Origin of the sequence: Bacteroides sp. AF20-13LB (genome assembly GCF_003603065.1) — a bacterium.
GTDB lineage: Bacteria > Bacteroidota > Bacteroidia > Bacteroidales > Bacteroidaceae > Bacteroides > Bacteroides uniformis.
This window is the reverse complement of sequence record NZ_QTMH01000014.1, coordinates 1-115343: the sequence shown is the minus strand read 5'-3', so window position 1 is coordinate 115343 and position 115343 is coordinate 1. Positions and strand designations below refer to the sequence as shown.

Sequence of the window (115343 nt, the reverse complement as noted above, 5' to 3'; positions counted from 1 at the left end):
GTGGGGTATGGTGTTCAGAAAAAAAGTGTGGTAACAGCATCTATTGCCAAAGTTAGTAGTGAGGATTTGGAAAACAAATCTCCGGTGCGTATGGATAATGCATTGAAAGGTTTGGCTGCAGGTGTGGATGTAACTTCAGCTTCTGGTCAGCCGGGTGATTCTCCTCGTGTACGTGTACGTGGTATTGGTACTATCAACAATAGTGATCCGCTCTACATTGTAGACGGTATGCCTATTGGGGGTGGTCTTGATTTTGTAAATCCTAATGATATCGAGTCTATCGAAGTGTTGAAAGATGCTGCTTCTGGTGCTATCTATGGTGCGCGTGCTGCTAATGGCGTTATTCTAGTAACTACCAAAAAAGGTAAGATGGGTAAGGCACAAATTAATTACAATTTTTCTTATGGCTGGCAGAGTGCATGGAAGAGACGTGATGTGACTAGTGCGACAGACTATGCTATCCTTCAGAATGAAGCCAATGTGAATGGTGGTCAGGCTCCAATTTATGCAGATCCTTATAATTTGATTGATGCTAATGGAAATTCTATCAAAGGATTTGGCACTGATTGGCAAGATCTTGTTTTCTATGACAATGCTCCGGTAGTGAATCATGATGTGACAGTTAGTGGTGCATCGGAAAAAGTAAATTATTATTTGTCTTTGGGGTATTATTCACAAGATGGTATTGTTGGTGGTAATCACGGACATTCTAATTATGACCGTTTGACTATTCGTTCCAATACTCAATATAATCTAATTGATGCATCTAAAGAACGCGGTTTCCTTAATAAATTGGATTTAGGTGTAAATTTGGCTTATATGCGTACGCATTCAACAGGTGTTGGTACTAACTCTGAATTCGGTTCAATTTTGGGATCGGCTCTTTATCTGTCTCCTATTTTGACCCCTACATTGACTGGTGATGCAGCTGAAAAGATGATTGAAACTTATAAAGATTTTGATTTGCCTCGTGATGCAAATGGTGATCCTTATACAGTACCTGGCTATGGAGGAGCTTATCAGGAAATGAATAATCCGCTGGCTATGATGACATTGACTCCTACAAAGAATTGGTCGCATAAGTTTGTTCCAAAGTTTTCTATTGATCTTCAATTGTGGGATAATTTGAAGTATCACTTCAATTATAGTGCTGATATGGGATTTTGGGGTAATGAAGGGGCTACTAAGAGCAAGTATTATCTCTCAGCTAATAATAAGGCAACACATACTAATGCATCTTCATTCAAGGCACAGAATGTGACATGGCAGATTGAAAACACATTAACTTATGACAAAACTATCGGCAAACATACATTTGGTGTTGTATTAGGACAGTCTGCTCTTAAATATAAGGGAGATCAACTTGGTGGTAACCGTTGGAATCTGGTGAATCCTAATAAACCTTCTATTGATTATGCTACAGGGAATGTTGAATATACAAAGGATGCAGATGGTAATATTACTGGTGCTACAGTTCAGTATGGCGTTTATGGAGGTCCTTATACAGAACATAGAATGTCGTCTATGTTTGCTCGTTTGAGTTATAACTATAATGAACGCTATATGATTCAGGCTACAATCCGTCGTGATGGTTCAAGTCGTTTTGGTATTAATAATAAATATGGTACGTTCCCTTCAGTATCTGTGGGATGGAATGTGACAAATGAAGAGTTTATGGCTGATACGCGAGAATGGTTGTCTAACTTAAAGGTTCGTGCCAGTTGGGGTAAGAATGGTAATGATAACATAGCCGAATTTGGTTATACTTCATTGACGGCCATGGGTAACAATGTCCTTTTGGGTAAAGATGCCATCAAATGGAACGGTTCTAAAGCACAACGTTTGGCAAATCCTGATTTGAAATGGGAAGAGAGTGAGCAAACTGACTTAGGTATTGATTTGGGATTCTTTAATAATGCTTTAACATTCAGTGCTGACTATTACATAAAGAAAACCAATGGCATGATTATTACGATGCCTATCCCGAGTTATGTAGGTGAAACTAAACCTCTTGGTAACGTAGGTGATATGGAAAATAGTGGTTTTGAGTTTGAACTTGGCTATAAATGGAATATTGCTGATGCTAAATTTGCAGTAAAGGGAAATGCTACTTATCTTAAAAATGAATTGAAGAACTTGGGAAATGATACTGGCTATATGGATTTAGATGGTATTCAAGGATTCTCTGGTGGTGGTACACGCGGTTCTAACGGACAACCTTTCCCCTATTTCTATGGTTACAAGACTGACGGTGTTTTCCAGAATATGGATGAAGTTCGTGCTTATGTCAATAAAGATGGTAAAATGATTATGCCGGATGCGGTTCCTGGTGATACACGTTTTGTGGATGTAAATGGTGATGGTAGCATCTCGGCAGATGACCGTACTAACATTGGTAATGGTACTCCGGATTGGACTTATGGTTTGAATCTTAATGCTGATTGGAAAGGCTTTGATTTTAATATTTTCTTCCAAGGTGTAGCTGGTGCTGATGTGTTTGATGGCACTTATCGTACAGATGTTGCTTCTGGTAACTATCCTTCTTGGATGTTGGGACGTTGGACTGGTGAAGGTACTTCTAATAAGTATCCTCGTCTGGCTGTCGGTAATGCAACGAACTGGATGGTATCTGATCTTTATGTTTGTGATGGTTCATATCTTCGTCTTAAGAATATTACTTTGGGATATACATTGCCTAAGACTCTTACTCGCAAACTTACTATTGAACGTCTGCGTGTGTATGTGCAAGCTGAAAATCTTGTGACTTGGACCAAATATTGGGGATTTGATCCTGAAATTTCTTCAGGTGCAACTTCTCTTGGTGTTGACCGTGGTATTTATCCGCAGGCTCGCACATATACAGTAGGTGTAAATGTTTCTTTCTAATCTAAAAATAAGAACTATATGAAAACAAATAAAATATTAGCAATAGGCTTACTTGCTGCCGCTACAGTGTTGACTACCGGTTGCAGTGACAGTTTTCTTGAGGTGGAAAATCCGACAGGTGAACCATTGGAAGATTATTATACTACGGATGAGCATATTCAGGAAGCTCTGATTGCCGCCTATGACCCTCTCCATTGGCCAGATTGGGGATTGGGACAGTACAATGCCTTGAATATTGACGGTGAAATTATGGGCGATAATTTTTGGGTAGGTGGTGCAACCAAGACCGATATGCAGAATTGGCATATGTTATTTAATTATGAAGCTAATGAAAATAATACACTTGGCTCTCTTTGGACTGTGGATTATTCTGGCATCAAACGTTGTAATGACTTACTGAAATATCTTGATTGGGGTACTGATGTTACTGAGGCCAATCGTAAACTCTATGAGATGCAAGCCCGTTTACTACGTGTTTTCTATTATAATATGTTGTGGCATTATTTTGGTAATGTACCTTTCTATTTGGAGAATCTTTCCGAACCTCCTTATACGGCTCCGCAATATACTGCCGATCAGGTTTATGCTGAGTTGATCGCAGAACTTGAAGCTGTAATTGACTCTAAGGTGTTACCTTTGAAATATTATAAAACAATCAAAGAAGGTAAAGAAGTTGACGACGAAGGTCAGTTGGGACGTGTCACTCAAGCTATGGCTTATATGGTATATGCTGAAATGGTAATGTATCAGAATGATGAAAGTCGTTTCTCAAAAGCTTTAGGTTATATGAAGGAGCTTATTGATAGTCCTAGCTTTAGATTGAATCCTAGTTTTGCCAACATCTGGGAAACGGAAGGTGAATGGTGTGACGAATCTATCTGGGAAATTAATTATGAGCAAACTAATAACGAACGTGGCTGGGGAAGTCCGTTAGCTGTTGGTGGTACAGTGCTTCCTACTCTGATTTCTCCTAACTCTTTCCCAGGTGATGATGGTTGGTCAAAGGGTAATGATGGCTGGGGATTTATGCCCATGCGTCTTGAAACTTATCAAATGTTTAGTGAACAAGACAAACGTCGTGATGCAACTTGCTGGGTGATTGCCGAAGATGTAGAATATACGAAACGTTATCAAGATACTCATATTTGGTTACAAAAATATCGTCCGTATGATAAGAACTTCAAGCAGTCTTCCGGTGACCAGAATTTGAACTATAATAACAATTATCGTTATTATCGTTATGCTGAGACATTACTAAATGCTGCAGAACTTTCTCTTCGTACAGGTGGAAGTGGTACAGGTGAGGCTAAGACATGGTTGAACGAAGTTCGCACCCGTGCCGGTTTGGCTGGACTTGCAAACGTTACGGTTGACGATGTACTTACAGAACGTCGTTTGGAATTTGTAGGTGAAGGCAAGCGTTATTTTGATTTGGTACGTGCTGAAGGAATCAGTGGAGCATCAGCCAGCAATAAGGCTACTACTGCACTGGTCCCCGATGAATATGGTTACCGTACTAATTCTTGGACTGCCAAGAAGAAATACATTCCTATTGCACAAGGAGAGTTGGATTCCGATCCGGCTTTGGTTCAGAATGCTTATAAATAGTTTACCATAACTCCATTAATAAATAATTGATATGAAAAATATATTTAAATATATGGCAGGCGTGTTGGTTGCTGGTTTTGCAATGACTTCATGTTCGCCTGAAGATTTTACGGGAGCCAATGGCAATATCCCACAAGCATCGGATTATACTGATAACTTTAAAGTTACTGTAGATCAGACAACCAATTATGCAAACTTTGAATTTACTTCTGCTCCTGGAGTGTCTCCTATTTGGATAATTGACGGCGCTTATCAAGCCTCATATGGTTTTTCCAAATATTATCGTAAAAAAGGTTCATATACAGTAGAATGTAAAGTAAAGAACGCAAATGGCATTAGTGATGGTTCGATAACCAAAACCTTTGAAATAGAGAAGACTATTATGAACGGTTTTGGTGGTTTTGTGGAAGATAGTGAATTTAACATGTTTAAGGGAGTAACTTTCAATGTGGCATCTTTCTACTATGCTCCAGGATGGGGGCAGATTGCAGATCCAAAATATACTTATCAGAATGGTGCATTTGTTGTTTCCTTACCGGAAGCTACTACCGATCAGTGGCAAGCTCAGATGCATGTGGAATTGGATAAGGTAATTGCTTTGTCAGTGGATAAAACCTATGATTTTTCGGTGATAATCACTTCTACTACCAAACATCCGGGCGTGACGGTTAAAGTACAGCAGAAAGGTGATGACAATACGTTTATCAATATGCAGCGTGTGGCTTTAGATGCTAATGAGCCTAAGTGTATATGGTTCAGTAACGTACCCGGTGTGAATATTACCGATTTGAAGTTTGCACTTGATTTTGGTGGTAATGAAGCTAATACGGATATTACTTTGGAAAGCTTTGTCTTGAAAGACCATGCTAATGATGACGGTACGGAAATTCCTGAAGTACAAGAGCCTGAACCTTCTTGGGTGAAGGTGGATAGTGAAGACAATCTTTGGAACGGGGCAACCTTTACCAATACTTTCTTCTATGCAAACCCGGATTGGAGTGCTAGACCTAATCCAGATTTAGTGGTGGATGGAAATGCTTATACACTCACTTTCCCTGATGCTACTGAAGCACAATGGCAGAACCAGTTCTCGTTTGTTACAGATTTGTCAGCCGATACAGAAACTGCCTATGATTTCTGTGTCACTCTAAATCCTAGTACTGATTTGAAGGGGGTAACAGTAAAACTGGTTCAGACTGATGAACCTGATGTCAAACATGATGATAACTTCTTCTTTGCAGAACAGACGGATTTGTTGGGTAATGAAGATAATAAATTTTGGGTTGCAAATAAAAAGGCGCCTAAAGATATGCATGCTATATCTTTAGTCTTGGATTTTGGTGGAAATCCTGCTGACACAAAAGTGACTATTAAAGATATTATTTTCCAGACTCATAGAGATTGATGGCTAGTATTAGATAGAATATTGGTCTGCTAAAAGCAGTGAATAATAAAAAGGGGGAAGGATGTGGGTTATCTTGGCAATTGCTGGAGTTTCATCCTTTCCCTTTTTCTCTACTTATGTTGTAAAATATATATATATATGAAATACTATTGTCTATTATCTATTCTTTTGTTTTCGTTGATTGCTTGTGGCAGTAGCGATGACAAGGAACCGCAATCCGAGGATGTTACCATTAAATGTTCTCCTGAAAAGATAGAGGCTGTTGCACAAGCTAGCCAATATGTGGTGAATGTGGTTTGTTCTGGTAAAGAGTGGACAGCTTTTGCCTCTGATGATTGCAGTTCATGGGTCAAAGTAAATGTAATGGGTTCTTCTTCTAGCCAAGGCACAGCGACAGTTATAGTCAGTGCTCATACGGGTACTACTTCTCGTACTGGTACGGTGGTGGTTAAATCTGGTGCTACTCGTGTATCTATTCCTCTTACGCAAGCGGCTCCTTTATCAGTGTCACAGACTGAGTTGTATTCTAATTCTATAGGAGAATCTTTTGTCTTATCTGTTATTGCTTCTGGCGAATGGAATGTGAAATCCAATGATAGTTGGATTAGCGCAGAAAAAAATAGTGGGGAAATTGTTGTGACCACTTTAGCTAATGATGCAAAGATTTCCCGTACGGGTACAGTTGAGGTTGTGGCTGGTGCAGAGAAAGTAACGGTAACAGTTATTCAAGAATCGGCTGAAGATCTGGATATCAATACTCCTGAGGGGTATCGGTTGGTTTGGCATGATGAATTTAATGAGGGCACATCTCTTGGCAATGATTGGACACACGAGGTTCAAGGAGCAGGGTGGGTAAATAATGAACTTCAAAATTACGTCAATGGTTCTGCTGACGGAAAGCGTGTGACAGAACTTGTGGACGGTAAGTTGAATATTAATTGTTTCAAAGGCTCCGATGGTAAAATTTACTCTGGTCGTGTGTATGCTAAAGTGAATACTGGTTGGGAATATGGCTATTTTGAAGCACGTATCATGTTGCCTGAAGGCAAGGGGACGTGGCCGGCTTTTTGGATGATGCCAGTTGGTAATGACTGGAATACTAACCCATGGCCCATGTGTGGTGAAATAGACATTATGGAGGAAGTGGGAGTCGTACCCAACGAAGTCTCTTCGTCTATCCATACGCAAGATTATAATCATACTATAGGTACGCAGAAAACACATGCCATGACTATAGAACAGGCAGAAGGAGAATTTCATCTCTATGCTTTAGAGTGGACAGAAGATGCCATCACTACATACGTGGATGGCAAGGTACAGTTGGCTGTTACCAAGCAACAATTGGGAGCTGGTCATAATCAATGGCCTTTCCATTATGCTTTCTATCCCATTCTGAATCTGGCTTGGGGCGGTGATTGGGGTGGAATGAACGGTGTGGATGAGTCTGCTCTTCCTGTAACGATGAAGGTGGACTATGTACGCGTGTTTCAGAAAAAATAGAGCCTTCATATTTAAATTTTATTTAAATATGAAGGCTGAATGTTTTTTATTTATAACATAAATACCTTATGCTTTAGGACAATTGATAATGAAAAAAGAAAAAATATTTATTTTTATCTGTTTAGTTTTGTTGTCTGCCTGTTCTCCTTCTTCTCTAGACGGTATTGTAATAGAGAAAGCGGCAGACGGTTATAAACTTTCCATTGACGGAAGAGAAACCTATATTAAAGGCGTAGGCGGCACATATCGGTTGGACATTGCCGCCCAGAGTGGTGCCAATGCCTTCAGAACCTGGGGAGGTAATGTGGAGGAGATAAAGAAAAACCTGGCATTGGCTTCGGAGCACAACATGTACGTAATGCAGGGAATAGGCATGACCAAAGACTCTATACGCTATTACGATGATGAATATAAGAACAAGATGCGCGAAGAAGTCCGCTTGTTGGCAGAAACGTTCAAGAATGATACGAGTTTGCTGGCTTGGGGTATTGGCAATGAAATTGAGTTGGGAAATGCTAATATAGCTGCCGCATGGAATTTTGTGGAAGAACTGGCACAGCTGATTAAGTCGATAGACAAGCGTCATCTGGTTTCGACAGTGATTTCCTACAATCCGTCGGCATTGGACTCTGTGGCAAAGTATGCTCCGTCTCTCGATTATGTGGGCATCAATGTATATGGTCCGATGGGAGAGGTGCAGGCTGTTGTTGACCGGTCGGACTACAAGGGTGCATTTATGATTACCGAGTGGGGACCGACCGGTTGGTGGGAAACAGCGTCAACCGAGTGGAAGGCACCCATAGAGCAGACCAGTGAAGAAAAACGGCAGGTATACGAAGAGCGTTATACGCAATATATTTCTGCCAATACCCGTTGCTTGGGCTCTTTTGTATTCTTGTGGGGACAAAAAGAAGAACGTACGCCTACTTGGTTCAGTATGTTTGTAGAGGATAAGGTGGATTCACTGCCATTGAAAGGAGAGAAAACTCCTATGGTGGAGGCCATGCAAAGAGTGTGGACCGGCAAGGAATTGGATGAAACGGCTCCGATAGTTCGGGGCATGACTATCGATGGTAAAAGTGCCATTGATAATGTCCGTATCAAAGCAGGTACTTTATTTAAGGCGGAGGTTTCCGTCACAGATAAGGAGAACGATTCTTTGGCTTATGTGTGGGAAGTACTGAAAGAGGCTACAGTCTTGGGTTTTGGAGGTTCTTATGAGCCACGTCCGGAAAGAATGGGTGACGTGGCCGTGTCAGACAAGAATGTGTATGAGACTATGATTAAAGTTCCCGGGGAATATCGTTTGTACGTATATGTACTTGATAATACGGGCTTTGTCTCAACAGCAAATATTCCATTTCAAGTAATAGATTAAAGATGAAAACAATGAAAATGCTCTCTGCTTGTTTATTGCTGCTTCCTTTTATATCTTGTACTCAAGTGCAGGATACAAAAAATGACGCAGTCATCGAGCAGAAAATAGAAACGCTGTTGTCCAGTATGACATTGGAGGAAAAGATAGGGCAGATGAACCAGATTTCTTCTTATGGCAACATAGAGGATATGAGCGGATTGATAAAGAAAGGTGAAGTCGGGTCTATCCTGAATGAAGTAGATCCGGTGCGTGTCAATGCCTTGCAGCGTGTGGCAATGGAGGAGTCCCGCTTGGGCATCCCCTTGCTGATGGCGCGTGATGTAATCCATGGTTTCAAGACCATATTCCCTATTCCCTTGGGACAAGCGGCATCTTTCAACCCGCAGGTGGCTAAGGATGGTGCACGGGTAGCGGCTGTGGAGGCTTCTGCCGTGGGTATCCGCTGGACATTTGCGCCGATGATAGATGTGGCTCGCGATCCCCGTTGGGGGCGTATGGCCGAAGGATGTGGCGAAGATACTTATTTGACTTCAGTGATGGGTGTTGCTATGGTTGAAGGTTTCCAGGGAGATTCGCTGAACAGTCCGACTTCCATAGCCGCATGTCCTAAACATTTTGTAGGTTATGGTGCTGCCGAGGGCGGGCGTGATTATAATTCCACTTTCATTCCGGAGCGTCGTTTGAGGGATGTATACCTTCCTCCTTTTGAAGCTGTGGCCAAGGCAGGGGCAGCCACTTTCATGACTTCGTTTAATGACAATGACGGAGCACCGTCTACCGGAAACACTTTTATTTTGAAAGATGTGCTTCGTGGTGAATGGGGATTTGATGGAATAGTAGTGTCAGACTGGGCTTCGGTAGCCGAAATGATGGCACATGGCTTTGCTGCCGATTCTAAAGAGGCAGCAATGAAGGCGGTGAATGCTGGTGTGGATATGGAGATGGTCAGCTATACGTTTGTCAAGGAATTGCCGGAATTGATAAAAGAAGGTAAGGTCAAGAAGTCTGCTATAGACGATGCCGTGCGGAATATTCTGCGTATCAAATTCCGGTTGGGACTGTTTGATAATCCTTATGTGGATGAGAAACGGATAGAGGAACTTTATGCTCCTTCTCATCTGGAGGCTGCCAAGCAAGCTGCTGTGGAATCGGCCATCTTGTTGAAGAACGAAAAGGAGACATTGCCTTTGCAATCTTCGGTAAAGACGGTTGCTGTGGTAGGTCCGATGGCAAATGCACCTTATGACCAATTGGGTACCTGGATATTTGATGGTGACAAGACAAAAACCGTGATACCGTTGAAGGCTATCAAGGAACTGGTGGGGGACAAAGTGCAGGTGATATACGAGCCGGGTCTGACTTATAGCCGTGACAAGAATATGGCAGGTGTTGCCAAAGCCGCTGCTGCCGCTGCACGTGCTGATGTTATTTTGGCGTTTGTAGGCGAAGAGGCTATTCTTTCTGGAGAGGCGCATTGCCTGGCCGACCTGAACCTGCAAGGTGCGCAAAGCGAACTGATTGCCGCTTTGGCGAAAACAGGAAAACCGGTGGTTACTGTCGTAATGGCAGGGCGTCCGTTGACCATAGGAAAGGAAGTCGAACTCTCGTCAGCTGTACTTTATTCGTTCCATCCCGGAACCATGGGAGGACCGGCATTGGCCGACTTGCTGTGGGGTAAGGCTGTGCCAAGTGGCAAGACTCCGGTGACTTTCCCGAAGATGGTAGGACAGATACCGGTTTATTATGCTCATAACAGTTCCGGACGTCCGGCTACGCGGAATGAGGTTTTGCTGAATGACATTCCGTTGGAAGCGGGGCAGACTTCGTTGGGATGTACTTCTTTCTATATGGATGCAGGTTTCGATCCGCTGTATCCTTTTGGCTACGGTCTGTCGTATACGACGTTCAAATATGATAATGTGAAACTCTCGTCAGCCAATCTGAAGAAGGAAGATGTGCTGACTGTGACTTTCGACCTTGAGAATACCGGAAAGTATGAAGGTACCGAGGTAGCCCAGCTTTACGTGCAGGACAAGTTTGCTTCGGTGACCCGTCCGGTGAAAGAGCTGAAACGCTTTGCTCGCGTCACATTGAAGCCGGGTGAGAAGAAAAATGTATCGTTTGAACTTCCGATAAGTGAACTTGCTTTCTGGAATATAGATATGGTGAAGACGGTGGAAGCCGGAGACTTTGCTCTTTGGGTGGCACCGGATAGCCAAAGTGGAGAAGAAGTTTTCTTTAAGGTAGTAGATTGATTGTTGATTTAAGGTTAAAAAGAGAAGGGGCGGACCGTGACGGTTCGCCCCTTCTGCTTTCTTCTTTATAAGCCCCGCCTTCCGGCAAATAACTCATCACTTATTACTTATTACTTATAACTTTCTTATATCCATACACCGCATTGCTTCCCAGTTCTTCTTCGATGCGAAGCAGTTGGTTGTACTTTGCCATACGGTCTGAGCGGCTCAGCGAACCGGTCTTGATTTGTCCGCTGTTGGTAGCTACGGCTATGTCTGCGATAGTCGCATCTTCCGTTTCACCGGAACGATGGGAAGTTACGGTAGTATATCCGTGGCGGTGTGCCATTTCGATGGCATTCAGTGTTTCGGTCAGCGAACCTATCTGGTTTACTTTAATCAATATGGAGTTGGCACAGCCTTTTTCGATGCCCATTGCAAGGAAGTCCACATTGGTGACGAACAAATCGTCTCCTACCAACTGGCAACGGTTGCCGATACGGTCGGTCAGTTTTTTCCAGCCGTCCCAGTCGTTCTCGCTCATGCCGTCTTCGATAGAGTCGATGGGATACTTGTTGATTAACTCTTCCAGATAGTCAATCTGTTCGTCGGCAGTACGTTTCTTGCCTTTTTCACCTTCGAATTTGGTATAATCGTAGATGCCATCATGGTAGAACTCGGAAGAAGCGCAGTCCATGGCAATCATTACATCTTTGCCCGGTTCGTATCCGGCAGCCTTGATGGCGGCAATGATGGAGTTCAAGGCATCTTCTGTACCCTCCAGATTAGGAGCAAAACCTCCTTCATCGCCTACTGCTGTGCTGAGGCCACGGTCTTTCAGGACTTTCTTCAGTGCGTGGAACACTTCGGCACCCATACGCAAACCTTCGCGGAAGGAAGTGGCACCTACGGGGCGTATCATGAATTCCTGGAAAGCAATGGGAGCGTCACTATGCGAACCGCCGTTGATGATGTTCATCATCGGTACAGGCATCACATAGGTATTTGTACCACCGATATATCGGTAGAGTGGGATGTCAAGGTAAGCGGCGGCAGCCTTGGCTACAGCAAGAGATACGCCGAGGATGGCATTGGCACCCAGATTGGCTTTCGTTTTGGTTCCGTCCAGTGCAAGCATGGCATGGTCGATACCCATCTGGTTGAGGGCGGACATACCGATGAGCTTGGGAGCAATGATATTATTGATATTGTCCACGGCTTTCAGGACACCTTTGCCTCCGTAACGTTTTTTGTCACCGTCACGCAGTTCCAATGCTTCGTGTTCTCCCGTGGATGCTCCTGACGGGACAGATGCACGGCCTATGAAGCCGGATTCCAAGGTTACGTCTACTTCTACAGTTGGGTTACCTCTTGAATCGAGGATTTCACGTCCGATAATCTTCTCTATTTTCATATTCAGTCAATTTTAATTATAAACTATCTTACTAACAAATGAAAACAAGGAATTGTTTTTCGTTTTTAATCCTTTATTGTAATGCCTAAAAGAGCAGTCAACTCCATGGCTTGGGAAGTATTGACGATGGCTCCCCGTATGTCGGGCAGGTTGAGGCGTATACCTCCTATGTGCGAGTCGCTCAAGTCGATTCCTCTTAGAGGGGTGTGTGAAAACTCGGATTCTACCAGCTCACAGTTTTCAAAGGCGATGGAGGCAAGTTTGCAGTTGTTGACGTCGCTGTTGCGCAAGTCACAAGAGGTGAAGCGGGCTTGATTGATTTTACTCATGGAAAGATTGAGGTATCTGGCATTGCAGTCCTTCATTGTCAGATGGTTCAATATTGTTTCCGGCAGATTGGTTCCCACCAGTTTGCAGGATATGAATTCCACTCTGAACAGAGAACTTTCGGCAAATGAGATGTTGGAAAGGTCGCAATGTTCAAAACGTACATCAGTGAAATGGCAGGATTTCAGTTTGCAGGCGCTGAATTGGATATGACTGAAAGTACAGTTGGTGATGCTTTTGTAGGAATACTCCATGTGTTCCTCTGTCCGTTTACCGAAGTGAAGGTCTCTGACAGTTTCTTCCGTATTCAGCCATTCTTCCAATGATTTGGAACTTTCACTTTGTCCCTCTAAGGTAGGAGGGATGATGCGTACGGGAGGCATGACAAAAGGCTTGCTGGGTTTCATAGGGGTGTTTGGGTTATATACAGCGTCCGAAGGCGCCGCCGGCGAAGGCTGCCAGGACTCCTAATGTGATACTTAATAAGGTATATAAGGCAAACATTCCGTAGAATTCTTGCTTTATCAGAATCAGTCCGTCATTGCTGAAAGTGGAGAAGGTGGTGAATCCTCCGCACAGACCGGTAGTCAGCAACAGCCGTACCTCAGTAGAAAGGTTGAAACGGGCGGATAAGGTATAGAATAGCCCGATGAGGAAACTTCCGAGGATATTGACTGTGAATGTAGCCCATGGGAAAGAGTAGGGGACTATGCGCTCGTGGAGCATCATCTGCACGCAGTAGCGCAGTACGCTGCCGGTACCGCCGCCAAGGAATATAGCTATCAGTAATCTAGTCATAGGTTTTCTGGGGTTGGTTTTGGCTGCAAAGGTAGTGAAGACAAAGGAATTTCAGTAAATCATAGCCCGAAATTTCATAAAGCGATTCTGTACTGGGGGAAGTAGTTATTGGTGGGATGTATATAATTTTGATATTTGATATGAGTGATTGCCAATCTTGGTTCCGGATAGTTCGTGATGGGGCAGAAGCGATTTACTAAATCTTGGAGGAAGATTTAGTAAATCGTTGCCGGAGATTTAGTAAAATGTCCGGGAGATTTTAGTAAACGAGTAGAAGGGGCTTTGGAAGGATGACTGGTTTGTCTGTATTTTTGGATACGGTAATAACTAGTGAAACTTGAGCCACTCTTGAAATTGAGGTCTTAACCGTTCAAATGCCATATTGTAGAGACCTCTCTAGAACCTTGTCTTGATAATCAGCGATTTATTTTCATTGGCTGTAGAGATTGTATCCATTCCTTCTCATTCTCTTCCTGCCTTTCTTTCTTCACTTGTAGAGAAGGGTTGTTCTTAATTTGTTGTTTTTTAGAGTTTTAACGAAATTGGTTGTAGATGTCATTTCCTTGTATTCCCGTCATTCACACCCTAACTTTGCAACATCGAATTCAAGAGAATGAAAGTTTATCGTTGAGGCCTCACGATGGATCTCCACTTCTTGAAAGAGAGGAAAAGGCTTCGGCCTATTTATTACATTATTATATTAACTTTCTAAAACATTAAAAATTATGGGACTTCAGTATGTAGTGGCAAAGAGAATCTTTGGTTTTGACAAGGACAAAAATGTAAAGTATGTAGCTAAATCCGTAGGAGCGGGTGAATTGGATTTTGATAAGTTGTGTGCCAAAGTGAGCCGTATTCTTGGTATTCACAGAAAGACGGTGGACTTAGTGGCTGCAGGACTGGTGGACATCATGTCGGAAGAAATAGACGATGGAAAGACTGTTCGTTTAGGTGATTTCGGATTGTTCCGCCCTTCTTTTGTAGGGAAGAGTGCTGATACGGAGGCTGGCGTTTCGGCCAGTAACATTGTCCGTAAACGTATTCTGTTTTTTCCGGGGAAAGCTTTTAGTCAAATGTTGGGCAATATGAGCGTCACCAAGATGGTGGTTCCCGATACGGACTATACGGATGGAAGTAGCAATGGTGGAGGGGATAACTCCAATCCTTCGGGAGGCAATGACGGGGACCAAGGTGAAAATCCTCTGGGATAATTCCAGTGCACGATTAAAGTTGTAAAAATATGGAGGGCGAAGTTTTCGTAGCGATACTTCTCCTTCTATTTTGTTTGTAGGCAGGATATTGTTCAAGGGAAGTTGGTTTTCATGCAAACGTTTGCCGATAAATCATCTATCATTCTAGTTTAATTGCGTCAGAGTGTATTTCTTTCCTGCCTATATTTGCATCTGGAACATAATTTTATAAATATAGCATGAGAAACATGAAAGCAATCTGTACAAAATTAGCCTGCTTCCTGCTCGTTTTGTTGGTGAGCGGCGTAGCAATGGCAGAGAGTATTACCTCTCCCAACGGACAACTTCAATTGAATTTTTCGGTAAATGCGCAAGGCGAACCCGTTTACGAACTTTCTTACAAAGGAAAGCCGGTGATTAACCCTTCCAAATTAGGACTCGAACTGAAGAACGACCCCGGTCTGATGAATGGCTTCACGCTGGCGGATGCAAAGACTTCCACTTTCGACGAGACTTGGGAACCGGTATGGGGTGAAGTAAAGCAAATCCGTAACCACTACAATGAGCTGGCTGTGACGCTCAACCAAAAGGCGCAGGATAGGAACATCATTATCCGCTTCCGTTTGTTCGACGATGGTATGGGCTTCCGTTATGAGTTCCCTTTGCAGAAGAACTTGAACTATTTCGTGATTAAGGAGGAGCGTACTCAGTTTGCCATGACTGGCGACCATACAGCCTTCTGGATTCCGGGCGACTACGATACGCAGGAATATGATTACACAGAATCCAAACTTTCTGAAATTCGCGGGTTGATGAAAGGGGCCATTACGCCTAACTCTTCACAAACCCCGTTTTCGCCCACCGGTGTTCAGACTTCTTTGCAGATGAAGACTGCTGATGGTTTGTACATCAACTTGCACGAGGCTGCTTTGGTGGATTACTCTTGCATGCACTTGAATCTGGATGATAAGAATTTTGTTTTTGAATCTTGGCTTACTCCCGATGCAGTAGGCGATAAAGGTTATCTGCAAGCTCCCTGCACGTCACCGTGGCGTACGGTTATCGTAAGCGACGATGCTCGTGACATCCTTGCCTCTAAAATCACGCTGAACTTGAACGAACCTTGTGCTTACGAGGACGTTTCCTGGATTAAGCCCGTGAAATACGTAGGTGTATGGTGGGAAATGATTGTAGGTAAGAGCACCTGGGCATATACAGACGACCTTCCCTCCATCAAACTGGGTGAAGTGGACTACTCCAAAATGAAGCCCAATGGCCGTCACGGTGCCACTAACGAAAATGTAAAAAAGTACATCGACTTCGCAGCCGAGCACGGTCTGGACCAAGTATTGGTAGAAGGCTGGAATGAAGGCTGGGAAGACTGGTTTGGCAAATCCAAGGATTATGTATTCGATTTTGTGACCCCTTATCCCGATTTCGACGTGAAGATGCTGAATGAATATGCCAAGAGCAAAGGCGTGAAGCTGATGATGCATCATGAGACATCCGGTTCGGTGCGCAACTACGAACGTCACATGGACAAGGCCTATCAGTTTATGGTGGATAATGGCTACAATGCCGTGAAGAGCGGATATGTAGGTAATATGATTCCCCGTGGTGAACATCATTATGGGCAATGGCTGAACAACCACTACCTCTATGCCGTGAAGAAGGCAGCCGACTACAAAATTTGTGTAAATGCGCACGAAGCTGTACGCCCTACCGGTTTGTGCCGTACTTATCCTAACTTGATTGGCAACGAATCTGCACGAGGAACTGAATATGAGGCATTCGGCGGTAGCAAACCGTTCCATACCACATTGCTTCCATTCAACCGCTTGATTGGCGGTCCGATGGATTACACACCGGGTATCTTCGATACCAAACTTGACTTTATGGGCGATTTGCCCCACGGACAAGTGCAGACTACACTTGCTAAGCAACTCGCTCTGTATGTAACTTTATACAGCCCGTTGCAGATGGCTGCCGACTTGGTTGAGAACTACGAAAAGCACATGGATGCTTTCCAATTCATCAAGGATGTGGCAGTAGACTGGGACGACAGCAAGTACATTGAAGCAGAACCGGGTGATTACATTACCGTGGCCCGTAAGGCAAAAGGAACCGGCAACTGGTTTGTTGGAGGTATTACAGACGAGAATGCACGTACAGCCAACTTTACGCTCGACTTCCTTGAACCGGGCAAGCAATACGTAGCCACTCTCTATGCCGACGGTAAAGATGCTGATTACAAGGAGAACCCTACTTCTTATCAGATAAAGAAGGGTATCGTAACCAGCAAGACCAAAATGTCCGTGAAGGAAGCGCGTAGCGGTGGTTTTGCATTGAGCTTGATTGAAGCGACTCCGGCTGACAAGAAAGCTGTGAAGAAGTGGAGATAATTTAGGGTAGAAAGAGTTTTTATTAGGCATTAGTGAGGCCCCGCAGAAGTCCAATCTTTGCGGGGCTTTTTTTGTGTTAGGGTAAGCTCATTCTTATACCGTAAAAATAGCATCAAGACCCGAGTTTTTGGTAAGTTCGTTCTTTGGGGAAACCTTTATTTTTGCACTCAGATAACAGATTGCATAATCATTAAAAATCAGAGATATGAATACGGATAAGAAAATCAGTCGTCGGGAGGCTTTAAAGCGTATGGGATTTGCCGTGATGAGCAGTGCTATCGCATCTTCCGGCCTACTCTCGTTGGCATCCTGCGAAACAAAAAGGAGTAAGCGTATCATCTTTTATTTTACCGGAACGGGTAACAGTCTTTACATCGCCCGTCAGTTGGCTGGAGAGAACGCAGAATTGTTGAGTATCCCTCAGATGGTGAAACGGGGGAAGTATGAATTTGAGGCAGATGAAATCGGCATCGTTTATCCCATCTACGGTCATATGCCTCCCTATATGGTACGGCAGTTCATTCAGAAAGCAAAACTGAAGGCAGAATACAAGTTTGCTGTCCTCACCTATGGTGCAAGGAAGTGCGATGCGGTAGAGATTTGGGACCGTATATCCCGTAAAGCTGACAATGCGTTCGACTATATCAGCACTATCATCATGGTGGATAACTGGCTACCCAACTTCGACATGAACGAGCAACTCAAGATAGACAAGCACATCCCCGAGAACTTGCAGAAGATAACGGCAGATATCAACAGTCGGCAGCATTGGCACGAACCGGTGACGGAGGAGGAACGGCAACAGCACCAAGGTTTTATGCAGCGGAGTGGACTCGACCCCGAGGTGGGCTTCCTGATGAAAAGCGAGAAGTTCTTTACCGTGACCGATGCTTGTATTGACTGTGGCATCTGTACCTACGTTTGTCCGCGCGGCAACTATGAGCTGACGTCGAGAGGAGTGAAGACGTCCGGTGACTGCGAGTTCTGTTTTGCCTGCATACAGAATTGTCCGCAGAAGGCTATTCAGTTCATAAAGCAGGAAGATGGCTCTTTTCCTGACGGAACGGAGAAGAACCCCAATGCCCGCTATCGTAATGAGCATATTTCGCTAATAGATCTGAAACGGGCAAACAATCAAAAACTATAATCATTAACCTCTGTATTTTGTCGGATTTACACCCAGATGTTGTTGTACGTAACGGCTAAAATAAGCAGGAGAGGAAAAACCGAACATATCGGAAATACGGACGAACGTTAGTGATTTGTCGCGCAGCAAACGCGAGATGTCGAGTGTGGTATAACGGTTTATCCAGTAGTTTGCTGTATAACCGCTTACTTTCTTGGAAACTTCCGAAAGATATTTGGAGGTGACACATAGGCAGTCGGCATAATAGGTCACTTCACGATGCTCGCGGAAAGTTCCGTTCTCCAGCATGTTGAGGAAACGGCTCATGATGGAAGCATTTTGTACAGAGATATTGTCCTCGCCATATAGATGGGAGTGGAAATCGAAGAAGTCGAGTATCAACATCTGTGTGGAGGCGATAAGCATATCGCGATGGAAATGATGGTCTGTATTCCGGAGTCTGTATTCCACTTGTTCAAAATCCCGGAGACATAGCTCTTGCTGTTCGGTAGTCAGGGACATGATAGGATTGAGAAATAGGGAAAGTTGCCCTTTCATGCCGTAGTTGTTCTGTGGTGTACTCAGCACCACAAAGCCCGATGCGATATAGATGACCTTTACGCGAAAATCTTCTGAAGGTTGAATTTTCTCTACCAGTTTTCCTTTGCGGACAATCATCAGGTCGCCGGCACGTAGCTCGCGCTCCTCTCCATTGTACTTCAATCGGCAGATTCCTGACAGACAGAGGGCGTGTGCAAGATAGCCACTGTATGCGTCCGTCCCCAGACCTTGAAGAGTATCGGCTATTATAATATTTGCGGTTTCTCCCATTATACAGTTGTTTGGTTTCGATCACAAAAGTATATGTTTCCAATAATATAACTTCTATTGTGGGCAAGAAATATATTGCCTTTTTTATTCATTTCAAATCTGCCCGAATTTCGCAAATTCTTCATACCTTTGCATCCGTTAATTTTAGAAACCAATAACAAAACAGAACTTATGGGAGGTTTTTTCGGAACAGTCGCCAAGGCAACAAGCTGTGTGGCGGATTTGTTTTACGGCACAGATTATAATTCACATTTAGGGACAAAACGTGGTGGGTTGGCTACATACGATGCAGAAACGGAGCAGTTTACCCGTTCCATTCACAATCTGGAAAGCACTTATTTCCGCACGAAGTTTGAGGATGAACTGGACAAGTTCAAAGGAAATTCCGGAATAGGAATCATCAGCGATACAGACCCTCAACCCCTTATCCTCAACTCCCACCTTGGTCGCTTTGCCATTGTAACGGTAGCCAAAATAGTAAATCTGCAAGAACTGGAAACAAAACTGTTGGCCCAAAACATGCACTTCGCCGAACTCAGTTCGGGCAAAACCAATCAGACGGAACTTATCGCCCTCCTTATTATACAAGGAAAGACATTTGTCGAAGGAATTGAAAATGTGTATAAGCATATCAAAGGTTCCTGCTCCATGCTGTTATTGACGGAAGACGGCATCATTGCCGCTCGCGACCGCTGGGGACGTACTCCGATTGTGATTGGCAAGAAAGACGGAGCGTATGCCGCCACAAGTGAGTCGAGCAGCTTTCCGAATCTTGGTTATGAGATAGACCGTTATTTGGGACCCGGAGAGATTGTTCGCCTGCGTGCCGATGGTGTGGAACAGATGCGCAAGCCTGATGAGGGAATGCAGATTTGTTCCTTCCTATGGGTATATTACGGTTTCCCCACTTCCTGCTACGAAGGTAAGAATGTGGAGGAAGTGCGTTTTGCCTCCGGTTTCAAGATGGCACAGACAGATAAGTCAGAGGTGGATTGTGCCTGCGGCATTCCTGATTCGGGTGTAGGTATGGCGCTTGGGTATGCCGAAGGTAAAGGAGTTCCTTATCATCGTGCCATTTCCAAATATACTCCGACTTGGCCTCGTAGTTTTACTCCCAGCAAGCAGGAATTGCGTTCGCTGGTGGCAAAGATGAAGCTGATTCCCAATCGTGCCATGCTCGAGGGTAAGCGTCTGCTGTTCTGTGATGACTCTATTGTCCGGGGGACTCAGTTGCACGACAATGTGAAGGTGCTGTATGAGTATGGTGCCAAGGAGGTGCATATCCGGATTGCTTGTCCTCCATTGATATATAGCTGCCCGTTTGTAGGATTCACGGCTTCCAAAAGCGACATGGAACTGATTACCCGTCGTGTCATCAAGGAGCTGGAGGGTGACGAGAATAAGAATCTCGATAAGTATGCCACTACCGGCTCACCCGAATACGAAAAGATGGTGGACGTTATCCGCGAGCGTTTCGGACTTTCATCCTTGAAGTTCAATACGTTGGAAACTCTGGTTGAAGCTATCGGATTGCCTAAGTGTAAGATATGTACGCATTGTTTTGATGGTAGCAGCCATTTTTGATTGACATTTTGTCCTTAAGAAATAAAAAAGGGGCGTGAATTGCTTGGCAGTTCACGCCCCTTTTTTTATCTTTACAGCACAAAATAGTGGTTAATGATTAGTGATTAATGATTAATGATTAATGCCATTCGGATAATGCTTTTCGCCAATTACTAATCACTGACCATTAATCACTAACCATTAATCACTAATCATTATTCATCATGACTTTAGTAGAACGTTTTTTAAAGTACGTAAGCTTCGATACTCAGTCCAGTGAAGAGACTGAGATTACTCCGAGTACTCCGGGGCAAATGGTGTTTGCCCGGTATCTGAAAGAAGAATTGGAATCTTTGGGTCTGGAAGAAATCACGTTGGACGAAAATGGTTATCTGTTCGCCACTCTTCCTGCCAATACAGACAAGCCGTTGCCCGTCATCGGCTTTATTGCCCACATGGATACAAGCCCCGATATGAGTGGCAAGAATGTTTCTCCGCGTATCGTGCAGAATTATGACGGTAAGGACATTGTTCTTTGCGCCGAAGAGAATGTGGTTCTTTCTCCTGCCCAGTTCCCCGAACTGCTCGACCATCAAGGGGAAGATTTGATTGTGACCGACGGCAAGACCTTGCTTGGTGCCGATGATAAAGCCGGTATTGCCGAAATTGTATCGGCGGTGGTATATCTGAAGGAGCACCCCGAAATCAAGCACGGTAAAATTCGTATCGGCTTTAATCCGGATGAGGAAATCGGTTTGGGCGCCCATAAGTTCAATGTAGCGCAGTTCGGTTGCGAATGGGCCTATACCATGGATGGCGGAGAAGTGGGTGAACTTGAATTCGAGAACTTCAATGCGGCCTCTGCCAAGATAAGCTTCAAGGGACGGAATGTGCATCCGGGCTATGCCAAGAATAAGATGATTAACTCTATCCGCGTTGCCAACCGTTTCATGTCCATGCTTCCGGCTGACGAGGCTCCGGAGCATACCGAAGGTTACGAAGGTTTCTATCATCTGATAGGCATTACCGGCGAGGTGGAGCAGACAACAGTCTCTTACATTATCCGTGACCACGACCGCACCCGCTTTGAAGAGCGCAAGAAGGAGATGGAACGTCTTGTGGCAAAAATCAATGAAGAATACGGTCCGGGTACCGCTACTCTGGAACTTCGCGACCAATACTATAATATGCGCGAGCAGATTGAACCGGTGATGCATATCATCGACACCGCTTTTGCCGCCATGAAGGCAGTAGGTGTAGAGCCTCGTGTAAAAGCCATTCGCGGAGGTACGGACGGCGCCCAGCTCTCTTTCAAGGGCCTGCCTTGTCCCAATATCTTTGCCGGTGGCTTGAACTTCCACGGCCGCTATGAGTTCGTGCCTATCCAGAACATGGAGAAAGCCATGAACGTCATCGTCAAGATTGCCGAGCTCGTAGCAAGCAAATAGATAATTCATAACTCATAACTCTAATAGTTCCATGAAAACCACTCCGTTTACCGAAAAACACATCTCGCTGGGTGCCAAGATGCACGAGTTTGCGGGATATAATATGCCTATCGAGTATTCCGGCATCATTGACGAGCATCTTACAGTATGTCAGGGTGTCGGTGTATTCGACGTCTCACACATGGGAGAATTTTGGGTGAAAGGTCCCCATGCTTTGGACTTTCTGCAGAAAGTGACTTCCAATAACGTAGCTGCCCTCACACCGGGGAAAGTACAGTATACCTGCTTCCCAAATGAAAATGGAGGCATTGTGGACGACCTTCTGGTCTATCATTATGAGCCGGAGAAATACCTGCTTGTCGTGAATGCGTCGAACATTGAGAAAGACTGGAACTGGTGTGTGTCTCATAACACGGAAGGCGCTGAATTGGAAAATGCTTCCGAGCACATGGCACAGCTTGCTGTGCAAGGACCGAAGGCTATTCAGGCTTTGCAGAAGCTGACTTCCATTAATCTTTCCGACCTTCCTTACTATACTTTTACCCACGGTGAGTTTGCCGGAGAAAAGGATGTCATTATCTCCAATACCGGATATACCGGTGCGGGTGGTTTTGAGCTTTACTTCTATCCGGAGGCTGCCATGAAGATTTGGGATGCCGTGTTCGAGGCAGGCGCGGAGTTCGGCATTAAGCCAGTTGGTCTGGGTGCGCGCGATACGCTTCGTCTGGAAATGGGCTTCTGTTTGTATGGCAATGATTTGGATGACACCACTTCGCCCATTGAAGCGGGTTTAGGATGGATTACCAAGTTTGTGGAGGGAAAGAACTTCACCAATCGCCCGATGCTGGAAAAACAGAAAGCGGAAGGCACTACCCGTAAGTTGGTGGGATTTGAAATGATAGACCGCGGTATCCCCCGTCATGGTTACGAGCTGTATAGTACAGACGGTACTGCCATCGGTGTGGTTACCTCCGGAACTATGTCGCCTACCCGCAAGATTGGTATCGGAATGGGGTATATCAGGCCCGAATACAGCAAGGTCGGTACGGAAATCTGCATTGACATGCGGGGACGTAAGCTGAAAGCTGTGGTTGTGAAGCCGCCGTTCCGCAAACAGTAGTTTGAATAAATGACTGAGAATGAAGAATTTGGCTGCGCAATGATGCCGCATGACAAATTCTTCATTCTTTATTCTTAGTTATTCCTTTCTCTATATTCTGCTTATCCTATCCAGCATTTGGTTTGCCCAACCTATCTCTTTATTGGTCCATTCCTTTTCGGTTCCTTCTATGCCCTGGCCTTCGTAGGCCGAAAGCAAGATGATGTATTCTTTCAGTATATCGGTGGCTTGGGCTTGTTTGTTCATGCGCATCAATAATAGTATTTTTTTCCTATCTTTGCGCCCCGTTTACTGTTCTATGGAGGTAGAACAAACTGGCGGTTGGTATTTATTAACATACGTCAAAGAGAGAGAGTTAACGGAGTAATTGTTGCATTAAAGTTAGAGTTTGAATTGATGAAATTGAAGACAATCCTGCCAGTCGTGGCAGTTGCGGGAGTACTCATGTGTGAGCCTGCCGTATTGTTGCATGCCGGTACATCTGATTTTGCTTCTCCCGAAGCTATGGGATGGTTCCGTAAGAAAAAGAAGAGTGAAACCAAGGACAGCGTTCAATCCAAGAGCGACTACGAAAAATTGACTGGTTCCGATGCTATTGCCCGCAAGGGAATGTTCAATGTTTACCAGAAGAAGAGCGATTATTACTTTGAAGTGCCGGCAAGGCTGTTGGGACGTGATATGCTGGTAGTAAATAAATTACAACGTGTGCCTTCCGAACTGAATGAGGCGGGTGTGAACCGTGGTACGAATTACGAAAATCAGATGGTGCGTTTTGAATTGGACAAGGCTGCCAACAAGCTGTTGGTACGTCAGAGCCGTCCTCTTCCGTTGGCACCGGACGAGGATGCCATACGGCAGTCCGTACTGGATAATTATATTTCTCCGCTGATAGCCGGCTTCAAGATAGAGGCATTCAATAATGACTCTACCATGATAGTGGTCAAGGTCAACGATATTTATGATGGTACGGAGACGAGTATCAATAATGTCTTTACGAATATCAACCTGGGAACTTCGGCCATCAAGAATCTCTCCCGCATTTTATCTATCAAAGCTTTTGAGAACAATGTGGTAGCTACTTCCGAGCTGACAACTAAGGTGACTGAGGGAACAACGACTGTGTTTGTTACGGTCGAAGTCAGTTCCTCTCTGTTGCTGTTGCCGGAGAAACCGATGATGGGACGTCTGGATAGTCCGCGTGTAGGTTATTTTACTAATCCGTTATTAAATTACAGTGACGGTCAGCAGCGTGTAGACAAGAAACCGTTCATCACCCGCTGGCGTCTGGAACCGAAACCGGAAGACCGGGAGCGTTACCTTCGCGGTGAATTGGTGGAACCGGCCAAACCGATTGTGTTCTACATCGAGAACTCCACTCCCCGTCGTTGGCGGAAATATATCAAGCAGGGAATCGAGGATTGGCAGGCTGCTTTTGAACGTGCCGGATTCAAGAATGCTATCATAGCCAAGGAACTGACGGACAGCATGAATGTGGATAAGGATGACGTGAACTACTCCGTGCTGACCTACGCCGCCTCCACCAAAGCCAATGCCATGGGCCCCTCTATCCTCGACCCCCGTTCGGGCGAGATATTGGAAGCGGACATCATGTGGTGGCATAATGTGCTGGGCATGCTCCAGGAATGGATTACAGTGCAAACCGGTGTCGTACGTCCCGAAGCAAGAGGAGTAAGGCTGCCGGATGAACTGATGGGTGATGCCATGCGTTTTGTGGCATGCCACGAGGTGGGGCACTCGTTGGGCTTGCGCCACAATATGATTGCTTCCTGGACTTTTCCGACAGATTCCCTGCGTTCCAAAACATTTACGGATCGTATGAATACCACTTCCTCCTCTATCATGGACTATGCACGTTTCAACTATGTGGCACAGCCGGGTGACGGTGTTACGGAGCTTTCTCCTCATATCGGTCCGTATGATATGTTTGCCATAGAATACGGCTATCGTTGGTATGGTAAAGAAACCCCAGAGGCAGAGAAGGACTTGCTTGCCGACTTCCTGAGCCGTCATACAGACCGTTTATATAAATATAGTGAGGCGCAGGATGTACGTGATGCCGTAGACCCGCGTGCGCAGAATGAAGATTTGGGCGATGATGCTGTCCGCTCATCTCTGCTGGGTATTGAGAACTTGAAGCGTATTGTTCCTCAAATCATCCAATGGACTACTACTGGCGAGAAAGGACAGACTTATGAAGAAGCTTCCCGCCTATACTATGCGGTTATCAACCAATGGAACAATTACCTCTATCATGTATTGGCAAACATCGGTGGTATCTATATAGAAAACACCGTTGTGGGCGACGGACAGAAAACCTATACTTTCGTAGAAAAAGAAAAGCAGCAAGCCGCCCTGAAGTTTCTGCTGGACGAAGTGCTGACCTATCCCAAATGGCTGTTCGACACGGAAGTGGGAGAGTACACTTACTTGCTGCGCAACACTCCACTGGGCGTAGTGGAGAATGCACCGACACAAGTGTTGAAGAATGCCCAATCCTATATCCTTTGGGATTTGCTGGGCAACAACCGCCTGATGCGTATGTTGGAGAACGAATCGGTGAACGGCAAAAAGGCTTTCACGGTGGTAGAGCTGATGGATGGCCTGCATCGCAACATCTTTGCCACTACGGAACGCGGTGCCTTGCCGGACGTCATGACACGTGCTTTGCAGAAGAACTTCGTAGATGCACTGATTACGGCAGCTGCCGAAAGCGAAGGAGTGAAAATAAACAAAAAACTGATGGACAACCACTTCTTGCTGGACCATCAGACTGCCCTTTGCAGCTGTGACGAGCATGCCGGTAAGACTTTGGATGCCGACCGTATGGGTGCACACCGCGAACTGAACTTCTACGGTTCGCAGATAAACCGCGTATCTGATGTCATCTCCGTGAAGCGTGGTGAGTTGCTTCGCATCAAAGAATTGCTCCAAAATCGTCTGGGTGCATCGGATATAGCCACTAAATATCATTATAAGGATTTGATTTTGCGTATCAATACTGCATTAGGAGTAAAGTGATTTTTCTTTTCAATAGAGTATTAATTAATTTTATATGTAACGCATGAAAAAACGTGTATTAATCGTTTTGCTATGCTTTGTAGGAGCTTTGTCATCTGCTTTTGCTGCAGAGAAAAAAGTCCAGGGCGTAGTAATATCTTCAGAGGATAACCTACCGCTTATCGGTGCTTCCGTTTATGTGACTGCGGAAGACTTGAAAAAGGCGGGGAGTGCTCAGACTACAATGGGGGTCATCACTGATGTGGATGGTCAGTTCTCTATCGCTATACCTACGGGGATAACCCGTTTCTTTTGTAGCTACGTGGGATATGACGTATTGGAAGTGAAGCTTGTTCCGGGAAAGGAACATTATGAAATAACACTTCATGCATCTTCCCAAATGCTCGATGCCGTTGTTGTGACGGGTTACCAGACAGTGGAGCGCCGCAAGCTGACGGCAGCGGTATCCAAACTGGATATATCGGACGAGACCATCGGTGCAGTAAAAAGTATCGACCAGGCACTTGCCGGACAAATTGCCGGACTTTCTGTCAGCCCGACTTCCGGTGCTCCGGGTGCTCCGGCAAAGATACGCATTCGCGGTACCGCTTCATTGAATGGTACACAAGACCCTTTGTGGGTGCTGGACGGCATTCCTTTGGAGGGAACGGATGTTCCCGAACCGGATGAGCTGAATGACATAACCAACATGAAGCAATCTTCCATTGCAGGCTTGAATCCGGCAGATATTGAGAATATCACCATTCTGAAGGATGCGGCAGCCACTGCCATCTATGGTGCGAGGGCAGCCAATGGCGTCATTGTGATTACAACAAAGAAGGGTAAGGTCGGTAAACCGGTTATCAATTTCTCGTCCCGGTTTACCTATACTCCTACATTGAGCCTTGACCGGTTGAACTTGCTGAACTCAGCGGAGAAAGTCGGATTGGAAATGGATATGATCCGTAATAACTATTCTCCGGACAATCATAAAGGAGGCGTATATAATATTCTTTCCAATTACAATGAGTTGTCTGCTTTCCAGAATGGAGGATGGGATGCCTTGAGCAGTGATACACAAGCTGCCATCAACCGTTTGAAGAGTGTTAATACAAACTGGGGAGATATCCTTTTCCGCGATGCTTTCAGCCAGGAATATAACTTGAGCCTTTCCGGCGGTACGGAAAGGGTTACGTATTATACCTCTTTCGGCTATTATAAAGAGGATGGAAATGTGGACGGTGTGGGTATGGACCGTTTCAACTTGGTAGGAAAGACTTCCTATAAGGTGAACAGTATACTGAAAGTGGGTGCCTCCATGTTTGCCAACCGTCGCAAAAATACCAATTACTTGACAGATGCATACGGTATGTCGAATCCCGTGTTCTATTCACGCAAGGCTAATCCGTATTTTGAACTTTATGACAAGAATGGCAACTATAATTACGACTACGATATTCAGAACAACACTGATAAGGATTTAGGATTCAACATCTTTGAAGAACGGCAGAACACGTCTAATGAAAGCGTGGTGAATTCTTTTTCATCTATATTTGATGCGGAGCTACGGTTCAATGACAAGTGGAAGCTGACTTCCCAGTTTGGCTATCAGTTGGAAAAGACTTCCAGAGAAGAAATAGCGGACTGGGAAAGCTATGCCATGCGCTATTACTATAAGTTGAGCGAATACTCCCAGGGCGGAGAAACCAAACACTTCCTGCCCGAAGGAGGTATGCAGAAGTCTTATGAAAACTCCAATTCACAGATTACTTGGAAGGCGATGGGAGAATATCGCGACAGTTTCAATGATATTCATGAACTGGAAGTGATGGCGGGTACCGAGCTGCGCAAGACCTGGTATGAAACCTTGTTTTCGGCAGGGTATGGCTTCGACCGCAAGACGTTGACGACCAAACCGGTGATTTTCCCCAACGAAAGTTACGCCACGTCTTTCCCGCTCCATCAGACGACGTATAAGGAGAATGCTTATGTATCTTTCTACTCTACGGCCTCTTACTCTTTATTGAATCGCTACACGGTGGGAGGAAGTATCCGTTTTGACGGTTCCGATCTTTTCGGTGTGGATAAGAAGTACCGCTATCTTCCTCTTTATTCTGTCAGTGCCTTGTGGCGTCTGTCGCAAGAACCGTTTATGCAGCAGGCCAAGTGGGTGGATAACCTGGTGTTCCGTGCATCTTACGGTCTGCAGGGAAATATTGACAAGAATACTTCTCCGTTCCTGCTGGGTACATATCGGTCGGAGAGTATTTTGCCCGGAGTATCGGAAGATGTAATTATCATTAATTCCGCTCCCAACAAGAAGTTGCGTTGGGAAAAGACGCAGTCTGTCAATGCCGGCTTTGATTTTTCTGTATTGAACCAGGCTATCAATCTGAGCGTGGACTATTATTACCGTAAGGGTACCGATTTGATAGCTTTGCGCATGCTTCCTCTGGAGACGGGCTTTACTTCGATGAACGTCAACTGGGCAAGTATGGAGAACAAAGGTGTGGAAATCAGCTTGTCTACCCGTAACATAACGACAAAGAACTTCTCCTGGTACACAAATTTCAATTTTGCCTATAACGGTAATAAGGTATTGCAGGAAAACATACCGGAGCAGCAGACCACTCCGGGACGTGAAGGCTATCCCGTAGGGGCAATTTTCGCACTGAAGACTGCGGGAGTGAATAAGGAAACCGGTAATATGATGTTCTATAATCCGGAGGGAGAGAAAGTGACCTTGAAGGAGCTTTACCGCCTGAAGGACGAGTGGGGGATAGGTATTGCCTCTTCCGATGTAACTGCAGCCGAAGAGAGAACCTTTTATTCGTATATCGGGAGTAGCGATGCTCCTTATACGGGAGGTTTGATTAATACCTTCAGCTATAAAAACTGGGAGCTGAATGTCAATTTCTCTTTGACGTTTGGCGGGTACGTACGTACGCAACCCTCTTATGACATCATCAATCCGGATTATGGCAAGAACTATAATGCGGATGTGCTGAACCGCTGGACTCCGGAAAACCCGAATGCGGAGCTTCCGGCATTTATGCTGAGTGCTTCCAACCCGGAAGAGTACTCCTGGTATGATTCTAAAACCATCTGGAGAGATTTGGATATCTGGGTGAAGAAGCTGAACTACGTACGTTTGCAGAATCTGCGTCTGGGTTACCGTATCCCTGAGCTCCTGACAAAGCGTTTGGGAATGAACTCGGCAACGGTATCTATTGAAGGACGCAATCTCTTCGTGTTTGGTTCGGGATATAATAACTACATGGATCCGGAGTCGATGTACAATCCTTATGCAACTCCCGTACCCAAGTCGGTTACATTCAGTTTGAACTTGAATTTCTAACTTCAAAAGCAGAAAGAAAATGAAGAAAACAATAAGTCTGATGATAATGGCCTGCATGCTTCTGCTTGCGGCATGCGACAACTATCTGGATATACAGCCTACTGGTAGTGTCATTCCCAATTCTTTGGCTGAGTATAGAGCGTTGCTTGCCCGTTCTTATAAGGACGTGAGTAAATTCAGTGACCGGGGAATGGCTTGTTTCCGTTCCGACGAGATGCAGGTTCGGGATAATGAATATGACCAAAATTATTATATGGATATAGAGCGCTGGAACGACCTTGCTCCCAATGCCTATACCTCATCGTTTGAATGGGCCAAGTATTACAATGTGCTTTTTATTGCCAATCACGTTATTGAGAGCAGAAGTGATATTAAGGAAGGCACTGAGGAAGAGATAAATCAGCTTGTAGGAGAAGCGTATATGCTCCGTGCTTATGTACATTTCTTATTGGTAAATCTTTATGGACAGCCCTATACTAAGGAGGGAGCTTTGGATACCAAATCGGTACCGCTGAAATTGGATACGGATTTAGAGAAAGTCCTGAAACGCAATACGGTGGAAGAAGTTTATACTTCCATCCAAGCAGATATTGACGAGGCACGCAAACTGGTCACGAAGGCAGAATGGGAACAGAGATATTCATATCGTTTCAATGCGGCTTCGGTAGAGGCGTTTCAATCACGCGTATCCCTTTATAAGGGCGAGTGGCAGGCGGCTTGGGATGCTGCTGAGGCAGTGCTTGCCGTGAAGTCTGTATTGGTAGATTTGAATGATGCCTCTGCAACTCTTCCTAACAGTTATAATTCCGTGGAAAATATTACTCCACTGGAGACGCCTCTGAGCAGTACAATCAATGGGGCTGCTCTGGCTACTCCGGTTTTTCTCTCCCTTTATGTTGAGAACGACCTTCGGCTGGACAAATATTTTGCTGAAACGGATGAAAAAGGTTTCCGGAAGAATAAGAAGGCGGGAAGCAATAACTACTTGTGTACTTTCCGTGTGGGTGAAATATATCTGACGGCTGCTGAGGCTGCTGCCCGACTTGGAGAACTGTCTCAGGCACGTACCCGCCTGCTGGAACTGATGCGGAAACGTTATGCACCGGAGGCCTACGAAGCGAAATCCGTTGTTGTCAATGCCATGGATAAGGAAGCGTTGGTACAGGAAATATTAGATGAACGTGCCCGTGAACTTGCTTTTGAAGGACATCGCTGGTTTGACCTTCGTCGTTCCACCCGTCCGCGTTTGGAGAAAGTGCTTGATGGTACGCGTTATGTACTCGAAGAGAATGATGCCCGCTATACATTGGCCATTCCGAAAGAAGCCATAGAAGCCAATCCGGGATTGCTGAACTGATAAAGATAAAACTCCCCGATTCTGTATTGACGAGAATCGGGGAGTTTTGTCTTTATGTGGATTGGATATGTATTTTTTACGTACCTTTGCACCGTTTTTTGTAATAGACAGTATAAGATGATACAGAATCAGAGACCTCCTATCCGTAGAATTGCTTTTCCTATTCTTATAGCATTGAGTATTTCGCATTGTTTGAACGATATGCTGCAATCGGTTATTTCGGCAGTATACCCTTTGTTCAAGGAGGATTTATCCTTGAGTTTTGCCCAGATTGGTCTGATTACGTTAGTGTATCAGATGTCGGCGTCCGTGTTTCAGCCTCTAATGGGATTGTTCTTTGATAAGCGCCCCATTGCCTGGTCATTGCCGATAGGTATGGGCTTTACTTTGGTCGGTATCATGAATCTGGCTTTTGCTACTAATCTGTATTGGTTGCTGGCTTCGGTATTCATTGTGGGTATCGGTTCGTCTGTACTCCATCCGGAGGCGTCACGTATTACTTTTCTGGCTTCCGGCGGAAAACGCGGACTGGCGCAGTCTCTATTTCAGGTGGGCGGGAATTTGGGTGGCTCGCTTGGACCGTTACTGGTGGCTTTGCTGGTAGCTCCTTACGGGAGGCATCACATTGCCTTGTTCACGGTTTTTGCCTTGATTGCCATCGTGGTGATGATTCCTATATGTCGTTGGTTCCGTTCCTACTTGAATCATATCAAGAAACGCCCGATGCTTGTGGCAGGAAAGATAGAGCGTCCCCTTTCTTCAAGAATGACGGTGTTTGCCATAAGTATTCTGCTGATACTTATCTTCTCCAAATATATCTATATGGCAAGTTTGACGAGCTACTATACATTCTATCTGATCCATAAATTTGGTGTTACTGTTCAGGCTTCACAGCTTTTCTTGTTTGTCTTCCTGGTAGCCACTGCCATCGGAACATTGGTGGGAGGTCCCGTAGGTGATAGGATAGGACGTAAGTATGTTATCTGGGCTTCCATTCTTGGAACGGCTCCATTCAGTATGATGATGCCTCACGTAGGGCTTGCATGGACAGTAGTGCTGAGCTTCTGTGTCGGTCTGATGCTTTCTTCCGCTTTTCCTGCCATATTGCTGTACGCCCAGGAATTGCTACCCAATAAGCTGGGTTTGATTTCCGGGTTGTTTTTTGGTTTCGCTTTTGGAATTGCCGGTATCGCTTCGGCTGTATTGGGAGGTATGGCAGATAAGTATGGTATAGAGGCTGTTTATAATGTATGTGCCTTTATGCCTTTACTGGGGTTGGTGGCTTGCTTTCTGCCTAATTTGAAAAAGAGATAGAGATTTTTTATTCCCATTGTCAGCCATACGGAGAGAACGAAAGGTGCGGTCAATGTAATAATTCCCCAATTCATTCCCACAATTTGCAATACAACAGAGAGTAAAACGGAACATGCAGCCCATATACAGCTCATCCAGCTTTTACCTCCTAAAGCAAGGGCACACAATACGCCATTATATCCCATCAGACCCATATTCAAAGCTTCGGAATCCACTCCCAATAATGTGGCTAGGAGGAGGGGGAGAAGTGCTCCCAATATGGTATATACTGCTGCATTCCGGGAATTCACGAGAATGCCTGCAAGGAAAAATAGTCCGGTCATCATGTTTCCTTGAAACATCACCTGGCCTATGCCCATACTGAAACATTGTAAGTAATTTATGGAGGAAGAAGCGGGTGTTTCTGTATCAGAGACGAGTAGCATGTCAGGCATCAGCCAACTGCACAATCCCAGCAGCATCCATACAGAAAGGATAAAAGGGGTAGTGAATCCGGGCAACACGCGTTGCATGTTGAAAAACCGTGCAATGTAGGTAGATGCACACGAGGCAATAGCCATCAGCATCAAGGAACTTACAGTCAGAAGCATAAAGACCCCTACGGCTATTCCTACCAGTGTACCGTTAAAACCATATAATCCATTTTTTATATCATCACAGTCATATCCTGAGATACGGGCTGTCAACGTACTTATTATGTTGCCACTTACAGCCAATAGGCCCATTTGCCATGAATTCAAAAAGATTCCAATCAACATCAATAATCCGGACAATGCATTGTTTTGGAACATGACTTGCCCTATGCCACGTCCTAAAATAAGTAATGACTTGCGTGTAAAAGCTTCTTTCATGAGTTGTCGAATGAAAATGGACTATATGTAAATTTATAGCTCGTTAATGCGTACAAAAAAAACGATTAGACTAATCTAACCGTTTTAATTTTCGTGGAGCGTATGAGACTCGAACTCATCACCTCGACACTGCCAGTGTCGCGCTCTAGCCAGATGAGCTAACGCCCCGTTGCCAACGTTTGCAGGCTTGCTTTCGTTTTTGATGGTGCAAATATAATGCATTATTCTGAAATAATTGCTATGTTTGCGAAAGAATTTGAAAAAATAAGTTATGCTGATATATAATACCACTTATCATGTAGAGGAAGGAGAAGACAAAAACTTCCTGATATGGATGCAGGAACACTATCTTCCCGAGGTAGAAAAGAACGGAACATTGTATGCTCCACGTATAGCCCGTATCTTGAGTCATATTGAAGAAGGAAGCATCTGCTATTCTGTTCAGTTTGAGGTGGAAAACTCTGCCAAACTGCATCGTTGGCATCAAGAGCAAGGAGTGAAACTGAACGAGGAATTACTGAATATCTTTAAAGATAAAGTGATTGGCTTTCCTACATTGATGGAGGTAATAGTGTGATACAACCGGTCAAAGAGAAAATTATATTGGGTATAGACCCTGGTACCACCATTATGGGGTATGGAGTATTGCGTGTGGCAGGTGTCAAGCCGGAAATGATAGCCATGGGAATTATCGACCTCCGCAAATTTGGAGATCACTATCTGAAGTTACGCCATATTCATGAACGGGTACTGAGTATCATAGAGAGTTATTTGCCTGACGAGCTCGCTATTGAGGCCCCTTTCTTCGGAAAGAATGTACAGTCCATGTTGAAGTTGGGGCGTGCGCAAGGCGTAGCAATGGCAGCTGCTTTGAGCAGGGATATTCCCATTACGGAATATGCTCCTTTAAAAATAAAGATGGCTATCACCGGAAACGGACAAGCATCCAAGGAACAGGTGGCGGACATGTTGCAGCGTATGCTGCATTTTCCTAAAGAGGATATGCCTACTTTTATGGATGCAACGGACGGGCTTGCTGCTGCCTATTGTCACTTTCTGCAGATGGGGCGTCCCACGGTGGAGAAAGGCTATCATGGCTGGAAAGACTTTATTGCCAAAAATCCGGATAAGGTGAAGAAGTGATAAGAATTGAAATGTAGAATCTAAAAATAATATCATGAAATTGAATGAACTTGCTATCATTGGAGTGGCTGCAACGACGATTGTAAGCTGCACTCCCGCGAAGACGGAGTATGCTTCGTACGAACTTTACCCTGTCCGTTCGGGTAGTCTGACAGAGATGGAATATACACCTGCTGCCACGCAATTCACATTGTGGGCACCTACGGCAGATGAAGTTCGCCTGATGTTGTTCGAAGCAGGAGATGGAGGGCATGCCTATGAAACTATTTCAATGGAACCCTCTGAAGAAGGAACTTGGAAAACTAAAGTTGAAAAGGACTTGATGGGTAAATTCTACACATTCAATGTGAAAATCAATGATAAGTGGCTGGGGGATACTCCGGGTATCAATGCCAAAGCTGTAGGGGTGAATGGAAAACGTGCCGCCATCATCGACATGAAATCCACGGACCCCGAAGGATGGGCAGATGATAAACGTCCGGCATTGGCCTCTCCTGCCGATGTGATTCTTTATGAAATGCACCATCGTGATATGTCCATCGAACCGTCGTCGGGCATTGAGCATAAAGGAAAGTTCCTGGCACTGACAGAACAAGGAACGGTAAGTCCCGACAAGCTGGCAACCGGCATTGACCATCTGAAAGAATTGGGGGTGACACATGTACATCTCCTTCCGTCTTATGACTATGCCTCCGTTGATGAGACAAAGCTGGACGAGAACAAGTATAATTGGGGATATGATCCGCAGAATTACAATGTGCCTGATGGCTCTTATTCTACCGACCCCTACAAACCGGATGTTCGTATCCGGGAATTCAAGCAGATGGTGCAGGCTTTGCACAAAGCAGGTATCCGTGTTGTTCTGGATGTGGTGTATAACCATACTTTCAATACATCCGACAGTAATTTTGAACGTACAGTGCCGGGATACTTTTACCGTCAGCGACCGGACGGAACGTATGCAGACGGTTCGGCTTGTGGCAATGAAACTGCCAGCAACCGTCCGATGATGCGTAAATACATGATAGAGTCTGTATTACATTGGATTAATGAATATCACATTGACGGATTCCGTTTTGACCTGATGGGTATTCATGACATCGAGACAATGAACGAAATCCGTAAGGCGGCAACGTCTGTAGATCCGACTATATTTATATATGGTGAAGGATGGGCGGCATCGGCTCCACAGATGGCGGAAGATTCTCTGGCAATGAAAGCCAATACTTATAAGATGCCGGGTGTTGCTGCTTTCTCTGACGAAATGCGTGATGCTTTGCGCGGTCCGTTCAATGATAATCATCAAGGTGCTTTCCTTGCCGGATTGCCGGGAGGAGAGGAGAGCATAAAGTTTGGTATTGTAGGAGCCATCAGGCATCCGCAAGTAAATAATGACTCTGTGAATTATAGTAAGGATCCGTGGGCGGAACAACCTACACAGATGATCAGCTATGTTTCCTGCCATGATGATATGTGCTTGGTGGATAGGCTGAAAGCAAGTATCCCGGGTATTACTCCCGTAGAATTGGCAAAGCTTGACAAACTGGCGCAAACAGCCGTATTCACTTCCCAAGGTGTACCGTTTATTTATGCCGGTGAGGAAGTGATGCGTGACAAGAAGGGAGTACACAATAGTTTTGAGAGTCCCGATTCCATCAATGCGATTGATTGGAGACGAAAGGCGGAGCATGCAGATGTATTTGCTTATTATAAAGGGTTGATACAGCTTCGTAAGAAGCATCCGGCTTTCCGTATGGGTGATGCGGATTTGGTGCGTAAGCATTTGGAATTTCTACCGGTTGACGGCAGCAATGTGGTGGTTTACCGTCTGAAAGAAAATGCCAACGGTGATGCATGGGGAGATATTATACTAGTCTTGAATGCCCGTAAGGAGCCTGCCAAACTTACCGTACCCGAAGGTAAATATACAGTGGTCTGCAAGGATGGCTTTATCAATGAACAAGGTTTGGGCACACTGTACGGCCCCGAAGTTGTTGTTCCGGCCCAATCGGCACTGATTATGTATAAATGATGATTGGATGATGCAACAACATACAATACACATAGCGGGGGGCGTAGTACGCAACCCGCTTGTTCGTTTGACAGAGCCTGTCACCCTTGATTTCCTGGCAGGAGAACACATTGCCATTGTAGGACCGAACGGAGCCGGAAAGAGCCTCCTGGTGGATATGCTGACGGAAAAGTATCCTTTGCGTGATGGTGAGCTTACCTATGATTTCTCTCCCTCCCTCACGAAAACTGCCTATGACAATATCAAATACATTGCTTTCCGTGATACTTACGGTTCTGCCGATGCCAATTATTACTATCAACAGCGTTGGAATGCCCACGACCAGGAGGATGCTCCGCTAGTACGCGAAGTGCTGGGAGAGGTAAAAGACGATATCTTGAGGCGGCAGCTATTTGAACTTTTCAGCATAGAGCCGATGCTTGACAAGAAAATCATTCTTCTCAGCAGTGGGGAGCTGCGCAGGTTTCAGTTGACTAAAGCTTTACTGACTGTTCCCCGAATTCTTATCATGGACAATCCTTTCATAGGGCTGGATGCGCCTACCCGTGAACTGCTTTTTAATTTGCTGGAGCGGCTTACCCGGCTGGGCGAGTTGCAGATTGTCCTTGTGCTTTCCATGTTGGATGACATACCTTCATTTATTACACATGTTGTGCCGGTAGAGGACATGAAGGTGGGCGAAAAGATGGAACGTGAGGAGTATGTGCAGGCATTCTGTGCGGGCAATCAGATGCGTATTCAGGAAGAGGCCGGAGCGTTGGAGGAATTGCAGCGGTGTATTCTCGATTTGCCCTACGAACATGCGAATTTCACTTCGGACGAAGTGGTGAAATTGAACGGGGTTAGCATCCGTTACGATGACCGTACCATTCTGAAGGAGCTGGATTGGACAGTGATGCGTGGTGAGAAGTGGGCGCTGAGTGGCGAGAACGGTGCCGGCAAGTCTACCTTGCTTAGTTTGGTTTGTGCGGATAATCCGCAGTCATACGCCTGCGATATCAGTCTTTTCGGACGGAAGCGCGGAACGGGGGAGAGTATTTGGGAAATCAAGAAACACATCGGTTATGTCAGTCCGGAAATGCATCGTGCTTATCTGAAGAATCTGCCTGCCATAGAGATTGTCGCTTCCGGTCTGCACGACAGCATCGGATTGTATAAACGTCCTCATGCCGAACAGATGTCGGTATGTGAGTGGTGGATGGAGATTTTCGGTATTGCCGCCTTGAAAGACAGTCCTTTTCTGCAACTCTCCAGCGGGGAACAGCGTCTGGCATTATTGGCACGTGCTTTTGTCAAGGACCCGGAACTGCTGATATTGGATGAACCGCTTCATGGACTCGATACATACAACCGCCGTCGGGTCAAGAAGATTATAGAGGCATTCTGCCATCGTCGGGATAAAACGATGATTATGGTAACCCACTATGAGAATGAATTGCCGCAAACAATTACTAACCGTTTATTCTTGAAGCGAAACCGCTGACCAGATAATAATTAGTCAAGCAAAGATAATAAAGGACTAGCAGGAACCATTTATGGTGTAAATCGTTATATTTGTAATATCAACCATCTAAACATTTATATCATGAAGTTTTTTATTGATACGGCAAATTTAGAACAGATTCGGGAGGCCTATGACTTGGGCGTACTCGACGGAGTTACCACTAATCCTTCGCTTATGGCAAAAGAAGGTATCAAAGGAGTGGAGAACCAGCGTAAGCACTATGTGGACATCTGTAATATTGTGCAAGGCGATGTGAGTGCCGAGGTGATAGCTACCGACTATGAAGGCATGATTAAAGAGGGTGAAGAATTGGCAGCCTTGAATCCGCATATCGTAGTGAAGGTGCCTTGCATTGCAGAAGGTATCAAGGCCGTTAAATACTTCTCGGGCAAAGGTATCCGTACAAATTGTACTCTGGTATTTTCTGTCGGTCAGGCATTGCTTGCAGCCAAGGCAGGTGCAACGTATGTTTCTCCGTTTGTGGGGCGTCTCGATGACATCTGTGAGGATGGCATTGCATTGGTTGCGAAGATTGTAGAGATGTACCGTTATTATGGATATACCACCCAGGTACTTGCCGCCTCTATCCGTCATACGGCACATATCATGCAGTGTATAGAGGTGGGTGCTGATGTGGCTACTTGTCCGCTTTCGGCCATTAAGGGTTTACTTAATCATCCGCTGACCGATTCCGGTCTGAAGAAGTTCCTTGAAGATTACAAACGCGTGAACGGATAAACTTAAAATATCCTATAAGCCTATCTTTCAATGTAATTATTGACTAATATTGGTGAGAAATAGAATAAAAAGATTTATTTTTGCACCTTATATTTAGATATACAATAAGGCACCGATGAAAGATAGGCTCATAGGATTTATTAAGACATACTGCTTGTTTGTCTGCATTTTTGTGTTGCAGAAACCACTATTTATGCTGTTTTACAAATCGCTGTATCCGGATGCCTCGTGTGCGGACTGGTTCAGTGTCATTTGGCATGGGTTACCTTTAGACCTATCTCTGGCTGGTTATCTGACAGCTATTCCCGGTTTTCTTTTCATAACCTCTGTATGGACACTTTCTAAATCCCTTCATCGCATCTGGTGCGGCTATTTCCTCTTCATTTCAGTACTTATCTCCATAATTTTTACTGTCGATTTAGGATTATACGAGTATTGGGGGTTCCGTTTGGATGCTACTCCGTTATTCTATTTCTTTTCCTCCCCTAAAGACGCAGTGGCCAGTGTCAGCATTTGGATGGTGCTGGGGGGAATTGTGGCAATGGCTGTTTATGCTGTCGTGCTGTATGCTGTTTTCTACGGCATCTTGCTGCAGAAGAAGCTGTTGCTGCGGATGAAACTGCCTTATCGTCGCCTGAAGGTGTCAGGTATATTGTTGCTGATGACGGGGTTACTGTTTATTCCTATCCGTGGAGGCTTTACAGTATCTACCATGAATGTGGGGAAAGTCTATTTCAGTGCCGAGCAGCGTCTGAACCATGCAGCTATCAACCCTGCATTCAGTCTGATGGAATCTCTTGCCAAGCAGAAGGACTTCAGCAAGCAGTACCGTTTTATGGAAGCTGCGGAGGCCGACCGGCTTTTTAAAGACATGCTTGAACCCGCAGGTGCCGGTGGTCAAACGGAAGAGACAGATTCTGTGCTGCAACCTGCCGATTCACTGCATACTTTATTCAATACTCAGCGTCCCGATGTACTCTTTGTGATTCTTGAGAGTTTTTCCTCCAGGTTGATGACAGCTTTGGGAGGTGAGCCGAATATTGCCGTCCATCTGGATAGCTTGAGTAAGGAAGGGGTGCTCTTTACGAACTTCTACGCCAACAGTTTCCGTACGGACCGTGGGCTGGTGGCTATCTTGAGTGGCTATCCTGCCCAGCCCACTACTAGTATTATGAAGTATCCCCGTAAAACGCAGTCCATTCCTGCCATTGCAGGCAGCTTGCGGAAGGCGGGTTATGGTACCAAGTATTATTATGGCGGTGATGCCGACTTTACCAATATGCGTTCCTACCTGATGTCATCAGGCTTTGAAGACATTGTTTCCGACCAGGATTTTCCCGTAACGGAACGTTTAAGTAAGTGGGGGGCGCACGACCATCTCGTATTCAACCGTCTGCTGGAAGACTTGAAAGCCGAAGCTGCCGAAGGAACTGCCGAAGAGAAAACTCCTCATTTCCGTGTCTTGCAGACCTCCAGCAGCCACGAGCCTTTTGAAGTACCTTTCCGTCGTCTGGAGAATGACCGGCTGAACGCCTTTGCCTATACGGATAGTTGTGCAGGCGATTTTGTAAGACAGTTCCGTGAGCTTCCCCAGTGGAAGAATACGGTGATTGTGTTTGTTCCAGACCACTTGGGAGCTTATCCCGAACATATCGACAATTTGTCGGTAGAACGCTACCGGATACCTCTGTTGATGGTGGGCGGTGCTGTCCGAGAGCCGAGGCGCATTGACGTCTATGGCTCGCAACATGATATTGCAGCCACGTTGCTGGCTCAATTGGCGCTGCCCCATGATGAGTTTGTTTTCAGTAAAGATATGCTTAATCCCGCTTCCCCTCATTTCGCGTTCTTTACCGTACCCGATGCTTTCGGTATGGTGACAGCGGACAATCAAGTGATATTCAATTGCCAGGCGGGTACTGTGGTAGTGGATGAGGGCACAGCAAAAGGGAAGAACCTGCCGTTGGGCAAAGCCTATTTGCAAAAATTATATGATGATATAGCCAAAAGATAACGTATGACAGCACTTATGGACGCCTTGCAAGGGGCAATAGATGTAGACACAAACATATTTTTTTCCATCAATCGGATGCACAACATGTATTTCGATTATTTTATGAGCGCTTATAGCGGTAAGTGGGTTTGGATTCCCATGTATGCTGCCATCTGGTATGTGATGTTGCGCAATTTTCATTGGAAGGTCACACTCTTTTGCATGATAGGCCTTGCGCTCACCATTACTTTTGCCGACCAGGCATGTGCCACTTGGATACGTCCCTATGTGGAGCGTATGCGTCCTTCTAATCTGAATAATCCCATTTCGGAGATGGTGCATATCGTCAACAATCATCGTGGAGGGCGTTATGGTTTTCCTTCGTGTCATGCCGCCAATACCTTCGGATTGGCGTTTTTCCTGTTCTTTCTATTCCGCAAGCGGTGGCTTACTCTTTTCATTATGGCCTGGGCGTTGCTGACGTGCTATTCGCGCGTATATCTCGGTGTGCATTATCCGGGTGATTTGTTGGCAGGGACTATTGTGGGGCTGATTGGTGCCTGGCTGATTTACCGCTTGTTTGTGAAGGTTAGCGGATATAAGCGTGTCGAGCATGTCACTCATGTCTATGCTCCTATATGGGTAGGGTTGCTGACGATAGCGGGGATGCTGGTTTATGCCGGAATACGGATATTGTTGTAGATGACAGTCTTTAGAACTGATAACCAGCAGTCACCATAACCTCCCGTGGACGGATATTCAACCGTGAAGTATAGCTTTGTGTGGCCGAGTAGGTAGTATAGGCATACTCTTTCTTGTTGAACAGATTGCTGAGGCTGGCTTCCACTCTCCATTTCCTTGTCTTATAAATGAGTGATGCGTCTACAAACAGTGTGTTGAGATGCGTATCGCTGTTTAAATCGTTCCGGTAATGTTCTCCGGAAAGGCAGAGGTCGACGTGCCCGATGCTGAATGTGAGGTGCATACGCTGTACGAAGTCCAGTAGAGGAGCAAGGTGCGCGTCGTTCCCTATTTTACTGCCGCCATAGCTGATTGTGGCATGATATTCGGCTTCGAAAGCTTCGGCGGGCGACCATATCAGTTTGGGTTCCATCTTAAGATAGTCATAACGGTATTTTTGAGGCGGGCCGTTTCCGGCTGTTTCCGTTTGTGGAGTGAGGGCGTCTGTATCTGAAACCTGTGTCAACTGCCAGCCGGTATTGCGGCTCAGTTGTAAGTCAAGTGAGGTTTTCAGATTCCAGTCGAAAAATCCCTTGGAGAGAGTGCTGAGCAGGAACCAACTTTGTGTACTGTTGGAATGTAGGCGAAGGGTGTGGACAATGCGGTTTTCAGAGATACTCTGTTCATTCAAGGTGTTGTAGTGTACATGCCGGTAGGACAAAGTGGCGGTGGCGAAAAATTCCTGCACGGTATTCTTGTATTCTCCATAAAGGTTGTATTGTTGGCGTATACTGACGGGGAAGAGGCCGTCAGTGTTTTTCCAGGTACGGTAGTCTGTCCGATAGGTAAAAGGGCAGAGGTCTGTGACATCTCCTGCTGAGCGGTGTAAACTGCCGTAGAGGGAAATTTTCCAATGGTAGTCCGGCTGATAGCGCAGATAGAGTGACGGATTGAAAAAGAGAAAAGAACGCTGTTGCGAGAAGTAGCGCTTATAGCTGAGAGGGAGTGACAGACTTCCCTGCCACTTGCCTTGTTCCAATTGGAAGTAGGAGGAGAGGTAGGGAGAAAAACTGGATGCGCCAAATGTTTCCATTCGGGTGGAATGGTACTTTACCGATGCCCATTCGCCCTTTATACCGGCGGTGTATTGCCGGGTGAAACCGTTGTGTTTTCTTAGGTGGCTGGCCTTATTGTCGTTGTAAAGGCTGTGCTGGATGAATTTGTCTTTCCCGTCGTGTAGTGACAAGGAGGAGGGTAGATAGGCATACTGTGTGGCAGAATTGAACTTCCATGTGCTTTTCTCTCCATTGCGGATAAGGCTGAAGAAATTCTTTGCCGTAAACTGGGAGGTGCGCATCGTTTGCTGCAACTCGTGGGAGGTGCCGCGGTTCGTTTCACTTTCTGCCAGGAAGCGGTTCGACAGATAGTGGATGGTCTTGTTATCCTCATAGTGCATTTCCATATGGGCGGCATCGTTCTGCAGGCAGTAGTGGTAGGCTTCATCCATGCGTATGGTGTCATCGGGCTGGTAGTAGACTTGCGAGTTGCCCCGTTGCTGGGTAATCCGGTTATGGGTATATCCGGCTTGCAGGCGCAGGGAACGTTCGTCGTTCCATTTATACATGCGGTTGGCGTTCAGTGTATGGGTTTCGTTGAAGAGCAGCCGTTGCTTGTCGAGGGGAGCGCTGATGCCCGGTTGTACCAGAAAGCCGTGCAGGGGAATCTGTTGGGATGTGTTGTTTGTCAGTATATGTTGCTCACGGCTAAGGTCGGTACCGTTGTTGTTGCTCTTGTAGCCGTAGATGCTTTGCTTGCCTTTACCCAGTTGGAGGGCATTGGCGGCGTTTTCCCAAAGAAGCGTTCCTTGGTCCCTCTTCGTTTGTGCCGTTCCGGTCGTTTCTTGTGTTCCATCGCTCCAGCCTGCACCCAGGGTACCGTTGACAATCCATTGGTCGCGTGCCTGTGGGTCGAGTTTCAGGTTCAGGGCTATTTCATCCGAACTGAGTTTTCCTTTCAATGCCTTGACCGATTGGTAGTTCTCCATAATTTCTGCCGATTTTACGGCTTTGGCACTGAGGTTGTTGTTGATTTGGCTGTAGCGTCCACCCGTCACGTCCATACCCTCCACAAAATAGTGGTCGATGGCTTTACCTTTATATTTCACCTGCCCGTTGTCGTCAATATCCACACCGGGGAGCTTTTTCAGAACATCCTTGATGTGTATGTCCTTGGAAGAGGCAAACTCTGCCAGATTATACCTTACGGTATCTTTCCTGCCATGAATGCGGCCGGGACGTATTTGGACTTCTTTCAGTGCAATGGCTTCGGGATGCAGACGAATATGGAGTGTTCCTGCTGCCGATATGTTGCGTATTTCCCGTCTATAGCCCAGCAGTGATACGCTGACTTGCAGGTTGCCGTTGTATTTCCATGGCAGGGAATATCTCCCCCGGGCATCGGTCAGGGCGTAATCTATCATGGTGCCGTTTCGCAGCACACTAATCATTACGGCTTCCAGCGGTTGTCCGGTTTCTTCGTCCGTTACCAAGCCACTGAGAGACTGTGCATGCGCTGTCATTGCAAACAAGGCAAGGATTGGCAGCAAGAGTTTCTTGAAGTGTATATCCATTGGAGTTCGATGGGATGAATCAGTCAAGTTCCAGCGGATTGTGGGCTATATTCTTCGGCTTCCTGGCTTCATTGCCCTGGTTGTCGCGTATGGTGATACGTACGTTAGGCGTGTTGCCCATAATGAATCCTACCGGGTCGGCATAGTATCTTTCGTGGATTTTGTTGTACGCCTTGCGGTTTACGGGTTCATAATCTTTTCCGTTGAAGAGGATAGGTCGGTAGGAATGGCATTGCTCCATACCGGTGCAGGTAAAGAGATAATGCCCCCTGTTGTCTTCTGCTTTCAGTATCAGTCCGGGCAGTCCGAACAGCTTCCACGGCCCTTCGCTGGAGGAAATCTCCGGACTGTACCAGACAATCCATCTGCGTCCCTTAAACACGCATTCTGCTTTTTGGCAGAGATACGAGAGGATGGTTGCCGTGTCTGTCTGCAGCGTCCACTGTGGGCACTCTTCCGGTTCCTCGCACCGGAGTCTGTTAATGTCTCCGGCAATTTCATCCAGTGTGGTCACTTTGCCTACGGGGTATCTCTTGTAGGTCTGTTCGTTCAGCTTGCTTTTTCCGAACTGTTTGGCGTGTTCAATCATCGTTTCTTGCGAGGCGTTATTGGCAATGTCGGCAGCAAATACCGAGTCGCCCACATACTTTGTGTAACTGTAGAACTTGGAGCATTTCTTGCCGATTTCCAACATCATGGTTTCCTGGAAACGCTCTTCCGACAGTGTGTCCGTACAGCCGTCCACTTCATACTGCACCATGAGTACAGTCTGGTCTATGGTATCTTTTCTGAACGTCTTGCCGGAGCCGATTTTGATGTTAAACTGTGCGCAGGCGGTTGTGGTGGTTATCAACAGCATGGCGGTGAGTAGAATCTGCTTTTTCATACTTTTTCGTTGTTAGGAATTACTGTTTCGAGGACGTGTCATGTGTCCTGTCGTCGCAAATCTATGCGGAATTTGTCTTTCCGGAGTGAGAAAGTTATTACTGAAATGTTACTCAAATGAGAATAGCCGCCTCGCGCGTACCTCTGATTGGAGGAAACCCTTACCTTTGTATAGTATAAAAGAAGAACAGACTCTGAGATGGAAAAACGAATCAGAATAGTATGGGCATTGTCACTGATATCCATGCTGCTACTTGTAGCAGGGCAGGGATATTGGTTGTGGAACCAGTATCAGTATAAGAATGAGGAATATGAAGAAGAGATACACCGCCTTGTCATGGATGCCGTGGCAGTGAACGACTCTATCCGGCGTGAACAGCCGAAGAAAGTGTTCAACAAGCCTAATATATCCTTTTTCAACACCAATGTGGACATGCATACGGATAGGGATTCATTGACCAACAAGCTCAAAGAGCGCTATACGCGTACGTTTGTGGTGGGGGCCATGGCAGATAAATCCGTTCTATCCACGGCAATGAAGGATAGTATTGTCTATAAGGACAAGATTGTGATACATGGCGAAGACAAGCTGCTTTTCAACATGAGCTTCAGCGAGGCGATAGTTGCTTATCAGTTGCAGATAGATGTCCCTTTTACGTTGCAGCGCTTCGATTCGGTGCTGGCGACTAAACTGGACGGCATGTCTTTCACTACCGGACTAGTCACGCCGCGCGACAGCCTCTATCAATGGGTGGAAACCGTAGAACGGCTGGGGAGTGATTTGCATCCGGTCATCCGTCTGGTTTATCCTTACAATCCGCTGAAGCGGGAGTTGGTACAAGTGGATGTGCAGGTGATGCCGCATACTCTTTTGCTCCGTATGGGCTGGCAACTTCTGGGCAGCTTGGTATTGATTCTTCTGCTGGCTGTCTGTCTGCTGTTCCAGATAAAGACCATTTTGAAGCAGCACCGTGTGGACGAGTTGCGGAAAAGCTTTGTCAACACCATGATACACGAGTTGAAACGTCCCGTGCAGGCCTTGAAGATGTGCGTCTCTTTTCTCAATGACAAAACAATGCGTACCGACGAGCAGGCCATGGATGAAGTGGTGCGTGATTCTGTTTCCGAGCTGGACAACCTTTCCGCCTACCTCCGGAAGCTGCGCGACATGACCCGTGCTGACGATGAGCAGACACAACTTTCCCTCAGTACTTTCGATTTGAAACCGGTTGTGGAGAAGTTGATACGCCTGCAGCATGCTCCTGAGGGAAAACAAGTGTCTTTCGAGACACATTTCACGGACAACCTGCTGGTTACGGCCGACCCCGTGCACATGGCAAATATCATCAGTAATCTGATGGAAAATGCTGTGAAATATTCGGGAAGCTCCGTCAGTATCCGGGTAGAATGCCGCCTGCATGGCCACGAGCTCACATTGAAAGTTTCCGATGACGGCATTGGTATCCCTGTTTCCGAGCAGGGACGGGTATTCGATAAGTTTTACCGTAGCAGCAACTTGCCTGACCGTTCCTTGCCGGGCATCGGTTTGGGGTTGAGTTATGTCAAGTTGTTGGTTGAGGCTCATAGGGGAACCGTCTTTCTGACCAGTCAGATTGGGAGGGGGACGACGGTGGAAATAACCATTCCACAATAATCTGCACAGATGGATATCGAGAATATAAATAGCAACTCATGAAACCACTGAAAATTCTTTTTGCTGACGATGACCTGAAGTATTCCATGCTTCTGAAACGCTTCCTGGAGAAAGAGGGTTATGAAGTGACCTATGCCGGAAATGGTCTTATCGCCCTCGACCAGTTTCCTCTTGTCAAACCGGACCTTGTCTTGCTTGACATCAATATGCCCGGGCTCAATGGCTTTGAAGTGGCAAAACGAATCCGGGAGGCGGACAAGCATGTCCTCATCTTTTTTCTTTCCGACCGCAGCGACAAGGCTGACCGCCTGCAAGGATTCCAACTGAAGGCGAACGATTATCTTGCCAAACCTTTCTATCCGGAAGAGCTTACGGCGCGTATCCGCGAGCGTTTCACTTCGCAGTTGTCCGGCGTGGCAGAGGATGAGATGTATGCTTTCGGCCATTCCGTATTCAATTACAGTACGAACGAGATTCGTACGGGAAATAGTAAGGTGCTGATTACTTCCCGTCAAGCCGATATCCTTCGCTTGCTTGCGCTGAATGTGAATAAGACTGTCAGTCGCGATACGTTGCTGGATGCTGTGTGGGGCACTGCCTCGTATGCCAACTCCCTTGCCTTGAATGTACAGATGTCCTATCTGCGGCGGTCGCTAAAAAACGACCCGAGCGTGAGGATTGAGTCGTTGATGAAAAAAGGGTATATGCTTGCCGTTCTCTGAAAACATCTTTATCTTTGGATTGTTATACAAACAAGACATTTCAAAAAAAAGAGAGCTTATGATGAGTTTAGGAGGATGGATGAATAAAATCTTGATAGGTTGGGGGATAGACCCGAAGTTTGCCGATATGTTTGACGAGACGATTATTGCACTGCTGATGGTGGGGCTTTCGATAGGGCTGGACTATTTGTGCCAGGCAATCTTCGTTGGCGGTATGAAGCATTATACCCGACGCTCTCCCCATCAGTGGAATACGTTGCTGATGAAACGCAGGGTGATACACCATTTGATACATATTCTGCCGGGAATCCTCATCTACTACCTGCTGCCCATGGCCTTTGTGCGTGGAAAGGAGATGCTTGAGTTCTCACAAAAGGTGTGTGCTGTCTATATCATTGTGGCGGTGCTGCTTACTATTAACGGCTTGTTGCTGGTACTGCTCGATGTTTATAACATGAAGGACAAGCAGAAGAACCGTCCGCTGAAAGGCTTCGTGCAGGTATTGCAAGTGCTGCTGTTTTTTATCGGAGGTATCATAGTGGTTTCAGTGCTGATAGGCAAGTCCCCTATGACCTTGTTTGCCGGTCTGGGCGCATCTGCAGCTGTACTGATGCTGGTATTTAAGGACAGCATTCTGGGGTTTGTGGCCGGCGTGCAGCTCTCTGCCAACGACATGTTGCGGATAGGGGACTGGATAGCGCTGCCGGGTGGCGTTGCCAATGGAGTTGTAGAGGAGATTACGCTGAACACGGTCAAGATACGCAACTGGGACGAAACCATCTCGACCGTACCACCGTATACCCTGGTGAACAACTCTTTTCAGAACTGGCGCGGCATGCAGGAAAGTGGCGGGCGACGGGTAAACAAGAATATCTTTCTGGATATGACTACCCTGAAGTTCTGCACTCCGGAAATGCTGGATAATATCCGCAAGGAAGTCCCCTTGATGGCCGACTATCAGCCAGCAGAAGAAGAGGTGCCAACCAATGCGCAGCTCTACCGTATCTACATCGAACGCTATTTGTGCAGCCTGCCGGTGGTGAACCAGGAGATGGACTTGATTATCAGCCAGAAGGAACCCACGACGTATGGGGTACCCATCCAGGTATATTTCTTCTCTCGCAACAAGGTATGGAAAGAGTACGAGCGCATTCAGTCCGACATCTTCGACCACTTGCTGGTGATGGTACAGAAGTTTGACTTGAAACTGTATCAGTATTCCGACTAATATATCAACCGGAACTCCGCATATACAGGCAAGTGGTCGCTGTATCCTCCTTGATACTTCATCCCGTAGTAGGTGCGGAAGGGTTGCTGCCCTCCGTATTTCTTGTCTCTTGTCAGTAGGAAGGGCAGGCAGAATACGTCTGCCTTCGCTTCCTCTGTATATAGCGGTGCGTGTTCTTGCAGCAACGTACCCGATACGATGATGTGGTCCAGTAGTCCCCATTCTCCTTGATACTTGTAGCTGCCGAAGTGCTTGCGTGTTTTGGCTTTTCCTGCCAGTAGATGGTAAAGTTTTTGTGGACGTAGAGAGTCTTGCAATGTTGACGGTGCTGCTGCCTCCAACACCTCCTTTATCGATTTATTCTCCGGATAATCGTTGAAATCCCCTAAAAGGACAATTTGCGGATGTCGGCGTATCGTGTATAGGCTGTCTATGGCATGCTTCACCTTTCGGGCAGCCAGTAGCCGGTAAGGTTCAGACTCTCTTGCCCCTCCCGAACGGGATGGGAAGTGAGCTACCAGTACATCAAGCGTATCCCGGTTCAGCAACAATCCGCTGACGTGAAGAATGTCCCGTGTGGGACGGCTATTCTTCCGGGGCTTTTCTACGGGGAAGCTCTGATAGGAAAGCAGTTTGAAAAGATTACGTTGATACAACAGCGCTACGTCGATGCCGCGTTCGTCGGGAGATTGTGTCATCACATACCGGTAGTCTGCTTCGCGCAAGGCAGAGTAGCGGGTAAGGTCGCGCATCACACTGTCATTCTCCACCTCACACAAGGCAACAAGGGCAGGCGGCGTCCATCCTCCGGTGGCGATGATGACGCGGGCTATATTATCCAGTTTCTTTCTGTATTTAGAGTAATTCCAATGCCGGGTGGCATCCGGCAGGAACTCGTAGTCATTCTTTAGTGTGTCATGTCGGAAGTCGAATAGGTTTTCTACATTGTAGCTTACTATCCGAAACGTGAGGGTATCTTTTCCTTCTTGCCCGTACAGACTGATGTACGGGCAGAGAAGGAAGAGTATAACTCCTATCTTATGGATAACGTTCATACAAACTATTTCCGTTCCCCTTTTAGGGAAACGAAGAATATCTATTTCGCTGGTATGTGCTTCAGTATATCCAGCAGATGGTCCCAGAACTTCTGTACAGTAGGAATCAGCATCCGTTCGTCGGGAGAGTGCACACCCTGCAGGGTAGGTCCGAAGGAAATCATGTCCAGTGCCGGGTATTTGTCAAGGAACAGTCCGCATTCCAAACCTGCATGGATAGCTTTTACCTTGGCATCTACACCGGACAAACGTTTGTAGGACTCAACAGCCACTTCCAGGATTTCTGAATGCGGGTTGGGCTTCCAGCCCGGATATCCGTCGCCGAAAGATACGGCTGCTCCACCCATTTCGAATACAGTACGCACCATATTGGCAATGTCTTGTTTGGAGGAGGCGGTAGAGCTGCGCTGGCTGGTCTCGATACGGATGATATGGCCGGATTTCATCTTTACGGAGGCCAGATTGGTGGAGGTTTCCACCAGCCCCGGAATGTCTTGGCTCATGGCATACACACCGTGAGGTGCGGCATAGATGGTTTGCAGCAAGCGCTTGGCGGTATCTTTGTCAATGGCTTTGGGACGGGCTGCTTCCGATTCAAGCACGAATTGGAGGTCCGGGTCAACGACGGCATATTCTGCCTCCACTTCGGCGGCAAAGACATTCAAGTCTGTGCGCAGGGCATGCTTGTCGGCATCGGGTATGGCAATTACCGCGTGTGCTTCGCGGGCAATGGCGTTGCGCAGGTTACCACCGTCTATTTCGCAAAGGTACATGTCGTACTTCTGGGATGCCTGGCTCAGGAAGCGGTTCAACAGTTTGTTGGCATTGCCGCGCCCCAGGTGTATGTCGCCGCCGGAGTGTCCACCTTTCAGCCCCTTTACCTGCACTTTGCAGCAGAAATACCCTGCCGGTACGTCCACTTCCCGGTAGGTGAATTCGGCAACGGAATCTATACCGCCTGCACAGCCGATGAAGAGCTCGCCTTCATCTTCGGAATCGAGGTTCAACAGAATGTCTCCGTTCATGAAGCCTTCTTTCAGGGCGAAGGCACCGGTCAGTCCGGTCTCCTCGTCCACGGTGAAGAGGCATTCGATAGGACCGTGCTCGATGCTGTCGTCGGCAAGGATAGCCAGTTCGGTGGCTACACCGATGCCGTTGTCGGCTCCCAAGGTTGTACCTTTGGCTTTCAGCCATTCACCGTCAATTTCGGTTTCGATAGGGTCGGTCAGGAAGTCGTGCTTCACGTCGTTGTTCTTTTCACATACCATGTCGATGTGCGATTGAAGTACGACAGTCTTGCGGTTTTCCATACCCGGAGTAGCGGGTTTCTTTATCAGAACGTTTCCGGCTTCGTCCACCTTCGTTTCCAACTTATGTTTTTCTCCGAATGCTTTTAAGTAAGCAATGATTTTCTCTTCCTTCTTCGAAGGGCGCGGCACTTGGCAGATTTCCTCAAAATAGTGAAATACACCAGCCGGTTTCAAGTCTTTTTTTTCCATAATTATCTGAATTAGCGGCTGCCTTACATGTGTTTATGCAGCCTTCATTATCAATTGTCAAATATCAATTCTCCATTAAATTAACCACTTATTGCTAAATATGGTTAAATTGATTGACTATTTTATTCCCCTTTCTCTTTTTTTAGAGTAAAAAAGGCGAGTTAGTCCAACCAAAGCCCTATATTTGCACCCACAAAAATAGTAAAAACACTATTTTCATGTAACAAAATTAATGGAAATGCTTGATACAATATTGATAACTCTGTTAATAGTTGCTATTTGCATTGTTTTATTGGGTGTAAAGGTCTTTTTTGTGAAAGGCGGCAGGTTCCCTAACGGGCATGTCAGTGGCAATAAGGCAATGCACGATAGAGGTATCGGCTGTGCGCAGTCGCAGGACAGAGAAGCACAACGCAAATCCCGTTTTTCCATTGATGAACTGGAAAAAGCCTTAAACGATAGTATGAACTAATTTTAAAAAACAATATTTATCAATTATGAAGAGATTAAACTACCTCATGAACGGTCTGGCAGCTCTCGCACTGATCGTTTTATTTGCTCAATGTGCCGGCAATACTGATAAACAGACAACAAACGCTCCTGCACAAGCCGGCGGATTATCGGAAATGAAGATTGCTTATGTTGAAATAGATACGCTTTTGGCAAAATACAACTATTGCATAGACTTGAATGAGGCTATGGTGAAGAAGGGCGAGAATGTCCGTCTGACATTGAACCAGAAAGCCAGCGAACTGGAGAAGCAGAAGCAGGAATTCCAGACAAAGTATCAGAACAACGCTTATCTTTCTCAGGAGAGAGCGCAGCAGGAATACAACCGCATCGCAAAGTTGGAGCAGGATTTGCAGAACCTGAGCAACAAGCTGCAGTCTGAACTGATGAGTGAGAATGAAAAGAACAGCCTGCAACTGCGTGATTCTATCAACGCTTTCTTGAAGGAGTACAATAAGACAAAAGGTTACAGCATGATTATCAGCAATACGGGTTTTGACAATCTGCTCTATGCAGACAGTGTCTACAACATCACTCGTGAGATTCTGGATGGCCTGAATGCAAGATACTCTTCTCCGGTGAAGAAATAATATTTATCCTATGATATAAAAAAGGATGTACTGAAAAGTACATCCTTTTTTTATAGGCCTCTTCCCCCGCCTCCTCCCTACGGGGGAGGGGCTAGGGGAGAGGCTTTTAATAATGCTCCGATTGTACGCTTTACCCGCTCCGCAGTAGTGACGGTATGTGTATATTCATCAATATGTACCGTTCCTCCCATAGAGACGGCGGAATTATGATAGAGCATGGAGCTCTCGATATTTTCCCTGGCGGAGAAATGAAATTCGCGGATGCCGGTTTCTCGGGCAATGTGGGCTATGTTGGCTTCATTCACCCCACAGCCTGCCAATAGAATGATTCGGCCTGATGCTTGTTGTTGGAGCTCTTTCAAAAGGGGAATGCCTTGCTCTGCTGTAGATTGCTGTCCGGAAGTTAGGATGCGGTTGCATCCTAATGCGATAATATCTTCTATTGCTTTTTGTGGATTTCTGCATACATCGAAAGCACGGTGGAAGGTGACGGACATCCCTTGTGAGGCTTTCATAAGCTGCTCCATCAATGGAATGTCTACATCTCCTTCTGCCGTCAGGCAACCGAACACGACTCCGTCAGCGCCTAGGCGGCGGGCATTCTCTATGTCTTTCAGCATGATGCGCTGTTCGGTGGAGGAGTAAAGGAAGTCTCCTCCACGGGGACGGACAATGATATGCAATTTGGTCTGCTGCAATACTTCCCGTGCGATGAGGATATCGCCGTATGAGGGGGTTGTTCCTCCCTCGGGGATGCCTGCGCATAGTTCCACCCGGTCTGCTCCGCCGGCTTGTGCGGCAATACAACTCTCTACGGAGTTGGCACAAACTTCAAACTGATAATCTTTCATTTTGTAAAGTTATGGTTGTGGTGCAAAAATAAGAAAAGGGTGAATACGAATTCACCCTTTTCTGCATTTATTTTCTTTTCTGATGTTACTTTGCGTAGCTCACCGCACGTGTCTCACGGATAACGGTAATCTTCACCTGACCCGGATAAGTCATTTCGTCCTGAATCTTCTTGGCGATTTCACCGGAAAGGTTCTCCGTCTGCTTGTCGTCAATCTTGTCTGCACCGACAATGACACGCAACTCACGGCCTGCCTGGATGGCATATGTCTTTGTCACTCCCGGATAGGACATGGCCAGTTGCTCAAGGTCGTTCAGGCGCTTGATGTATGCTTCTACAATTTCGCGGCGTGCTCCCGGGCGTGCTCCTGAAATGGCATCGCATACTTGTACGATGGGGGCCAGCAGGCTGGTCATTTCCACTTCGTCGTGGTGGGCACCGATGGCGTTGCAGATGTCTGGCTTTTCCTTGAACTTTTCTGCCAGCTTCATACCATAGAGTGCATGCGGCAATTCCGGTTCCTCATCGGGTACCTTACCTATATCATGCAGCAGTCCGGCACGTTTTGCTTTCTTCGGGTTGAGTCCCAGCTCTGATGCCATCACAGCGCAAAGATTGGCTGTCTCGCGTGCATGCTGCAAAAGGTTCTGGCCGTATGAAGAACGGTATTTCATCTTACCGATAATGCGGATAAGTTCCGGATGCAGACCGTGGATGCCCAGGTCGATAGTAGTGCGTTTACCGGTTTCGATGATTTCCTCTTCTACCTGCTTGCGTACTTTGGCAACTACCTCTTCGATGCGTGCTGGGTGGATACGTCCGTCTGTTACTAACTGGTGCAATGCCAGACGTGCAATCTCACGGCGAACCGGGTCGAAAGCTGACAATACGATAGCTTCCGGAGTATCGTCTACCACAATTTCCACACCGGTGGCAGCTTCCAGGGCGCGGATGTTGCGGCCTTCGCGACCGATGATACGTCCCTTGATTTCATCTGATTCGATGTGGAATACGGTTACTGAGTTTTCAATGGCTGTTTCCGTAGCCACGCGCTGGATGCTCTGTATCACGATGCGCTTGGCCTCTTTGCTTGCTGTCAGTTTGGCGTCGTCCATGATGTCGTTAATGTAGGACTGGGCCTGCGTTTTGGCTTCTTCCTTTAGGGATTCTACCATGCGCTCTTTGGCTTCTTCGGCAGAAAGTCCGGAGATAGCTTCCAGTTTTTCTATTTCCTGGCGCTGCATGTGCTCCAGTTCTTCTTTCTTCTTGTCTACGATGGACAGCTGGGCTTCCAGATTTTCTTTCACGGCTTCTGCTTCCATCTTCTTGCGCTGGATTTCTTCCTGGCGTTGGTTCAGTACCAATTCACGTTGTTTCAGCTTGTTTTCTGCCTGCTGTATCTTTTGGTTACGTTGGGCCACTTCTTTTTCCAAGTCCGCCTTCTTGTTCAGGAATTTTTCCTTTACTTCCAGCAACTTATTCTTCTTAATCACTTCCGCTTCCGCTTCCGCATCTCTCAGGATACCGTCGTATTTGTTTTTCAGCCCGTGCTTGAAGAACAAGTACGAGGCAAACCCTCCGACAATGAAGCAGGCAATGGATAATACTATTGTAACTACTGTCATTTTATTAATTTGTTTTTAGTGTATAAATAAAAAAGCACTGCATAAAAGCTTGCTTTGATGAAGGGCAAACTTTTGTACAGTGCGCGAATTTCTCTCTTTTACCGACCCGACGGAGGGATTGCAGCTTATTGTTCCTTGAAATAGGTCTCCAATACCTCTGTCAGTTCCTTTATTTTGGTGGTATAGGGTTCAGTATCATTACGATCCTTCAACTGAAGGTTTTCTAAAGCGAACTGATAGGCCACCATGGCTATAATTCTCTCTAGAGATACATTCAGATAATGCTCCCGATACGCATTGAGCCTGATATCTACCTGCTTGGCGGCTTCTCTTACCATTTCCTCGTCCTCACGGTTGATTGTGAGAGGGTAGGAGGCTCCTGCCATCTGCAGGTTTATCTTTATCTTATCGTTCATACATCCTCTTCTCTTTATTCATTCAACAAAGCGATGCATTTATCGACTTCACGCACTAATTTGGACAATCGCAGTTTCGTCTCTTTCACGTCGCTGCCGTTAAGGCTGATTGTCGTAGCTGTTTTTAGGTTCGTGTAGTTAAGTTCCAGTTCCCGGTATTCAGCTTGTACCTTCCCGTATTCCTCCTCTTTGGCTTCAAGAAGTTGCTTTAGCTCAGCATTTTCGCGTTTTAATTCATCGTGCAGATAGATTAAATGCCGCAGTCTGGCTTCAAAGGTACTTAATAGCTTCTTTTCTTCGTCTGTCATCACTACACCAAAATTGTACACAAAAATACAATTTACTTGGAGATTACAAAAACTTTTCGGAGAAAATGTGTTGTAGAAGTGCCGAAATAACCGAAATGGCCTATGAAAGCTTGGTTTCGGGGGATTGAAAAGGGGTGGACTGTTTATCAAAAGATAGGATATGTGGATAGGTGTGGGACTATTGGTTTTCTGCAAGGATTCTCTTCCTTTCTTTTCAAACGCTTAGTATTTCTGTTGCTAACTATTAATCGTCCGACAGTTGTTGAATTATCGTCCAACAACTGTCGGACGATAATTAGACATATGTCGGACGATAATAAAACGGTTATCGGACGATTAATAGTTAGTAAGGCAGGAATTACTTTTTGCTGTTTTCGGAACTACTGCTTGGGAATGATTGGAATAACCTACAGTAAAGGAGGATGCAAAGAAATAAATAAAATAATTTATATAATAGTTTGGTTTATAAAATAAACTAATTATATTTGCATTGGAGTTCGAACCTAAAAAGTGTTTTTATTAATATGTGTGTAACTTTAAAATGAAGTGTGATTATGAAAACAATGGGTTATAAAGGTATGGTAATCGTTCTTTTTAGTATGTTTGTAGTGGGTGTGTCGGCGCAGAGTGTTCTGACGCTGAAAGTGACGAATGTTCCTTCTGCCAAGGGGAAGCTGATGGCGGCTACCGACAAGGGGCAATATAATATGGTGGATGCCGCTGTGAGCGATGTCGTGCTGGAGCTGAAGGATGTGCCTGCGGGCAAGTGCAAGATTTACGTCTATCACGATGAAAACGGTAATTACCAGCTCGACAGAGAGGACGGAGTACCGATGGAGTATTGTGCCATTGTCGATTGGGAGGTAAAAGAAAATACGGAGACGGTGGTTGTGCCGTTGGTGGATGTCCGAAAGGGAATGAAGAAGTAATCATATGGTATAATTATGAAAGATAAAGAATTGAACGAGAAAGAGAGTTTGGAACTTATCGCTCGAATGATACGCAATACGCGTCGCAACCTGGATACGGGTAGCGGAAATAGTTTTTTAGTGTGGGGATATGTAGGTGTGTTGGTGACTTTGGCCGTATGGGCAGGTGTCACGTTTACGGGTAATCCTGTCTGGATGTGGGGATTCTGGGGGATTCCGGTTGTGGGGTATCTGTTGATGTTCCTCTTATTGCGTAAGCGGCAAAAACCTGTGAAGTTTTATCTTGACAAGATACTGGAGCGGGTGTGGGGGGTGTTCGGGATGGTATGTATGATGGGGGTGCTGGCGGCAACGGATGCCGGACGTTACGAAACTATTCTGCCTTTGTGTGCCATCTTCTTCTCGTTGGGCAGCATCATTACGGGCTGCATCATTCGCTATACTACGTTTTTTATCTTCCCGCTGTTTGGCTTTTTATGGGGGCTGAAGAATTTGTTGTATACTTGGGGAGAAGTGCCTTTCCTCTCATCCCTGCTTTGGTTTGTCGGTGTACTGGTATTTTCGCTGATTATTCCCGGGCATATACTGAATTATAAGGCGCGGAAAGAAAATCGAAACGGAGAGTGGGGTGAAGTATGATGACACGAAACAGTGCTTTAGACAAATTCCTGCTTTCCCGAAAGTTTATTGTGTGTATAATTGTTTTGCAATTTATTCTATTGCCGATTGCTACTAAAGGATTTCGGTGGGAGAACATCGGTGATCTGATAATTTATACCTTGAGCCATGCACTTATACAAGGGATGTATCCTTATGCGTGGACTTTTCAGATTGTTTCCCTTGTCATGCTGATGCTGCTTGTGCTTTGGCGCGTGACGATGTCGCGCTGGTTTATGTTTTATGTGGGAGGTTGCTATGTGCTGTATGCCATTGTACAGAATGTGGCAGTAACAGATAAATCTGGTTTCAGCATGGTGACGGTCAATGTGGTGATGATGCTCTTGGTTGCCCTGCTTTGGATGAGGGAAGCCTGGCGGGGGAGCAGCATGCTGACCTTCGGCAATCTGAACCGAAGGACAGCATGGCTGATACCCGTGGCACTCTTTTGCCTATGGTGGCCTATGGACATGATGCGTGGCGCAGAACCCGATTTCAGCCCGATACATCTGTTTGCCGGAGGCTCGGCGATGGCATTTTGTCCGATGACTCCGGTTTTTCTGGTCCTGCTTCTATTGAGTAAAGAAAATATTGATTTAACTTTGCTGCGGGTAACGGCGTTGGTGGGGTTTATCATTGGCTGTTATAACATGGGCAATTTTGCAACCGATGCAGGGTTTTATTTGGGATTGTATCACCTTCTTTTGGTAGGAATATCTCTCTATGCATTGTTGAAAAGTAAACGGAAGAATAAAATTTGATATGTTTAAAGAACTGAACCCTTTGCTTCACAGTGAACTGCGGCTTGCGGTGATGTCGTTGCTCATCAGTGTCGAGGAAGCGGATTTTGTCTATATCCGTCAACAAACGAAAGCTACGGCAGGAAACCTCAGTGTGCAGTTGGATAAGCTCAGCAAGGCGGGTTATGTGGAGATAACAAAAACTTTTAAAGGAAAAATGCCTTGTACACTTTGTAGGATTACTCCGCAGGGAGTGGATGCCTTTGAAGAATATATAGAGGCGTTGAAATCTTATCTGGTGGGAAAATTATGATTTTCCTGAGAATTTGATGGGATTGATGGAAAATGGCAGTGTCTGATTAAAAACAATGAATTGATATGAGAATCTTGGTTACTTATGCCGTACAAGGCGAATTTACTGAATTGAAATTTCCCGGACTGATAGGGGAGGAAGAGGTGCAGATTGGCTATCTCCGTACCGGCGTGGGAAAGGTGAAATCGGCTTTTTATCTTTCTGAAGCGATAAACCATGCGCAACCGGACTTGGTGGTCAATGTAGGTACGGCAGGGACTATCTGTCATCAGGTAGGAGATATTTTCGTATGCCGTCATTTTGTGGACCGTGATATGCAGAAGCTGGTGGAGCTTGGTATGGAGCATGAGATTGATTCAACGGATTTGTTGTCCCAAAAAGGATATTGTTTGCACTGGCCGGCAGGTGGTGTATGCAATACGGGGGATACTTTCCTGACAGAACTCTCGGATGTGTCCGGTGATGTTGTGGATATGGAAGCCTATGCCCAGGCTTTGGTATGTCGTGCCAAGAATGTTCCTTTCATTTCGGTGAAGTACGTGACGGACATTATCGGACAGAACTCCGTGAAACATTGGGAAAACAAGCTTGCCGATGCCCGGAAGGGGTTGGGAGAATTCTTCGAGAAGTTAGGAGGAGTTTAGCACATCATTTCAACGTCTTGAATGACAGTATATGCCAAGTCACCCCCACAGCGACAAGGAACAATGCTATCTTTATTTCTGTTAGTGGAATCAGGAAGAAGATGCAGTAAACCATTGTTCCCCACATCAGCAGTAGGGAGATGATTTTGGCACGTAGAGGGATGGCTTTGTTCTCGCGGAAGCTGCGGATGTAGGGACCGAGGCATTTGTGGTTCAGCAACCATTGGTACAGTCTGGGTGAGCCTCTGAAATAGAGTGCTGCCGTGAGCAGCAGGAAAGGCGTAGTGGGCAGCAACGGCAGGAAGATGCCGATGATGCCGAGTGTCAAAGAAACTGTTCCCAAAATGATGCAGACGGTTTTCATGCGGCAAATGTAGGAAAAATAATAATATAGATAATATGTATGCGAATAAAGTAAAGAAGGTTGTTGCCGTCCACGACTTGTCGGGAGTCGGACGGGTGTCTCTGACGGTGGTCATTCCCATTCTTTCGTCTATGGGTTTCCAGGTGTGTCCGTTGCCTACAGCCGTATTGTCGAGCCATACCCAGTATCCGGAATTCTCTTTTCTGGACCTGACGGATGAAATGCCGAAGATTATTTCCGAGTGGAAGAAGCTGGAAGTACAGTTTGATGCCTTTTATACCGGCTATCTGGGTTCTCCGCGGCAGATACATATTGTTTCTGACTTTATTGATGACTTCCGCCGACCGGACGGTCTGGTTGTGGTAGACCCGGTGTTGGGCGATAACGGACGGCTTTATGCGAACTTCCACGAGTCCATGATTGATGAAATGAAACATCTCATCACCAAGGCCGATGTCGTTACCCCCAATCTGACGGAGCTGTTCTATCTGCTGGGTATTCCTTATAAGGAGATGAATACGGATGAGGAATTGAAGTCATACCTTCGCCAGCTTTCCGATTGTGGTCCCGAAGTGGTGATTATTACCAGTGTGCCCGTACGGGATGATAAGCATAAGACGTCCGTGTATGCCTATAACCGGAACGGTAACCGCTACTGGAAGGTTACGTGTCCTTACCTGCCGGCCCATTATCCCGGAACAGGGGATACGTTTACCAGTGTTATCACCGGGGCACTGTTGCAAGGCGACAGTTTGCCCATTGCCCTGGACCGTGCCACGCAGTTCATTCTGCAAGGTATCCGTGCTACTTTCGGATACGAGTACGACAACCGTGAAGGTATACAGCTTGAAAAGGTGTTGCATAATCTCGACATGCCGATTCAAATCTGCAGCTATGAATTAATTTAAACCAATCTCATCTTATGAAAAAGAAAATATTCTTGGCAGTGTTTCTCTGTTGCGGCATGTTTGCAGCAATGGCGCAGACTGCTGCCGACTCTCTTGCCATCGTTTCTGCCGATTGGCAGACTGAGCCCCTGCAGAAAGGGATGCTTTATAAAAAGGCAGTATTCAGTTCTTTGTATGGAGTTCCTCAGGAAGTGTCTATTTTTGAAATATCCCCGAAGCGCTACCGTTTCGATGTGCTCGTCCACAATCCCAAGGAGGAGACCAGTATAGCCGCCCGGCATGCAGGTGCGGTGGCGGCCATCAATGGCTCCTATTTTGATATGAAAGCCGGAAATTCCGTCTGCTATCTGCGTAAGGACGGGGTGGTGATAGATACTACCTCTACTGGGGTTCTGGCAACAGTGTCCAATGGAGCTGTACTTATAAAGAAGGGCAGGCTGGAACTGATTCCCTGGAGCAAGCAGGAAGAAAAGGCATGTACTTTGAAAAAAGGCACTGTGCTGGCTTCCGGTCCTTTGATGCTGAAGGACGGGCAAGTGTGCGACTTGTCCGGGACTAACCGGAATTTTGTAGATACCAAGCATCCCCGCAGTGCTGTGGCGCTGACAAGAGAAGGAAAAATCCTGCTTATTGTCGTTGACGGACGTCGGAAGGGAAAAGCGGAAGGCATCAATATACCCGAGCTTGCCCATATGATTCGTGTATTGGGTGGGGAGGATGCGTTGAATCTGGACGGTGGCGGTTCTTCTACGCTGTGGAGTGGGGAGTTGCCGGATAAGGGAATAGCCAATACCCCGAGTGGCAGCGCAGAGCGTAAGGTTGCCAATTCTCTTTGTGTGTACGAATAAGTTAGGGAAGTGAATGGATAAATCTTAAGTTTTTTGTAATTTTGCCGTCGCATCGAGGTGACATTAGATGCGGCAACTTATTATATTAATTAGCGTATTAACAATATGTACACAGTCATCAAACGTATGGAAGTGTCGGCTGCCCATAGCCTGAAACTTTCTTATCGCAGTAAGTGTGAGAATCTGCACGGTCACAACTGGATTATCACTGTCTATTGCCGTTCCAAAGAGCTGAATGCGGACGGAATGGTAGTAGACTTCAGTCACATCAAGCAGGTGGTAAAGGAACAGCTGGACCACCATAATCTTAATGAAGTGCTGTCCTTCAATCCCACAGCCGAGAACATAGCCCGTTGGATATGCGACCAGATACCCACTTGCTTCAAGGTAGAGGTGCAGGAGTCGGAATCAAACATTGCCGTCTATGAGGAAGATTAATGAGATATTCTACAGTTTGCAGGGAGAAGGATACCATACGGGTACCCCGGCTGTCTTTATCCGTTTTTCCGGTTGCAACCTGAAGTGCCTCTTTTGTGATACGCAGCATGAGGACGGCATACTGATGTCCGATGAAGATATCGTAACAGAAGTTAGTAGATACCCTGCCGCTACCGTGATACTGACCGGTGGAGAACCCTCCCTTTGGATTGACCGTGAATTTGTGGATTGTCTGCACCAGGCGGGAAAGTATGTCTGCATTGAAACAAACGGTACCCGTCCGCTGCCGGATAATATAGATTGGGTGACCTGCTCTCCCAAGCAGGGGGTAAAGCTGGAAATTACGCGTATGAATGAAGTGAAGGTGGTGTATGAAGGGCAGGATATTACTGTTTATGAGCAGTTGCCCGCCGGGCATTTCTTTCTTCAGCCTTGCTCTTGCAGCAATACGGCCGAAACGGTGGATTGCGTGATGAAGCATCCTAAGTGGAGACTTAGTTTGCAGACACATAAGCTGATAGATATCCGGTAGGCATTTATAAAACGAATAATGGCTGTAAGCAATGCTTACAGCCATTATTCGTTCATGCACGGGAGGAGAGGCTCGAACTCCCGACACCCGGTTTTGGAGACCGGTGCTCTACCAACTGAGCTACTCCCGTGTTTGCGGCTGCAAAGGTAATGCAAACTTTCAAATATGCAAGTAACAGACGTACTTATTTTATAAAGAAAGTTGCTTACAACATCTGTAAGTCCTGATACATAATGCGATACGCTGCTGCTTTTTTTTCCAGTGCCAGCGGGTAGGCTCTTGAGGAAGAAGGCATCCGGTAGAGGCGCATCGGATGGTTTTCGAAAAGAAACTCCGTGAAGTCGCCTACTTTGGGCTTGTCGATGGAGAACTGCGTGCACAGCGTGTCCGTAGCCTTCTCGCCGGTGGTAACGATAGCCTTGCATTGCGGTATCCGGTGTAGCAGGGCAGGGACGTCCGTGGGTTGCACCACTTCCAGAAACTTATCCGAGGCGTTGTCCTGCAGGCGCCGTATGGCAGAGGCTGTGTCGAACAAGGCAATACCCTTTTCCTGCAGGAAACTGATGAGGCGTTCTTTGCAGAAAGCCTTCTTCGTCTTGTCTACAAAATAATCCTTGTCATTGAAGAAAAGGAACCCGGTAATCCTCCACATGTCATTGTTCCAGTTGGGGTAGTAAAACTCCATGGACCACCGCTTTTTCTGCGGAGGAAAGCTTCCCAGCATCAGCAGACGGGCGTTACCGGGAAGGAAGGGTTCTAAAGGGTGTTGTTCTATTTCCATACTTTCCAATTTCATTGTTCTGCCTGCAAAAGTACGGAATATATCTTGGATATGCTATCCTGCAATGTCCTGATTGCTCATTCTGTCGGTGATTTGGAAGGGGAAATCAGGATATTCGTAGAGGCTGAACCGGGATTCTGTCTTGCCTTCCGTATAGTTCCAGATGGTGGCATATTCTTCGGCGTCTTCTCCCATGGCCTGCAGTTGGCGGAGGTAGGAGGCTATGGACTTGTTCTCTACGATATATATTTGTCCCAGCCGGTCTATTATAGGGCTGTGGCGCCGGGTGCTGTCATGGTCGAAACGCAGGATGCGCTTGCCTTCGGAAGTGATGCCTACCATGTTGAAGGTCATGCTCTTGCCGATGGCGGGCAGGTTGAGCACATTGCGGTCGGTGGCGAGGAAAGGCAGGTGGTGCGTTTTCAGGAAACGCCGGATGCAGGCTGCCGGGTCATGGACGGTTCCAAGCAGTACGGACAGATTATGGGCATCTTCCTTGGTCAGCTTTCCGAAGCGCTTTTCTTCCCATTGCTCTTGTACGGAACGGCTGTTGGGGGTAAACACGGCATTGTTTTCTTCAAAACCTTTCACGGAGAAGGTGTAGTAGCAAACCACTCCCAACTGATTGAGCACTTGGCGCAGGCGGGTGGTATGCCCCCGGCGGGATGCAGCTACGTTGTATACCAGTTGGTTGTCAATGAGCCAGCCTGCCGCCAGCAGTTTGCGTATTCCTTCGGCAGCTTCCGGAGTGACTTCGAGCGGGGTTTGGAAATGTGTCTGGATAATGAACTGGCGGATGCCGATGGTAGACGCCTTTTCCTTGAATTCCCTTAGAATCTCCACCAGCCCGTCATTGATGCGCATGGGCAGGTAGGCGGGGAGGCGTGAGCCGAGGCGTACACGTTGCAGCTCTGCATACTTTTCTCCTTCGGGCCGTTCCTGATTGGCTTTCCGCTTGCGGACTGCCATGCGGTAGACGGCGTCCAGAATATTGCCCAGCGTCTTGTTTTGGCTCATCAGTGCGTCACCGCCGGTGATGAGAATGTCCCGCAGTTGCGTGTCTTCCTCAAAATAGGCCATCAGCCGACGCAGCTTCTTTTCCCATGTTTCCTTGGGACGCAGGGTGTCAAACTCAAAATTGAGCCGTTTGCTTTGAAAGTCGTACATACGCTGACAAGATGCGCAGAGTCCTCCGCAGGCGCGTCCCATGGTGTCGGGGATGAGGATGGCCACTTCCGGATAACGGCGGTGGATGTTATGCCCGTCGGGCAGCAGCCAGCCGGCGGCATTGGGTTTACCTGGTTCTACGATATCCTCCCGTTCCCAGGCACGTATCTGTCCGTAGGTTTCCACCAGTTGGGGTGAATAGAGTATATAGCTGCGCAGGGCCTCGTCGTCGTATCCGCTGCCGGTGCAGTTCAGCAGTGACAGATAATAGGGGGTGGCGAAGAAAGGCATTCCCTTCTTGCGGGCTTTTGAGAGCAGGTACATGGTTTCGGCAGAAAGGGAGTTGCCGAGAAGACGGTTTAGCTCCGTAGGGCTTTTGACGGCCATGGCAAGATGGAAACGGAAGTCATTCCACCATTCGCTGACGAGGTTGAACTTCTCCTCGTAGCTGAGTCCCTCTTCGAAATGGAAGCGGGAAGCCGGGTTCTTGCGGTGCTCAATCTTCTGCACCAGTGCATGCAGGATGCGTTCCTTGTTCTTTGCACGGATATGCTGCACGTCTTCATCCAGTCCGCTGGGCCAGCGTTCGGTCAGGGTTTTGATTTTCTGTGCGGAGGGCAGGGTGGGGGCTGGCTGGTGGAGGCGTTTGAACTGCTGGAACAAGTCGATGAACAGGTCCGTTTCCGTTTCCTCTTCCCATTGTCCCGTGAGGAAGGAATGCAGCATTGATAAAGTTGCTATGGGCAGCTGTTCTCCGATGGAGAGCTCGTGTACTTCCTGCCCGTCAAATTCAATCAAGAGTCGAATTTGCTTACCGGCCTCGCTGTCCACTTCCGGATGTCCGGCAATGTACTCCGTCAGGTTGGCCTTGAAGGCTTCCGCATCGTCGCTTTGAACGGCGATGCTGACCAATTCAGGGAGTTCGTGCCGATAAAGTTGTTCCAGTTGTGATAGAGTGAGTGCAAGCATTTTCTTTTGTTTCATAAGCGGTTGTTTTTTTGAAGTTAATATTTATGATGGTTGACGCGGGGTGCGTCCTTGTGTTCCGTGAGGGGAAAATGATTTCATTTGCTAAAAATAACAAAAAAAAGCGGGAAATTTCTTTCCCGCCTTCTTGTTTCTAAAGTTCTTTAGAATTCTTTTTCTTTTATTTTTCTTCGTTGGCTTTCTGTTTCGGTTCCTTTTTGGCCAGCATCACTACGTTGTAAACGTACTCGGTCATCCATTGTTCCGAATATCCCAGACGCTCTTTGTACTGGCGTACTGCCGCTGCCGTCTTGTGTACATCGTCCTTTTTCCATACGGTTTTTGTACAGACGTCGTGTACGGTTTTTTCGGTCATGCTGCGCAGTGCTCCCTTGAAGATGGAAGGCATGCGGAATTTCCACTGCATCAGGTTTCCCATCAGCATCATCAAGTCATTGGAGAATCCTTGATACATAAAGAGATAACCTTGTACGTCGTTCTGCGTACGGCAGTGCTTCTTGACGGAAGTATCAATTTCCTTGAAGAAGTTTTCACTGATGCCGTAGTCCTGCATCAGCATCTTGCGCGAAGCGGCCTTTTCCGCTTGTCCCAGGCGGCCTCCCTGCGTGGGGATTTTGAACAGACGCTTGAAGTTGGCTACATCCGGCACAAAGCGGATATTGGTGATGCCCAGGTTGGCGGCTATTACAGACTGGAAGTAGACGCGTGTCAGTGACACGAAGTCTTCCACATTCTTCGAAGATACTTCTCCGGTATTCTTGTTGAATAGTTTGGCAAATAAACTCATATCAAATTACGAATTACTGATTACAAATTACAAGACCGCAGGTCATCCGGCGGTTCCGGCTGCAAAAGTACGAAATAAGTTGGTTATCACCAGCACTCTATGTCTTTTTCTACCTCTTTCAGGCGGTTCTTGGTGAAAACGGGGTCTTTGATACCGGCGCTTTTCTGTGCGCGGTAGTCTTCAAGCAGCCTGAAAGCGTATTTTCCGAGCAGGCTGATGGCGATAAGATTGCAGAGCACCATGAGTCCCATAGTGACGTCGGCAAGGCTCCATGCCAGGTCGAAGGTGGCAACAGCACCGAACATGACCATGCCGCCCACCAGTATACGGTAGATGTTGAGCACCCATTTACGGTGGGTAAGGTAGCGCACATTGGCTTCTCCGTAATAATAATTTCCCAGAATGCTGCTGAATGCGAAGAAGAACAAGGCTACCGCAACGAAGATGGCTCCCGAAGGTCCTATCTCGTTGGTCAGTGCATGCTGGGTAAGCTGTACGCCGTTTGTGGAACCATCCAGTGGAGCACCGCTGAACAGAATGATGAAAGCGGTGCAGGTACATATAATCAGCGTATCGGTAAATACTCCCAGCGTCTGAATCAAGCCTTGCTTCACGGGGTGGCTGACGTGTGCGGTTGCCGCCACATTGGGGGCGGACCCCATACCGGCCTCGTTGCTGAACAGCCCGCGTTTGATGCCCTGCATCAGCGCCATGCCGACACCCCCTCCCAAAGCCTGCTCCCATCCGAAGGCGTGGCCGACAATGAGTGCCAGGACTCCCGGCAGCTCTTTGATGTTCAACAGAACGATGATAAGTGCCAGTGCAATGTATCCCAACGCCATGATGGGGACGATGATGCTGCTGACTTTGGCTATGCGCTGTACGCCTCCAAAGATGATTGTCAGCGTGAGTGCGGTGATGATCCCTCCCACAACGGCATGGTCGAACCCGAAAGCGCCTTCGAAAGCGGCACACAGTGTATTGCTCTGTACCGAGTTGAATGCAAATCCGAAGGTAATGGTGATAAGTACGGCAAACAGTGCCCCCATCCACGGCTGTTTCAGTCCCTTACGCATATAGTAGGCCGGGCCGCCGATAAAGGAGTCTTTGCCCTTTATCTTATACAATTGGGCCAGTGTAGATTCTACAAACGAGCTGGAAGCACCCAGGAGGGCAATCACCCACATCCAGAATACAGCGCCCGGACCGCCTACTGCAATGGCGGTGGCAACCCCTGCAAGATTGCCCGTACCTACACGGCTGGCAATGGAGATGGCAAATGCCTGGAACGATGAGATATGCTTTTCCTTGGCATCGCCTTTCCCGCCCGAGTCGCCCAGCAGACGTACCATTTCCTTTATCATCCGGAACTGTACAAAGCGGGTTCTCAGCGTAAACCATACGGCGCATCCCAACAGCAGGGCAACGAGGATGTAGGTCCAGAGCAGGTCGTTTATCAGATTTATTATTCCCATAATGTATATGTACAGTTATCTATTTGTAGTAAAAAACTCACACAAAACAAGTGCTACCCTCTGTCGTTATCTAAGGTGGTCTCTGTCGTTACTTTAGGCTACCTCTGTCGTTAACTGAGATAGATTTCTTGCAAGTCGGTGATAATCAACGTGGTATAAACTCGTGTGCTGCGATTTGTACCATGGACAAATCTGGACAAACCTGACGGAATCTCCTTGCCTATTTCAGCTTGAAGTGAAATTTGTGTCCTTCAAACACCGGTTCCACTATGTCATAACGAACAAACTTTGCCAGCAGATGTTCGGCGGCGCGTCGGGAAAGATGCGCCAGGCGGCAGTAACGGTTCAATGACAGGCGGTCGTTCTCTTCCAGCAGATTGAGCAGCAGCTGTTCCCGTTCGGTATATTCTATCAGTTCTCCTTTCGGACTTTCGCTTTGTTGCCAGACACGTAGATGGACGGGAGTGGCAAGGATGTTTTCATCCTTGATACGGAGATAGGCAAGATATTTTCCCGTTTCGTCCTTGGCATATACCGGCTTCCGGTCACTTTCCTCGATTTGTACCACCAGCACACTACGGCCTTCCACCTGATAGGTCTGCATGGTATAGTTCACTTCGGGGCTGCAATAAAGTCCGGCAGCCGCTTCTATCATATATTGTTCTTCGTCCGAACGGACACCGGCAATTTTCCCGTTATCTTTCACTCCGATAAGCAGTTTTCCACCGTCTGTATTGGCAAAGGCTGAAAGGGTTTTGGCTATCTTGCGGGCGTCGGATATTTCGAACTTGAAATCCTGCTGTTGGTGCTCTCCTTCGGCTATGAGAGCGTGTATATATTCGGTGTCAGTAAGCGTTTTCATGCTTGCAAAAGTAGATAAAAAATGCGTAAGAGCCCCTTTTTGCGGCGATTTTACCGAATATTTCAAAAAAAATATCGTTTTTCTGCATTTATTTCAAGAAAGAATGTATTTTTGCCAGACATTATTAACGAAGTAATTTAAAAAGGATTATGAAAGAATTAGTTGAAAAAGTAGCTGCATTGTATGCAGACTTCTCAAAAGATGCAAACGCTCAGTTGGAAAACGGTAACAAGGCAGCAGGAACTCGCGCTCGTAAGGCTTCTTTGGAAATCGAAAAAGCTATGAAGGAATTCCGCAAAGCATCTTTAGAAGCTTCTAAGAAGTAAGAAAAAAAGCATATTTGATGCTGCGAAAGACTGCCACTACTGGCGGTCTTTTTTGTTTTTGAAAAGTATTATTGCTACTTTTGACGCAGGTATTATGGATGAAAACGTTCTCAATAAACTGAAGATACTGGCAGAGTCGGCAAAGTATGACGTCTCTTGCTCCTCCAGTGGTACGGTGCGCTCCGGCAAGGCAGGCATGCTGGGGAACACTGTGGGTGGCTGGGGCATCTGCCATAGTTTTGCCGAGGACGGCCGTTGTATCTCCCTGCTCAAAGTGATGCTTACCAATTATTGCATCTACGACTGCGCCTACTGCATCAACCGCCGCAGCAACGACCTGCCGCGTGCCACGCTGTCGGTGGCCGAGCTTGTAGACCTCACCATGGAGTTCTATCGCCGCAACTATATCGAAGGGCTTTTCCTGAGCAGTGGGGTGGTGCGTAATCCCGATTACACGATGGAACGCCTGGTGCGCGTTGCCAAGGACCTCCGCACTATCCATCGTTTCAACGGATATATCCATCTGAAGAGCATTCCCGGTGCCAGCCGCGAACTGGTGAATGAGGCAGGACTTTATGCCGACCGTCTCAGCGTCAATGTCGAGATACCGAAGGAGGAGAACCTGAAACTGCTTGCCCCGGAGAAAGACCATAAGAGTGTATATGCGCCTATGCGCTACATCCAGCAGGGAGTCCTTGAAAGTTCGGAAGAACGCAAGAAACACCGCCACGCTCCTCGTTTCGCTCCTGCAGGACAAAGCACACAGATGATAGTAGGCGCTACCGCCGAGACGGACAAGGATATTCTGTATCTTTCGTCGGCCCTCTATAAGGGACCTACGATGCGGCGTGTCTACTATTCGGGCTATATTTCCGTCAATACCTACGATAAGCGCCTGCCGGCATTGAAACAGCCCCCTTTGGTGCGCGAAAACCGCCTTTACCAAGCCGACTGGCTGATGCGCTTCTATCAGTTCAAGGTGGAGGAAATAGTGGATGATGCCTACCCAGACCTTGATTTGGAGGTTGACCCCAAGCTGTCCTGGGCTTTGCGCCATCCCGAGCAGTTTCCAATCGATGTGAACAAGGTGGATTATGAGATGTTGCTCCGCGTGCCGGGCATCGGCGTGAAGTCGGCACGGCTGATAGTGGCTTCCCGACGTTTCTCCAAGATAGGTTTCTACCAGTTGAAGAAGATAGGGGTGGTGATGAAGAAGGCGCAGTATTTCATTACCTGCTGCGAGTTGCCGATGCGCACGGTCAATGAGCTGACTCCGCAAGGGGTACGCAGTCTGCTGTTGCCCAAACCGAACAAGAAAAAAGTGGATGAGAGGCAGTTGATGCTTGATTTTGGCGAATGAATATCTTTTTATACGATAAGACTTTTGAGGGATTGCTGACTTCTGTTTTTGAAGCCTATTCCCGCCGCATTTTCCCCGATGCACTGTTGTTGGAGGGAGAGCCTCTACCATTGTTCTACGATGAAATATTTACAGTGATAACCGATGAGGAGAAGTCCGGTCGCGTCTGGCGCGGATTGCAGAAGAAGCTGTCGTCTGCGGCACTTGCCTGCCTCGCCCAATGCTGGCTGGCAGAGGAACCGGAAACTCCCATGCTGCTGTTCCGCTATATCCGCAAGGCGATAGATGCTCCTCGCTCCATTGAAACGAACTTTGCCGACCCTGATGTGCTAGAGTTCTCCCGTATGTGGAAGCGGGTGGATTGGGAGCGTATACGCCTGCTTCAGTTTGTCCGCTTCCAGAAGGCTGCGGACGGTACTTTCTTTGCTGCCATCGAGCCCGAAAAGAATGCCCTTCCTTTGGTGACGGGGCATTTCAAGGACCGTTTTGCCGACCAGCGTTGGTTGATTTATGACATCAGGCGAGCCTATGGGTACTATTACGACTTGAAGGAGGTGCGCCAGGTGACTTTTGGTGAGGACAGTCGCGAAGGACATCTTGTCACCGGCATGCTCGACGAAAGTCTGATGGACGGAGACGAACAGCTTTTCCAGTCTCTCTGGAAAACCTATTTCAAGGCAATCTGCATCAAGGAACGCCTCAATCCCCGGAAGCACAAGCAGGACATGCCCGTGCGCTATTGGAAATATCTGACGGAAAAACAGCAGTGATTCCCTTTATTCGATTTTCTCCACTGTCACTTCGGGAAATTCCTGCATCAGTTGCAGCAAATATCCCTCATCATAGCTTTTCTTGGATTTGATGACCATGGTCACTTGATAGTTGGTGTACTCTCCCTGCACTTGCCGGTCCAGGTTGTAGGACACCACCAGATAGTCTTTGGAGTTGAATCGCCGGGACACTTGCGGCAGTATCTCTTTGCTGGAAGTGGAAAAGGTTATCACGGAACTTTTCATGCCAATGCTTTTGAAAATAAGGCTCAACAGTTCGAGCCCTGCCAGAGTCAGCAGGGTGGCGGCAATGCTGATGGTGTACATTCCTGCACCTACTGCCAATCCGATGCCTGCAGTAGCCCATATTCCTGCGGCTGTTGTCAGTCCCCTGACTATCTGTTTCTGGAAAATGATGGTACCCGCACCGATGAATCCGATACCGCTGACTACTTGTGCGGCAACACGGCTGGGGTCCAGCGTCACACTGCTTTCCTTGATGATTTCCTGAAAACCATATTGGGATACAATCATGATGAGCGCGCTTCCCAATGATACCAGGAAATGGGTGCGGTAGCCTGCTTCTTTGGCACGGTATTCCCGGTCCAGTCCGATAATGGCACCCAATATTCCGGCTACCAGCAACCTGAGCACAAAATCAAAGTTTAACATCATCATCGTATCCTCTCTTTCTTTTTTATTAATTGATGACCCAATTCTTATTGTGGGGCACTGTTTTCTTGGGGTTGTAATGCATTCCGGCTTGTGTCGGTATTTTTAGTATGTATGTACGTCCGCTTTTATTCATCAGCGAGGTATCCCGCAGCCACGGATTGGCATCTTTCAGTTGGGCATAGGTGATGCCTTTATCTTTGGCAAACTGTGCCAGGTTGCCGATGCCCGTTGTGACGGTCACTTCCGTGTAGGGGATGGGCGGATAAAGATGTTCCCGTTTCAACAGAAAGCCGTACTGCTGTGGATTGCTGATGACTGCTTTGGCTGCCAGCAGGCGGAACATGTAGCGCGAAGTCTCTTCTACCAGCCATAAGTCGACAGCCTGGTCCACCATTTGCTTCTGCAGCTGTGTGGAGATGCGTCCTTGCCCGGCATTGTAGGCGGCGGCTACGCACAGCCAGTTCCCGTATTTCTGATAAGCATCTTTCAGGTACTTGCAGGCTGCTTTGGTCTCTTTCTCGATATGGTATCGTTCGTCGATGTTGCTGTTCACCTCCAGTCCGAATTCGCGTCCGGTGGCAGGCATGAACTGCCATAGGCCGGCGGCACCCGCAGGCGATTTGGCAAGCGGGTTCAGGTTGCTTTCTATCACAGCGAGGTACTTGAAGTCATCGGGAAGGCCGTTGGCTTTTAGTATAGGCTCTATGACGGGGAAGTAGCGGTTGGCACGCTTCACCATGAGCATGGTGGTGGAGTGCATGTAGGTGAAGGACATCAGTTCGCGGTCCATACGTTCGCGGTGGTCGTAGCGAAGCAGGTCAATAGCTTGTCCGGCAAAAGTGATCTTGTCCGGTACGCTGGGGGAGGTCACGCAGTAGGGAACTTCGGATTTCACGGAATCGCGTTCGGGATTCAGCGTACTGCTGCCTGCGAGGAAGGGGAGGCTGGAACCTGCGCACAGTGCAATGGCAGCGGTAAGCACGATATATTTTGAATTTTTCTTCATGTCTGTATGTCTATTTCTGTTTGGAGACGTGAAGATACGAAATCAATTCGTTATAGGCAACCTTTCCCATAGCCATCGTGGAATCATACGCCAAAAAAATACCAGTACCCGGTAGCGTCCGTCAATGACAACTACCCGTCTCTTTTCTCTTAAAGCCTTGATTATGTGCTGTGCTACACGGTCTGCTTTCATCAGCATCGGGTATTTCCCGCTTTTCAATAAATCGGTGGCAACAAATCCCGGACGGATGTCGGTGAAGTGTATATCAAGATGCTGCATCCGGGCAAGTTGTGCCAGCGCTTCGATATAGGTATTCTGGAAGCGTTTGGTGGCAGAGTAGGCCGGTGCAACGCCCAGTCCTTTAGTGCCTGCAATGGAACTGATGACAGCAATATGTCCGGAGCCTTTTTCCTTGAAATAGTTGAAGGCGGCAGTCACCATGCGGGTAAATCCCTCTACATTGGTACGTGCCGTGTTCAGTTCGATGTCCGGTTGTAAGTCCCGGTTTTGATGTCCCACGCCGGAACTGAGGAAAAACAGGTCTATGCCTCCCAGCTTTTTTATCAGGTTATGGAGGTGTAGAGTCGCTGTCTCTTCCGTAACGTCCAGCTGTTCCGTGATTATCCGGTCGGGTGCGGTGGCTTGTAGGGCATGCAATGCTTCCTCTCTTCTGCCGGCAATACCTATATGCCAGCCTTGTTGTACAAGTATCCTGGCTACTTCTTGTCCGATGCCTGAAGTGGCACCGATGATGATGGCTTTCTGCATGATGATAGGGGATTATCCGATGACGGTTGCTACAATTCTTCTTCCTCCGCCCCGGTTGCGGAACTCGCAGAGATAGATGCCTTGCCAGATACCTATGTTCAGACGCCCATTGGTGATGGGGATGGTGAGGCTGGTTCCGCTGAGGGTTGCCTTGGCATGGGCGGGCATATCGTCATCGCCTTCGCATGTATGTTGGTAATAAGGTTCCCGTTCTTTTACGAGGCGGTTGAAGATGGCTTCCATATCTGTCTGTACGTCAGGGTCTGCATTCTCGTTGATGGTGAGGCCTGCGCTTGTATGCTTGATGAACAGATGCAGGATTCCGGCAGACGGAAGCGGTGGAAGGTTGCGTATAATCTCCTCTGTCACCAGGTGAAAGCCACGCCGGCGAGGGGTTAGGGTAAATTCTTTCTGTGCGGTCATAAATCATTGTTTTTCGTTTGTTGTCAGGATGGTCTTGTCCGGCAGGGCAGTTCCACGGTGAATGTGCTTCCCACTCCCATTGTCGAATCTACGGTAATCACTCCATTCATTTTCTCAACGATGGATTTGCAGATGGAGAGTCCTAATCCGGCACCTTGGGCAAAAGAGTCCACCTTTTCAAACCGTTCGAATATCATTCCCAGTTTGTCGGGGGGAATACCGCATCCAGTATCGGAAACACTGATTCTTATTCCGTCTGTGTCCGTTTCGTAGTACACTTCGATATGTCCCTGCACGGTGTTTTTCAGTGCATTCGATATGAAGTTGTTCAGTATCTGTTTGATGCGCATCGGGTCGTGCTCTATCTGGCCGGGGGCTGCCGGATACCTGGCAAAGAGTTTCACTCCTGCCGGAACGTTCCGTTCGTACTCGGTAATACTTTCCTCGATGAGTTCTGCCGGATTGAACCATTCGGAATGGAGCTCTATGTGTCCGGCCTCTATCTTGGAAAGGTCCAGAACGTCGTTGATTAGTTTGAGCAACAGTTGGTTGTTGTGGTTTATCAAAGAGATGTACTGTTCCCTTTCCTGCTCGTTTTCCACGTAGTGCAGCAGGCTGGAGAAACCGATAATCGCATTTAGCGGCGTGCGGATTTCATGGCTCATATTGGCAAGGAAAGCGGATTTCAGCCGGTCTGCCTCTTCGGCCTTTTCCTTGGCTTGTATCAGCATTGCTTCCGTCTTCTTTAATTGGGTGATGTCATAATTGATGCAGATAATCTCTATGATGTTCTGTTCAGGCATGTAGCGTTCTACAATGATGTTGACGTGGGTCCACATGAAAGAACCGTCTTCTTTAAGAACACGTACTTCCCGGCTGAGCTTGTGTGCCAGTCCTCTCTTTACGTTCTGTAGGAAGTCAAGCATGATAGTACGGTCGTCTGGGTGGAGATGATTGTAGGTTCCGATGATTTCGGACAACGGTGTTTCTGTTTTCTCACCCAAGTTCTTGTACCAGCTGCGTTGGGCATAGCCTTGCTCATTAAGAAGGTCATAATTGGCATATCCCACTTTGGCATAGTCATCTATAAGCTCAAAGTGGCTCTCGAACTCTTGTATTTTGTTGTAAGCGACGGTCGTTTCCGTTTTGTCTGCGTTGATTAGCAGATAGTTGGTCAGGTTGTGATTATCGTCGTAAAGGCTTGTGACTTTGGTTACAAGGTCTATGGTGCCCGTCTTCTTCTGTGTCTTGTAGTAATTGTCTATTTTAGAGAAGTCATACCGGAAAGTGAAGTCTGCATTTTCATGTTTTCTTAACTTGCTTTTCATCTCTTCCGGGAAAATCGGATTCTCGAAAATATTAATTCCAAGTAGATCTTCTTTCTGTTTGAGATGGAACATTTCCTGCTCTTTGTCATTCATATCTATCAATATTCCCTCTCGGTTATAGAGCTCAATTCCTACCGGAAGATATTTATAAATATTATGGAGGAGACGGTTACGCTCTTGTAAGGCTTGGGATGCCGATGACATGTCGGGACCGTCTTGTGTTTCGGCAATGCCGTAGACTTTGACATTACCGTTTTCATCGGTTCTCTGCAGGCATATCTTGCTTCTTATCCACGTTGGACCCTCTACTGTGTTGAGCAGATATACAGTCTCTTGTGTCTGCCGGATATTGTCGAAGGAATGTGTGGTAGTATGCCGTTGTTCCTCTTTCAGGATACGTTTGTTGAAATCTTTAAAGCTGATGGTTCCATCCTCATCCAGTCCCAGCAACCGGGAGATATATTCGGAGCAAATGTAGCTTTCGGTCTTTAAATCAGCTTCCCACCATCCCATATTGGCATTGGTCATCATTGCTGACAGTAAGTCATAATCAAATTTAGAATTCATACCGGAATCTTTAATAGTGATGTTTTTGTTCTGTCACAACAATTAAGATATTGACAAAGATACATTATTTCCAAATTAATCTGTGATGAACGGAAATAAAAATAAGGGTTATATGTGTTTTTGGGAAATGGGAAAAAGGTACCCGAGTTTTTGTACTTGCCGGAATAAGACGTATATTTGTTGCAATTTTTACATTCTAACAAGAAAATGCCATGAAGCGTATTGGACTCTTTGTAATAGTTTTTTTCTGCATATCACTCTTACTCCATGCAAGCGGCCCGCGTGTCTTGTTTATCGGAGATTCTATCACGGACGGTAACTGGGGAAATGCCTGCGGGATGCCCAAACCGACTGCGGAGCGAAGCCTTTGGGATATGAACCATATTTACGGTAGCGGCTATATGTATTTGTGTGCAAGTCATTATCAAGGAGATTTTCCGGAAAAGGAATATGCTTTTTTTAACCGTGGCATCAGTGGAAACACTCTCCGGGATTTGGAGAAACGCTGGGAAGAGGATGTCATTGGAATGAAACCGGATGTGCTTTCCGTCTTGGTGGGGACAAACGATGTACATTACTATCTACAGGGTGACAAAAAAGAGCCTTTTGATTTTGAAGGATGGGAGAAGTGTTACCGTTCCTTGCTTGACCGTTCTTTGCAGGCCAATCCGGAATTGAAGATAGTGCTGGGCACTCCTTTTGTTGCCAATGTCGGCAATATGCGTAAGAGTGAGGACTTTGCAGAACGTGATAGTCTGGTGCGTCGCTGTGCCGCCATCGTAGAGAGGATAGCGAAGGACTATCAGACGGTATTTCTTCCTTATAATGCGATGTTCGATGAAATTCTCGGCACTGCTCCGGCTTCTCAAGACACCTATTGGATTTGGGACGGTATCCACCCCACTCCTGCAGGGCATAAACGAATGGCGGATATGTGGATAAAGCGTGTGAATTTATAATTTATCAATAAAATAGAGAGTAATGGAAAAAGTGATTATCAACTCGTACGAGGATTTTGAAAAGCTGGTAGGCCAGCAAATCGGTGTTTCGGAATATGTAGAGCTCCCTCAGGAGCGTATCAATCTGTTTGCTGATGCGACATTGGACCATCAGTGGATACACGTCGATACGGAACGCGCCAAAGTGGAAAGCCCTTTTAAGAGCACTATTGCACATGGGTATCTCACCTTGTCCATGTTGCCATATCTGTGGAACCAGATTATTGAAGTGAACAACCTGAAGATGATGATTAATTATGGTATGGACAAGATGAAGTTCGGTCAGGCGGTATTGTCCGGACAGAGCATCCGACTGGTTGCCCATTTACAATCTCTGTCGAATCTGCGCGGCGTAGCAAAGGCAGAAATAAAGTTTGCCATCGAAATACAAGGTGAAAAGAAGAAGGCATTGGAAGGGGTGGCTATATTTTTGTATTATTTCAATTGATTATGCGTAAGATGGTATGCCCCCAATGCAAGGTGGGGGCATTTTTTGTGATGAACGGACAAGGTGAGCGCCTGCCGGTCTACATCTCTGACAAAGGTGAGATTGTACCTAAGGACGGCACCTCCTCGTTGGAGGGATACGACCAGGATACGGTTTATTGTTTGTGCTGTTCCTGGCGCGGGACTCCGAAACGTTTGGTGAAATACTGATGGACATACTCCTGCCACAAATGGCGGAGTGCCGCCACGGGATGGTACAACAGCATCCGTGGTCCGGCATACCGCATGACTTCACGCATCCGTTCTTTCATTTCGGGCTTGTAGCAGTGAATGCTGCATTGCCTGCAGGTGGATTTATTCTCACCGAAAGGACAGCGTGAAAGACGAATGCGGGCATATCCCAGCAATTCCTCGCATCGGGGACACAATTGCTTGTTACCTTCCTTTTTCCGGCAGTAGAGGCGGACCATCCGTTCTACTGTCTGTTTTTCCTGCTCGATACGGGATGGCATGTTTATTGTTTGGACTGCCAGCGTTTCAAGGTCGGGAAGAATTCTTTCATACCGGCAATGGCTTCCTCTTTAGTGAAATTCATTCCGGAATCCTTGTTGAATTCGTCGGTGAACTGTGCACAATGTTCTATCATTTCGTCCATAGTGCAGTCTTGTGCAAAATTGCCGTGCTGGTAGCAATAGGTGCAATATTCCTCGTTGAGGCTACCGTCGGCATTGGTTCCGAGTACTTCTGCAGATGACAAGGGCATTCCGCAGCTTTGGCAAAGTTTAGCTTCCATAATGTGTGGAGTTAAGTGATATGCAAATATAGAATATTATTTTGGTTGAAGCGTCCTTTTCAGATAAATCATGTCTTTCAGTTGCTTGCCTCCTTCAAATATGGGGTGGTCGTAATTATCGATAAAGAAATCGGGTACCCGGTGTGAGTATGCAAATCCGCAGCTTTCATAGAAGGGGATGGTTAGCGGACTGTCTCCAGTGCCGACAAGCATAGTATGGCACCGGTCTTTATAATGTTCAAGAACGAATGCTATCAGTTGTCTTCCATATCCCTGGCGCTGGTATTCCGGATAGACAGCTATGCTCTTTATTTCGTAGATTCCTTTATCCTCGCAGGTGATTACACAAGACGCTTTGACTGTATCATTATCGGATAGGATGAACATCTCTCCCCGTTCCAGATAACGGTCAATCATGGACTCTTGTTCGTCGGCAAGCAGCAGCAGGTCAAGATATTGCTTTTTGTTGCCGGATATGGGATGTATTCTTATCATATTTCTGAATTTCTGGTGTGAAGTTAGTCATTTTCTATTGAATTACAATGGATATCTCTTTTTAACTGTTGAATGGTTGAGAGTTGCCGGTGAACAAAATCTGCCATACGCCGTTCTTCTCATAACATGATAATCTGATGAAGTTATGAGTAAGTTGAAATTCTCTTTTCTGGTTTTGATGCTGATGGTATCAGTCTCGGCTTCTGCCGATTGGGCACCTGCTGATGTACAGGCTGCACTGAAGAAAATGTATCCTACGGTAGATGATGTTGCCTGGTCACATGATGAATCTTATTATGTGGCAGATTTCCTGATGAACGGTTTTGATACGAAAGTCTGGTTTGACGGGCAGGCGCAATGGGTAATGCAACAGACGGACTGGGAGACAATGGACGAAGTGCCCCCTGCCGTTTACAATGCTTTTGCCGCCAGTGAATATTCCGGAGGGATGGTGCAGAATGTCACTTGGGTACAGTTTCCCAAATGGCAGTCCATCGTGGCGGTAGAGGTAGGGATGGCAAATCTCCAGACGAAATATCAGATATTGTTTACCCCGACGGGCGAAATCATCCGTGCCCGTAATGTCACCTATACATACAATCCGCTCGGCGCAGCCACTTTCTTGTAACGTCTGTTCGCATACCTGCTGAATTTATCATATCTTTGCCTTCCCAAACCAGACTTTTATGGACAAAGACACTTTTCAGCAGGAGGTTTATAATGTAGTGGCCGCAATCCCTCCGGGGCGGGTGGTGACGTACGGACAGATAGCCTATCTTGTCGGAAGACCTCAATGTTCGCGCATGGTGGGACATGCTATGCACGATGTGCCCGACGGCATGTGTTTGCCCTGCCATCGGGTAGTGAACAGCCAGGGCAGGCTGGCACCGTGCTGGGCGGAACAGCGGGCTTTGCTGGAGGCAGAGGGCGTGACGTTCAGAAAGAATGGGTGTGTGGACATGAAAAAATGCCAGTGGGAATTCATGAAAGAGCAAATACAATAAGATTATGAAATTTATAGGTGCACATGTATCGGCCAGTGGGGGAGTGGAAGCGGCTCCCGTCAATGCCAGTGAGATAGGGGCAAATGCTTTTGCCTTGTTTACCAAGAACCAGCGTCAGTGGGTGGCAAGGCCGCTGACGGAGGAGAGTATCAGGGTGTTTAAGGAAAATTGCGGGAAGCTTGGCTTCGATTCCCGCTATATCCTGCCTCACGACAGTTATCTGATAAATTTAGGGCATCCCGAAGAAGAAGGGTTACAGAAAAGCCGTGCCGCTTTTCTGGATGAGATGCAGCGCTGCGAACAATTAGGGCTGAAGTTACTGAATTTTCATCCGGGCAGCCATTTGAATAAGATTTCCGTGGAAGAGTGTCTGGACAAGGTCGCTGAATCCATTAATCTTATATTGGGCAAGACGCACGATGTGGTGGCTGTCATAGAGAACACAGCCGGGCAGGGTAGCAATGTGGGAAACGAGTTCTGGCAGCTGGGACATATCATTGACCGGGTGGATGACAAGTCTCGCGTTGGAGTTTGCCTTGATACCTGCCACACGTATACAGCAGGCTATGATATAGTGAATGAGTATGACAAGGTGTTTGAGGAGTTTGACACAGCGGTAGGTTTCGGCTATCTGCGCGGTATACACCTGAATGACTCCAAGAAAGCACTCGGCTCCAGAGTAGACCGTCACGACAGCATCGGCAAGGGGCTGATAGGTATGGATTTCTTCCGGCGCTTTATGCAAGATGTGCGTTTTGACGGTATACCTATTATTTTGGAGACGCCCGATGAATCGCTTTGGGCAGAGGAGATAAAACTGTTGAGAAGCTTTGTCTCCTCTGATTGAGAGACTATGCCCTGAATACACATTCTATACGGTTACCGTCCGGGTCGAGGACGACACTTTCAAAATATCCGTCGCCGGAGGTACGGGGCTCTCCTGCGATGGTATATCCCGCTGTATGTAGCCGTTCTGTCTGTCGGAGGACAGCTTCCTGGCTGTCGAAGGCAAAGGCAAAGTGGGTCAGTCCCAGTCTGTTTTCCTCAATAGGGGTATTCTGTCTGTCCGTACGGCTCATCAGTTCCAAATCCGTTCCTTCATCGAAGTGAAGGAAATAAGATTCGAATCCTTTTTGGGGGTTGATGTACTTTTCATTGCTGCTCCCGTTGAAGTAACGTGTGTAGAACTCTTTCATCTCTTCCAGTCGGAAGGTCCAGATGGCGATGTGATGTATCTTCATAAGTTTGCTAAATTATAATCTGTGTTCAATCTGAGTAATCTGTGGTGGGGTTGGTAATTGCAGGTGCAGAATAGGGAAAGGCTTTCCCGTCGGGTCGGTTTCGTCCCAGCCGGCCACTTGGAATCCCATATGTTGGTAAAATCGGCAAGCTTGTCCGTTCTGCTCGTTTACATCCACTTTGTGGATGTGTTTTTGGTGGACGGCGTACTCCATGAGCCGTTTTCCGTATCCCTTACCTTGTTGGTCAGGACGGACAAACAACATCTCGATGAGTTCATCGCTCAGTCCCATAAAGGCGGCAATTTCTTCTTTTTCGTTGCGGATGATGTAAAGCTCTACGGCAAGAAAGTACTGCTCTCTTATCAGCGGTTTGTAAAACTGTATATCCTTTTCTGCCAGGAAGTGGTGTGTGCTGCGGACAGAGGCTTCCCAGACGGTCAACAGTTCGTCATAATCTTGTGGGGTAGGTCGGAGTATCATCATTTATTGCATTACTTTGCTGGTTATTAATCAGTAGACAGTCAGAATTCGGCTTCTTTGGTAATCCTTACGGTTTCTCCCGTTATAGGGTGGGTAAATTCTAAGTATTCGGCATGCAGATAAAGCCGGTCTGCTTTCTCCCCGTAAAGTTCATCACCGATGATGGGGCAGTGCAAGCCAAGCGGGTGTGCTGCATGTATACGTAGCTGATGGGTTCTTCCCGTGCGCGGATAGAAAACGATACGGGTCCGTTTCCCGTCCAGACGTTCCAGAACTTGATAATCGGTGATGGCGGGCTTCCCGTGTTCGGTGTGTACCATTTGCCGTGGGCGGTCAAGTGGATTCAGGCAAAGCGGGAGGTCGACCGTACCTTTGTCCTTTGGGACAATACCCTCGAGCAATGCGACATAACGTTTCCTGACCAGGCGGTTCTTGAACTGGGCCTGCAGGTTCTGGTGTACACGCTTGGTCTTGGCAATGAGCATTAAACCGGAAGTGGCCATGTCGAGACGATGTACCGTCAGGGGACTGTCAGCTTCGGGATATTGCTCACGCATCAGGCTATAGACGGAGACTGCATCTTCCTTGCCGGGAACAGACAGCATTCCTGCCGGTTTGTTGATGACCGAAAGCCATGGGTCCTCATAAACAATCTCCAGATTCTTGGAGGGTACCTGCATTCTTTTCAACATGGGGTTTTCCTCTACTTGTAGACCTTGCAGCATGTGTTGCAGTATAGGTTCGCACTTTCCTTTGCAAGCCGGATAATAGTGGCCGTGATGGCGTATCTCTGTCTTGGGGGAATCACCCCACCAGAATTCGGCCATGGCAATAGGTTTCCATCCGTGCAGATAAGCTTGTTGCAGCAGTTTGGGGGCCGCACATTCACCCGCACCGGCAGGAGGTGTCTTGTGCACGGTCTGCCCGAATATCTCACAGAGATTCTTGACTTCTCCCCGGTAATTCAGCATCCCGAACTGTTCGAATAGCTTTTGCTGCAATGCTGCAGAGCGGGTTTTACGTTCAGACTTCAATGCTGAAATCCGTCTTTCCCAGTCTTCTGTCTGCGTTTGCAGTGTGGTAATCCTTGCTTTCCATGAACGTTCCAGGCGTTTATATTCTGCCTTTTGGAACTGGCTTTCCCGTATCAGTTCGGCTTCTTCCTGCGCATTGAGTTCTTTTTCTTTTCTGCGCTGTTCTCTGGCTGTTTTGGCTTCTTTCAACTGTGCTTTGGCTGTTGCCAGTATGTTTTCTGCTGACTGAATGGTCCGGGCAAGCTCTGCTGATAAGGCGGCATATGCTTTGTCATTTTCCAGTTGCCGGATGTTGCGGTTGATGGAAGAGATGTTCTCTTCTTCTATCTTGAAAAAGCCTTGTGGCTGTAGCAAGTCATATACGGGAGGAACAAAAAAGGGATGTAGGTTCTTTCCGGCCAATATGCCTGAGAATGCAGCTAAATATCCGGTTTCTCCATGCTCGGTTTGTACAATCAGTACCCCGAACATTTTGCCTTGGCGCAGTTCGTCCTTCCATGCAGTTTGTCGGGTAAGATAGCTTTGTACTTCTTTGGCTGCCAATATACATAATGGGTGCGGAGTATAGCAGAAAGGATAGGTGAACCTTTCCGGAAGCGGAATGTCGGTTATGGAAGTAGTAAAACGGTGCAACATGATGTTGCAAAGATACTATATTTCTCTCATAACAGACCGTTTGTACTGCAAATCTTTATTTCGTTGTATATAGGTTGTAGCGCTTATGAAGAAAAAAACATCTTTGGGAAAGTTTTACTTATTCTCCGTTTATACAAATATGTATATATGTGTGAATTAACTTTGTTTTTGATAAATTGGCAACTCTGTTATCCTTAAAAAATGACTATTAATCTGTCTCGGATATTTTCTTCTTCCATAGACTTCTTTTTGTATACTTTAGATGTTATGCTGTCGTATGAATACGGATGAAGAGCTTTTGCCTTAGTGATACTTGTAAAATAAATTAAGTTATTGCCTTTTTTGTTTTATTGGGGAATGGTTGTTTTTTAAACTTCCTGGATATATAAAAGAAACTTATTTCTCTTTAAAAAGTTGTATATTAGCGCCTTAAAGTTTTTCAAAAGATTATATGGGCAAAAACAAAGAGAAATTAAACATATTCTTGCTTCATTTTTTAGAACGGTTGAATAGCAATGAACCCAATGAAAGGAAAGTTATTGAATCGTTGACCGATTTCTGCAACTACTATGACTTTACGAAAGGGTTTATCTATCAGACTGACGGATTCCGTTATTTCTTATTGAAAGAAACGATTGGAAATGAAGGTGGGACTATGAAACCCCGTTTCGATATGGGAGAGTTGAAAAAAGGAGCATGTCGATGCTATGAAAGCTCGGGATAAACCTTTCTATGGAAACAGAAATGCGGATGCTTCATGGGACGATATTGACATTCTTGATTTCTACGGTGAGGATTCTTTGTTAATCAGGCATTTTGAAGATACTGAGGGTAAAATCATCGGATTCATAGGTTTTGCAGGCAGGGAGGAAGAGACCTATCTCACGGAAGAGGAGTTGCAAATCATTCATCTCTTGCTGGGCTCGTTCTCTAAGGAAATTACGGTCAGGGAATATAAGGAAAGGGAAGTGAGGGCCAGCAATACATTAGGCAGTATCATGAATAATATGGGCGTTGATATTTACGTCAACTCTTTCGATTCCCACGATATGTTGTATGCCAATAGGTCTATGGTGGAACCATATGGCGGTATCGAGCATTTCTGGGGGAAAAAATGCTGGGAGGCCCTCTACTCGGACAAGACGGGGGAGTGTGAGTTCTGCCCAAAGAGGCATTTGATAGATGAAAACGGACACCCCACCAAAGTCTATTCGTGGGATTATCAACGGCCATTTGACAAGTGTTGGTTTCGCGTGTTCAGTGCAGCCTTTGCTTGGGTGGACGGGCAGATGGCGCATGTCATTACCAGTGTGGATATCGATCATCAGAAAAAGATAGAGGAGGAATTGCGGGTCGCCAAGGATAAGGCAGAACATCTGGACCGCTTGAAGTCTGCTTTCCTGGCCAATATGAGTCATGAAATCCGTACTCCGCTCAATTCCATTGTCGGTTTTGCAAGCATCATTGCCGAACTGGACGATAGGGAAGAACGCCAGGAATACCTTGCCATCATGCAGGAGAATACGGAACTGCTCTTGCAACTGATATCCGACATTCTGGATTTGGCAAAGATAGAAGCGGGAACACTTGATTATAATATGGGGTATGTGGATGTCAGTGACTTCTGTAAGGACGTGATGCGCAACTATGATATAAAGGAAGACAAGGCTGTACCGGTTCTGTTGGCTCCCGACTTGCCCGATTACCGTATCTATACCGACAAGAAACGTCTGATGCAGGTGGTCACCAATTTTATAAACAACGCTTTGAAGTTCACCAGTGAAGGGCAGATCCTTTTGGAATATCATCCGGTGGAAGGTACCGGTCAGATAGAGTTTTCTGTGACGGACACCGGTATGGGTATTGCTCCGGATGCCGTGGCTACTGTGTTCGACCGCTTTGTAAAGCTTAATACCTTTGCGAAGGGCACGGGTTTAGGCTTGTCCATCTGTAAAAGTATCATTGAGCATCTTGGCGGGACTATCGGTACTGAGTCGGAATTGGGAGTCGGCAGCCGTTTTTGGTTCAGGCATCCGTGTGCCGAATGATTTTATTTGCCTATATTTGTGCGAACTTCAATATTTATGGATAAAAAACTCTGTACCGATGAAAAACAAGACATGGACGTGCCTGGTTGTTGTGTCAGCAGCATTGCTGATGGCGGGTTGCGGCAGCAGGACAAAGAAACAAACAAATGAAGATGTAAGTATGGATAGTGTCGGTGTAACATGCAGTGGCGTAAAGACCTTGCAACTGGAGGGAGTGCAGGCCACTTGGATTCAGGATAATGCTGGTGAGCATTTGATGCCGAGAACGATTTTCCCGGATGCAAGCGATGAATTGATGGAAAGTTTGTCGCTTCAAGGCGGTATTCCTTCTTCCATGAGCACCTTCCTGGTAGATACGAATGGTATCCGTATCCTTTTTGATACGGGAATGGGAGCTCCCGGCAGTCGTCTGTTGCCCGGATTACAATCTTTGGGTATCTCTCCGGCAGATATTGGATATCTGTATCTTACCCATTTCCATGGCGACCATATCGGTGGAATGATGAAGGGAGACAGTGTAGTCTTCCCGAATGCCGAAGTGTACGCATCAAAAGTGGAATATGATGCCTGGATGGCAATGCCTGCCGAAAGGAAGGCGCAGGTCGTAAAGACGATGGATGCCTATAAGGAACGGCTGCATCTGTTTGAGTTTGGCGATACCTTGCCGGGTAATGTGGTTGCCATGGAGGCAGTCGGTCATACTCCCGGTCATACGGTTTTCCAGAGTGGCAAGTTACTGGTGATTGGTGACCTCATCCATGGTGCGGCCCTTCAGTTGGAGCATCCGGAATACTGCGCTTCCTATGATATGGATAAGGAAGCTGCCGTGAAAGCACGCAAGTATTTCCTCCAATATGCCAAGGACAACCAATTGACGATGGCAGGTATGCATCTTCCTGCTCCGGCCTTCAAATAGAATGGGAGAGTGTCAAAAGTATATGAGTACTTTCATTATGCTATATTTAGGCGCGGATAGTTCTGAGCCCCTCGTTATTCCTTTTTACTTTTAGAAGCGGCAGTCTTGTTCGATGTATGTCATATATTCGTCGTAACTGATGTGCCTGCCTCCCATTGTTTTGAGGTGAGGGGTTTCGAACTGGCAATCTATCATGACGCCTCCATGTTCCCTGAAGAATTGGGCCAGATGGATGAGGGCCAGCTTCGAGGCGCTGGGAACAAGTGAGAACATGCTCTCTCCAAAGAAACAACGTCCCAGGGTCACTCCGTACAGCCCACCTACCAATTGCTCTTCTTCCCATACTTCCACGCTGGCGGCGAATCCTTGTTCGTGCAGGTGCGTATAGGCTTCCATCATCTTCGTTCCGAGCCAGGCTCCTTCTTGTTCCATCCGCAATTCTCCGCAGGTTTGTATGATGTCTTGGAAAGCTTCGTTGAAGGTGATTTCGTACTTTCCTTTGTTGATGAGCGTACGCATGGAGTGGGAGATATGGATTTCGTCCGGAAAGATGACGAAACGGTCCATCGGGCACCACCATTGTATCAGTTCTTCCCGAAATGCGTACCAGGGGAAGATGCCGTTGGAGTACGCCAGGATGAGGCGGTCAATGGATAGGTCACCGCCCACAGCGAGCAACCCGTCGGGGTCGCCGTAGTGAGGGTCGGGGAAAGCAAGTTTATCCGTCAGTTGAAAGACCATATCGTTATTCGGTTGCGGGTTGTAGTTTCAATGCTCCGTTTTCCACTTGCACGCGGACTTTTCCTCCTGCCTTCAATGTACCGAACAGAATTTCGCGCATCAGCAAGGGTTTCAAGTGGGCGGCTATCACGCGGTCCATCTCCCGGGCGCCGTATTCGGGAATAAAACCCCGTTGGAGCAGCCATTCGTGTGCTTCCTGGCTCAATACCATTTCCACCTGGCGGGAAGACAGCTTGCTGCCTAGTTCTCCGAGTTTCTTGTCGAGGATAAGTGATGCCATCGGGCGGTCCATGTCATGGAAGACCACCGTGGCAGAGAGGCGGTTGATGAATTCGGGCTTAAAGGTTTTCTTGACTTGTTTCAGCATGGCTTCTCCGGCGGTGACCTGACTGTTGAAGCCGATGGACGCTTGGCGGGCATATTGTGCTCCGGCATTGGAGGTCATGATGAGGACCACGTGTCGGCAGTCGGCTTTCCGTCCTTTGTTGTCAGTCAGTACGGCATAATCCATTACTTGCAGCAGGATGTTGAATACGTCGGGATGGGCTTTTTCTATCTCATCGAGCAGTAGCACGCAGTTTGGGGTCTTGCGTATGGCGTCGGTCAGCAGGCCGCCGTCCTCGTAACCCACGTAGCCGGCAGGCGAGCCAATCAGTTTGGCTACGGTATGCTTTTCGATATATTCGCTCATGTCAAAACGTTGCAGGGCGATGCCCAGCTCGGCGGCGAGCACTTTGGCAACTTCGGTCTTTCCTACTCCGGTGGGGCCTACAAAGAGCAGGCTTGCCAGCGGTTTGTTTTCGTCCAGCAGTCCGGCTTTGGACATTTGCACAGCTTCCACCACCTGACGGACGGCTTCTTCCTGCCCGTAGATGCGGGAGCTGATGCGTTCGTGCAGGCTTTCCAAGGCGGTGGTGTCGTCCTCTTTCATGGCGAGGGCATTGACTTTGCAGGTACGTGCCAGTATGTCGGTTATCAGTGCCTTGTCCACGGTCTGTTCTCCGGAGTCTGTGGGATGTATTTCCCGGTAAGCTCCTGCTTCGTCCACCAGGTCGATGGCTTTGTCGGGCAGGAAACGGTCGCTGATGTAGCGGGCGCTTGCCTTTACGGCGTAGGGGATGACGTCGGGCTCGTAGGTGACGCCGTGGTAGGTTTCGTATTTCTCTTTCAGGCCTTCTACGATATGTATGGCTTCTTCAATGCTCGGTTCCAGTATGTCTATCTGCTGGAAGCGGCGTACCAGTCCCTTGCTGCGTGCGAAGTAGCGGTTGTACTCGTCGTAGGTGGTAGAGCCGATGAAACGTATTGCCCCGGTTTCCAGATAGGGTTTCAGCATGTTGGAGGCATCCATGGAGCCTTCACCCGTGCGTCCGGCGCCTATCAGGTTGTGTATCTCGTCGATGTAGACGATGGCATTTCCCTCACGACCGATGCCTTCCATGATACTTTTCAGCCGCTTCTCGAAATCGCCGCGATATTGTGTGCCTGCCAGTAGACTGCCCAAGTCCAGCTCATAAATGCGGAAGCCGGCAAGCCGTTCGGGGACGTTGCCCGCTTCGATACGGGCGGCAAGCCCATAGGCAAGGGCTGTTTTGCCTACACCGGGTTCGCCCACATGCAACGGGTTGTTCTTTTCTTTGCGGCAGAGCACTTGTATGGTTCGCTCCAACTCCATCTCCCTGCCGATAAGCGGGTTGTGGCCTGCCAGATGGTCGTTGAGGCAGGTCACGTAGTTACGCCACGGTTCTGTTTTCTCTTGTTCATCGGGAGATGGCGTACCGCCTGCTTCTTCTGCCAGCTCCGCTTCTTCGTAGTGGGTGATGAGCAGGCTGAGGAATTCGGGCAGGTCGCCGCCGACTGCTTCCTTCAGGAAATGGCATGCCCAGGAATCTTCCAGTTGCAGCAAGCCTTGTATCAGATGAGGAACATCCAGCTCTTCGGCGCTGGAATACTCTGTCACCGTATAGGCATGTTGCAGGAGTGAGCTGAGCTGGACGGAAAGTCCCAACTCGTATTCCACATTGTCGGGGACAGTGTCCACTTCTTCCGTCAGATAGTTTTCCAGCGAGATGCTGAGCTCCACATAATTGTAGAAGGTATCTTGCAGGGTGTGGATAAAGGGTTCCTGCTCTATAATGGCGCTCAGCAGATGTTCGGGCATGATGAACTCGTGCCGGTAAGACTCGGCCTTTCTTTGTGCGGAAGCGAATGCTTGGTTTACGAATATCGTATTTTTTATATCCATATTGTTTCTTTCTTCTTATTCTTCTTCCTCCGGGGTGACGGTGAGCCGGAGGGGGAAACCTTCATTGCGTGCCATGCGGGTGGCTTTCTGTACTTTGGAGTGGGCGATGTCGTATGAGTAGATGCCCACTACCGCGGAGTTGCTCTTGTGCACCTGCAGCATCAGTGTTTCCGCTTCTGCCGATGATTTGTAAAAGACGGTGGTGAGTACTTTTACCACAAACTCCATGGTGGTGAAGTCATCATTGTAGATGGTGACTTTGAAGCGTCGGGGTTCCCGTAATTCTATGCGTTCTTTTTCTTTGAAAGAAGATTGCTGTTGTTCCATTTCTTTTTAAAAACTACTGTTAAGACATTGTTCTACCGTTGTGTGGGCAACGAAAACTCCTGCCAGTCATATTCGTCCCCATACTCGTCGGCTATGGCTATGCGTATGGTGACGTTACCCGTCTTTATCCGTTCTCCGGCACTGATGTTGGCGGTGTATTTCACACCGTTGTGCGGAGTTATTTGCTCTATCATGACCGACGGTGATATGTAAATGCGCTTCATGCCCGTGGTTTCCGCCACCACCGGCACTACGTTGTAGGCTGTTTTGTTTCCTTCGTTCATGATTTCAAAAATCACTTTACAGTTTTCGCCCGAATTGATGACGTGGTTGCGGCTGTCGTCAATGAAACGTATATTCCGTATCCTCAAGTGGTCGATGGCCGATGCTTGCGGCTGTCTTCCGGATTGCGGGGGATAGGGCTGTGTCCTTTCTATCCGGTAGCTGTACTCCTCCTGCTTTTTGGGGGCTGTGGCTGCATTGGCAATGGCAGCTCCCGCAATGGTTCCTATGATGGTGCCGATGGCGGAACCCCGGTATCCTCCTCGCCAGCCTCCGTTGCTGTCTCCTATCAAGCCGCCGATGGCACCGCCTACATTACTTCCGATGGCAGCTCCTGCGAGCACTGCGTTAGGGTCGCCTACAGCCATCTGGCTTGTGCCGCATCCGCTGAGGATGATGGTTGCTGCCAGGATTCCTATAAAAGACTTTTTCATGTTCATATCCTATAATTATTATGTTGGGCAGATTGTTTTATAAAAGGGCTATTCCCGATAAATCATCTTTTTGGTCATGCCTCCGTCAATGGTGATGTTTTCGCCATTGATGAAGTCGTTTTCGTCTTGACATAGGAATAGGCACATACGGGCAATATCTTCCGGTTTGCCAACCCGTCCGGAGGGATGTTGTGAATGGTCTTCTGCCCGTAATTGTTCATAATCGTGTGTCTGAATCCAGCCCGGAGAGATGGAGTTGACCGTGATGTGCCACTCTGCAAGCGATAAAGCCAACGCATGCGTCAATGAATAGATACCTCCTTTGGAAGCTGCATATCCTTCACTGCCCGGTTCACTCATCAGATAGCGGGTAGAACAGAGATTAATGATTCTTCCGTAGGTATTCGTGCTGTTTTGACTTTTGCGGTGTACTGCCAACGCATGTGAAGTAATGAATACCGGACGTAAATTCACAGACAATATTTTATCGAACGTCTCCACACTCGTTTCTGTGATGGGAGAGAATTCACTGATGCCGGCATTGTTTATAATGATGTCAATATCCCCCCATTCCTTGAAAATATTTTGCAGGCAAAGTTCCAATGCTTCTTTGCTGTTTAGGTCGACGGGGTGAAATTGTGCTCCGGTGGCTTGGGCGGTTTGTTGTCCTTCCAGTTCATTCTTGTCACAAAAGGCTACTTGGTAATTAAGCTTGCAGAAGGCTTCTACAATGGCTTTGCCAATCCCCCCGGCACCTCCGGTCACGAAAACTTTCTTTCCGCCTTTTTTGAGGGGAAGTGTCGGCTTATGTAGCGTTTGTACCTTGCCGGATTTTTTCGCTTTCTCCCAAGCTGCTTTGCGTGCCTGGTATTGCTCGTACTGATTTTCAAGATAATTATCGGCCATATATGTTTCCGGTTTTATTGTTTAACTACGGCGTGTGTCACTTCGTACCCGATGACTACTGCCAGTCCGTTCTGTTTTAGGTATTGTCCGATGGCGGGTACGTAACCGCATCCGTTCAATATGAGCAGGGAGGTGGTCAGTATAGCAATCTGTTTCTTCATGTCATTTTGACTTTATTTGGTTTAATGTTACAAAGGTAGAGAAAGTATTGAAAAGGCTATAGGGGTAGCATTATGTTTTCTTTCCTTTTGTCATATTATTTTTTTCAATGTGGTGATTCACCTCTCCATTAATGAGAGTTATATGATGGCTTTTACTGATTTTTCCTACTTTTTGTTTGTGGCTTTTCCCACTTTTACGAAATAAGTTACATATTTCTGTAATTAGAGCTGTCAAAATGGCTATAATGATGGGAACTAACCACTCTTTATTATTTTGTATGAATTCTACTGGATTGCTCATATTTGTATGTATTTATTAAAGTTAGATATGGATAACGGTGATGAATGAGTGAGTTTCCCTATGATTTTTGTTCCAATATATAATCCTAAGATACTTAAACTTAATCTTGTTAATGTAGAACTATTTAGTAGATTGAATACTTGCTCCCAGTTCTTATTTAAATTACAAAAATAGTTTCTGACTTCTGTGGCTGTAAACGGTGGCATTTCCTTTTTAAACTCTTCAATCAAAGGAATAAGATATTCTTGTTCTCTAACTTTTAATTTTTTATAGAAAAGATCACTGTTTACCTCTGTAAAAGAAAGTGTGTCTTCTTCGTGAGACGTACAAAACATACAACTTCCCATATCGTTTACTGCATTCATAATTTCGGGATGAATTGATTTGAAGTCCTCTAAAAAACGTCTGTCTATTTTTTGCCTGAAGAATAAATCATATTGTTTCAGTAAATGATTCTCAAAAGTATCTATCGGATAAAAACCAGAAATATTCATGGTAGCATTTCTTTGAATTATATACTCGATATCAATGGTCTTAATATTGTAAGCTATGTCAACAATGGGGGAGAGTTGTTTGAAAAACAGTTCCAGCATAAATGAAATAGAAGGATTGACCATCTGCTGTCTAAGCATCATGAAGGTAATCAAAGCAGATGTTGATGCATTTAGGTTAGGTATAAGTTTTATCGCTTCGTTTAATATGGCTTTTTCTGTTGATATGTTTTGAAAATTTAGTCTGTCAATTAAAACGTCTATAATAAACTCTTTTGCTCTTTTATCTTCTGTGGAAATATATTCAATTAGGGTATCATGTAAAAAGGCTTGCATAGATAAAGACTGGAACCTTTCAGTCAGGTGTTTTTGTTGTTCTTTTGCTAGCTTTTCAAGAATACTTTTTATACACTCTTCAATTTCTTGTTTAGCTTGTTCTATGGCTGTGGTAGTGTATTTATCAAAGTCTGTCCGTAGGATTTCGAGGCAAGAGGTCTGGAGGTCTTTAGAGATTTGCCCATCAATTGTTAGATTTCCATTGATAATAACTACATTATTAGAGTTCTCAATCTTTCCAATGTACTGTATTTTATTGTTGTCTAACATATTCAGTTGTTTTTGATTTTTTTTTTACTCTATTGAGTCATGTGGTATATTCACATGCTTCACCAATAGACTTATCTTTTCTCCGAATAAGTTCACTATATTGATACAAGATAACCTTCATCTCTCTTCCTTCTTTTTTCCTTGAATTCTCTTTACTTGTTCCTCTATTTCCTCAATCGAAGGCAGTTGACTTTTAATATCTTCGGGAATCAGCTTAGACAGCTCATACTCTGATATGCCGATAGGCTGATTTGTTGATTCCAGTGCATATTGCGCCATTACTTGGTTTTTTGTCTTGCAGATAAGCAAGCCGATGGTGGGGGTATCGCCAGGTTTACATTTTAGATGGTTTACGGCACTGATATAAGTACCGAGTTGACCTATAAATTCAGGTTTGAACTTCTGCACTTTTAGCTCGATTACGCAATAACAACGCAGTTCCAAGTGGTAAAAAAGCAAGTCGGGATAGATTGTTTCATCGCCTACTTCCAAAGGCATTTGACGTCCTACGAATGCAAATCCTTTACCCAATTCAAGCAGAAAACGAGTGATATTCTGTGTCAAAACCTTTTCTAACTCTAATTCTTGAAAATCTTTGGTAATGGTCAGGAAATCGAAGTTATAGGGGTCTTTGAGTGTCTGTAGAGCTAGGTCACTTTGCGGTTTTGGTAGCAGACGACTGAAATTGTTTACCGCTTTGCCTTGCCGCTCATAGAGATTGGTATCAAGAAAGTTGAGCAAAACGGCACGACTCCAGCCGTTTTCTACAGTTTCATTCAGATAGAATAGAGCCTTATCCACTTCCTTGCATTGGGAGATGATATAGAGATGATGCCCCCAAGGGATGGAGAAAAATTTCTCTTCACCTAATTTGGAAACAACTTGTTGCCAAATTGTATATGGCTCATTATAAAATAGATACCACTGCTTTATACTGCGTATGTTTCTATATGAGAACCCTTTCATATCAGGAAATTCTGCCATCAGCTCACGACTCAACTCTTCGAGAAATCCGCTTCCCCAAGTCATTTCTTTCTGCCGTTCTATAATTTCTGCCCCCAGTTGCCAGTAAAGGTGAAGCAGTTCGCTGTTCACGCGTACAGCCGCTTTAATCTGTGCACTACGAATGTCTTGTTTTAGGTGGTTTACCCAATCCTTGAACGGTTGATTTATAGATAGTGCTGTTTTCATATTTTTATTTTCTTCATCGTCATATTCGATGTTTCTATTTCACAAAGTTAAGAAAAAGAATTTATTTCAACTGTAATCCTTTCCGTCTTTTCTACCTCTCCACTTTTACCACACAATATACCATCTCCCCCTCTCTTTCCTTTACCTCATCCCGTGTTGCTGCAATATCCTTCCGAACACGTTCACCCGTTTTGCAGAGAATAGGTATCGCACTATGTCGCTGTATTTCCTCCTATATTTTCGCAGGCGATAATTATTCCCCTTGTAGGGCTTCAAAAGGGAATCCGTCTGTTTCCCTAAGGAGAACGGTTTGTTTCAATATGGAGAACAGTTTGTTTCATTAGTAGGAAACAGTTTGTTCCGTTAAAGAAAACAGTTTGTTTTATTGAGTGCGAACAGTTTGTTTCATAGTATGTGAACACTTTGTTTCTTACTGTTGTAACAAAGTGTTCACCGTTGTGAACTAAAGTGTTATCTATATTTTCAGTGATAAAATGACATGAAAAGGGGGCTGAAGATTACCTTTCTACCATTTGTATTCCTCGCTGTAAGAGTCGAAAGCCGGTTCTCCCGGAATGTTGTATTGGTGGAAAGTTCTGCGGATATAGTTCTGGTCTTCGGGGGAAAGGTAAGATTCTTCCCGGTAGAAGCGGTAGTATTTTCCGCGGCCGAAATGGGCTATCAACTGGCTTTTCAGAGGTTGGAGATTCTTGTAGGGAACTTCATCGAGCAAGTGGCTGATTCCCCATGCAACATGTATCTTTTGTGTCGATTGGAAATAGGCGCATTGGCTGCTATCCTCTGGAATACACAGTGGATTGATGATGCGGATGGACGGGTACTCGGGGGTATCGCGAAGGGCGGCTAAGCGATGCAGGCAGTTGTCGGCTTTCGGGCATTGGTTGTTGAAACAGCGTGAGTAGTTGGCAGGTGCTAAAGGTTTCTCGGAAGAATGTTTCATGTTTATATATACTTTGATGAAGCGACAAAGATAGCACTAACTTTTTGATATAGCCTTCTGTTCTCTTGTTTGAAATGCCCCCTCATTGAAAAAACAGCAGCCGGAACCACTGAATTCAGTAATTCCGGCTGTACCGTTCTTTCTTATAAGTATGGATGGACTATTTCACCTGGATGATGTCATAATTCAAGTCACTCACAGCTTCCTGCAGGCTGTCGTTGACAAGGCGCAGGGTTGTGTCGTTCACTACTACGAAGTACACCGGAGTGTCCCCGTCGTTCGGGGTCAGCTTGATGGCTGTTTTCTTCTTGTTGTCGACGTCTTTCTGGATAACTTCTTTCTTTCCTTTGGAAGTAAAGCTCTTGTTCTTTCCGGGGCCTTCGGCATCCAGATAAGTTGTTACCAGCGTGTAGCCGCTTTCTCCGTCGGGACCTACACTGTCTACGCTCAATACATACTGGATGCCCGGACCGTCGGCGGCGGGAAGGATTCCTTCGTATACGGCTACGGCAGACGAGTCATTGCCGGTAACAGCCATTACACTTTCGTCCATGGCGACGGCGTCATTGTTCTGAGTTCCTTTTGATTGGCAGGATACCAATGCAGCGGCAAGGGCTGCAATCATCATTACTTTTTTCATTGCTTTAATGGTTTAAGTTAATTATAAAGACGCAATAGCGTTTGTTATTCATCTTCTTCTTTCTTGATGACGAGCAGCTTGTCCACCCGTCCGCGGTCCATATCCACCACTTCGAAGTCCAGGTTTTTGTAGCTGAACAAGTCTCCGGCTTTCGGCACCCGTCCTATCAAGAACATGGCAAGACCGCTCAAGGTGGTGAAGTCTTCTTCTTTCAGGTCATCATAGTTCATAATGCCCATCGCCTCCATAAAGTCATCCAGATTCATGGAAGCTTCCACCAGCATGGAACCGTCTTGACGAACAACGATTTCCTCTTCTTCCGTTTCATTCTCTTCGAGGATGTCTCCGAAGATACTTTCCGTCAAATCGTGCAGGGTGATGATACCTTCTGTATTTCCATACTCGTCTACAACAACTCCGAACTTGTTTTTGTTCTTCTTAAACAGCTCTAAAACTTTCTTTGCATACAAACTTTCCGGAATAAACAAAGCAGGGCGTGCAATACTACGTAAGTTGAAGGGTTGTTCGCCGCCCATCATCAAGATGATGTCCTTTACGGAAACCACACCGATAATCTCGTCCTTTCCCCGCTCCACCAGGAGATATTTGCTGAAGTGTTCTTCGTGGATGATACGCAGCACCTCTTCCGGTGTGTCTGTGGGATGGAGCACGACGATGTCGCGGCGATAGGTCATCAGGTCATTCGCTCTTTTGTCCGAGAAGCGGAACACGTCACGCAACATTTCCGTTTCGTCTTTGTCGATGACGCCTTGTTCCGAGCTTTGGTGCAGAATCATCTTCAGTTCGTCTTGTGTCATTTGGCGTTCTTCGCCGCTGTTCAGTCCGATGAGTTTGTTCATCAGTTTGGTGGAAGCGCTCAGCAGGCATACAAACGGATAGGAAATCTTGGTCAGCACAATCATGAAGGGGCTGAGCATGGTGGCCCATCGTTCCGGGTTGTTCAAGGCGATGGACTTGGGCACCAGTTCGCCTATGATGAGCGACAGATAGGTGATGATGGCTACTACGGTAATCATGGCGAGAGTCTTGGCATAGGCGGCTACTCCCGGAATGAGGGCGAACAGCGGTTCTACGTCATCAGCGATGGTGGCACCACCATAGGCACCGGATACGATACCGATAAGAGTAATACCGATTTGGATGGTGGAGAGGAATTTTTCGGGTTCTTCCAGTTGTTTCAATACTCCTTTGGCTCTTTTGTTCCCTTTTCCGACAAGAGTTTCAAGGCGTGCTTTACTTGAGGAGACTAAAGCGATTTCATACATGGCAAAAATGCCGTTCAGAATAAGTAAAAGTAGAATGATAATAAACTCCATAGTGGATTTTGAATAGTTTGTGAGGCAAAGATAATGATTTTTCAGTATTTATTGTTAATATTGCCATCCATTAGAAAAAATAAACAATAAATAGATGAAAAAAAGAATTATTGCCTTGGGGCTTTTGTGGTGTCTGTTTGCCGTAATGTTGCAGGCGGCACGTGTAGACACGGTGTTGGTGAGAAGTGCAGCCATGAATAAGGATGTAAAAGTTGTGTATGTATTGCCTGATAAGGCTATCGGCAAGCAGGCTTGTCCGGTGGTTTATCTGTTGCACGGTTATGGCGGCAATGCGCGGAGCTGGGTGCAGCTGAAGCCGGAATTGCCGCAGATGGCGGATGAGAAAGGAATCATATTTGTATGTCCGGACGGCAAGAACAGTTGGTATTGGGACAGTCCGGAGAATCCTGCCTACCGTTATGAGACTTTTGTCACCTCGGAATTGGTGAAGTATACAGACGGGAACTATGCTACCATTCCCGATAGAAAGGCGCGTGCCATCAGTGGATTGAGTATGGGCGGCCACGGTGCTTTGTGGAGTGCTATCCGCCATAAGGATGTGTTCGGTGCGGCGGGCAGTATGAGTGGAGGAGTGGATATACGGCCGTTCCCCCAGAATTGGGAAATGAACAAGCAGTTGGGAGAGTTTGCTGCCAACAAGGCATCTTGGGATGCGCATACGGTGGTCAACCAGCTGGATAAGATTGTAAATGGAGACTTGGCGCTAATCATCGACTGCGGTGAGGCCGATTTCTTTCTTGAAGTGAACAAGGACTTGCACAACCGGCTGCTGGCAAGGAAGATAGACCATGACTTCATCACCCGTCCCGGTGGACATACCGGAACGTATTGGAACAACTCCATAGACTATCACGTCCTTTTCTTCGACAAGTTCTTTAAGAAGTAAGTAACTTATTATTCGATGGTATAGTTCACGGTGCGTGTGTAGTCCTGCTCGTAGCCGTTCCTTATATGCCTGACGACTGCATGGCAGGAAGTGACGATACCCCGGTTATCTAACGTATAAGTATAGGTGGTGGTCTCTTCACTTTCTCCGTTGCTGTCCGGGATGAGTTGGGTAATCAGATAGTTTGCAGGTTCTCCCAATATCTTCCCGTATATGGCAACCGCATGCATGGAAAGCGGATACATGTCCGTAATGAATAGGCTTGGTATTTCGGAGATATTTGCAATTTCATTGTCTGATGGTGTGGTAGCCGTACTGTTGTGCTCAAAAGTGTCAACCTTTTGCTGTATGCGCAATGCCCGGAAGTTGCTGTAGTCTATTGTAATGAATGAGTATTCTTTTCCGTCGTCCAGCTTTTCTGTGATGTTTTCCAGATAGTATTTGTCTTCGGTGTTGATGAGGTAGGAGAAGGTGTAAGTACGGGTATTTCCTGCCATATCCTGACTGGTACAAGTGGTGGCATAACCTTTGTCATTCAGCGTGTAGGTTGATACTGTACCTGCTTCGTCGGTTATCACGGCTTGATGGTCCTTGTATTCGACAGTAGTGGTATTCTCTATCTCGAAGAGTTCGTCTCCTGCTGTAAAGCTCTGTTTGCCGGTGTAGCTGGTCAGCCTGCCTGCACTGTTGTAAAGGTAGGTGTGGGTGGCAGTAACCGGTTGCGCATCGCTCTCTATCACTTCTTTGAGTTCGATTTTGGAGAAAGGAGTGGTGGGGTAGGTTGACGGCTCCGGTTCTGGCGTATCACTGCCATTGTTATCATCGCTGCAAGCTGCCAGTCCGCCGAGCAACAGCAGGCTGAACATGATTCCCGAAAATCGGGTGATGATTGTAACTCTTCTGTTTAGTTTCATCCTATTTGTCTTTTTATTTGATGCGTACGGCATGGCTTGCCCGACGTTCAATGGAGTTTGCGAGAGTGGTCACTCTTAAAGAACGGGTATCTTCTTGTGCGGGCGGTTGTATGCTTCCGTCGATGGCGCCGAGTGCAGTGCTCAATAAGGCTTCGTTGGTATCTCCAAAGGGCAGGAAACGTGACATGTCGCTCATCTCATTCACTACATATCCCGAGTAGGCCGGTTGGAATCCGGATTCATAATCAGATTTCCCTTCCGAATTGTATATCTTGCAGACGATGGGATTCATCGTTATCATCAGTTCGGGGCTGGAGAAATTCCTGGAACCTACATTCTTGCCTACGGTAGTACCGCCGATTATGACAACATCCATATACGGGTCGAGGCAGTTAATCACCATTTCGGAGGCGGAGGCAGTCTGGCTGCTGGTAAGTACGTAGAGAGTATTCAGGTTTAGGTTTGCTCCGTTTCCGATGAGTCCGGAATTCAGGGTGAACGGTACTATCTGCGGATTGAAGCGGTTGTTGAATTCCAGGTACCCCAACTCTTGTCCCAAGGTGGAGGAAGGTGCAAGCATGGTACACAGCAATTCTGCGCAACTCAGTAATCCACCGTTGTTGTAGCGCAAGTCAAGGATGAATTCGTTGACTTGCTGTGATGCGAAATATTGGAATGCGCTGCGCAGGTCGTTGTCATATTCATTACTGTTGTCCGTGGGGCCGGAACTGAAGTGGTTGTAGACCAGATAACCTATTTTCTTGCTGCCTGATGTATATACATTCTTATAGTGCACCGGGTTGTCGTTGACGGGACGCGCCGATGCTATCTGTCTGGGTTTGTCGTAAGCAACGATGGCATTTTTCTCCACGTCGTAATAACCTACTGTAAGTTCCATGGCACTACTTCCATACAGTTTCTTATAATTCTGTTCAGTAATAAAGTTCCCGTCCATCTTCATAATCCAGTCACCCCGTTTTAGCCCGATTTCCGAGGCCGGGCTTCCGTCGGCAACGTAAAGAATCTGTGCAACAATGGCATTCTCTTCTCCTTCTACTTCTATCTGGTTGGTAGTGAACTGGAATCCGTAGCTGTAATCCGTATAGGGGATGCTGCGGGTAGTGGTGATGCTGACCAGACTGTCGATGGTGGAGAATTTGTCTTCTTCGGATTTGAGCGAGGCAAAGAAAGTGAAAGGGGCTTGAAAATAGTTCAAGTCGTTGGTATGGGGGATAGCGTCTACCCAATAGTACCACACACGCATGGTATCGTCAATCCAGCGGTCTGTCTGGGTCTGTCCGGCATACTCTTTCCAGCGGTCCACCCCGCAGGAAGTCAGATAAATGGGAAGAATCAGGGTTCCCAATATGAGTATCAGTATATTTCTTGCTTTCATGGGGGCAAAGATAGTGCAAATTGAGTGCAGAACTTTCATGCTTGCATGAAAAAGTTTTGCCGAAATGCAGTCTATCTTATCTAAAGATAGAAAATTGCTTGCTTATCTACCACAATTGTGGTATAAAATTCCCTAATCTGTGTCATTGTCTGCCCCGGCTTATCGCTCTATCTTTGCAACATCCGAATGAGAAACGGTTTATTCACCTAAAATACAAACGACAATGGAAACAAAGAAATTGCACTTTGAGACTCTACAACTTCACGTTGGACAAGAACAACCCGACCCGGCAACTGATGCCCGCGCCGTACCTATCTATCAGACAACTTCGTATGTATTTCGTAATTCGGCCCATGCGGCAGCCCGCTTTGGCTTGCAGGACCCGGGGAATATTTACGGGCGGTTGACGAATTCCACCCAGGATGTGTTCGAGAAACGTGTGGCGGCTCTGGAAGGCGGTGTTGCCGGATTGGCCGTAGCCTCGGGTGCGGCAGCCATCACTTATGCCTTTGAGAATATCACCCGTGCAGGCGACCATATCGTGGCAGCTAAGACCATCTACGGCGGAACGTATAATCTGCTGGCCCACACATTGCCTGCCTACGGGGTTACCACTACTTTTGTGGACCCGGGCAATCTGGACAATTTCGAGAAAGCGATTCAGGAGAATACCAAGGCAGTATTCATTGAAACGCTGGGAAATCCGAATTGCAACATCATTGACATTGATGCCGTTGCTGAAATAGCACACCGTCACCGGATTCCTCTGATTATAGATAACACCTTCGGTACTCCTTACTTGATTCGTCCCATAGAGCATGGGGCAGATATTGTAGTCCATTCGGCAACGAAGTTCATCGGAGGGCATGGTACGTCCTTGGGTGGTGTTATTGTAGATAGCGGCAAGTTCGACTGGGTGGCCTCGGGGAAGTTTCCCCAACTGACGGAACCGGACCCGAGTTATCATGGAGTACGTTTCGTCGACGCTGCCGGTCCTGCTGCCTATGCCATCCGTATCCGTGCCGTATTGTTGCGTGATACCGGTGCCACAATCAGTCCTTTCAATGCTTTCATTCTGTTGCAAGGATTGGAGACGTTGTCGCTTCGCGTGGAACGTCATGTGGAGAATGCCTTGAAAGTGGTTGAATTCTTGAAGAAGCATCCCAAAGTGGTTGCCGTGAACCACCCGTCCCTGCCCGAGTATCCTGACCACGCGCTTTACGGGAAATACTTTCCGAATGGAGGCGGTTCTATCTTTACGTTTGAGGTGCGGGGCGGTGTGAAGGAAGCGCAGGCGTTTATTGACAGTTTACAGATATTCTCGTTGCTTGCCAATGTGGCTGATGTGAAATCCCTGGTTATCCATCCTGCCACCACTACCCATTCCCAATTGAGTGCACGGGAATTGGAAGAACAAGGCATCAAACCGGGCACGGTCCGCCTCTCCATCGGGACAGAACATATCGATGATTTGCTGGACGACTTGTCCCAGGCATTTGACAGAATTTAAAAGAATAACAGTATACGATAGAATGAATATTGCTGTATTATTGTCGGGAGGTGTAGACAGCTCCGTGGTGGTACATCTCCTTTGCGAACAAGGTTACCGTCCTTCTCTATTTTATATCAAAATAGGGAGGGACGATGCCGATTATATGGACTGCTCTGCGGAAGAGGATATGGAGATGGCTTCTGCCATTGCCCGGCGTTATGGATTATCGTTGGAAGTAGTGGACCTGCACCGGGAGTATTGGGACCAGGTGGCGGCTTATGCCATTGATAAAATAAGACGTGGCTTGACTCCCAATCCGGATGTGATGTGCAACAAGCTGATAAAGTTCGGGTGCTTTGAGCAACGTGTGGGGAAGGATTTCGATATCACGGCAACCGGGCACTACGCCACTACGGTGTTGAGGGATGGAAAGACATGGCTCGGTACCGCTGCCGATTCCGTGAAAGACCAGACCGACTTTCTGGCACAGATAGATTATCTGCAAGTTTCCAAACTGATGTTTCCATTGGGCAGACTGATGAAGAATGAGGTTCGTGACATAGCCCTGCGTGCCGGATTGCCCAGCGCCAGACGTCGTGACAGTCAGGGCATCTGCTTTCTGGGAAAGATTGATTATAATGATTTTGTGCGCCGTTTCCTTGGCGAAAGGGAAGGGGATATTGTGGAGTTGGAAACGGGTAGAAAGTTGGGCAAGCATCGGGGCTATTGGTTTCATACCATCGGCCAGCGTAAAGGATTGGGGTTGGGTGGAGGACCGTGGTTTGTTGTCCGCAAGGATGTGGAGGAGAATGTGATTTACGTGTCCCGCGGATGTGATACGGCATTGCAATACGGCTATGAATTCCGTATGTACGATTTTCATTTCATTACGGATAATCCCTGGAAGGGAGCGCAGGAAGAGGTGGAGGTGACTTTCAAGATACGCCATACGCCGGAGTTTGTCAAAGGCAGGTTGCAAAAGGAGGCGGAGGGTTACCGCATTGTTTCGGAAGAAAAGCTGCAAGGCATTGCTCCGGGCCAGTTCGGAGTGGTGTATGATGCTGATGCCCGGCTGTGTGTCGGGAGCGGGGAGATTTATATATAATATTCCACCAAGTCTACGATGCCTGCCTTCATGGCATATTTGGTGGCTTCGTGCGCATTGTTTACACCCAGTTTCCGGAAGATATTCTTCCGGTGGCTGTTTACCGTATGGAAGCTGAGGTTTCGTTCGGCAGCTATTTCTTTGGTTGTTTTCCCCAGGGCTATCTCTTTTAGGATGCTCCGTTCGGCAGTAGTCAGTAAATCATCTTTGATGGTAGGATGAGTGGGGGAGGAGGAACCGTTGCCTGCGAGCAGCAGGTTACTGACGTGATTACAGATGAATCGCTCCTTGCGTGAGGCGCATTGTAGTGCGGTCAGTATCTCTTCTTTGGAATTATCCTTCAGCGCTACGCCGAATGCCATGCTGCTGAACAATACCTGGCGCAGGAACGGTAGGCTCAATTCGTCGGAAAAGAGTAGCCAATCGGCTTCCTTGAAGCGTTCGTGAAGTACCATTAGCTCTTCGGCTCCCGAAAAATCAAAAAGGGTATAGTCCAGAATGACAACGGCGGTGGGATGCAGGCGTAGTTGCTGTATCAGTTCTGCCTTGTTGTCGGCTTCCAGCAGCAGGGAGGTGTCTTTCTGTCTGCCCAATAGGAACATCATGCCTGCTTTGGTGATATCTTGATTGTCTGCAATGATAAATTCTCTCATGACATTGGTATATAAAAAACTCCGCTACAAATGTACACTTTTTAGTGTGATTTGTGGCGGAGTGGGAATATATATATTTATATAAGGGTTTTACCAGGAACGTCCCTTGAATATGTTGGATTGTTCCAGCGGAACCAGGTTCCCGCTCAAAGTCATGGTGTTGGAGTTGAAGTTCGGGCTGATGGTTACGGTTGCGTTGTTCCCGCCATCGGTCAGCGTAAGGAATATCTGGGCGGAAATGCCGATACCCTGGATGCTGAAGTTACAATTCACGTTGCCCCGTTTGTCGGTAGTCATTTGGATGTCCGATACGGTTCCGTCTACTGTTACACCGCCAATGCCGTTAGGACCTGGGTATACGGTGTTGAAGGCTACCTGCACGGTGCCACGTCCTTGGTTGACCAATACGAAGTTGGTGTTGGAGTTTACAAATGCGGTCTGTCCGTTGCGGAACATCACTTGGTCTGCCTCCATTACGAACTGGTGAGCTTTCAAGGCCGCCATTGCGTCATCGTACGAAATGGCATCCTGTGCTTGTTCTTCAGCTTTCAGGCGTGCACGTTCTGCGTCTCTTTGGGCTTTACGGTCTGCGCGCTTTTCAGCTCTACTCTCTTGTGCATACATGGTCGTTGTTGCCATGCTTACCAATACTACTGCTGCTAATGCAATAAACTTTTTCATAATCGAATCTTTTTTTGTTTAGGTTTAAATAAATTGTTCGTTATAAGTTTATTGCAAGAACAATGCCTATCCAGGATTGTTCACCGGTTTTTTAATTATTTTATATCCGATAGCAGCAATAAAGATACTCATTACCGGACTGATAAGGTTGAAGAAGCAATAGGGAAGGTAGGTCAGTGTGGGTACACTCAAAATGGTGGCTTGCGTCATGCCGCAGGTGTTCCATGGGATAAGCGGGGAGGTGACGGTAACGGCATCCTCCGTGGTACGGCTAAGTAGCCGGCTTTCGTAGCCTTTCTTTGCGTAAACGTTGCTGAACATGTTTCCGGTGAGGATAATGCTGATGTACTGGTCTGCCGTGGCAAGGTTCAGGAACAATCCGGAACATACGGTGGATGCTACCATGCTGGCTGTATTCTTCATGAAGCGGACGAATAGGGAAGTGATGCTTCCTAGCATGCCGCTTGCCGTCATGGCTCCACCGAAACACATGGCGCAGATGATGAGCCAGATGGTATTCATCATTCCTGCCATACCTCGTGTGGCAATCAGTTCTGTCAACATGTCACTGTCAGTTTGTAGACTGGTACTGCCATAGAATGTCATCATTATCCCTTTGAACATATTCCCACCTTCCGCTATCTCATTCAGTAGTCCCGGTTGGAAGATGAAGGCGAATATCCCTGCCAGCAGAGTGGAGAGAAAGAGTGTGATGACGGAAGGCACTCTCCGGGCAATCAGTATTCCCGTAATCACGGGAACAGCCAGTAACCAGGGAGTAATGTTGAATTTGGCGTCCAATGCTGCCGTAAATTCCGCGATCTGTTGTGTATTGTTCGTTTCGTGTGTGAGTCCCATTACTGTAAAGATGACAAGGGTGATGAGGAGAGAGGGGACGGTGGTGATCATCATATAGCGGATATGGCTGAATAACGGTGTTTCCGTTACGGATGAGGCAAGGACCGTGGTATCCGATAACGGTGAAATTTTGTCTCCGAAATAGGCTCCCGAAATGATGGCACCGGCTATCCATCCCTCTTCAAAACCTTGTGCCTTACCTATGCCCAAAAGGGCGATACCGATGGTGGCGATAGTGGTCCATGAACTTCCCGTCATTACTGATACCAATGCACAAATAATGCAGGTAGAAGCAAGGAAAAAATTCGGATGGATAATCTGCATACCATAATATATAAGGGTAGGTACCACCCCACTTATCATCCATGTGCCGCTCAAAGCACCGATAATCAATAGAATAATGATAGCTGTGGCAACACCTGAAATGTTGTTGGTGATGGCAAGTTCATAATCTTTCCAAGGGATGCGGTAGAAAGTCATGCCGATAAAGACACACATACCAGTGGTGGCAAGCAGGGAAATCTGGCTTCCTCCACTCAAGGCGTCACTTCCGAAAGTATGGATGGTGGCGAACAGCATTCCTACGAGAAAAGCGATGGGAAATAGAGAAACGAGTGGAGAGGGTATTTTCTTTGCTGAATTCATAGGGTTGTTTTTGACTATGCTTGGTTGACGAATCTATTATCAATCTGTAGTTTATAGTTTGATGCGACAAAGGTATAACAATTCTGTTCAATATCTTCCTTATCCTTTGCATGACAAATAAAAATTATCAAATCTTTGCGTTTGCTTGGAAAAATGATAGTATCCTTGTTATTTCTTGCTGTAAAGGGTGATGGACAACGATATTATTGTTAAAATAACGCCGGTGCCGACCACGCCACTCCATCCCCAAGTCTGCCAACTGCTTCCTGCAAGGAAGGTACCCAAAGAGCCGCCGATGAAGTAAGTGGTCATGAAAATCGTATTTACCCGATTGGAGGCAGACGGGTAGATGTCGAAAATACTGGTCTGGTTGCTGAGTTGGATACATTGCATGCCTATGTCTATAAGAATGACACCGGTAATGATACCTGCATAGTTGTTTCCGCAGAAAAAGAGCGAGGCCCATGCAAGCAGAATCATTCCGCAACCGATAAAGTTGAAATTGCGTATGCCTACCTTTTTTACATATTTTCCTACAAAAGATGCGGTTAAGGCTCCGGCAATGCCGCAGAGCCCTAGTATGCCGATGACATCGCTGGATGCATGGAACGGGGCTTCTCCCATTTTGAATGCAAGGCAGGACCACATGGCAAGGAATGAGCCAAAGGCCAGTCCTGCACGTATCGAGTAGATTCGTAGAGAGGGGTATTCTCTTACTAATGAGAAAAGAGACTTCATCAGCCCGGAATATTTGCCTTGGAAAGTCGGTTGTATGTCCGGTAGTACCTTTAATACAACGATAGCGCATAGTAACATCATTCCAGCGGCGATGAAGTACATTTCACGCCAGCCAAGCACTTCACCCACAAATCCGCTGACAACACGTGATGCAAGTATTCCAGTCAGTAATCCTGAGATGACGACACCTACATTCCGTCCCTTGTTTTCGGGGCGTGAGAATTGCGAGGCAATCGGTACAAATATTTGGGGTATCATGGAGCAGATGCCGGTAATGAGTGATGCTGCCCAGATGATGTAGATGTTCGGTGCCATGGCAATGGCTAGAAGGGAAAATATGAGTAGGAAGAAATTCGTTAGGATGATATTCTTGCGTCGATAGAGGTCTCCTAATGGGACGATGAACAATAATCCCAGCGCATATCCGATTTGTGTAATCATGGCAATGAGGTTCGTTTTGAATTCAGAAACTTCCAATTCATGCCGCATGATATTAAGCAGGGGTTGATTGTAATACAAGTTGGCTACGGACACGCCAGCTACGATAGCAAGTGTCCAGAGTATATGTGCCGGTAATCCTCCGTTTTCTTTCAGTTCTTGTTTCATGCTGCAAAGATAATGTCTTTCTGTTTCATGCGCAAGATATGTGAGTATGATAAGAATATGTGTGAAGTGGTATCATCTTTTTAGCCTTTCCGTTTGTTATACTATTATTTTGTTTGAGAATAATTGATTGGAGCTATCTTGGATAAGCGGAATGTTGTATTGATATTTAAAGATACGTTGGGCATGGGAAATGAATGGTTTAGAGAGTTGCTGGGTATGAAATACAGGTGGACGAAATGCAGGCTCTTCTAGCAAACGAGGGTTGGTAAGGTGAATTCGATGACTCAAGGAACCTACCGTTCCCCCATTAGACCGCCTCCTGATGACATACTTGGGATTATCCTGCTATTGACTGAAAACTCGGGTATATATTAGTATGAATCATTATTACTTAAACTTATAATAGTATGAAACATTTATCGATAATAATAATAGTAGTGTCATTATGCGTTTTCCTGCTATCCATCGGCGTATATCATAAGGTTCCCTGGTCTGTTCTGCCAATAGTGGCTAGTGGAATCTGTATATTATGTTGGCTTTTGTTCCATTTACTCTGTATCAGTGAAGAAAGAGATTTACTGAAAGAGGGAAATCAGTATTTCATTGATACCTTTCAAAACATACGTAATCCCATTTCTTTGATTAAGACACCGTTAGGGGCAGTTTACGAAGGAGACTGTCCGGAAGACATAAAGAAGGAACTGGCTGTTGCACTTCATCATATAGGCGGGCTGGAGCAGCACTTGATAGCGTTGATGGAGTTGAAACGACTATTTGGCAATTCTGGTAGCCTGGTAGTTGCAGAACATGAAATCGGCGCATTTATGAGGAAGAAAGTGTCTTTTTTACAGTCTCATGTGGCCGGGTTACAGATGAAGCTGGATTTGGTTCCGGATTTTGACTATGCAAGCGCTTGGTTTGATCCGGGAAAGATATCTCCGGTTATCGACCGGTTTGTATTGAGTGCCATCGAGTGTTCTCTGCCGGAAACGCATCTCTCGATGCAGGTTTCGTTGAAGGGAGATTACTGGGCAATCAGGATTAAGGATACAGGCAACAAGCGATTTCTGAAATGTTGCAGATGGTACTCGTCGCGGCTTCCTATTCTGCGACCTCTGCATGGCAAGCAGTATGGCATGGGCGGTGTGTTTTTTGACAAGTTGATGAATATATGTGACGGGAAAATACTGACTTTGGAAAAGGAGGCTCTGCTTCGATTTCCCATAAGATGTTCGTGTGCGGTTTCGGGGGGGGATACATCCTTAAATATTCCGGACACTTTTCAGGTGAATGAGTCGGAAATAGCTTTCCATGGTTTCTCGAAGAAAAAAAATATGGATAGACCTTTAGTGATACTTGCGGATAATGACAAGGGATTCAAGGATTATCTTGAGAAACGTTTATCGGAATGTTTTGTAGTGAGGAGCTTTGATGACGGTCAGGAAGCATTGGAGGTAATATGTGAAGAGTATCCGGATTTGGTGATTTGTGATATCATGTTGAAAGGTATGAGCGGTGAGGAACTTTCTTCTAAACTGAAGACGTCGAGGGACACCTCCTTTATTCCGGTGATATTGATGGGGGCGCACATTGATGTGAAACGGCGGGAAAAGCGTTGTTCTTCTCAGGCTGATCTCTTTGTATGTAAGCCCTTTAATCTGGAGGACCTTAAAGTGGAAATATCCATATTGATAAATAATAGCCGTTTTCTTCGGAAGACATTTCTTCAGAAAGTTTTTGGAGAAGATTTTTTAACGAAACCTATGGAGCGGGCTCAGCAGGATGCCAATCTGGCATTTTTGAATGAAGTGAAGCTTTACATTATGGAGAATATGGATAAAGAGGATTTGACAGTAGATGATATTGCCTCCAGGATGTGCATGAGCCGGACAACCTTTTATAATAAGTGGAAGTTGTTGACGGGAGAAGCACCCAAATATTTGATTTCGAGAATCAGGATGGAGAAGGCACGGGAACTTTTGGAAAGCGGAAAATTTTCTGTGACTATGGTTGCTGAAATGGTGGGTATGCGAAATCTGAAAAACTTCAGAGGCAGGTATAAGGAGTATTTTGGAAAAACACCGAAGGAGTTTATGAAAAAAGTATGATATTTATCTGAAGAAAACTTTCATAGAAAGGCTGTCACATATTAGATAATGGACAGCCTTTGTTTTGAAATGGGAGATAGGAGAACTGAACATCCTAAGCTATCTATAAAGGAAAATCTCTCATCGTTTTCGTTTTGGGGATAACTGGGTATATATGATTAGCTTTACTTGCCGATGCAGTAATTGCAATCCTTTGATTATCAAATATTTGGAGCTCTAAAAGGTACAGAAGTCTAATTTTTTGTCATTTTTAGTCATTATAACCTGTTGATTATCAACATGTTATATGCTGTCACATTCTTTTTGTAAGACAAAGATAATTGTATTTTGTTGAATTTCAAAGTTTTCCAGCAAATAAGTTACAAGAACGAGGTATTTTTTACCCTTTTTTAGTGATGTAGCATGTTCATCAATGGTGTGCAATATTATGCAAATGGAATACGTATTTTCGGGTTGTCTTTAAATCTTTGTGAAGTGAGATAATATGAAGACTGATGTTGATTTGTATCGGTTTTTTATATTAATGGATGGACTGATGTTTTGATTTAATGATTATATTGACTACGGGTGCAATAAATTCGATAAAATAGTATTAGTTTTTGATTTTTGCATAAATGATGTAAATATTGAAATCTAATTTGCAAATATAGATATTTAGTTATATATTTGTGGAAAAACAGATTATATGATAGCAGAAATTAGATTTAAGAATATGTTCTCATTCAGAGACGAGGCTATATTAAGTTTTGAAGCTGATAGAAGTAAGGATATGGAGTCATATCATGTTGTCGAATTGGGGGGTGATGTGAGACTATTGAAAGTGGCTGTCATTTATGGAGCAAATGCTTCGGGTAAGAGTAATATTATTAAAGTTTGTGATTTTATCAAGTCATTCATTACTTATACCCCACTTAATAAGGCAGAACAAATTCAAATAGTCCCGTTTCTCCTGAATAAAACAAGTTCGAGGCAGTTATCTGAATATTCGATTTCGTTCTACTTGAAGAATGAGGAAAAAGCAGTTCGTTATGTCTATTCTGTAGCTTTAGACAGATGGCACGTAGCAAAGGAAAGTCTAATCTATTATCCAAGTCAACAGCCTGCTACTATATTTGAAAGAAATACTGAGAATAACGTATCGGTTATTAAATTTGGACAGAAGATCAAAATGTCGCAATCTGTCAAAGAGGAAATAACATTGAAGTGTTTGCATAACATGTCAGTTTTTGCTGCTTATATGCAGGTAAATACACATATTGTAGAATTAGAGGCAGTTCTTCAGTATCTAACCTATCAGGTTATGCCGGCAATTGTGCCTGCATCATCTTTAAGTCGTTATGCCGAAGAATCAATCAAGAATGAGTCTGCAAAAGATTATATTTTGAGATATCTACAGGAAGCTGATTTCAATATTTCAAATATTACTTCCAAAGAACAGGAAACACATAAGGGTTCGATCAATTATACTATGTATCAGCATAAAGTTTCATCTGATGATGGTAACAATGATTATTATGAGTTCCCGGAACTGTTTGAATCGGACGGTACTATCCGTACGTTTGGCTTGGCCGCTCAAGTGCAAAAGATTCTTGAAAGAGATGCTTTTCTTGCAGTTGACGAGATTGAATCCTCTCTTCATCCGAAATTGATAGAATACATCATTGAACGTTTTCTAAAAGAATCAGAGCAAGCCCAGTTGTTGCTCACTACACATTATGATGGACTATTAGGAGAAGAAGATTTGCTTAGGAAAGATAATGTTTGGTTTTCTGAAAAGAATCCGGACGGATCAAGTGTGCTGTATCCTCTAACAGATTTCAAAGGATTGAATAGAATTAGTTCTCTCCAAAAGGCATATAAATTTGGTAAATTCGGTGCAGTTCCTAATCTATAATCATGTACTTTTATGAGAAAAGCAAGAAAAAATACAGCGACCAGACAGGTTATTCATATCGTTGGTGAGGGCTTGACTGAATTATTCTATTTCAGTCATTTGAAAAAAATACTTGGTTATAGATATTCTATTTCTCCTCGTTTATTTGAAAACAATAGTATTGAGAAAATAGATAAGAAGATAAAGGAACTTCTAGATGAAGATGTCTTTGTAATATGTGTTTTTGATGCAGATGTTAGCAGGCGTTCTGATGCGGAAAATAAAAAAATGGTGTCACTCAAAAAGAAATATGAGAATAATCCCAATGTGATTCTCTGTGATAGTTTACAGTCAATAGAATATTGGTTTTTACTACATTTTGAAGATACGTGTCGACATTTTCAAGATTCAGCAGCTACAGAAAGAGCATTAAAGCAATATCTGCCAACATACGATAAAACTCGAAAATACCTTGAGAAGGATAAATGGGTTAAAGAAATGCTTGCTGATTCAAAAATGGATAGGGCATGTGAACTAGCCGAAAAATATAAAGGTAGAGATTCTTATAGTGAGATTTATAAGGCGATTAAAAAAGTTAGTCGGAATTGAAATAGTAAAAATATTAAGTTCTATTGATTGTATTATCAGTATGTTAGATGAATAATATTTTATAATTTAGAAATGTGTGGAATTATAAAAATGGACACATTATAAAAAGGAGGATATTTTATGTATATATCGAAGGTGTCATTAGTGAATTATCGCAATTTTGAAAATTCATATTTCCTTTTCAATAAAGGAATAAATACTATAATTGGAGAAAATGCATCTGGTAAGACCAATTTATTCAGAGCTATTCGTCTTATATTGGATGATAACTTATTATCTTATGCATACAAACTTAATGAAAATGATTTCAATAGAAATTTGATAAATTGGAAAGGAAGATGGATTATAATAAGTTTGGAATTCAGTGAAATATCAAATGAAGAAGCTATCCAAGCTTTATTCGTTTATGGAAGTGGAGTCATCGCAGATGATAAAGTTAAAAAGGCTACTTATAATTTATTCTTTAGACCTAAACCTGAAATCAGGAAACAGCTTTCAGAATTAAAAGAAGGAGATCATGATGGCTTAAATAGTATTTTAGATAAAATTACTATCAATGATTATGAGACTTTTTTTACAGGGAAAAGTACTGTTGATTTTAATGATAAAAATGTACAACGTGAATTGATGGGAGACTTTGAAAATGTTATTTTCAATTATGAAATAGATGAATCAAGGTTTGGAGGTCGTATTCCTCATCAGTTGTCTATAAGTAAAGAAGTCTCATTTACTTTCATTAAGGCATTGCGAGATGTTGTATCTGATTTTCAAGATAATAAGAAAAATCCTTTGTTGACACTTCTAAAAAGTAAAAGTGAAGAGTTAAATGATGATGATTCAGAGTTAATCTCAAATAAAGTAAAAGATTTAAATGAAACGATAGAAGATTTAAATGATATTAAAGAAATTACTAATAATATTTCCGAAACAATAAAAGAGGCTGTTGGTACTACTTATTCTCCTTCTTCCTTGTCTATAAAATCTAATCTTCCAAATGAGGCGGAAAAATTATTTCATGCATTAAAATTGTTTATCGGAGAACCGGGAGAAGATTATGAAGGAAGTATTCATGAATTAAGTTTAGGTGGGGCTAATTTAATATTCCTAACATTGAAACTTCTAGAGTATAAATATAGAAAAGAAAAAGATCGAATAGCAAACTTCCTTCTAATAGAAGAGCCTGAAGCGCATATTCATACACATATACAGAAGGCTTTATTTGATAAAATAGAATACGAAGATACACAAATTATTTATTCAACGCATTCCACTCATATTTCGGAGGTTTCAAATATCTCAAATATGAATATTATAAATAGGTTTAAAAATCATTCTGAAGTTTATCAACCATTTAAAGGCCTAAAAGATGAAGAAAGAATGCATATACAAAGGTTTTTAGATGCCATAAGGTGTAATATTCTATTTGCAAAAAGTGTTATCTTAGTAGAGGGAGATGCTGAAGAAATACTTATTCCAATTATGGTAAAAGAAACGTTAGGAGTTAGTCTTGATGAATTAGGAATAAGTTTAATTAATGTCAGAAGTACTGGCTTTGAGAATCTTGCACTACTATTTCATAATCAAAGAATAAAGAAAAGATGTGCCATTATTACAGATTTAGATAAATCTATAACTGGAAAAGTTACTAAGGCTTATAAATTAGGATTAAGTAGAAAAGAAAAGTTGAGAGGCCTAAAAAATAGGAGCAAATGGATTGGTTCATTTTTTGCTGAACATACATTCGAGATAGAATTTATAAAGGCTGGAAATGTTGATGAAATCTTATCAACTATTGAAGATGTTTATGTTGACAATGCTACTATTAAAATATCCGAAGAAGATATAAAGTCTGGTGACATAAAGAAATATGGAAAACGGATTCTAACGATGGCTGGGAATAAGGGTAAAGGGTGGTATGCAATACTTCTAAGTAAGTATATAACTCCATCTATATGTATTCCTAAATATATATTAGATGCTATTTTATTTGCTAAATTTGAATTCTCAAAAGAACTATTAGTACAAATGATAGGTTATGTATTAGGTACATATAAAGAAAGTAAAAAAATCAATAATCTTAAAAACAAATTAAAATCGTATGATGAAGGGGATATTTCTTTTGACGATATTAAGAAATCTTTAGAAGAAGTATTGAATAAAAATGAACCAATATTATATATATTAAATCACCTATAGATATGTTTGTTTGGGGAAAGAACGATTTGAATCCAGAGCAGGAAAAGGCTATATATAATGAAAACAGTATCTTATTAATAGCATGTCCGGGAAGTGGAAAAACAAGAACAATAACCTATAAGATAGCTTATGAACTGTCTAAATTGGAATCCAATAAACAATATATTGTTGCCATCACATATACAAATCGTGCTGCAGATGAAATAAAAGAGCGAATAGAATTATTGGGGGTAGATACTGAACAACTATGGATTGGAACTATTCATTCATTCTGCGTTGAATGGATTCTTAAACCGTACCATATGTATATAGAAGAATTAAGATTTGGATATGATATTATTAATACGAATGATACTGAGAATTATCTAGTGTCTTTATGCGCTTCATATTCAACACCAAAGAAAAAAATTACATATTGGGATTGTCTTTGTTATTGCTTCACATCGGAAGGCTTGAAGATAAATTGCACCAAACCAACAATAAAGGAGACTGTAGAATTAATTATCCGTGATTACTATCAGAATTTAAAAGAAAAGCATGAAATAGATTATGAATTAATATTATATTATTCATATTGTCTTTTGAAAGAAAATAAAAGTATATGTAAGACTCTGTCTAATATTTTTCCTTATATTTTAATTGATGAATATCAAGATACAAAAGAATTGCAATATATGATTTTAGGGGCAATTTTAAAAACCGGAAAAGAGAATAAAGCTTTTATTGTTGGTGATCCGAATCAATCTATATATGGTAATTTAGGAGGTTTTCCAATGGATAAAGATCAATTGGAAAGTGTAACGGGATTATATTATGACGAGTTATCATTAAGTAATAATTATAGATCATCATCTCTTCTTGTATCATATTTTGATTACTTTAAAACTTATGCAAACAAAATAGAGGCTACAGGAAAAACGAAGGATTACCAAAGTGTTATTAGTTATAATAAGACCATTTCAATAGAAGATTTAGAAAATGAAATAGTTCGTATAATTCAAAAAAATATTGATGAATATCATATCTCTCCGAATGAAATATGTATACTTGCACCACAATGGATTCATTTATCTGGCTTAACAAGAAACTTAATGGCACGCTTACCTCAATATAGTTTTGATGGGCCAGGTATGGCTCCATTTGCACGTGATATAGATAATTTTTGGTATAAATTATCACGTATTATATTAACAGATTCTACTCCGGGTTTATATATCAGAAGATTACGTTGGGCAAGTGAAATAGTAACTAATCTAATATCGATTGGAGTAACTAATATTGATTTATCTGCTAAACAAATATTATACATTTGCAATAGTATATTAATAAACGAACAAGATGGCTTGGAATATCTAAAGAAATTTTTCAATGCATTTCTTGACAGGGTTAATATTGACATTAATCAGAATAAATATTTAAAAATGCATTATGATGCATTTTTTGATAGTTCTAAAAAACGTATAGAGAGATTGAAAAAGGAAGGTGCAGAGTTTATAACGAACATTGATACTTTTAGAAAAGTTTTTCAACAAAAAAAGGGAATTACTATCTCTACAAACCATGGGGTAAAAGGAGCAGAATTTGATACAGTAATAGCTTTTGGGCTGTTAGATGGCTATGTTCCACATTTTAGTGAGTTAAATAAGGAAGAAAGCGCCAAACGTATATTGTATGTTATAGCTTCTCGTGCTAGAAAAAATTTATATTTAATATCAGAACAGGGCCGGAAGAAATATCCAACACAAATTCTTGATAGTTATAAATATCCATATAATAGATAAAAAGGTAAGTTTTATAGTTACGATAAGTAGTGTTATAGAAATGTAAACTTGGTAATAGCCATGCTTTAAATGGTTTACACTTTCGGTTTACAGCAGAAAATCAAGATGCTAATTTATATGTCTGATTAACAGGAGTATACAAAATGTTTTTATTTTCTTTATCTGTTTGGCATGTTATTCTCACTATTATGAGTATATACTCTTAGAGTGCGCACAACGGGAGTATCGATTTATTCACTTAATAACATTGGAATTATGTCATATATAGATAATGAGATACTCGAAAGACTTATAGGAACCATGGTAGAGGGATTTGCCCGCATTGAAAAGAAACTGGACCAGATGAACCGTTTGAAAGAATGTATGAACGGAGACAGACTGCTTGATAATGTGGATTTGGCAGAACTCCTTGGTGTGTCACAAAGAACTTTGGCACGTTATCGGCAAGAGGGCAAGATTAAATATTACTCGGTGGAAAAGAATGGGAAATCATTCTATCTTGCCTCAGAGATACAGAGTTTCCTGCTTCAGCGTGGTAAGAACGTAGTAAATAATAAATAGCAAATAGACTAAGTGACCGTATTCTGATGGAAAGATGATACATACGGTCACTTATGCATTATACTGGGATTGCGGTCACTTTCAATGTTTCCAGATTGACATAGACACCGCGATACAGTGTCTTTCCTTCCTTGAACATTTTCCAGAGCAGATCACATCCGATATGTGCCAGTGTGGAGTTAATGAACAGATCCTGTTTTTCCAGGGCTTCCGCCAGTGAACAGCTCGGCCCCGATTCATTTTCCTTGATTTTTGCATAGTCCACTTCCTCGGTGATGACATTCATTTTAGGCATGGGAATATATTCCTGTGAAGAAGGTTGGAGCACTTTCTCACGTACCGTCCCGATGATGACCTGTCCTTTTGTCTGGCTGTTCCCAAAATCCATCCAGTATATGGGAGCCGAATGGTCACTGAAGTTTTCTTTGCGGACTTTCTTCAGGAACTTCCAAAGTGTAAGACGTGAACGTATATTGTCCGTACAGGTAATGATGATATTTGCTGTGCTTTCTCCAGAAAAGTTCCTGGTGGGGAAGCATTGCGGTTCGGCAGTCCATGCGTATCCGAAGAAACGGTTGATGCGTGTGACTAGTGATACGGCTGCTGAAAACGGTTGATATCCGTTCACCCAAAACGGTGATATCCGTTCACTTTTCATCC

Annotated in this window: 106 protein-coding genes, 2 tRNA genes and 1 pseudogene (1 of these 109 running past the window's edge); 57 read left to right on the top strand and 52 right to left on the bottom strand. The window is 45.6% G+C overall.

Annotation, left to right across the window (positions count from 1 at the left end):
- The 6 genes from DWX62_RS17355 to bglX all read left to right on the top strand — a co-directional run.
- On the top strand, positions 1 to 2886 hold the 3' portion of the coding sequence (locus tag DWX62_RS17355; RefSeq protein ID WP_005826839.1) for a TonB-dependent receptor. 318 nt of this gene lie to the left of the window's left edge; only the last 2886 of its 3204 coding nucleotides appear in the window; the start codon falls outside the window, past its left edge; the stop codon is at positions 2884 to 2886.
- Between the two features lie 18 nt (positions 2887 to 2904).
- Complete coding sequence (locus DWX62_RS17350; RefSeq protein WP_005826837.1) at positions 2905 to 4494, top strand: RagB/SusD family nutrient uptake outer membrane protein; 1590 nt, start codon at positions 2905 to 2907, stop codon at positions 4492 to 4494.
- 31 nt (positions 4495 to 4525) lie between these two features.
- Entirely contained in the window at positions 4526 to 5899 is a 1374-nt protein-coding gene (locus tag DWX62_RS17345) for a hypothetical protein (protein WP_005826835.1), read from the top strand.
- A gap of 138 nt (positions 5900 to 6037) precedes the next feature.
- Positions 6038 to 7399: a family 16 glycosylhydrolase gene (locus DWX62_RS17340; protein ID WP_005826833.1), complete on the top strand. Its 1362-nt coding sequence runs from the start codon at positions 6038 to 6040 to the stop codon at positions 7397 to 7399.
- 88 nt (positions 7400 to 7487) lie between these two features.
- Entirely contained in the window at positions 7488 to 8777 is a 1290-nt protein-coding gene (locus tag DWX62_RS17335; RefSeq protein ID WP_005826831.1) for a glycoside hydrolase family 2 TIM barrel-domain containing protein, read from the top strand.
- Positions 8778 to 8779: 2 nt separating this feature from the next.
- A complete protein-coding gene (bglX, locus tag DWX62_RS17330) occupies positions 8780 to 11032 on the top strand; it encodes a beta-glucosidase BglX (protein WP_120173036.1) in 2253 nt (750 codons plus the stop codon).
- A 103-nt stretch (positions 11033 to 11135) separates the two neighbouring features.
- Here bglX and eno read toward each other — a convergent pair whose 3' ends face one another.
- The 3 genes from eno to crcB form a co-directional block, all read right to left on the bottom strand.
- Complete coding sequence (gene eno, locus DWX62_RS17325; RefSeq protein ID WP_005826824.1) at positions 11136 to 12425, bottom strand: phosphopyruvate hydratase; 1290 nt, start codon at positions 12423 to 12425, stop codon at positions 11136 to 11138.
- Between the two features lie 65 nt (positions 12426 to 12490).
- A complete protein-coding gene (locus tag DWX62_RS17320) occupies positions 12491 to 13159 on the bottom strand; it encodes a pentapeptide repeat-containing protein (protein WP_005826822.1) in 669 nt (222 codons plus the stop codon).
- 13 nt (positions 13160 to 13172) lie between these two features.
- Positions 13173 to 13550, bottom strand: a complete 378-nt coding sequence (crcB, locus tag DWX62_RS17315) for a fluoride efflux transporter CrcB (RefSeq protein WP_005826820.1) — start codon at positions 13548 to 13550, stop codon at positions 13173 to 13175.
- 725 nt (positions 13551 to 14275) lie between these two features.
- Between crcB and DWX62_RS17310 the strand changes: the two genes are divergently transcribed.
- From DWX62_RS17310 to DWX62_RS17300, 3 genes are all read left to right on the top strand, one after another.
- The gene (locus tag DWX62_RS17310) at positions 14276 to 14761 is read left to right on the top strand and encodes a DsbA family protein (protein WP_005835937.1); all 486 of its coding nucleotides are present in this window, start codon (positions 14276 to 14278) and stop codon (positions 14759 to 14761) included.
- 218 nt (positions 14762 to 14979) lie between these two features.
- Positions 14980 to 17142 (top strand): glycoside hydrolase family 97 protein, encoded by a 2163-nt coding sequence (locus DWX62_RS17305; RefSeq protein WP_120173035.1) that lies wholly within the window; start codon positions 14980 to 14982, stop codon positions 17140 to 17142.
- Positions 17143 to 17347: 205 nt separating this feature from the next.
- Entirely contained in the window at positions 17348 to 18289 is a 942-nt protein-coding gene (locus DWX62_RS17300; protein WP_117887534.1) for an EFR1 family ferrodoxin, read from the top strand.
- 3 nt (positions 18290 to 18292) lie between these two features.
- On the opposite strand, the gene DWX62_RS17295 is transcribed toward DWX62_RS17300, so the two are convergent.
- On the bottom strand, positions 18293 to 19099 hold the full coding sequence (locus DWX62_RS17295) for a helix-turn-helix domain-containing protein (RefSeq protein ID WP_005826809.1): 807 nt from the start codon (positions 19097 to 19099) through the stop codon (positions 18293 to 18295).
- 171 nt (positions 19100 to 19270) lie between these two features.
- Between DWX62_RS17295 and DWX62_RS17290 the strand changes: the two genes are divergently transcribed.
- The 3 genes from DWX62_RS17290 (at position 19271) to gcvT (ending at position 23230) form a co-directional block, all read left to right on the top strand.
- Positions 19271 to 20683, top strand: a complete 1413-nt coding sequence (locus DWX62_RS17290; RefSeq protein ID WP_005826808.1) for a hypothetical protein — start codon at positions 19271 to 19273, stop codon at positions 20681 to 20683.
- 203 nt (positions 20684 to 20886) lie between these two features.
- Positions 20887 to 22110 (top strand): peptidase T, encoded by a 1224-nt coding sequence (gene pepT, locus DWX62_RS17285; protein ID WP_005835942.1) that lies wholly within the window; start codon positions 20887 to 20889, stop codon positions 22108 to 22110.
- Positions 22111 to 22141: 31 nt separating this feature from the next.
- A complete protein-coding gene (gene gcvT / locus DWX62_RS17280) occupies positions 22142 to 23230 on the top strand; it encodes a glycine cleavage system aminomethyltransferase GcvT (RefSeq protein ID WP_035449409.1) in 1089 nt (362 codons plus the stop codon).
- 90 nt (positions 23231 to 23320) lie between these two features.
- Here gcvT and DWX62_RS17275 read toward each other — a convergent pair whose 3' ends face one another.
- Positions 23321 to 23482 carry a hypothetical protein gene (locus DWX62_RS17275; protein ID WP_243636284.1) on the bottom strand — a complete coding sequence of 54 codons (162 nt, stop codon included), beginning with the start codon at positions 23480 to 23482 and terminating at the stop codon, positions 23321 to 23323.
- Positions 23483 to 23626: 144 nt separating this feature from the next.
- Here DWX62_RS17275 and DWX62_RS17270 point away from each other — a divergent pair, with 144 nt between their 5' ends.
- From DWX62_RS17270 to DWX62_RS17255, 4 genes are all read left to right on the top strand, one after another.
- Complete coding sequence (locus tag DWX62_RS17270; RefSeq protein WP_117713544.1) at positions 23627 to 26269, top strand: zinc-dependent metalloprotease; 2643 nt, start codon at positions 23627 to 23629, stop codon at positions 26267 to 26269.
- 43 nt (positions 26270 to 26312) lie between these two features.
- A complete protein-coding gene (locus DWX62_RS17265; protein WP_117680533.1) occupies positions 26313 to 29606 on the top strand; it encodes a SusC/RagA family TonB-linked outer membrane protein in 3294 nt (1097 codons plus the stop codon).
- Positions 29607 to 29625: 19 nt separating this feature from the next.
- Positions 29626 to 30963 (top strand): RagB/SusD family nutrient uptake outer membrane protein, encoded by a 1338-nt coding sequence (locus DWX62_RS17260; RefSeq protein ID WP_009036592.1) that lies wholly within the window; start codon positions 29626 to 29628, stop codon positions 30961 to 30963.
- A 117-nt stretch (positions 30964 to 31080) separates the two neighbouring features.
- Entirely contained in the window at positions 31081 to 32277 is a 1197-nt protein-coding gene (locus tag DWX62_RS17255; protein ID WP_117680532.1) for an MFS transporter, read from the top strand.
- Here DWX62_RS17255 and DWX62_RS17250 read toward each other — a convergent pair.
- Both DWX62_RS17250 and DWX62_RS17245 read right to left on the bottom strand, forming a co-directional pair.
- Entirely contained in the window at positions 32205 to 33128 is a 924-nt protein-coding gene (locus DWX62_RS17250; protein WP_022401656.1) for an urea transporter, read from the bottom strand. The genes DWX62_RS17255 and DWX62_RS17250 overlap by 73 nt on opposite strands.
- Before the next feature lie 94 nt (positions 33129 to 33222).
- Positions 33223 to 33296: transfer RNA gene (locus tag DWX62_RS17245), tRNA-Ala, on the bottom strand.
- 103 nt (positions 33297 to 33399) lie between these two features.
- Here DWX62_RS17245 and DWX62_RS17240 point away from each other — a divergent pair.
- The 7 genes from DWX62_RS17240 (at position 33400) to DWX62_RS17210 (ending at position 41240) form a co-directional block, all read left to right on the top strand.
- Positions 33400 to 33705, top strand: coding sequence for a DUF4286 family protein (locus DWX62_RS17240; RefSeq protein ID WP_005826379.1), 306 nt, complete (start codon positions 33400 to 33402; stop codon positions 33703 to 33705).
- The gene (ruvC, locus tag DWX62_RS17235; RefSeq protein ID WP_005826381.1) at positions 33702 to 34271 is read left to right on the top strand and encodes a crossover junction endodeoxyribonuclease RuvC; all 570 of its coding nucleotides are present in this window, start codon (positions 33702 to 33704) and stop codon (positions 34269 to 34271) included. The genes DWX62_RS17240 and ruvC overlap by 4 nt, the downstream gene beginning before the upstream one ends.
- 34 nt (positions 34272 to 34305) lie before the next feature.
- Positions 34306 to 36303 carry a type I pullulanase gene (gene pulA / locus DWX62_RS17230; protein ID WP_117951728.1) on the top strand — a complete coding sequence of 666 codons (1998 nt, stop codon included), beginning with the start codon at positions 34306 to 34308 and terminating at the stop codon, positions 36301 to 36303.
- 10 nt (positions 36304 to 36313) lie between these two features.
- A complete protein-coding gene (locus DWX62_RS17225) occupies positions 36314 to 37786 on the top strand; it encodes an ATP-binding cassette domain-containing protein (protein ID WP_117951760.1) in 1473 nt (490 codons plus the stop codon).
- Between the two features lie 102 nt (positions 37787 to 37888).
- Entirely contained in the window at positions 37889 to 38545 is a 657-nt protein-coding gene (gene fsa / locus DWX62_RS17220; protein WP_005826385.1) for a fructose-6-phosphate aldolase, read from the top strand.
- Positions 38546 to 38660: 115 nt separating this feature from the next.
- Positions 38661 to 40559, top strand: coding sequence for an alkaline phosphatase family protein (locus DWX62_RS17215; RefSeq protein ID WP_035449516.1), 1899 nt, complete (start codon positions 38661 to 38663; stop codon positions 40557 to 40559).
- A gap of 3 nt (positions 40560 to 40562) precedes the next feature.
- Positions 40563 to 41240: a phosphatase PAP2 family protein gene (locus DWX62_RS17210; protein WP_005826387.1), complete on the top strand. Its 678-nt coding sequence runs from the start codon at positions 40563 to 40565 to the stop codon at positions 41238 to 41240.
- Positions 41241 to 41250: 10 nt separating this feature from the next.
- Here the strand turns inward: DWX62_RS17210 and DWX62_RS17205 are convergent, their stop codons facing one another.
- Together DWX62_RS17205 and DWX62_RS17200 are read right to left on the bottom strand one after the other, a co-directional pair.
- Positions 41251 to 43848 (bottom strand): carboxypeptidase-like regulatory domain-containing protein, encoded by a 2598-nt coding sequence (locus DWX62_RS17205; RefSeq protein WP_008663858.1) that lies wholly within the window; start codon positions 43846 to 43848, stop codon positions 41251 to 41253.
- A gap of 19 nt (positions 43849 to 43867) precedes the next feature.
- A complete protein-coding gene (locus DWX62_RS17200; RefSeq protein WP_008663855.1) occupies positions 43868 to 44734 on the bottom strand; it encodes a GLPGLI family protein in 867 nt (288 codons plus the stop codon).
- Positions 44735 to 44932: 198 nt separating this feature from the next.
- Here DWX62_RS17200 and DWX62_RS17195 point away from each other — a divergent pair, with 198 nt between their 5' ends.
- The 3 genes from DWX62_RS17195 to DWX62_RS17185 are packed head-to-tail and all read left to right on the top strand — an operon-like array spanning position 44933 to position 48337.
- Positions 44933 to 46387, top strand: a complete 1455-nt coding sequence (locus DWX62_RS17195; protein WP_117877981.1) for a HAMP domain-containing sensor histidine kinase — start codon at positions 44933 to 44935, stop codon at positions 46385 to 46387.
- 38 nt (positions 46388 to 46425) lie between these two features.
- A complete protein-coding gene (locus DWX62_RS17190; protein WP_005826392.1) occupies positions 46426 to 47109 on the top strand; it encodes a response regulator transcription factor in 684 nt (227 codons plus the stop codon).
- A 58-nt stretch (positions 47110 to 47167) separates the two neighbouring features.
- Positions 47168 to 48337: a mechanosensitive ion channel domain-containing protein gene (locus tag DWX62_RS17185; protein ID WP_008663850.1), complete on the top strand. Its 1170-nt coding sequence runs from the start codon at positions 47168 to 47170 to the stop codon at positions 48335 to 48337.
- On the opposite strand, the gene DWX62_RS17180 is transcribed toward DWX62_RS17185, so the two are convergent.
- Together DWX62_RS17180 and DWX62_RS17175 are read right to left on the bottom strand one after the other, a co-directional pair.
- Positions 48334 to 49392, bottom strand: coding sequence for an endonuclease/exonuclease/phosphatase family protein (locus tag DWX62_RS17180; protein WP_035449510.1), 1059 nt, complete (start codon positions 49390 to 49392; stop codon positions 48334 to 48336). The genes DWX62_RS17185 and DWX62_RS17180 overlap by 4 nt on opposite strands.
- A 41-nt stretch (positions 49393 to 49433) precedes the next feature.
- Positions 49434 to 50891: an aminoacyl-histidine dipeptidase gene (locus DWX62_RS17175; RefSeq protein WP_120173034.1), complete on the bottom strand. Its 1458-nt coding sequence runs from the start codon at positions 50889 to 50891 to the stop codon at positions 49434 to 49436.
- A gap of 238 nt (positions 50892 to 51129) precedes the next feature.
- Between DWX62_RS17175 and DWX62_RS17170 the strand changes: the two genes are divergently transcribed.
- A complete protein-coding gene (locus DWX62_RS17170; protein ID WP_120173037.1) occupies positions 51130 to 51363 on the top strand; it encodes a hypothetical protein in 234 nt (77 codons plus the stop codon).
- A 25-nt stretch (positions 51364 to 51388) separates the two neighbouring features.
- The gene (locus DWX62_RS17165; protein WP_009036606.1) at positions 51389 to 51991 is read left to right on the top strand and encodes an OmpH family outer membrane protein; all 603 of its coding nucleotides are present in this window, start codon (positions 51389 to 51391) and stop codon (positions 51989 to 51991) included.
- Between the two features lie 77 nt (positions 51992 to 52068).
- Here the strand turns inward: DWX62_RS17165 and DWX62_RS17160 are convergent, their stop codons facing one another.
- The 4 genes from DWX62_RS17160 to DWX62_RS17145 form a co-directional block, all read right to left on the bottom strand.
- On the bottom strand, positions 52069 to 52842 hold the full coding sequence (locus DWX62_RS17160) for a copper homeostasis protein CutC (protein ID WP_057256369.1): 774 nt from the start codon (positions 52840 to 52842) through the stop codon (positions 52069 to 52071).
- An 85-nt stretch (positions 52843 to 52927) separates the two neighbouring features.
- Positions 52928 to 54466: a ribonuclease Y gene (gene rny, locus DWX62_RS17155; RefSeq protein WP_005835816.1), complete on the bottom strand. Its 1539-nt coding sequence runs from the start codon at positions 54464 to 54466 to the stop codon at positions 52928 to 52930.
- Between the two features lie 125 nt (positions 54467 to 54591).
- Complete coding sequence (locus tag DWX62_RS17150) at positions 54592 to 54882, bottom strand: cell division protein ZapA (RefSeq protein WP_008663838.1); 291 nt, start codon at positions 54880 to 54882, stop codon at positions 54592 to 54594.
- Between the two features lie 14 nt (positions 54883 to 54896).
- Positions 54897 to 55190 carry a hypothetical protein gene (locus tag DWX62_RS17145; protein WP_008663836.1) on the bottom strand — a complete coding sequence of 98 codons (294 nt, stop codon included), beginning with the start codon at positions 55188 to 55190 and terminating at the stop codon, positions 54897 to 54899.
- A gap of 554 nt (positions 55191 to 55744) precedes the next feature.
- Here DWX62_RS17145 and DWX62_RS17135 point away from each other — a divergent pair.
- The 5 genes from DWX62_RS17135 to DWX62_RS17115 all read left to right on the top strand — a co-directional run bounded on the left by DWX62_RS17135 (position 55745) and on the right by DWX62_RS17115 (position 58473).
- Complete coding sequence (locus DWX62_RS17135; protein ID WP_008663834.1) at positions 55745 to 56119, top strand: DUF2141 domain-containing protein; 375 nt, start codon at positions 55745 to 55747, stop codon at positions 56117 to 56119.
- 15 nt (positions 56120 to 56134) lie between these two features.
- A complete protein-coding gene (locus DWX62_RS17130; RefSeq protein ID WP_008663832.1) occupies positions 56135 to 56758 on the top strand; it encodes a hypothetical protein in 624 nt (207 codons plus the stop codon).
- 140 nt (positions 56759 to 56898) lie between these two features.
- On the top strand, positions 56899 to 57537 hold the full coding sequence (locus tag DWX62_RS17125) for a hypothetical protein (RefSeq protein ID WP_229084494.1): 639 nt from the start codon (positions 56899 to 56901) through the stop codon (positions 57535 to 57537).
- 1 nt (position 57538) lies between these two features.
- Entirely contained in the window at positions 57539 to 57829 is a 291-nt protein-coding gene (locus DWX62_RS17120) for a transcriptional regulator (protein ID WP_005835827.1), read from the top strand.
- 65 nt (positions 57830 to 57894) lie between these two features.
- Entirely contained in the window at positions 57895 to 58473 is a 579-nt protein-coding gene (locus tag DWX62_RS17115; protein ID WP_008663826.1) for an MTA/SAH nucleosidase, read from the top strand.
- Positions 58474 to 58477: 4 nt separating this feature from the next.
- On the opposite strand, the gene DWX62_RS17110 is transcribed toward DWX62_RS17115, so the two are convergent.
- Complete coding sequence (locus tag DWX62_RS17110; protein ID WP_008663825.1) at positions 58478 to 58837, bottom strand: YbaN family protein; 360 nt, start codon at positions 58835 to 58837, stop codon at positions 58478 to 58480.
- A 35-nt stretch (positions 58838 to 58872) separates the two neighbouring features.
- Between DWX62_RS17110 and DWX62_RS17105 the strand changes: the two genes are divergently transcribed.
- The 4 genes from DWX62_RS17105 to DWX62_RS17090 all read left to right on the top strand — a co-directional run bounded on the left by DWX62_RS17105 (position 58873) and on the right by DWX62_RS17090 (position 61563).
- Positions 58873 to 59745 carry a pyridoxamine kinase gene (locus DWX62_RS17105; RefSeq protein ID WP_005826422.1) on the top strand — a complete coding sequence of 291 codons (873 nt, stop codon included), beginning with the start codon at positions 58873 to 58875 and terminating at the stop codon, positions 59743 to 59745.
- A gap of 14 nt (positions 59746 to 59759) precedes the next feature.
- Positions 59760 to 60593 (top strand): phosphodiester glycosidase family protein, encoded by an 834-nt coding sequence (locus tag DWX62_RS17100; RefSeq protein WP_008663824.1) that lies wholly within the window; start codon positions 59760 to 59762, stop codon positions 60591 to 60593.
- 105 nt (positions 60594 to 60698) lie between these two features.
- Positions 60699 to 61031, top strand: a complete 333-nt coding sequence (gene queD, locus DWX62_RS17095; RefSeq protein WP_005826426.1) for a 6-carboxytetrahydropterin synthase QueD — start codon at positions 60699 to 60701, stop codon at positions 61029 to 61031.
- Positions 61018 to 61563 (top strand): radical SAM protein, encoded by a 546-nt coding sequence (locus tag DWX62_RS17090; protein WP_008663823.1) that lies wholly within the window; start codon positions 61018 to 61020, stop codon positions 61561 to 61563. Before queD ends, DWX62_RS17090 begins: the two co-directional genes overlap by 14 nt.
- A gap of 57 nt (positions 61564 to 61620) precedes the next feature.
- On the opposite strand, the gene DWX62_RS17085 is transcribed toward DWX62_RS17090, so the two are convergent.
- The 6 genes from DWX62_RS17085 to DWX62_RS17060 form a co-directional block, all read right to left on the bottom strand.
- Positions 61621 to 61693, bottom strand: a tRNA-Trp gene (locus DWX62_RS17085).
- 75 nt (positions 61694 to 61768) lie between these two features.
- Entirely contained in the window at positions 61769 to 62344 is a 576-nt protein-coding gene (locus DWX62_RS17080) for a uracil-DNA glycosylase family protein (RefSeq protein WP_016273281.1), read from the bottom strand.
- A gap of 54 nt (positions 62345 to 62398) precedes the next feature.
- Positions 62399 to 64495, bottom strand: coding sequence for a KamA family protein (locus DWX62_RS17075; RefSeq protein ID WP_008663822.1), 2097 nt, complete (start codon positions 64493 to 64495; stop codon positions 62399 to 62401).
- A 163-nt stretch (positions 64496 to 64658) separates the two neighbouring features.
- On the bottom strand, positions 64659 to 65285 hold the full coding sequence (locus DWX62_RS17070; RefSeq protein ID WP_005826441.1) for a hypothetical protein: 627 nt from the start codon (positions 65283 to 65285) through the stop codon (positions 64659 to 64661).
- Positions 65286 to 65371: 86 nt separating this feature from the next.
- The gene (locus DWX62_RS17065) at positions 65372 to 66760 is read right to left on the bottom strand and encodes an alanine/glycine:cation symporter family protein (RefSeq protein ID WP_035449495.1); all 1389 of its coding nucleotides are present in this window, start codon (positions 66758 to 66760) and stop codon (positions 65372 to 65374) included.
- A gap of 220 nt (positions 66761 to 66980) precedes the next feature.
- Complete coding sequence (locus tag DWX62_RS17060) at positions 66981 to 67622, bottom strand: ATP-binding protein (RefSeq protein ID WP_008663818.1); 642 nt, start codon at positions 67620 to 67622, stop codon at positions 66981 to 66983.
- A gap of 149 nt (positions 67623 to 67771) precedes the next feature.
- Here DWX62_RS17060 and DWX62_RS17055 point away from each other — a divergent pair, with 149 nt between their 5' ends.
- The 3 genes from DWX62_RS17055 to DWX62_RS17045 all read left to right on the top strand — a co-directional run bounded on the left by DWX62_RS17055 (position 67772) and on the right by DWX62_RS17045 (position 70078).
- Complete coding sequence (locus tag DWX62_RS17055) at positions 67772 to 67948, top strand: histone H1 (protein WP_005826447.1); 177 nt, start codon at positions 67772 to 67774, stop codon at positions 67946 to 67948.
- A gap of 94 nt (positions 67949 to 68042) precedes the next feature.
- Entirely contained in the window at positions 68043 to 69308 is a 1266-nt protein-coding gene (locus tag DWX62_RS17050; RefSeq protein WP_008663816.1) for a putative DNA modification/repair radical SAM protein, read from the top strand.
- The gene (locus DWX62_RS17045; protein WP_009036621.1) at positions 69305 to 70078 is read left to right on the top strand and encodes a TIGR03915 family putative DNA repair protein; all 774 of its coding nucleotides are present in this window, start codon (positions 69305 to 69307) and stop codon (positions 70076 to 70078) included. The genes DWX62_RS17050 and DWX62_RS17045 overlap by 4 nt, the downstream gene beginning before the upstream one ends.
- 6 nt (positions 70079 to 70084) lie before the next feature.
- Here DWX62_RS17045 and DWX62_RS17040 read toward each other — a convergent pair whose 3' ends face one another.
- From DWX62_RS17040 to DWX62_RS17020, 5 genes are read right to left on the bottom strand one after another with little or no spacing between them, the layout of a single operon-like run.
- On the bottom strand, positions 70085 to 70753 hold the full coding sequence (locus DWX62_RS17040) for an MgtC/SapB family protein (RefSeq protein WP_009036622.1): 669 nt from the start codon (positions 70751 to 70753) through the stop codon (positions 70085 to 70087).
- A 25-nt stretch (positions 70754 to 70778) separates the two neighbouring features.
- On the bottom strand, positions 70779 to 71759 hold the full coding sequence (locus tag DWX62_RS17035) for a lytic transglycosylase domain-containing protein (RefSeq protein WP_005826452.1): 981 nt from the start codon (positions 71757 to 71759) through the stop codon (positions 70779 to 70781).
- Positions 71760 to 71801: 42 nt separating this feature from the next.
- A complete protein-coding gene (locus DWX62_RS17030) occupies positions 71802 to 72527 on the bottom strand; it encodes an SDR family NAD(P)-dependent oxidoreductase (RefSeq protein WP_005835848.1) in 726 nt (241 codons plus the stop codon).
- 12 nt (positions 72528 to 72539) lie between these two features.
- A complete protein-coding gene (locus tag DWX62_RS17025) occupies positions 72540 to 72950 on the bottom strand; it encodes a secondary thiamine-phosphate synthase enzyme YjbQ (RefSeq protein WP_005826454.1) in 411 nt (136 codons plus the stop codon).
- A 23-nt stretch (positions 72951 to 72973) separates the two neighbouring features.
- A complete protein-coding gene (locus DWX62_RS17020) occupies positions 72974 to 74845 on the bottom strand; it encodes a PAS domain-containing sensor histidine kinase (protein WP_008663815.1) in 1872 nt (623 codons plus the stop codon).
- A gap of 212 nt (positions 74846 to 75057) precedes the next feature.
- Here DWX62_RS17020 and DWX62_RS17010 point away from each other — a divergent pair, with 212 nt between their 5' ends.
- The 3 genes from DWX62_RS17010 to DWX62_RS17000 are packed head-to-tail and all read left to right on the top strand — an operon-like array spanning position 75058 to position 76500.
- On the top strand, positions 75058 to 75804 hold the full coding sequence (locus DWX62_RS17010) for an SGNH/GDSL hydrolase family protein (protein WP_005826460.1): 747 nt from the start codon (positions 75058 to 75060) through the stop codon (positions 75802 to 75804).
- 22 nt (positions 75805 to 75826) lie between these two features.
- The gene (locus tag DWX62_RS17005; protein ID WP_005826461.1) at positions 75827 to 76291 is read left to right on the top strand and encodes a MaoC family dehydratase; all 465 of its coding nucleotides are present in this window, start codon (positions 75827 to 75829) and stop codon (positions 76289 to 76291) included.
- A gap of 2 nt (positions 76292 to 76293) precedes the next feature.
- On the top strand, positions 76294 to 76500 hold the full coding sequence (locus tag DWX62_RS17000; RefSeq protein ID WP_005835857.1) for a hypothetical protein: 207 nt from the start codon (positions 76294 to 76296) through the stop codon (positions 76498 to 76500).
- Here the strand turns inward: DWX62_RS17000 and DWX62_RS16995 are convergent.
- Genes DWX62_RS16995 through DWX62_RS16985 form a run of 3 tightly spaced genes read right to left on the bottom strand, consistent with a single transcriptional unit; the run spans position 76446 to position 77578 of the window.
- Positions 76446 to 76802, bottom strand: coding sequence for a nitrous oxide-stimulated promoter family protein (locus DWX62_RS16995; protein WP_008663812.1), 357 nt, complete (start codon positions 76800 to 76802; stop codon positions 76446 to 76448). The two genes, DWX62_RS17000 and DWX62_RS16995, sit on opposite strands and share 55 nt — an antisense overlap.
- 2 nt (positions 76803 to 76804) lie before the next feature.
- Complete coding sequence (locus DWX62_RS16990) at positions 76805 to 77083, bottom strand: zinc ribbon domain-containing protein (RefSeq protein ID WP_005835861.1); 279 nt, start codon at positions 77081 to 77083, stop codon at positions 76805 to 76807.
- 36 nt (positions 77084 to 77119) lie between these two features.
- Positions 77120 to 77578 carry a GNAT family N-acetyltransferase gene (locus DWX62_RS16985; protein WP_005835863.1) on the bottom strand — a complete coding sequence of 153 codons (459 nt, stop codon included), beginning with the start codon at positions 77576 to 77578 and terminating at the stop codon, positions 77120 to 77122.
- Positions 77579 to 77723: 145 nt separating this feature from the next.
- Between DWX62_RS16985 and DWX62_RS16975 the strand changes: the two genes are divergently transcribed.
- The 3 genes from DWX62_RS16975 to nfo are packed head-to-tail and all read left to right on the top strand — an operon-like array spanning position 77724 to position 79429.
- The gene (locus DWX62_RS16975; protein ID WP_035449484.1) at positions 77724 to 78206 is read left to right on the top strand and encodes a PepSY-like domain-containing protein; all 483 of its coding nucleotides are present in this window, start codon (positions 77724 to 77726) and stop codon (positions 78204 to 78206) included.
- Positions 78207 to 78264: 58 nt separating this feature from the next.
- Positions 78265 to 78582, top strand: a complete 318-nt coding sequence (locus tag DWX62_RS16970) for an MGMT family protein (protein WP_005826471.1) — start codon at positions 78265 to 78267, stop codon at positions 78580 to 78582.
- 4 nt (positions 78583 to 78586) lie between these two features.
- Positions 78587 to 79429: a deoxyribonuclease IV gene (gene nfo, locus DWX62_RS16965; protein WP_005835868.1), complete on the top strand. Its 843-nt coding sequence runs from the start codon at positions 78587 to 78589 to the stop codon at positions 79427 to 79429.
- 4 nt (positions 79430 to 79433) lie between these two features.
- Here the strand turns inward: nfo and DWX62_RS16960 are convergent, their stop codons facing one another.
- From DWX62_RS16960 to DWX62_RS16950, 3 genes are read right to left on the bottom strand one after another with little or no spacing between them, the layout of a single operon-like run.
- Positions 79434 to 79823: a VOC family protein gene (locus DWX62_RS16960; RefSeq protein WP_120173033.1), complete on the bottom strand. Its 390-nt coding sequence runs from the start codon at positions 79821 to 79823 to the stop codon at positions 79434 to 79436.
- Positions 79824 to 79835: 12 nt separating this feature from the next.
- Positions 79836 to 80306: a GNAT family N-acetyltransferase gene (locus tag DWX62_RS16955; protein ID WP_035449481.1), complete on the bottom strand. Its 471-nt coding sequence runs from the start codon at positions 80304 to 80306 to the stop codon at positions 79836 to 79838.
- Positions 80307 to 80344: 38 nt separating this feature from the next.
- Positions 80345 to 81973 (bottom strand): RluA family pseudouridine synthase, encoded by a 1629-nt coding sequence (locus DWX62_RS16950; RefSeq protein ID WP_165859026.1) that lies wholly within the window; start codon positions 81971 to 81973, stop codon positions 80345 to 80347.
- Positions 81974 to 82424: 451 nt separating this feature from the next.
- Here DWX62_RS16950 and DWX62_RS16935 point away from each other — a divergent pair.
- Positions 82425 to 84021, top strand: a pseudogene (locus tag DWX62_RS16935) (HAMP domain-containing sensor histidine kinase).
- Positions 84022 to 84079: 58 nt separating this feature from the next.
- Positions 84080 to 84937, top strand: a complete 858-nt coding sequence (locus tag DWX62_RS16930) for an MBL fold metallo-hydrolase (RefSeq protein WP_005826480.1) — start codon at positions 84080 to 84082, stop codon at positions 84935 to 84937.
- A gap of 90 nt (positions 84938 to 85027) precedes the next feature.
- Here the strand turns inward: DWX62_RS16930 and aat are convergent, their stop codons facing one another.
- The 12 genes from aat to DWX62_RS16870 all read right to left on the bottom strand — a co-directional run bounded on the left by aat (position 85028) and on the right by DWX62_RS16870 (position 95560).
- The gene (gene aat, locus DWX62_RS16925; RefSeq protein ID WP_008663806.1) at positions 85028 to 85678 is read right to left on the bottom strand and encodes a leucyl/phenylalanyl-tRNA--protein transferase; all 651 of its coding nucleotides are present in this window, start codon (positions 85676 to 85678) and stop codon (positions 85028 to 85030) included.
- 4 nt (positions 85679 to 85682) lie between these two features.
- A complete protein-coding gene (locus DWX62_RS16920) occupies positions 85683 to 87923 on the bottom strand; it encodes an AAA family ATPase (protein ID WP_119979476.1) in 2241 nt (746 codons plus the stop codon).
- Between the two features lie 15 nt (positions 87924 to 87938).
- Positions 87939 to 88250 (bottom strand): ATP-dependent Clp protease adaptor ClpS, encoded by a 312-nt coding sequence (locus tag DWX62_RS16915; RefSeq protein WP_005826483.1) that lies wholly within the window; start codon positions 88248 to 88250, stop codon positions 87939 to 87941.
- Between the two features lie 32 nt (positions 88251 to 88282).
- Complete coding sequence (locus DWX62_RS16910) at positions 88283 to 88972, bottom strand: glycine zipper family protein (protein WP_117589507.1); 690 nt, start codon at positions 88970 to 88972, stop codon at positions 88283 to 88285.
- Between the two features lie 42 nt (positions 88973 to 89014).
- Entirely contained in the window at positions 89015 to 89872 is an 858-nt protein-coding gene (locus tag DWX62_RS16905) for an SDR family oxidoreductase (protein WP_005826485.1), read from the bottom strand.
- Between the two features lie 14 nt (positions 89873 to 89886).
- Complete coding sequence (locus tag DWX62_RS22045; protein WP_005826486.1) at positions 89887 to 90033, bottom strand: hypothetical protein; 147 nt, start codon at positions 90031 to 90033, stop codon at positions 89887 to 89889.
- Between the two features lie 70 nt (positions 90034 to 90103).
- Positions 90104 to 90334, bottom strand: coding sequence for a hypothetical protein (locus DWX62_RS16900; protein WP_005826487.1), 231 nt, complete (start codon positions 90332 to 90334; stop codon positions 90104 to 90106).
- Positions 90331 to 91431, bottom strand: coding sequence for an LPO_1073/Vpar_1526 family protein (locus DWX62_RS16895; protein ID WP_005826488.1), 1101 nt, complete (start codon positions 91429 to 91431; stop codon positions 90331 to 90333). Before DWX62_RS16895 ends, DWX62_RS16900 begins: the two co-directional genes overlap by 4 nt.
- Before the next feature lie 117 nt (positions 91432 to 91548).
- Complete coding sequence (locus DWX62_RS16890) at positions 91549 to 92622, bottom strand: PDDEXK nuclease domain-containing protein (protein WP_005826489.1); 1074 nt, start codon at positions 92620 to 92622, stop codon at positions 91549 to 91551.
- A 526-nt stretch (positions 92623 to 93148) separates the two neighbouring features.
- Entirely contained in the window at positions 93149 to 93583 is a 435-nt protein-coding gene (locus DWX62_RS16880) for a DUF6078 family protein (protein ID WP_008663796.1), read from the bottom strand.
- Between the two features lie 160 nt (positions 93584 to 93743).
- On the bottom strand, positions 93744 to 94223 hold the full coding sequence (locus tag DWX62_RS16875; RefSeq protein WP_005826499.1) for a copper resistance protein NlpE N-terminal domain-containing protein: 480 nt from the start codon (positions 94221 to 94223) through the stop codon (positions 93744 to 93746).
- A 44-nt stretch (positions 94224 to 94267) separates the two neighbouring features.
- Complete coding sequence (locus DWX62_RS16870) at positions 94268 to 95560, bottom strand: hemolysin family protein (RefSeq protein ID WP_005826501.1); 1293 nt, start codon at positions 95558 to 95560, stop codon at positions 94268 to 94270.
- 94 nt (positions 95561 to 95654) lie between these two features.
- Here DWX62_RS16870 and DWX62_RS16865 point away from each other — a divergent pair, with 94 nt between their 5' ends.
- Positions 95655 to 96467 (top strand): alpha/beta hydrolase family protein, encoded by an 813-nt coding sequence (locus DWX62_RS16865; protein WP_016273304.1) that lies wholly within the window; start codon positions 95655 to 95657, stop codon positions 96465 to 96467.
- An 8-nt stretch (positions 96468 to 96475) separates the two neighbouring features.
- Here the strand turns inward: DWX62_RS16865 and DWX62_RS16860 are convergent, their stop codons facing one another.
- Entirely contained in the window at positions 96476 to 97381 is a 906-nt protein-coding gene (locus DWX62_RS16860) for a DUF4595 domain-containing protein (RefSeq protein ID WP_009036641.1), read from the bottom strand.
- A 13-nt stretch (positions 97382 to 97394) separates the two neighbouring features.
- Complete coding sequence (locus DWX62_RS16855) at positions 97395 to 98816, bottom strand: S41 family peptidase (RefSeq protein WP_120173032.1); 1422 nt, start codon at positions 98814 to 98816, stop codon at positions 97395 to 97397.
- A gap of 184 nt (positions 98817 to 99000) precedes the next feature.
- On the opposite strand from DWX62_RS16855, the gene DWX62_RS16850 reads away from it, so the two are divergent.
- Positions 99001 to 100287, top strand: coding sequence for an O-acetylhomoserine aminocarboxypropyltransferase/cysteine synthase family protein (locus DWX62_RS16850; RefSeq protein ID WP_120173031.1), 1287 nt, complete (start codon positions 99001 to 99003; stop codon positions 100285 to 100287).
- Between the two features lie 22 nt (positions 100288 to 100309).
- On the top strand, positions 100310 to 101374 hold the full coding sequence (gene mnmA / locus DWX62_RS16845) for a tRNA 2-thiouridine(34) synthase MnmA (protein WP_005835905.1): 1065 nt from the start codon (positions 100310 to 100312) through the stop codon (positions 101372 to 101374).
- On the opposite strand, the gene DWX62_RS16840 is transcribed toward mnmA, so the two are convergent.
- The 4 genes from DWX62_RS16840 to DWX62_RS16825 all read right to left on the bottom strand — a co-directional run bounded on the left by DWX62_RS16840 (position 101365) and on the right by DWX62_RS16825 (position 105555).
- Positions 101365 to 102027: a response regulator transcription factor gene (locus tag DWX62_RS16840; protein ID WP_005826511.1), complete on the bottom strand. Its 663-nt coding sequence runs from the start codon at positions 102025 to 102027 to the stop codon at positions 101365 to 101367. The genes mnmA and DWX62_RS16840 overlap by 10 nt on opposite strands.
- 90 nt (positions 102028 to 102117) lie before the next feature.
- Positions 102118 to 102708 (bottom strand): DUF4251 domain-containing protein, encoded by a 591-nt coding sequence (locus DWX62_RS16835; protein ID WP_005826513.1) that lies wholly within the window; start codon positions 102706 to 102708, stop codon positions 102118 to 102120.
- A gap of 66 nt (positions 102709 to 102774) precedes the next feature.
- The gene (gene nhaC, locus DWX62_RS16830; RefSeq protein ID WP_005835906.1) at positions 102775 to 104211 is read right to left on the bottom strand and encodes a Na+/H+ antiporter NhaC; all 1437 of its coding nucleotides are present in this window, start codon (positions 104209 to 104211) and stop codon (positions 102775 to 102777) included.
- A gap of 168 nt (positions 104212 to 104379) precedes the next feature.
- On the bottom strand, positions 104380 to 105555 hold the full coding sequence (locus DWX62_RS16825) for an MFS transporter (RefSeq protein ID WP_005826523.1): 1176 nt from the start codon (positions 105553 to 105555) through the stop codon (positions 104380 to 104382).
- A gap of 638 nt (positions 105556 to 106193) precedes the next feature.
- Between DWX62_RS16825 and DWX62_RS16820 the strand changes: the two genes are divergently transcribed.
- From DWX62_RS16820 to DWX62_RS16795, 6 genes are all read left to right on the top strand, one after another.
- Positions 106194 to 107663 (top strand): response regulator, encoded by a 1470-nt coding sequence (locus DWX62_RS16820; RefSeq protein WP_229116677.1) that lies wholly within the window; start codon positions 106194 to 106196, stop codon positions 107661 to 107663.
- A gap of 685 nt (positions 107664 to 108348) precedes the next feature.
- Positions 108349 to 109557 carry an ATP-binding protein gene (locus tag DWX62_RS16815; RefSeq protein WP_117907905.1) on the top strand — a complete coding sequence of 403 codons (1209 nt, stop codon included), beginning with the start codon at positions 108349 to 108351 and terminating at the stop codon, positions 109555 to 109557.
- 12 nt (positions 109558 to 109569) lie between these two features.
- Entirely contained in the window at positions 109570 to 110145 is a 576-nt protein-coding gene (locus DWX62_RS16810; protein ID WP_022301457.1) for an RloB family protein, read from the top strand.
- A 120-nt stretch (positions 110146 to 110265) separates the two neighbouring features.
- Positions 110266 to 112341, top strand: coding sequence for an AAA family ATPase (locus tag DWX62_RS16805; RefSeq protein ID WP_117907903.1), 2076 nt, complete (start codon positions 110266 to 110268; stop codon positions 112339 to 112341).
- A 2-nt stretch (positions 112342 to 112343) separates the two neighbouring features.
- Complete coding sequence (locus DWX62_RS16800; RefSeq protein ID WP_117907901.1) at positions 112344 to 114122, top strand: ATP-dependent helicase; 1779 nt, start codon at positions 112344 to 112346, stop codon at positions 114120 to 114122.
- 255 nt (positions 114123 to 114377) lie between these two features.
- Positions 114378 to 114683, top strand: a complete 306-nt coding sequence (locus DWX62_RS16795; RefSeq protein WP_004294141.1) for a helix-turn-helix domain-containing protein — start codon at positions 114378 to 114380, stop codon at positions 114681 to 114683.
- Positions 114684 to 114741: 58 nt separating this feature from the next.
- On the opposite strand, the gene DWX62_RS16790 is transcribed toward DWX62_RS16795, so the two are convergent.
- The coding region (locus tag DWX62_RS16790) for a hypothetical protein (protein WP_120173030.1) at positions 114742 to 115343 on the bottom strand (602 nt) is incomplete at its 5' end.

Excerpts from the sequence above, each read along its gene's own strand:
- DWX62_RS17175 (WP_120173034.1), bottom strand. The coding sequence starts at position 50,891 with ATGGAAAAAAAAGACTTGAAACCGGCTGGTGTATTTCACTATTTTGAG.
- DWX62_RS16950 (WP_165859026.1), bottom strand. The coding sequence starts at position 81,973 with ATGTTGCACCGTTTTACTACTTCCATAACCGACATTCCGCTTCCGGAA.
- DWX62_RS17020 (WP_008663815.1), bottom strand. The coding sequence starts at position 74,845 with ATGAATTCTAAATTTGATTATGACTTACTGTCAGCAATGATGACCAAT.
- DWX62_RS16870 (WP_005826501.1), bottom strand. The coding sequence starts at position 95,560 with ATGGAGTTTATTATCATTCTACTTTTACTTATTCTGAACGGCATTTTT.
- DWX62_RS17205 (WP_008663858.1), bottom strand. The coding sequence starts at position 43,848 with ATGGATATACACTTCAAGAAACTCTTGCTGCCAATCCTTGCCTTGTTT.
- fsa (WP_005826385.1), top strand. The coding sequence starts at position 37,889 with ATGAAGTTTTTTATTGATACGGCAAATTTAGAACAGATTCGGGAGGCC.
- DWX62_RS17080 (WP_016273281.1), bottom strand. The coding sequence starts at position 62,344 with ATGGAAATAGAACAACACCCTTTAGAACCCTTCCTTCCCGGTAACGCC.
- DWX62_RS16805 (WP_117907903.1), top strand. The coding sequence starts at position 110,266 with ATGTATATATCGAAGGTGTCATTAGTGAATTATCGCAATTTTGAAAAT.
- DWX62_RS16970 (WP_005826471.1), top strand. The coding sequence starts at position 78,265 with ATGGACAAAGACACTTTTCAGCAGGAGGTTTATAATGTAGTGGCCGCA.
- DWX62_RS16880 (WP_008663796.1), bottom strand. The coding sequence starts at position 93,583 with ATGAAACATTCTTCCGAGAAACCTTTAGCACCTGCCAACTACTCACGC.
- DWX62_RS17265 (WP_117680533.1), top strand. The coding sequence starts at position 26,313 with ATGAAAAAACGTGTATTAATCGTTTTGCTATGCTTTGTAGGAGCTTTG.
- DWX62_RS16810 (WP_022301457.1), top strand. The coding sequence starts at position 109,570 with ATGAGAAAAGCAAGAAAAAATACAGCGACCAGACAGGTTATTCATATC.
- DWX62_RS17195 (WP_117877981.1), top strand. The coding sequence starts at position 44,933 with ATGGAAAAACGAATCAGAATAGTATGGGCATTGTCACTGATATCCATG.
- pulA (WP_117951728.1), top strand. The coding sequence starts at position 34,306 with ATGAAATTGAATGAACTTGCTATCATTGGAGTGGCTGCAACGACGATT.
- DWX62_RS16930 (WP_005826480.1), top strand. The coding sequence starts at position 84,080 with ATGAAAAACAAGACATGGACGTGCCTGGTTGTTGTGTCAGCAGCATTG.
- DWX62_RS17000 (WP_005835857.1), top strand. The coding sequence starts at position 76,294 with ATGCGTAAGATGGTATGCCCCCAATGCAAGGTGGGGGCATTTTTTGTG.
- DWX62_RS17170 (WP_120173037.1), top strand. The coding sequence starts at position 51,130 with ATGCTTGATACAATATTGATAACTCTGTTAATAGTTGCTATTTGCATT.
- DWX62_RS17150 (WP_008663838.1), bottom strand. The coding sequence starts at position 54,882 with ATGAACGATAAGATAAAGATAAACCTGCAGATGGCAGGAGCCTCCTAC.
- DWX62_RS17160 (WP_057256369.1), bottom strand. The coding sequence starts at position 52,842 with ATGAAAGATTATCAGTTTGAAGTTTGTGCCAACTCCGTAGAGAGTTGT.
- DWX62_RS17270 (WP_117713544.1), top strand. The coding sequence starts at position 23,627 with ATGAAATTGAAGACAATCCTGCCAGTCGTGGCAGTTGCGGGAGTACTC.
- bglX (WP_120173036.1), top strand. The coding sequence starts at position 8,780 with ATGAAAACAATGAAAATGCTCTCTGCTTGTTTATTGCTGCTTCCTTTT.
- rny (WP_005835816.1), bottom strand. The coding sequence starts at position 54,466 with ATGACAGTAGTTACAATAGTATTATCCATTGCCTGCTTCATTGTCGGA.
- DWX62_RS17115 (WP_008663826.1), top strand. The coding sequence starts at position 57,895 with ATGAGAATCTTGGTTACTTATGCCGTACAAGGCGAATTTACTGAATTG.
- nfo (WP_005835868.1), top strand. The coding sequence starts at position 78,587 with ATGAAATTTATAGGTGCACATGTATCGGCCAGTGGGGGAGTGGAAGCG.
- DWX62_RS16865 (WP_016273304.1), top strand. The coding sequence starts at position 95,655 with ATGAAAAAAAGAATTATTGCCTTGGGGCTTTTGTGGTGTCTGTTTGCC.
- DWX62_RS16840 (WP_005826511.1), bottom strand. The coding sequence starts at position 102,027 with ATGAGAGAATTTATCATTGCAGACAATCAAGATATCACCAAAGCAGGC.
- DWX62_RS16835 (WP_005826513.1), bottom strand. The coding sequence starts at position 102,708 with ATGAAAAAGTTTATTGCATTAGCAGCAGTAGTATTGGTAAGCATGGCA.
- DWX62_RS22045 (WP_005826486.1), bottom strand. The coding sequence starts at position 90,033 with ATGAAGAAACAGATTGCTATACTGACCACCTCCCTGCTCATATTGAAC.
- DWX62_RS17335 (WP_005826831.1), top strand. The coding sequence starts at position 7,488 with ATGAAAAAAGAAAAAATATTTATTTTTATCTGTTTAGTTTTGTTGTCT.
- DWX62_RS16875 (WP_005826499.1), bottom strand. The coding sequence starts at position 94,223 with ATGAAAAAAGTAATGATGATTGCAGCCCTTGCCGCTGCATTGGTATCC.
- DWX62_RS17200 (WP_008663855.1), bottom strand. The coding sequence starts at position 44,734 with ATGAAAAAGCAGATTCTACTCACCGCCATGCTGTTGATAACCACCACA.
- eno (WP_005826824.1), bottom strand. The coding sequence starts at position 12,425 with ATGAAAATAGAGAAGATTATCGGACGTGAAATCCTCGATTCAAGAGGT.
- DWX62_RS17185 (WP_008663850.1), top strand. The coding sequence starts at position 47,168 with ATGATGAGTTTAGGAGGATGGATGAATAAAATCTTGATAGGTTGGGGG.
- DWX62_RS17290 (WP_005826808.1), top strand. The coding sequence starts at position 19,271 with ATGGGAGGTTTTTTCGGAACAGTCGCCAAGGCAACAAGCTGTGTGGCG.
- DWX62_RS17255 (WP_117680532.1), top strand. The coding sequence starts at position 31,081 with ATGATACAGAATCAGAGACCTCCTATCCGTAGAATTGCTTTTCCTATT.
- DWX62_RS17135 (WP_008663834.1), top strand. The coding sequence starts at position 55,745 with ATGAAAACAATGGGTTATAAAGGTATGGTAATCGTTCTTTTTAGTATG.
- DWX62_RS16850 (WP_120173031.1), top strand. The coding sequence starts at position 99,001 with ATGGAAACAAAGAAATTGCACTTTGAGACTCTACAACTTCACGTTGGA.
- DWX62_RS16795 (WP_004294141.1), top strand. The coding sequence starts at position 114,378 with ATGTCATATATAGATAATGAGATACTCGAAAGACTTATAGGAACCATG.
- DWX62_RS17340 (WP_005826833.1), top strand. The coding sequence starts at position 6,038 with ATGAAATACTATTGTCTATTATCTATTCTTTTGTTTTCGTTGATTGCT.
- gcvT (WP_035449409.1), top strand. The coding sequence starts at position 22,142 with ATGAAAACCACTCCGTTTACCGAAAAACACATCTCGCTGGGTGCCAAG.
- DWX62_RS17250 (WP_022401656.1), bottom strand. The coding sequence starts at position 33,128 with ATGAAAGAAGCTTTTACACGCAAGTCATTACTTATTTTAGGACGTGGC.
- DWX62_RS16825 (WP_005826523.1), bottom strand. The coding sequence starts at position 105,555 with ATGAAACAAGAACTGAAAGAAAACGGAGGATTACCGGCACATATACTC.
- DWX62_RS16800 (WP_117907901.1), top strand. The coding sequence starts at position 112,344 with ATGTTTGTTTGGGGAAAGAACGATTTGAATCCAGAGCAGGAAAAGGCT.
- mnmA (WP_005835905.1), top strand. The coding sequence starts at position 100,310 with ATGAATATTGCTGTATTATTGTCGGGAGGTGTAGACAGCTCCGTGGTG.
- DWX62_RS16910 (WP_117589507.1), bottom strand. The coding sequence starts at position 88,972 with ATGAACATGAAAAAGTCTTTTATAGGAATCCTGGCAGCAACCATCATC.
- aat (WP_008663806.1), bottom strand. The coding sequence starts at position 85,678 with ATGGTCTTTCAACTGACGGATAAACTTGCTTTCCCCGACCCTCACTAC.
- DWX62_RS17145 (WP_008663836.1), bottom strand. The coding sequence starts at position 55,190 with ATGACAGACGAAGAAAAGAAGCTATTAAGTACCTTTGAAGCCAGACTG.
- DWX62_RS17300 (WP_117887534.1), top strand. The coding sequence starts at position 17,348 with ATGAATACGGATAAGAAAATCAGTCGTCGGGAGGCTTTAAAGCGTATG.
- DWX62_RS17130 (WP_008663832.1), top strand. The coding sequence starts at position 56,135 with ATGAAAGATAAAGAATTGAACGAGAAAGAGAGTTTGGAACTTATCGCT.
- DWX62_RS16915 (WP_005826483.1), bottom strand. The coding sequence starts at position 88,250 with ATGGAACAACAGCAATCTTCTTTCAAAGAAAAAGAACGCATAGAATTA.
- DWX62_RS17060 (WP_008663818.1), bottom strand. The coding sequence starts at position 67,622 with ATGAAAACGCTTACTGACACCGAATATATACACGCTCTCATAGCCGAA.
- DWX62_RS17345 (WP_005826835.1), top strand. The coding sequence starts at position 4,526 with ATGAAAAATATATTTAAATATATGGCAGGCGTGTTGGTTGCTGGTTTT.
- DWX62_RS17105 (WP_005826422.1), top strand. The coding sequence starts at position 58,873 with ATGTATGCGAATAAAGTAAAGAAGGTTGTTGCCGTCCACGACTTGTCG.
- DWX62_RS16920 (WP_119979476.1), bottom strand. The coding sequence starts at position 87,923 with ATGGATATAAAAAATACGATATTCGTAAACCAAGCATTCGCTTCCGCA.
- DWX62_RS17260 (WP_009036592.1), top strand. The coding sequence starts at position 29,626 with ATGAAGAAAACAATAAGTCTGATGATAATGGCCTGCATGCTTCTGCTT.
- DWX62_RS17090 (WP_008663823.1), top strand. The coding sequence starts at position 61,018 with ATGAGGAAGATTAATGAGATATTCTACAGTTTGCAGGGAGAAGGATAC.
- DWX62_RS17045 (WP_009036621.1), top strand. The coding sequence starts at position 69,305 with ATGAATATCTTTTTATACGATAAGACTTTTGAGGGATTGCTGACTTCT.
- DWX62_RS16860 (WP_009036641.1), bottom strand. The coding sequence starts at position 97,381 with ATGAAACTAAACAGAAGAGTTACAATCATCACCCGATTTTCGGGAATC.
- DWX62_RS17055 (WP_005826447.1), top strand. The coding sequence starts at position 67,772 with ATGAAAGAATTAGTTGAAAAAGTAGCTGCATTGTATGCAGACTTCTCA.
- DWX62_RS17120 (WP_005835827.1), top strand. The coding sequence starts at position 57,539 with ATGTTTAAAGAACTGAACCCTTTGCTTCACAGTGAACTGCGGCTTGCG.
- nhaC (WP_005835906.1), bottom strand. The coding sequence starts at position 104,211 with ATGAATTCAGCAAAGAAAATACCCTCTCCACTCGTTTCTCTATTTCCC.
- DWX62_RS16855 (WP_120173032.1), bottom strand. The coding sequence starts at position 98,816 with ATGAAAGTTCTGCACTCAATTTGCACTATCTTTGCCCCCATGAAAGCA.
- DWX62_RS17305 (WP_120173035.1), top strand. The coding sequence starts at position 14,980 with ATGAGAAACATGAAAGCAATCTGTACAAAATTAGCCTGCTTCCTGCTC.
- DWX62_RS16815 (WP_117907905.1), top strand. The coding sequence starts at position 108,349 with ATGATAGCAGAAATTAGATTTAAGAATATGTTCTCATTCAGAGACGAG.
- DWX62_RS16995 (WP_008663812.1), bottom strand. The coding sequence starts at position 76,802 with ATGCCATCCCGTATCGAGCAGGAAAAACAGACAGTAGAACGGATGGTC.
- DWX62_RS17010 (WP_005826460.1), top strand. The coding sequence starts at position 75,058 with ATGAAGCGTATTGGACTCTTTGTAATAGTTTTTTTCTGCATATCACTC.
- DWX62_RS17075 (WP_008663822.1), bottom strand. The coding sequence starts at position 64,495 with ATGAAACAAAAGAAAATGCTTGCACTCACTCTATCACAACTGGAACAA.
- DWX62_RS17040 (WP_009036622.1), bottom strand. The coding sequence starts at position 70,753 with ATGATGTTAAACTTTGATTTTGTGCTCAGGTTGCTGGTAGCCGGAATA.
- DWX62_RS17350 (WP_005826837.1), top strand. The coding sequence starts at position 2,905 with ATGAAAACAAATAAAATATTAGCAATAGGCTTACTTGCTGCCGCTACA.
- pepT (WP_005835942.1), top strand. The coding sequence starts at position 20,887 with ATGACTTTAGTAGAACGTTTTTTAAAGTACGTAAGCTTCGATACTCAG.
- DWX62_RS16905 (WP_005826485.1), bottom strand. The coding sequence starts at position 89,872 with ATGGCCGATAATTATCTTGAAAATCAGTACGAGCAATACCAGGCACGC.
- DWX62_RS16975 (WP_035449484.1), top strand. The coding sequence starts at position 77,724 with ATGAGTAAGTTGAAATTCTCTTTTCTGGTTTTGATGCTGATGGTATCA.
- DWX62_RS17225 (WP_117951760.1), top strand. The coding sequence starts at position 36,314 with ATGCAACAACATACAATACACATAGCGGGGGGCGTAGTACGCAACCCG.
- DWX62_RS17210 (WP_005826387.1), top strand. The coding sequence starts at position 40,563 with ATGACAGCACTTATGGACGCCTTGCAAGGGGCAATAGATGTAGACACA.
- DWX62_RS17180 (WP_035449510.1), bottom strand. The coding sequence starts at position 49,392 with ATGAACGTTATCCATAAGATAGGAGTTATACTCTTCCTTCTCTGCCCG.
- DWX62_RS17310 (WP_005835937.1), top strand. The coding sequence starts at position 14,276 with ATGGGACTTCAGTATGTAGTGGCAAAGAGAATCTTTGGTTTTGACAAG.
- DWX62_RS17320 (WP_005826822.1), bottom strand. The coding sequence starts at position 13,159 with ATGAAACCCAGCAAGCCTTTTGTCATGCCTCCCGTACGCATCATCCCT.
- DWX62_RS16990 (WP_005835861.1), bottom strand. The coding sequence starts at position 77,083 with ATGGAAGCTAAACTTTGCCAAAGCTGCGGAATGCCCTTGTCATCTGCA.
- DWX62_RS17215 (WP_035449516.1), top strand. The coding sequence starts at position 38,661 with ATGAAAGATAGGCTCATAGGATTTATTAAGACATACTGCTTGTTTGTC.
- DWX62_RS17030 (WP_005835848.1), bottom strand. The coding sequence starts at position 72,527 with ATGCAGAAAGCCATCATCATCGGTGCCACTTCAGGCATCGGACAAGAA.
- DWX62_RS16985 (WP_005835863.1), bottom strand. The coding sequence starts at position 77,578 with ATGATAAGAATACATCCCATATCCGGCAACAAAAAGCAATATCTTGAC.
- DWX62_RS16895 (WP_005826488.1), bottom strand. The coding sequence starts at position 91,431 with ATGTTAGACAACAATAAAATACAGTACATTGGAAAGATTGAGAACTCT.
- DWX62_RS16955 (WP_035449481.1), bottom strand. The coding sequence starts at position 80,306 with ATGATGATACTCCGACCTACCCCACAAGATTATGACGAACTGTTGACC.
- DWX62_RS16890 (WP_005826489.1), bottom strand. The coding sequence starts at position 92,622 with ATGAAAACAGCACTATCTATAAATCAACCGTTCAAGGATTGGGTAAAC.
- DWX62_RS16900 (WP_005826487.1), bottom strand. The coding sequence starts at position 90,334 with ATGAGCAATCCAGTAGAATTCATACAAAATAATAAAGAGTGGTTAGTT.
- DWX62_RS17070 (WP_005826441.1), bottom strand. The coding sequence starts at position 65,285 with ATGAGTTTATTTGCCAAACTATTCAACAAGAATACCGGAGAAGTATCT.
- DWX62_RS17275 (WP_243636284.1), bottom strand. The coding sequence starts at position 23,482 with ATGCGCATGAACAAACAAGCCCAAGCCACCGATATACTGAAAGAATAC.
- DWX62_RS17165 (WP_009036606.1), top strand. The coding sequence starts at position 51,389 with ATGAAGAGATTAAACTACCTCATGAACGGTCTGGCAGCTCTCGCACTG.
- DWX62_RS17240 (WP_005826379.1), top strand. The coding sequence starts at position 33,400 with ATGCTGATATATAATACCACTTATCATGTAGAGGAAGGAGAAGACAAA.
- DWX62_RS17295 (WP_005826809.1), bottom strand. The coding sequence starts at position 19,099 with ATGGGAGAAACCGCAAATATTATAATAGCCGATACTCTTCAAGGTCTG.
- DWX62_RS16960 (WP_120173033.1), bottom strand. The coding sequence starts at position 79,823 with ATGAAGATACATCACATCGCCATCTGGACCTTCCGACTGGAAGAGATG.
- DWX62_RS17190 (WP_005826392.1), top strand. The coding sequence starts at position 46,426 with ATGAAACCACTGAAAATTCTTTTTGCTGACGATGACCTGAAGTATTCC.
- DWX62_RS17025 (WP_005826454.1), bottom strand. The coding sequence starts at position 72,950 with ATGACCGCACAGAAAGAATTTACCCTAACCCCTCGCCGGCGTGGCTTT.
- DWX62_RS17110 (WP_008663825.1), bottom strand. The coding sequence starts at position 58,837 with ATGAAAACCGTCTGCATCATTTTGGGAACAGTTTCTTTGACACTCGGC.
- crcB (WP_005826820.1), bottom strand. The coding sequence starts at position 13,550 with ATGACTAGATTACTGATAGCTATATTCCTTGGCGGCGGTACCGGCAGC.
- DWX62_RS17035 (WP_005826452.1), bottom strand. The coding sequence starts at position 71,759 with ATGAAGAAAAATTCAAAATATATCGTGCTTACCGCTGCCATTGCACTG.
- DWX62_RS17050 (WP_008663816.1), top strand. The coding sequence starts at position 68,043 with ATGGATGAAAACGTTCTCAATAAACTGAAGATACTGGCAGAGTCGGCA.
- queD (WP_005826426.1), top strand. The coding sequence starts at position 60,699 with ATGTACACAGTCATCAAACGTATGGAAGTGTCGGCTGCCCATAGCCTG.
- DWX62_RS17100 (WP_008663824.1), top strand. The coding sequence starts at position 59,760 with ATGAAAAAGAAAATATTCTTGGCAGTGTTTCTCTGTTGCGGCATGTTT.
- DWX62_RS17005 (WP_005826461.1), top strand. The coding sequence starts at position 75,827 with ATGGAAAAAGTGATTATCAACTCGTACGAGGATTTTGAAAAGCTGGTA.
- DWX62_RS17065 (WP_035449495.1), bottom strand. The coding sequence starts at position 66,760 with ATGGGAATAATAAATCTGATAAACGACCTGCTCTGGACCTACATCCTC.